Raw genomic sequence first — 115,343 nt, 5'->3', positions numbered from 1 at the left:
GTTCATCATGACTCACTGAATGCCAAGGGCTATTCTCTCTTAATTGTTCGGTCCTTCTTAGTAGTTCTAAACCAACTAATACTATGACCTCTGCTGACTTCTGACGGTTCAGCTACTTATCACTAAGTAGGTTATGAAGAGTACTTCACATATCCGCCAGACCTCCCCGGGTAAGTACATGCACTTTCACACCATCTATCTGCCTCATCTACTCGATATGACCTTCGACAGAAAGAGCTCAAAAAGGAGTGCGATTGAACGCACCCCTTTTTTAATAACGGCGGAATGGCGGGTAAAACGGAGGGTAGTATGGATAGTAAGGATAATATGGATAGCTAGGTGGATAATAAAATTGCTGTGGATAAAAGACATTTCCTAATAATCCACCTAAAAATCCACCAATAAACGGATAGCCAAAGTTACTAAATCCATCACGATGATGGTATCCAGGACGTTGATTATGGCGATAACCAGTCATAGTAAACCTCCTTTTCTTTGATAACATATGTAAGAAAAAGAGGCAAAGCTATGTGAATTGCCTAATGTGAACATTTATCATATATGAAATGTAAAATCTTTGATAAATGTCGCAAGTGTTCTAACCATCACACCTGTTGCACCTTTTGGCCCCAACTCATGGGGTTTTGTAGTATCAGATGTCCCGGCAATATCTAAATGAATCCACGGTGTATTTTCTACAAATTCTCCAACAAATCCACCTGCAAAAATCATATGTCCATCGCTTCCAGGAGAGTTATTTAAATCTGCAATTTGTGAATCACGGATGCGTTTTTTATCCCTTTCAGTAAGCGGCATGCCCCAAACAAATTCTCCAGTTTTCACACTTGCTTCAATAAAAGCATCGAAAAACGCTTCGTTATTCGATAATGCGCCCGTTTTATCATATCCTAAAGCTGTGATGACCCCGCCTGTTAACGTAGCCACATCAATTAAATAATCGGCTCCTTGTTGTTTTGCATAAGTGACTGCATCGGCTAAAACGAGACGGCCCTCTGCATCGGCATTTTTAATTTCCACCGTTTTTCCACTGTAAGTCGTGATGACATCATCAGGTTTAAAGGCATCTCCTGAAATCATGTTGTCAGTTGCGCCAATAACTGCGACAACATTCTTTTTTGGCTTCATTTCTCCAATAATTTTCATGGCTCCAAGTACCGATGCAGCTCCCCCCATATCTCCTTTCATGCCTACCATTCCAGTTTTCGATTTGATGGAGTAGCCTCCTGTATCATAAGTTACTCCTTTTCCAACTAATCCAATTACGTCTTTCCATTCTTCTGTTCCCTTATATTTTAATGTAATAACTCTCGGTTCATTCGTTGAGCCTCTATTTACCGCTAAAATGCCTCCCATTCCTAATTCTTCGAGTTGTTCCTTATTTAATATTTCTACTTCAAAGCCATAGTTGTTTGCCAAATTCACAGCATATTCCGCTAAATCAGTTGCTTTCAATATATTCGGTGGCAAATTCACCAACGTTCTTGCTTCATTCACTGCATCTGCGTAAATCTTTCCAAGTTTGTAGCTTTCAACAATTTCATCAATATCTGCATTCGTAACGAATTGAACTTCATCCAAATAAACATCTGGTTCATTAGAAGTTGTTTTATAATGGGGAACTTGATAAAAACCCATGCCACTCCCTTCAGCAAATAAAAACGCAATATCTTTTTCTTGAATAGGATCTGCTGTAAAAGATTCTAACCAAATCGTAAATCGATTCGCTTTCATCTCCCGAAGTTTTTTGCCCACTAATCCAAATATGTCTCGCAATTCATTACGCGTTAATGTTTTCGTATCACCTAATCCTACAAATAATATTCGTTGTAAATGTTCATTAGCTCCCAAATAAGGAATCTTTGTTAATTTTTTGCGCTCCGTTTCGATATCTCCAGTACGAATCCATTTTTCAACATGTTCTCCGTAAAATGATACGAATTCTTTCCATCCTTTAATATGGTCGCAGTTTTTTTGAACTCCCACAATTAACAATTCAGTCGATATTTGTTCAAAGGATTTTCTCTCTTTTTGAATAATCATCTTTAACCTCCAAATAGAATTCATTGTATACGAGCTTCAATATATCTATTCACTTTAAGTATAACCCAATTTTTATGAGGAAGTGGACTAGTATCATGAAGCGAAACATTGCTTTGAAGTTCCTTTAATTTGTCTCGTATCCTAAACAATTTCGCTAACAAAAAAATTAAATAATTAAGAAATTTTTTACTTCAAAACGTTAATTGTTGTATATTAGTTATGCTATACTTATGGAAAGACGTGAAAGGAAGGGTTTTTACGGTTTGGCAATATTTCAAAACGCACCATTACTTCTAGCGATATTCTCAATTTTTTTTGCACAATTTATTAAAGTACCCATACATTTTTTGTTTACAAAAGAAATTAACTGGTCTCTTTTAACGTCTACGGGCGGCATGCCTAGTTCTCATTCAGCTGCAGTGACAAGTCTTGCTACTGCAATCGGATACGAGACCGGTTTTGACTCACCTGTATTTGCCATTGCTGCATTGTTTGCTGGAATCGTAATGTATGATGCTAGCGGCGTACGATATCAGGCAGGTCAACATGCAGCTATGTTAAACAAGATACGCCAAGAGTTAACCATATTCTTTAGGGATATGAAACATTGGACTGATAAACATGGACATGAAAAACACGAAGAATTAAAAACATTGTTAGGTCATAAGCCGAATGAAGTATTATCTGGTGCCATAACTGGTATTCTAATTTCCTTCATATTTTATTCTTTCATCATATAAAAAGGATATATCCAAAAGCGTCTTTCACTTTTGGATATATCCTTTTTTAAAACATTCGATAACCGTTCTTTCTTAATATAATCATAACAATACCTGCAACAATTGTACCTACAAATCCACCAGACAAAATGGCGATATCCACCACTTGAAGAGATAAAACTTTATCCCACAAAGCAGGCCATGCAACAGTAGGTTTGAATATATAATCTAAAAAACTCACTTCATCAATAATAAAAATAACGACAATCGGATATAAGATCGTCATTAACCATGTCATACGAAGAAGCATATTTAATAAGAAACCGATTCCAAAAAACATAACAAAAAATAGTACAATCGAGATCACTAATTGAATAATTGATACAGAACCACCCATGTATGTATAACCTCCATTTTCCTTTACCTAGTTTAACCTAATTAAGTTGTCCTTTCAAATGGAAAAACAAATCATTATTAAAATTAAAAGTCTAGCATTCCAACTATAGAATGCTAGACTTAAATTTATGTTATACCGCTTCTCCTACCGCTTTACCTTTTACAAATCTTGGACTATTCCATAGATTAATCCATGATTTAATAGCTGTAATCACAACAACAACACCTAAAATCAACATAATAACGGATAATACGCCATTTAATACAGAATAACCAGATGCTGCTGGATTCCAGTACACGTTTTTGATCATCCAAATTCCTGCAACATTTACTGATATATATAAATATACTAATGGAATAATACAAGTTAAAACATAAATCCGTTTTGTAGCAATTTTTAATACAACCGTTGCACCAATAACTAATCCAATGGAAGCCATCAGCTGATTAGATACACCGAATAACGCCCAAATTGGTCCAATTTCACCTGTGTACAGTAAATACCCCCACATGAAACACGCTAAAGCACTAGCAATGATTGTACCAGGTAACCAATCTGTCCGTTTTAACGGTTTGATGACATCTCCTAAGAAATCTTGAATTAAGTAGCGGGCTACACGAGTACCTGCGTCGATTGCAGTTAAGATGAACACTGCTTCAAACATGATGACAAATTGATAGAAGTAACCGCTCATTTCTGTGAACCATGGCACTCCAGTAAAAATTTGTGTCATCCCTACTGCAAGGGATACGGCACCGCCCGTTCTTCCCTCTAAATCAATACCTATCGCTTGTGATAATTGAGGTAAGTTGACAACTTCCATTCCTAATGTGGCAAATACTGCTGGAGCTGCATTGATTGCGAAATAATCAGCAGGATGCAAAGAAGTAGCTGCAACAAGCGCCATTACCCCTACTAAACTTTCGACTAGCATAGCTCCAAATCCTACAACGCGAATATCTTCCCATTTATCTAACATCTTAGGCGTTGTTCCAGATCCAATGAATGCATGGAAACCGGAAATGGCACCACAAGCAATGGTAATTGAAACAAATGGCCATACAGGACCTGCAATGATTGGCCCTCCACCATGAATAAATTCTGTTACTGCTGGGAAATGAATTACAGGGTTAACGAAAAATACCCCAATAATTAAAGCTATAAATACCCCAATTTTCATAAAGCTTGATAAATAATCCCTAGGTGCAAGCAAAAACCATACCGGCAATGCCGCAGCAAAAAATGCATAAATCGGTAAGATCAACGCTAAAGTTTGGCGATCTAACGTCAACCAATCACCAAGCACTGTTCCTTGAATATACGGTCCAGCAAATACGCCGATCATTAATAAAATAAATCCAATCGTAGATGTTACAATTAAATTACCAGTCTTTTTATAGGCAATCCCTACAAGCATAGCAATTGGGATTGTAATTCCTACTGCAAAAGTTCCCCACGGATTTCTTTCTAATGCACCAAGCACTACCATGGAAAGACCAGCCATTGTTATCGTAATGATGAATAACATAGCAAGACCTGTACAGAATCCTGCAACCGGCCCAAGCTCCTCTTTCATCACTTCAGAAAGGGATTTCCCTTTTTTGCGCATGGATGCAAATAATACAACGGCATCATGTACTGCTCCACCAATCACCGCACCAATTAACAACCATAGTAAACCTGGTAAATATCCAAATTGTGCAGCAAGTACAGGTCCAACAAGCGGCCCAGCTGCAGCGATTGCGGCGAAGTGATGTCCGAATGCTACCCATTTGTTTGTCGGCACATAGTCTTGCCCATCGTTTAATTCATGGGCAGGTGTTGGTGTTTTTTCATTAATTAACAAAACTTTTTTTGTAAAAAAATAACCATATAATCGGTATCCAATCACGAGTATACAGATGGCACCGATTACAATAGAAAGACCATTCATAAAATTCCCCCATCCCATACTATTCATTTCTTCGAATAACTACTAACAGAATCGATTTCTATTTTAAAATAACCCCCTTGTCCAATCCTCCTTTTAGAAATTGTTGAAAATGTAATAAACTATATGAAATTTGTTTTGTAATAGTATAAAAATTATCACTAGCGTCGCATTAAAATAATTTAACACCTTCAAACAAACCGAATTTTCTGAAATATAATCCAAACAAAAAAAAATCCTTTATAATGGTTGGGTGGTAGTAAACCATCCAAATCCAAAATAAAGGACAATCGCATGGATAAGTCTACACGAAAAACATCATTTGAACAATGGTTTTCACCGATTAATCGTCCATTATTTGACGACCTAGTGAAAACACATCAATTAAATCACTATACCAAGAAGCTTTATATGGCTTCATTTATGAAACTGCTTTTGTATGCCCAACTCCATGAAACCGAGAGTTTACGGGCGTTGAGTGACGCTGTCTTTTTAGAAGAATTACAACGAGCAACGGGATTGGAATCGATTAGTTTTTCACAGTTAGGGAGACGAATCAACGCCATTCCAACGGTTTTCTTTCAATCGATTTTTCTTGATTTAGTGGCTCAAATTCATGAGAAAACACATTTTCAAAAGCGAAGAAAGCTGACAACGCCTTTGAAAATCATTGATTCGAGTACATTACCGCTTAATTTGACCAATCATAAGTGGGCAGAGTTTCGAAAAACAAAATCAGGAGTAAAGCTTCACTTACGACTTGTTTTTATGGAAAAAGGACTCTCCTATCCAGATAAAGCCGTACTCACGAATGCCAACGAACATGATCGTGGTCAACTAGAAGTATTCGTGGATGACAAAGAATGCATGTACGTGTTTGATCGTGGTTACTTGGATTATGGGCGCTTTGATCAAATGACGGAAGATGGCTATTTCTTTGTGACCCGTTTGCGTAAAAACGCTGTTGTCCGAGTGTTAGAATCCTTTTCGTTACCAGAAGATTCACCCGTATTCTCTGATGAAATGGTTGTCATTGGAACACCACAAAATCGTTCTGAAAACGTGTTTCGCTTACTCAAATTGCATGACACAAAAGGAAATGAGCTTCATTTACTGACAAATCGTTTAGATTTAAGTGCAGTTGAAATCGCTGAAATCTACAAGTCACGCTGGGCGATTGAACTGTTCTTCAAATGGATGAAGCAGCACCTGAACATTAAAAAATTCTACGGTCACAGTGAACAAGCCGTCCACAACCAAGTGTACGTTGCGATGATTGTGTATTGTTTAAATGTATTAGCACAGCTGAACGTAAATAGTGACCGAAGTTATTTACAAATTAGTCGTTATCTAAAGGCATCTTTATGGAAATCGGCTCACATTTGGTTACGAAAAATCGAAGGAAACGGCGTCCCATAAAGGTTTGCCAGTCGTTGTTGCACAAGTCATAGGTTATAGTAAAAAAATGGATGTTTACTACCCTCGCTTAGGTGTTTTCGTTTTTTCTCTAAAGTCCAGAAAAAATAAAACTGAAAATTCAGACATCATTTATGCGACGGTAGTGAAAAATTATAACTTTTACAAAATAATATTTTTTATCATTATTTTATATTTTTTCAAAAAAATCAATCTCTTTTTTTTTTACTATACTATTATCCTATTCTTTGATTTATTCAATAAAGTTTCAAAGATTACTTGTTAAAAAACACACGATAGGATGTATATTGAAACCAATCTCCTGGATTAATCCCCTCATTTTTTGATAGCTGATGCTGAATTAAAGTATCACTTGCCATGTTTTGTAGCATGATGGAAGCTTCTCCGCCAGTTAATAATTCCTCGACAGAAAGCCATTTGGCGTCAATTAGTTCGCGTTCTTGAATACAAATCGGTTGCTCTTCATTAATTGGTTTACAAGCAAAAATGGCCATATTATCACTTACTTCTCCTCTTATAACCCCCGTTCTAAATCCAACCATGCCGGTTACGATACAATCAATCCCAGTCTCTTCTTTTACTTCCCGGAGTGCTGCTTCATCAGCAGTTTCACCTAGTTGCACAAATCCTGCTGGAATTGACCATACTCCTTTTAATCCACTATATCTCTTTTTTACAACGAGCCATTTTCCATCTGAATTGACAACAACAGCTCCTGCACCTAACCATACTTTTCCTCGTTCTTTTTTCATATATACTCACCCTTTGTTTAAACTTACCACTATTTTACAACGCTTATAGCTATTTGAATATATCTATAAAACTTTCAGCTATCTCCTTATTTGGTAGTAGCACCTAGTTCACTTAAAAAAATTCATAAAAATAGGCCGCCAGAAATTTCTCTTCTAGACAGCCCAATTAATATAAATCGTTTTAACATTCTTCCGGTGTGCCAGTAACTTTCGCTGTTCTGAAAGATGAACCGCAACCACAAGATGCAATGGCATTCGGATTGTCGATCGTAAATCCACCGCCCATTAACGACTGTTTATAATCAATTTTTGTCCCCATTAAAATAGGGGCATCTTGTTGTGATACTAAAATTTTAATTCCGTGCTGTTCATCGATATAATCATCTTCATTTACATTTTGATCAAAATTCATGCCATAAGTAAGACCACTACAACCACCACCATGAACAGCTAAACGTAAATAAGAACTTTCTTCCTCATTATGTTTTGCCATCTCTTTTACGCGAAATGCAGCTGCTTCTGTTAATTCAATAACTCTTTTTTCTGCACTCATCCGAATCACCTTCCTTAAACAATATAATAACAGTGCAATCATGAATATGACAATGAAACTGCTTTATACACATTATTGTTAAACTCATTTATTGAATCTGCCAGTATAATAGTCTTATAACCTACTGCTCAGGAGGTAGTATATTATGGAAAACCATACAGAAATCTCCCCTTTTTATGTAAAAAAAGTAGTTTGTATTTTTTGTGAAAAAAAATTTCCTACCCTAAAAGTTCGTTCCAAGTTCGTAAAAGTTGAAAATACTGAAACTGATTTTCGTCCCATTTATTCTGATTCGAATGTCAATCCTTTATACTACAATGTATTTGTTTGTCAACACTGCGGCTTTTCCTTCACCGAAGATTTTTCTAAATATTTTGCACCAGGTACACGGGAAAAAATTCAAGAGCAAATTACGAAAAAATGGGTTCCACACAGCTTTAGCGGTGAACGTACAATAGCCCAAGCAATACAATCATATAAACTCGCACTCGTTTGCGGTAATTTAAAAAATGAAAAATTCATTGCAAGAGCAGGTCTTGCTCTTCGAATTGGCTGGCTATATCGTACTCTTCAAAATAAAGAACAAGAAATACGTTTTTTAAAAATTGCCAGAGATTTATATATGGATTCTTACTCAACAGAAGACTATTTAAGCACTGGAATGAGCGGAATCCGTGTTATGTACTTGATTGCTGAACTTTCACGAAGAATCGGGGACATATCAAATGCAACGAGATTCTTCTCAAGAGTAATAGAAAATCAACGACATGGTGGAGAACCTAAAATAATAGAAATGGCTAAGGAACAATGGCAAATCATTCGCGAAGAGCGAAATCAAGGAAATGTAATTACTGAATAAAAAAACGGTGTACTCACTATTCATATTAAATAGAAGAGTACACCGTTTTCAATTAGTTTAGTCGTTTTTCAATTAGAAAACTTGCTCTACTTCAACAATACCAGGTACTTCTTCTAATAATGCACGTTCGATGCCGGCTTTTAATGTAATTGTAGAGCTTGGGCATGAACCACATGCACCTAGTAAACGTAATTTTACAACGCCGTCTTCCACATCAATTAATTCGCAGTCTCCACCATCGCGTAGTAAGAACGGGCGTAATTTATCTAAAACTTCTTTTACTTGTTCAAATTGTTCAGTATTTGTCATATTCCTCGACTCCTTTCATTAAAATTATTATAATGTGAACAAGAGAAAAAATCCATTATTATCGTAACGAAAGGTGTAATAATATGAATAAAAATATGCCAATTATTGAAGTTTTTGGTGCCGACGTTCTTTGTGCAAGTTGCGTTAATGCACCTTCATCCAAAGACACTTACGAATGGTTAGAAGCAGCGATTAAACGGAAATATCCGAATCAACCATTTACAATTCGCTACATTGATATCAACGAACCGCTAACAGATAAACGGGATCAAGAATATGCTGAACGCATTCATAATGATGAATATTTTTATCCTCTAGTACTTATTAACAATGAAGTTGTCGGAGAAGGATATATCCAAATACAGCCGGTTTTTAAAGCTTTAGAAAAATTAGGTTTTGAGCCTAGCGAGTAATATTAACATACGTTTTCTTCACGTTAAAAATTCGCAAGTATTACAAGGAAAATACTTGCGAATTTTTCATTTAGTTATCGTTTTGACGTTTGTACATCCAAAGCAATCCTGACTTAAGTAAACGTGCAATTCTACCTGTTACCGTTGTATCCGCAATATAAACAAATCCTTGTTTCTTCCCTAAAGATCCCATAAATCCTTTTAATTTGATATCTGGCATTTTTTCTGGTAACGCTTCACCTTTCCAGCGATGTTTTAACACACGAACAATTCGTTCAGCTTGTTCTTCAGCAAGTTGTGCACTGGCTGGCAAATCAGATGAAGCACAGTCTCCTACAACGAAAACATGCTCATCATCAACGAGATGGAAATATTGGTTGACAAGTGGTCGACCTTTATTATCTTTTTCAGCATCCATTTCTCGAACAATTTTCACTGGACGCACACCAGCTGTCCAAACAATGGCATCTGCTTCAATTACTTCATCATGATTATAGATTTTTCCAGGTTCCACTTTTGTAATGTTAGATTCTGCAACGATTTCTACATTATTTTTTTCAAACCACTCTTTTACATACTTACTTAGTTTTTCAGGGAATGAACGTAAAATACGAGAAGATCGGTCAAACAATTTAATTTGTAAATCTGAGCGACTTTCTCTTAATTCACTAGCAATCTCAATACCACTCAATCCTGCTCCTACGATTGCAACGATAGAACCTGGAGGTAAGCCGCATAACGTTTCAAACGTTTTGCGAGAGTTTGCTATCGTTTGAATGCTCAATGTATACTCCTCTGCTCCAGGTACACCATGATAATCATCTTCACAGCCTAGACCGATTACTAAATCATCATATGGGATAACCGTTCCATCTTGTAAATGAACCGTTTTTTCCTTACGATCAATTTTTGTAATTTCTCCGTACACCTTTTCTAATCTTGGATGTTCAGGAAAATCAACTCGTACTTTTTTGTCAGTTGTTGTCCCCGCTGCAAGTGCGTAAAACTCTGTTTTTAAACTATGGAACGGATTGCGATCAATTAATGTAATCATCGTATCTTCTGGAATTTGGTTAGGTAGCAATCGAAGCAAAATACGCATGTTGCCATAACCGCCGCCTAGTAATACAAGTTTTTTCATAGAAAACTCCCCTATTTTTTTATTGCTTGCAGTTCACTAAATTTACACAAACATTAGTATATTACATTGTGAGAGATTTCACAATAGTTTTTTGTGAAAGGATTCACATAAAGTTTATTTCATTGACGAATGTAAAATTTAAGAGTAGGATTTTTTTGAGTGAGGTGAACCTTTGTGAATCCGTTAGTGGAATTTTGTATTTCGAATTTAGCAATGGGCTCTCAAGAAACATATGATGTATTGGAAAATGATCCAAATATAGATGTTCTTGAATACGGTTGTTTAAGTTATTGTACAATGTGTGCAGAGAAGTTATATGCTCTCGTCAATGGAGACATGGTTGAAGCTGATACTCCTGAAGAATTGACGAAAAAGATTTATGAATATATTAAAGACAACCCTCTTTTTTAATCATGTCATCATTTCGTTTAGATACAGATTGAAAAATGGCCTGACCAAAAGTACAAACTTTTTGGTCAGGCTCAAATATTTACTATGAATATTTTTAAGCTGTCTCTACGGTAGTCAGGTGGTTGTAAAGGAGTACCGCAGAAGACAACTAGCTATAACGTATATCTATCATTTATTATGACAAATTTTGTTTCCCTTATAATTCAAATTCGCTTAAATCATTTATGCAGTATGTTGGTTGTACCTCTTTTTCTTTAACTTTCTCCGTATTCACGACACCCGTATTGACATGAACAGTATCGCAGCCAAAGCGAATACCACATAAAATATCCGTATCGTAATTATCTCCAATCATTAGCATCTCATTTTTGTTATAGCCATATTCTTGCTGTATCATTTCTAGCATAACTGGCGATGGTTTCCCCATAAACATTGGTTCCACATTAGAAACTTGACTAACGAGTTTAACAAAAGAACCGTTCCCTGGATGGAACCCTTTTTCTGTTGGGAATTTAATATCTTCGTTCGTTCCAATTAAGGTTGCTCCATTTTGAACAGCAATACAAGCTTTCGTTAATTTTTCATAATCAATTTTTCGATCAATTCCCATTACAACTACATCAGGATTTTCTTCCACTATGTCAATTCCTTCTTGTTGAAGTGCGTAACGGATTCCATCCTGGCCAATAACAAATACTTTAGCTTGTCCAAAATGCATTTTCACATATTTTGCAGTCACTAATGAACTTGAGTAAATTTGTTTTTCAGAAACGTTCAATCCGAACTGCTGAAGTGTTTGTTTAATTTGGGAAGGAGTTTTCGACGAATTATTTGTTACAAAAAAGTAATCTAACTGTTTATCTTCTAATTGATGGATGAATTGGATGGCAGTAGGAATAACTTCTTTTCCACGATATACTGTGCCATCTAAATCAAAACAGTACGCTCGATAGTGCTTCATCAACGATCCTCCGGTAAAAATGCGGACACTGGTCCTAATTCATTTTCCAAATATTGCGTTACTTCTTTTGAAAATGTTTTTAACGCTGGTAATGTATTTTTTAACACTTCATAAACCTTTTCAATTTCTACTTGTGTAAATTCACGGACGATATTTTTGCGTAAACTGATTAATTCTTTGAATGGCTTTTCTTTTTCACTTGCGATAACTTTTTCATCAATCAAAATGTCAATAATATCGTCATAGCTGCCAGGATCTCTCATAATAAAACCGTCAATCATCAAGTTTCCAACGTCGATGACTGATTCAATTGCATTATGTGTAATGCGTTCCAATGCTAATTTTGTTATATCATCTTTTAACCAATCTTCTTTCTGTTCAAAAATGGAGATGATTTCATCTAAATATGATAAAGTTCTCGTAATTTTATTTCTGTCAACAAAATACATGACAAATGCCTCCAATTCAAAAAGTTGATAGTTTTCCCGCTTCTATAGTAACATATTCTGTAGTATTGGAAGGAGACCAAAACAGCGATGGAACGATTTTTCTTATATGATGATATAGAAGATACAAAGACAAGATTTGTCAGCTTTACTGGAAAAAAACTTCGCTATGATTTAGCGATTATGCAATCGACACGTTTTTATGGAAAAGTTCTTGTTTTAGATATGCAATTTGGCCGATTTGCGATTATCGGACCAGATGATTTAGAAGAACCTGGCTATTTAGAACATGTTTTTAATAAAACAGAAGAAGAGGCTGAAGATTTAAGAGAATATTTAATGGAATTATTGTCATAATCAATAAGCCATCTCCAACAAGGGAGATGGCCTTCATTTTCTTATTTGATTTTGTCGTGAGAATACCCCTGCGGAGCTGATACAAGCTTTTCTTGTGGGACTCGGCCAATTTTTCTTAAAATAAAATACGCACAACCAAAATTACAATACTCAAATAAATAATCTTGAACGGTGCTAATTTTATTATCAAAGGTAGATTTTTGATTGCGATCATCAAAAAAACCTTTTAATCTAAGTTGACCATATCCCCAATCTCCGACGATATAATCATACTTCGCTAATACGTCCGTATATCGATTTATAAATGTTTCGTCTTGAAAACCGTCACGATAATTTTCAATTAACTCATAGCCAATTCCTTCGACTACAATCACCCAAACCCCTCCAATTCTACGACTTGATCACTTTTTATTTCATTACATCTCTGCTTGGAGTTGTCTAGTTTTCGTTGCTTCATTCACTTGTTCATCCGCATGATAACTACTACGAACTAAAGGACCTGCTTCACAATGTTTGAAACCTTTTTCCATCGCAATTTTTCGAAGTTTTCCAAATTCTAGAGGTGAATAATACTTTTTAACTGGTAAGTGTTTTTTCGTTGGTTGTAAATATTGTCCGATTGTCATGATATCAACATTGTTAGCAAGGAGATCATCCATTACTTCTAAAATTTCATCCCATGTTTCACCGAGTCCAATCATTAAAGAAGATTTTGTCGGAATATCCGGTTGCATTTCTTTTGCTCTGCGCAAAAACTCTAGTGAACGGTCATACGTTGCTTTAGCACGGACTCTCGGAGTAAGTCTTCGAACAGTTTCGATATTATGATTCAAAATATCTGGTCTTGCATCCATGACAATGCGTAAATTTTCCTCTACCCCGCCTAAATCAGAAGGTAGAACTTCAATCGAAGTTTGCGGTGATTTACGTCGAATGGCGCGAATTGTTTCAGCTAATATGCTTGCTCCGCCATCTTTTAAATCATCACGCGCAACCATTGTGATTACGACATGTTTTAAATTCATAATTTTTACTGAATCAGCAACACGTTCTGGTTCTTGTAAGTCCAGCTCATTTGGAAGTCCCGTTTTAACCGCACAGAATCTGCATGCTCGGGTACAAACAGCCCCCAAAATCATCATCGTTGCCGTTCTTCGCTCTCCCCAACATTCATGAATGTTTGGACAGCGTGCTTCTTCACAAACAGTATGCAAGTTATTTTCTCGCATTAATTTTTTTAAATCTCGATATTCTTCGTTCGTATTTAACTTTATCTTTAACCATTCGGGTTTCCTTAGAAATTCTTTATTGCTCATTTCGTATCAGCCCCTATCAATTAAGAAAAAATAGTATAACCTACTTGTCAATATATCATGTTAATGCTTTTGCAACAACTAACAATATCGATAAAGTTCAATAATATTATTTTCTATTATTATTCATATGGAACAGGGACTTCAATAGAAGGTTGTGCACCATCTCCACCGTTTGTATAAATATTTGGAACTTGGCTTCTAGTCAGTCCAATTGCGACTGGAATCGTTTGTTCTACAGTAGCAGTTTTACTAGCAAATGGCACGATGATTTGGACATTTACTTTTAAGCGAATGTTCACTTCTACAAGTGCATTATTGATTCCAAACTCTGTTATGGTTGTCGCAACATCACTCGAAACATTTCCAATGATGTGAAAACGTATTGGCACTTTAGGTCCTAAGTTACCTAATAGGGGCAGATTTAACGCTTGAGCAAGTGGAACAAAAAAGACAATGCCGTCCCCTCTTTGAATTTCCGAAACATCATATTCTACATTTTCTAATTCAGGAAGCTGGGACAAGTCTCCCCTTTCCGCCATTTCTAGATGTTCTTTTACGAGGGCTGTCGTTTCCGCGCGGACTTGGTTAATAATTTCAGTATTAAATTTCGTTGTCAACATGTAGTCTGATTCCGTAGGCAAGTCCTCAATTATTTCATTCACATCTAGCACACTTGAAGTTCTTGCATTGATTGCCTTACTTACTACATGCGAGGCGATTTTATATGTTTGTACTTCAGCATAATCTAAATAGGTTGGCATCAATCGAGAGTTTAAAAAATATAAAAATAATATCACAGTGAATACAAAGCTCATAAGAAATAATGCAAAACGATTTGCTCTTTTTTTTCGTCTATTCGGTGACCGAATCATCATTCTACGAGGTTTTCGTGAAAACAAAAAATCTCCTCCTAGCTAATTTTATGAACAGGAGGAGATTGCTATTCAAGGCTGTAAATATTCAGTATCTACTCTTAATATCTCAACTTGCGGAAATTCTTCTAAATTTAATAGATAAGTAGACTTTAATAACATACCGTTTTCCTCAAAAATGCGAACATAGGGACGGGAGGATTGTTTAGTATTTTGTTTTGCAACGATTCCCCTTCTTCCATCCGATAAACAAAGAACCGTTCCATTTGGATAGTGTACAACACTTTTAATCAAAGCATCTACCACTCGTTTTTCAAAAAGTGTGCCACTATCAGATTCAATTAGGTCAATTCCTTCCGAAGGCAACATTTTATCGCGATAAACCCGATCTGATGTGACCGCGTCAAAAACGTCGGCCACTGCAATAATCTTTGCATATGGATGAATTTCATTGTCTACTAATCCTCTTGGATATCCACTGCCATCCAAACGTTCATGATGTTGTAGGGCACAATGAGCAACTAATAAAGAAACCGTATGTAAATTTCGTAAAATATTGAACCCGTAACGGGTATGTAGTTTCATAATGGCAAATTCTTCATCAGTTAATTGTCCAGGTTTATGTAAAATTTCGAGTGGCAGCACCATTTTACCTACATCGTGTAATAATGCGCCAATTCCAATTGTACGTAAATCTTCATACGGGTATCCGAGTTCTTTCGCTATTGCAAGAGAATAAAGGGTTACATTAAAGGAATGTTGGAACAACGCTTCATCATAAAGATAAGTATCCGTTATTATCGTTAACATTTCATTATTGCTAAATATCGTTTTTAACAAATCATCTACTAAAAAATTCAACTTTTTTGATTCCTTATCTAAAACAAAAGCCGCATCACGACTATTTAATCCTTTCATTTGACGGAAAGAACGCTCAATATTCGATACAGCTTTTGCTCTGAGTTCTAGGGGTACCGTCTCTTCCACTACAATGTCCTTGGAAATTTCATCTTCAATATATATATATTGAATGTTCATTTGCTTTAATCTTCGTATAATGCCCTCGGTCATTTTTACATGTCGCTGCACTAATGGGTGTCCTGATTCGTTAAAAATTGCTCTCCCCATTATCATTCCTGGTTTTGCTGCATTAATAGAAATGAGTCGCATAATAATGTTTACCCCATTCTGCCGATTTCAGTATTCCAAATTATATTATATAGCCAGTAATATCATTTAGGAACATTTTAGTAAAAATTTTCAATTTAAATACCGTTTACAATAATCTATTAAAACGTCCCTCAAAAAATATGGTAAAAAATATTTCTTTTTCGCATATTTAAAATTAGGGAAAAAATATCCAAAAGTAAACATATCAAGCGTCGCTAATTGATATGTTCGATTTAAGTCACTGACTTCTCCTTTTACAATTAATTCCCGATTTTGGTTTACCGAAAAATCATACGTTAATATTTTTCCAAAAATTAATCCTCTAAAACCTAATCCTTTTAACTCAAGTTGTGACCACTCATCATTCTTCGCTTGAAGAAACACTTCCTTCAATTGTCTACCAGTTATTTCTACAACACATAAGTTAATGGGATGGGGTAAAATTCGATGAATATCATATTTACTAATATTACCTTTTTTCAAGCCATCTAAAAATATTCCTGCATTAAACATCGCACAATCGGCACCCGTATGTTCCAATACTGCTTTTGCAAAAAGCCTAGAAATTTGGGAATGATGAAACCATTCTTTATTATAACTTTTCGTTGTTTGGAAAATCGTTTCGCTCATTAACTCCTTGCCAGTGCTCGATAACTGTTCTAGAAACTCCACTTCCCCGTCAATTTCAGGTAACAATGCATTATCAATAATCTTTTCTTCTTTCCGAATAATTTTTCGCTCGCGGTGATCAAATTGAATCGTTAAGTGTCCAGTATATGCCCCGAATTTACCACAACCAGTGAGCAAAACACCATTTACCATTTTACCTGTTTCAAGAAAGTGGTGAGTGTGAGAACCAAAAATTACATCTAAATCTGGACAATCTTGAGCCAATAATTCATCTTCCGTAATTCCTAAATGAGATAAACATAGTAAGATATCGACTTGCTCCCTAAGCTGTTTAACAATAGAAATTATCTTTTTTCTCGGCTCTACAATATCCCATTGAAGTTCTTTATAAAACAATTCATAAAAAGCTGTAGCACCAATTACACCTATTTTTGTTCCGTATTTAGTCTCTAAGATTGTATATGGTTTTAGCCATTTCGGATTTTCTCTATTTGCTGCCTTTAAATTAGCGACAACTACTTCAAAATTTGCTTCATCATACAAATGATAAAGTTCGTCAAAATCTAACGTAATTCCTTCATTATTTCCGATTGTAACGACATCATATTGAGCTTCATTTAATAGTTTGACGTTCCCTAAACCGAGCGTTGCTTCGGTATATATATTCGAACGATCTAAATGGTCGCCAATGTCAAATAAAAAACTAGGTTCTCCACGTTCTGCGTAGGCAAGGCGTTCTTTTCGAATGAAAAATTGAGAACGCAACCAATATTCGAAATGGCTATGTAAATCATTTGTATGATAAAAATGAATCGTTTCTAGCAAACTATTCACCATCTCTCAATATTTAAAATAGCCCCTCTAAAATCGATTGGATACCGATTAATACCATAACGATTTGCAATACAAGAACAACCGTTTTTGATTTCAATCGTTTGTTTAAAGCTGAACCTAATTTCGCACCTACATAAGCCCCAACAATTACGGGAATTGTATAGTGCCAAGGGATATTTCCTAAATATATATGACTCATCGAGTTGACTAATGATGTTAAAAACACCATAAACATCGAAGTAGCAACTGCAACATGTGGTGGAAAACGGAACAATAACACCATTGCAGGAACAAGTAATGAACCTCCACCTATGCCAAATAATCCTGAAATCATGCCGACAAAGAAGGAAAAGAGAACAGCAAACCATATAGGATAGCCATATTCGAAACTTTGGCCTTGGCGATCTGTAAAACTTCTTTTTAATCCGTGATCAATAAACCAGTTAATGGGCTTTAACTTATCTCGTACAAACAATATTGTTGACAAAACGATTAGTAAAAAACCGAAATATAAATTAAATGAATCAATATCCAACCCTTTGTTTAACCAAGCGCCCAATATTGTACCTGGTGCACTACCTATAAAAAAAATTAATCCGCTTATGAAATCCACTTGTTTTGATCTCATATATGAAATCGTTGAAGACAAACCTATGAAAATCATCATGATTACAGATAAACCAACGACTCGCTGCGGAGTAATGTCAGGAAAAAAGCCTAAATTAATACCGAAAAAAAGCGTTGCTGGTATTAAAATAACCCCTCCCCCTAATCCAACTAACGAACCTAATATTCCAGCACAAAGTGCGATGATGGAAAGAAGTAAATATCCCATTAAAATTCCCCTTCAAAAAAATTTAATTGCTTCGGTGCAAGACCTTCAAAATTGATATTTAAAATTTCTTGAAACATTTTTGCGTTACTTGCTGCATGATGCCCTGAATTGTTGTTAAAAAGTACAAAAACTTCTTCCGCATTGGATTCCAAATCTTTTATTTTGTTTGCTAAATCTTCTAGCTCCTCTTTTGTATAGTCGTATAAAAAACGAACCTCTCTCCAATTAGGAGCACCCGAATTACGCCATCCAAAAACATTTCTTCCATGCAAACGGACAAGTACTTTCTTATTTGTTACTTTCGGAACAAAGGGCACTGAACCAATACCGGCTTGTGGTTCATCGCAAACGGTATGAATTAGTCCATTTTCTCTTAAAAATTGAATCGTTGCTTCCTCTCTATCACTTTGAAACCAAGTTTGGTTACGAAATTCAATAGCAATTGGAAACTCTTCTAATTGTTGTTTAACATATACAATATACTTTACATTTTGAGAGGTACAATCAAACCATGGTGGGAATTGGACTAGTACCATAGCTAATTTATTGGACTTGTGAAAGGCATTGGCACATTGGCGAAATGCTTCAAACATTTCTTGTCGGTTTTGATACGGAATATTATCTCTACCATGACCGGTCATTCCTTGATATGCCTTCACGGTGAACTACCCCCACTTAATTTTCTAGCGAAAATTTGAAGTGGGGGCTTCCAAAGAAGTTTGACTGCTTTAAGCAATCCTTATTCTTTGAGGCGTGTCCACTTCGCCGCTAGAGCATAAGACACTCAGGTCTACAGCTTTACTTTTCTTTAAGATGTTTAGTGCGCCATTTACATCAGCATTGATTAGTTTGCCGGACTTTGTTCGATACAAACCTCGCTTATTACGTTTGCCACTGAACTTATATTCTTTTGGATTGTCGGCATTATATTCAGGAATCTCATCGCCGTCAAAAAAGCTGGCTTGGGACGTATATGATTCTTCCTGTTTGAAGAATTTAATGCCGTAAAATTCACAAAGATATTCTAGTTTTTCTTTTATATTACCGAGAGGAATATTGACAAAGTTTTGATTTGTCTTTTTTCCTAGATTAATATTGCGTTGCAATGTTTCAGCATAGCCAATGACAAGTTTGCCAATTTGATTTTCAATACAGTAGTTTATGATGTAACGGCAAGTCTTGTTGATATAATCATTAACTTTATTATTGCGATTCATAGCAAGCAAAGCTTGTTTACGAGTTGTACCTTTGATTTTTTGCTTATCTTTAATGCTTTGAAGTCTGGCATTTTCTTTGTTAAACCATTGATTAATACTTTTTAATCTCCGCCCATCAATGATGAACGATCTGCCGTCTGATGTGACACAAGTGGCAAGATTATTTAATCCTAAATCAATCGCCAGTGCTTTTTGGTCATTTAATTCTCTTTGATCTTCAGGCATTTCATATTTATACTGAATCTCAAAGAACCTAGCATGATGCTTAGGAATGATTTCAATCTGCTTAATCTTTTTGTCAAGTAACACAGGCGGAATCGTTATCGTGATAGGCTTATGAGTCTTTTTATACAGATTCGAATACGGTATCGTGAATTTGTTGCCGTCTATACGAATTTGACCAATGATTAGTGAATGAAAGCCATCTTTTTTAAGATATTTTGGGATACTGATAGCCTTGTAGTCATATTTGCCTTGTTTGGCTAGTTTTACTAAGCCAAAGAAAGATTTAAAAGCTTCATTAACCTTTTTTAAAATTTGCTGTGCCATGTTGCTGTTTAACAGCTTATAGTTTTCGTTCGTTTTGGCAAGATGATAGTTTTTCTCATAATTAAGAAATTCCTTGTGTTCAAAATAGTATTGTCTGACATTGTATAATCCGACGTTGTATATGTTCTTGGCAATACGGCACAGTTCTCGAAGAGTCAAGTATTCTTCTTTGGTTAAACCATTTAGCTGTTGTTTGATACAAAAATACATTTTTTTCACCTCCCATCTAACTATATGATACTATATTTTACTGAATCTATCCTATTTTCAGCAAAATATAGTTAAGGCGATTCATCTCCCACTTATTCCGCTTCGCTTCGTTGAAGTGGGAGTCTTCTCGCCTAATTACCGGATAAACGATTATAATCGAGTAGGAGGGAGTGATTAGCTCCCGTCCTCTCACACCTCCGTACGTACGGTTCCGTATACGGCGGTTCAATTAAGATCATTGACGCAAGTTTTCATAACTTCCGTGAATAGCTTGTCTTCTTATGCCAGTGGTCACTCCACCCTCCAAGAGGTCTCCCACGGGATTCACCGCTTCCTTCCTCAAGTGAGGTACTACGTTTTCTGTGTTCATCATGACTCACTGAATGCCAAGGGCTATTCTCTCTTCATTGTTCAGTCCTTCTTAGTGGTTCTACACCAACTAATACGATGACCTCTGCTGACTTCTGACGGTTCAGCTACCTATCGCTAAGTAGGTTATAAAATGTACTTCACGTATCCGCAAGACCTCCCTGGGTAAGAATGTAATCTTTCCTTCCATCTATCTGCTTCATTTACTCTGTACCACCTTTGGCAGAAAGGACTTTGTTTTGTTTGGCAAACTCATCCAATGATACCTAGCCTTATATGAAGTTCGTGTTCCGAGAGACCCTAAGTTTGCCGCCCGCTTCCTTCAGATTCCGTGTCACCACGGACACCCTTGCGTTAAGCTAACTGTTACTTCTGCCTTCACAGTTCGGGACTTTCACCCTATAGATTACACCCATGCCAGGCGCACCAAAAAGTTCGATTAAACAATACGCAAATCGAACTCTTTCCAATTTGATTACTTTGGTCATGTCTCAAGAAATTTGGGAACGGATGATTACACTCATTAAATAGGATGATTGAATAAGCGCATTTTTTACTCTTAACTATAATTCAATTTGACGCTTTCCAACTAAAGCGTATTTAGCAAAAATAAAAGACCATAAAATAGCAATTGCTACTTAGATGGCCTCTAGTTTTCTCGTCGGATAGAAATTATTAATTGCTCTATAAAATTACAACGATTATATTGAGAAATCTTCCGGTATGAATACTTTTAATTGTTTAGGGCGAACATACACGATATCCCCTTTTTGAATTTCTAAATTTTTATAATGTTCCTTTGTGAATTCAGCCTCTAAAAATTCACCATTATCTTCCCTTTTTAATTCTATTTGTACAGTTGGACCAACGATATGAATAAACGTGATTTTTGCGGCAACTGTTTCGTTGTCAACTTTTTCTTTTTCAATTTGAATGTCATGAGGACGAACATATCCAACTGCCTCATCATGGGAATCAAGATAATTTGGAGCACTGATTTCAAATTGCCCCTGTCTTAGCTTTCCATTTTGTAAACGTCCACGAAAAATATTTACGTTTCCTAAGAAGTCATAAACAAAAGGACTTTTTGGGTTCTCATATACTTCATCTGGTGTACCAATTTGCTCGATTTTTCCATTATTCATGACAATAATGCGATCCGCCACATCAAGTGCTTCTTCCTGATCATGGGTAACAAAAATGCTTGTCACGTGAAACTCATTATGCAGTTGGCGCAGCCACCTTCGCAACTCTTTTCTCACTTTTGCGTCTAAAGCGCCAAACGGTTCGTCGAGCAATAATACTTTCGGTTCGACTGCAAGTGCTCTCGCTAATGCAACTCGTTGCCGCTGACCACCAGAAAGTTGTGAAGGATATCGTTCTTGAAAGTTTTGAAGTTTAACAAGCTCCAATAATTCATTAACTTTTTTTGCAATTTCTTGCTTGGAAGGTCTCGTTTTTCTCGGACGCACTTTTAATCCGTATGCAACATTTTCAAACACAGTCATATGACGGAATAACGCATAATGTTGGAAAACAAAACCGACTTTTCTCTCCTTTGGACTTACATTTGTAATATTTTCGCCATCAAAATAGATTGCTCCTTCATCAAGCCCTTCTAAGCCTGCAAGAATACGTAAAAGCGTGGTTTTCCCAGATCCAGAGGGGCCTAATAGTGCAATTAATTCACCAGATTCGATATCAACTGAAATATCTTTCAACGCTTGAAATGAGCCGAAAGATTTTGATACATTTTTTACTTGAATGCTCATAAGCTCCCCCTACCTTACACAACTTTAGCTTTCCATGAAACAATATTTTTAATAATGATTGTAATAATCGCTAACACTGACATGATGGAAGCGACAGCAAAAGCCGCTGTAAATTGATATTCGTTATATAAAATTTCAATATGCAACGGCATTGTATTAGTTAATCCTCGAATATGCCCAGATACAACAGAAACAGCGCCAAACTCACCAATTGCCCGGGCATTGCATAATATTAAGCCGTACAATAATCCCCATTTAATATTTGGCAACGTGACATAGAGAAAAGTTTTCAACCCGCTTGCTCCCAGCGAAATAGAAGCTTCTTCCTCAGTTACTCCTTGTGTTTGCATTAAAGGAATCAGCTCCCTTGCAATAAAGGGAAATGTCACGAACAATGTAGCAAGGATGATGCCCGGTAATGCAAAGACAATTTTAATATCATGTTCAAAGAGCCATTCACCAAACAATCCTTGAGCACCGAAAAGTAAAATAAAAATTAAACCTGCAATTACTGGGGAGACGGCAAATGGCAAGTCAATAAGCGTAATTAATAAATTTTTTCCCTTAAAAGAAAACTTCGTAATCAACCAAGCAGCTGCAATTCCGAAAATCGCGTTCAATGGTACGACAATCAGTGCAACGGTAATAGTTAGTTTAATTGCTGCTAGTGCATCTGGATGAACAATCGATGCAATATACGTTTCCCAACCTTTTTCGAAGGCAGTGACAAATATCGAAATCAACGGAAGTATTAAAAATAGGCTTATATAAAGGAATGAAATCGTAATCAATAACCACTTTACAATTGCTGATTCTTTCAAAAAATAAGAGTTGCTGGTTGTTCTTGTAACAACGGGCACTTCTTGTTTTACCTCCAATGGTTTGGTCATTACTTGCCCTCCTCATTAATGATAAAATTTCCTATTCATTCGCCATTGAATGAAATTAATAAATAGCAGGATGATAAACGAACCCGATAACATGACAATTGCGATTGCTGTTGCACCAACATAATCGTATTGTTCAAGCTTCGTCATAATAATAAGCGGAGTAATTTCCGTTTTCATCGGCATATTCCCAGCAATAAATACGACGGATCCGTATTCACCAAGAGCTCGAGAAAATGCTAACGAAAAACCTGTAATCATTGCTGGATATAGTTCAGGTAAAATTATTTTCACAAATGTTTGGAATCTAGTTGCCCCTAAACTGGCTGAAGCTTCTTCTACTTCTTTACTTAAATTTTGCAAGACTGGCTGCACCGTTCGAACGACAAATGGCAACCCAATAAATGTGAGGGCAATAATAATCCCAAGCGGCGTATAAGAAATTTTAAAATCAAAAAATTGCCCAATCCAACCATTCGGTGCATACAGTGTTGTAAGCGCAATCCCTGCAACCGCCGTTGGTAATGCAAAAGGCAAATCAACAAGACCGTCAATGATTTTCCTTCCTGGAAACTCATATCGAATAAGCACCCATGCAATCATCGTTCCAAAGAAAACATTGATTAATCCAGCAACGAAAGCCGTTCCAAAACTTAATTTATAAGAGGCTACTGCCCGAGGATGGGTAATCGTTTCGTAAAATTCACTCCAACTCATTGATAGCGTATTTACAATAATCATCGATAAAGGCAATAGGACAATCATGCTTAAATAAAGCATCGTATATCCAAAGGTCAAAGAAAAACCAGGAATAATAATAGTTTTTTTCCTTCTTTTTAATGATAATTCCACTCTCACCATCTCCATAATGAAGATTCAGCATAAAGGAGGAGTCATACTTCTCCTTTATGCTTTTATTTCGAAAAATTCAGTTTTCTCAAATGATGCTTCCCGTTCAGATATTGATGGCGGTTTATTCAACGTCATTTATTTCATCCCACAATTAACACTTTACGTAGAAGCATGTATTTTGTATTATTGATAAATTTCATCAAATGTTCCGCCATCTGCGAAATGGGTTTTCTGGGCTTCTTGCCACCCGCCAAATTCATCAATAGTAATTAACTCTAAAGTTTGGAATTGATCTTGAAATTTTTCCAACACTTTTTCATCACGAGGGCGATAGAAGTTTTTCGCTGCTATTTCTTGCCCTTTTTCGCTGTATAAATAGTTCAAGTAAGCTTCTGCTACTTCGCGAGTTCCTTTTTTATCAACGATTTTGTCGACAATTGCCACTGGTGGTTCAGCTAAAATACTTAAAGAAGGTGTCACAATTTCAAATTCATCTTCCCCGAATTCTGCAAGAGAAAGATATGCTTCATTTTCCCAAGCGATTAACACATCACCAATACCACGTTCTACGAAAGTCGTTGTAGATCCTCGTGCACCCGAGTCTAATACTTCAACATTGCTATATAAATCTTTCATGAAATGTTTTATTTTTGTTTCGTCACCATTAAACTTTTTATTTGCAAACGCCCATGCTGCTAAGTAGTTCCATCGTGCACCACCGCTTGTTTTTGGATTAGGTGTAATGACCGAAATGCCTTCTTTCGTTAAATCATCCCAATCTTGAATGTTTTTCGGATTTCCTTTTCTAACTAAAAAAACGATTGTTGAAGTATATGGTGAAGAATTGTTTTCAAATTCTGTTTGCCAATCTTCATTTAATAATTGGCGAGTTTGTCCTATTTCATCAATATCATAAGCTAATGCAAGCGTCACAACATCCGCTTCAATTCCATCAATTACTGATCTTGCTTGTTTTCCTGAACCTCCATGAGATTGCTGAATTGTTACTTCCTGACCTGTTTGTTCTTTCCAATAAGCCGCAAATTCTTTATTAAATTCTTCATATAATTCACGTGTTGGGTCATAAGAAACATTTAGCAACTCAACTGGTTTAGAAGTATTGTTTTCGCTCGCATTGTTGTTTGTAGATGCGTTATCATTTGACTGTTCTTGTTTGCCGCATGCTGCTAACAATAAAATAAGTAAGGCAATTCCTAATAAAAGTTTTTTTCTCATCTCATTCTCCCTTTTCTTTTCATAAAAATAATAGAAGGTTGCTTACATTCCCCTTTTAATCCAAGGAATAAATAAGCAACCTTCAGTTTGTCTGATCGGTTTTCGAATGAAACCATTATTCTTTTTCTTTGAAACATACAATAATCCAATTTTTCCTATTAGTCAACATGGTTTTATAAAATTTTAAAAAATCATTTTTTAATATTGATAAATTCAATAAAAATAGTATACTTTAAATAAAATTACATTTTTATAACTTGATACGCTGACTAGAACACTAGAGGCGTTTTAATGTAAATTCTCTTTTTTGTTTACATTAAAACGCCTCTTTTTTATTGAAAGGAGGAAACGCATGCTAACGTATCACACATGGCAAGATTCATTGATAGATTTTGAAGTGGATGAAACTTATAAAGGGGCATTAAATGTTTTACATTGGACCTATGACCATTACGGAAATGATGTGATTTACGCATGTAGCTTTGGCATCGAAGGCATTGTGTTAATTGATCTAATCTCAAAAGTAAAGCCTGATGCGAACATTGTGTTTTTAGACACGGATGTTCATTTTAAAGAAACATATGAAACAATTGAAAGAGTTAAAGAAAAATATCCCCAATTAAATATTGAGTTAAAGAGGCCTTCTATTTCCTTAGAAGAACAAGCAAAATTATACGGGGATGAACTTTGGAAAACTAACCCGAATAAATGTTGTGAAATACGAAAAATAATCCCTCTCCATGAAACGTTAACAGGAGCAAAAGCATGGATATCTGGTTTACGCCGTGAACAATCTGAAACGAGAAGACATGTGGAGTTTATTAACAAAGATAATAAATTTCAATCGATAAAAATATGCCCACTCATTCATTGGACATGGAAAGATGTATGGCGTTACGTAAGCAAACATCAACTAACATACAACCCTCTTCACGACCAGGGGTATCCGAGTATTGGTTGCGCTCATTGCACAAAACCAGCTTATACAATGGATGACTTGCGTTCAGGAAGATGGGCCGGTCTCAATAAAACAGAATGTGGATTACATGTTGATTAGGAGGATGGAACAATGACAATTCAACCCCACGGTGGAGAATTAATTAATCGATTTAACCCAAATGAAAAATACGAGCATCTGCAATTAGAAATTCCTCTAGATGGAATTGCATTAAGTGATTTGGAGTTAATCGGAGTAGGTGCTTACAGTCCATTAGATGGATTTTTATCACAAGAAGATTATAAAAGTGTTGTCGAAAACATGCGTTTAGCTAACGGAATTGTTTGGAGCATTCCAATCACATTACCTGTTACAGAAGAAGTTGCTGCTACATTAAAAGTTGGTGAAAAAGCGAAATTAGTATTTAATGGAGAAGTATACGGTACGATTGAAGTTTATGAAATTTACACACCCGATAAATCAATTGAAGCAAAAAATGTATATGGAACAGATGATTTAAACCACCCTGGCGTGAAAAAACTATTTGAACGTCCAAATGTATATGTTGGCGGAAAAGTAACGCTTGTGAAGAAAACAAAAAAATTATTCCCTGACTACACGTTCGATCCGAAAGAAACACGCGCTTTATTTGAAGAAAAAGGATGGAAAACGGTTGTTGGCTTCCAAACAAGAAATCCAGTTCATCGCGCACATGAGTATATTCAAAAAGTAGCTCTTGAAATCGTGGATGGCCTTTTCTTAAATCCTTTAGTAGGAGAAACAAAGTCAGACGATATTCCAGCAAAAATTCGCATGGAAAGCTATGAAGTATTGCTCGATAAATATTATCCAAAAGACCGTGTGCAGTTAGGCGTATTCCTTGCAGCGATGCGCTATGCAGGACCAAGGGAAGCGATTTTCCACGCATTGGTGCGTAAAAACTACGGCTGCACGCACTTCATTGTCGGCCGTGACCATGCAGGTGTCGGAAATTATTACGGAACATATGATGCACAAAAAATGTTTGACAACTTCACTCCAGAAGAAATCGGCATCACGCCGCTTAAATTTGAACACAGCTTCTATTGCACAGCGTGTGACGGTATGGCCACAACCAAAACATGTCCGCATGATGCATCCACCCGCATCATTTTATCCGGTACAAAAGTGCGCGAAATGTTGTGCAATGGAGAAATTCCGCCAAGCACATTCAGCCGCAAAGAAGTAGTAGAAGTTTTAATTCGTGGGCTTCGTGAAGAAGTTCATTCATAAGGAGTTGTTACAATGAGTTCAAACATCGTATGGCACGATACATCGATTATAAAAGCCGATTATCGAAAGAAAAATGGCCACCACAGCTTCATTATTTGGTTTACAGGTTTATCTGCATCAGGAAAATCTTCCATTGCCAACGCATTGGCAAAAGAATTGTTTGACCGGGGCAATCAATCCTTTGTCCTCGATGGCGACAACATCCGCCACGGTCTGAACAAAGATTTGGGCTTTGACGAACAATCCAGAAAGGAAAACATCCGCCGCATTGGCGAAGTATCCAAACTCTTTGTTGAAAGCGGCCAAATTGTATTGACGGCTTTCATCTCCCCGTATAAAGAAGACCGGGCGTTAGTCAGATCCCTTGTGGAAGCCGATGAATTCATCGAAGTGTATGTACAATGCTCCATTGAAGAATGTGAACGCAGAGATCCGAAAGGGTTGTACAAAAAAGCCCGAAATAATGAAATTCCAAACTTTACGGGCATCAGCGCCCCTTATGAAGCGCCGGACAATCCGGAAATCGTCGTGGACAGCGAAAAATATTCCATTGAGGAATGCAAAAATCAATTGATTGAATTTTTACTTGAAAAAGGATATATCAAATAGCTTTCAATCCGCCATAATCCTTCATAGAAAACTCCCATCATATAAAAAACAGGGCACCTTTTGCCCTGTTTTTATTTGTAAAACATACACAATATATTTCATCTAAAAAAGAACCCTGTGATTTGTTTGAATATGGTATTTTTTGTAAACTAATCAAACGCACTGTGGATACTTTTGGATTCCAAACGGGAAGACGTGTAAGAATATGACTTGCCTCATTCAAAAAATGCAAATAATAACCAAACAAGCAAGTTTACAATAGAAAAAATTAACTAGCGTTAACGTTTTTTGGTATTTTATTAAGTTGTGGAAATATAGCGGAATACCCAATGTGTTGATATCGAATATGGCTACAATGACTCCTTTTTTCAAATACGTGCAACATTGCATCAAAATCAAAGACTTTGAGCTCCTAAAGAAAACATTAGAGAATAAACAAAATATCGTTTCCAGCTATATGAAAACCGCCATCAAGACAATCAACAAATACATCAATTACATCGAGAATACGCTAAAGTACGATTATAATAACGGCATTTTAGAAGGGATTCATAACAAAATCAAGGTGATGAAACGCATTTCTTTCGGTTATCGATCCTTCTATCACTTTAGAAACCGAATATTCATTACCCAAAGCTTAGCGAAAATAAAAACAGCTTAGGGGAACCTCGAATTTCCCCTAAGCCATCCGATTACACATTACCAAATAATGTCACTAACATTTATTCACCAACACCATTTGACAAAGAAAAAAAAATAAATTTCGTGGGATCGAGTAGGAGGGAGCGATTAACTCCCGTCCTCTCACACCACCGTACGTACGGTTCCGTATACGGCGGTTCAATTAAGATGATTGACGCAAGTCTTTATATAACTTCCGTGAATAGCTGTTCTCTTTATGCCAGTGGTCACTCCACCCTCCAAGAGGACCCCCACGGGATTCACCGCTTCCTCCCTCAAGTGAGGTACTACGTTTTCTGTGTTCATCATGACTCACTGAATGCCAAGGGCTATTCTCTCTTAATTGTTCGGTCCTTCTTAGTAGTTCTAAACCAACTAATACTATGACCTCTGCTGACTTCTGACGGTTCAGCTACTTATCACTAAGTAGGTTATGAAGAGTACTTCACATATCCGCCAGACCTCCCCGGGTAAGTACATGCACTTTCACACCATCTATCCGCCTCATCTACTCGATATGACCTTCGACAGAAAGAGCTTTGTTTTGTTTGGCAAACTCACTCAATCATACCTAGCCTTATATGAGGTTCGTGTTCCTCGGACCGGTGTTTTGCCTCCAGCTTCCTTCAGATTCCGCGTCACCACGGACACCCTTGCTCTTGGCTAACCTCTACTTCTGTCTTCGGGGTTCGGGACTTACACCCTATAGTTCATGTACATGCCGGGCGATCGAGTAGGAGGGAGCGATTAACTCCCGTCCTCTCACACCACCGTACGTACGGTTCCGTATACGGCGGTTCAATTAAGATGATTGACGCAAGTCTTTATATAACTTCCGTGAATAGCTGTTCTCTTTATGCCAGTGGTCACTCCACCCTCCAAGAGGACCCCCACGGGATTCACCGCTTCCTCCCTCAAGTGAGGTACTACGTTTTCTGTGTTCATCATGACTCACTGAATGCCAAGGGCTATTCTCTCTTAATTGTTCGGTCCTTCTTAGTAGTTCTAAACCAACTAATACTATGACCTCTGCTGACTTCTGACGGTTCAGCTACTTATCACTAAGTAGGTTATGAAGAGTACTTCACATATCCGCCAGACCTCCCCGGGTAAGTACATGCACTTTCACACCATCTATCCGCCTCATCTACTCGATATGACCTTCGACAGAAAGAGCTTTGTTTTGTTTGGCAAACTCACTCAATCATACCTAGCCTTATATGAGGTTCGTGTTCCTCGGACCGGTGTTTTGCCTCCAGCTTCCTTCAGATTCCGCGTCACCACGGACACCCTTGCTCTTGGCTAACCTCTACTTCTGTCTTCGGGGTTCGGGACTTACACCCTATAGTTCATGTACATGCCGGGCGCACCACCAAAATGTGGGCAGACGGTATTTTCCGACTGCCCACAAACGCTTAATAATATTGATATTATTGGTTTTATCCAATAGAACCTTCCATTTCGAACTTGATTAAACGGTTCATTTCCACCGCGTATTCCATTGGTAGTTCGCGAGTAAATGGTTCAATGAATCCCATAACGATCATTTCTGTCGCTTCTTGCTCAGAAATACCGCGGCTCATGAGATAGAATAATTGTTCTTCTGATACTTTAGAAACTTTCGCTTCATGCTCAAGGGATACATTGTCATTAAATATTTCGTTATATGGAATTGTATCTGAAGCAGATTCATTGTCTAAAATTAATGTGTCACATTCAATATTTGCACGAGCACCGCTTGCTTTTGGACCGAAGCGGACAATACCACGATACGTTACTTTACCGCCTTGTTTTGAAATGGATTTTGACACGATTGTAGATGAAGTATTTGGTGCTAAGTGAATCATTTTTGCACCTGCATCTTGGTGTTGACCTTTACCCGCTAATGCGATGGATAACGTCATACCACGAGCACCTTCACCTTTTAAGATACAAGCAGGGTATTTCATTGTTAATTTTGAACCGATATTACCGTCAATCCATTCCATCGTACCATTTTCTTCAACGATTGTACGTTTTGTTACTAAGTTATATACGTTGTTAGACCAGTTTTGGATTGTTGTATAACGGCAATAAGCATTTTTCTTTACGATGATTTCAACAACCGCTGAGTGAAGTGAGCTTGTTGAATAAACTGGTGCTGTACAACCTTCAACATAATGCACATGGGCACCTTCATCAACGATAATTAATGTACGTTCGAATTGACCCATATTTTCAGAGTTAATTCGGAAGTATGCTTGAAGAGGTGTCTCCACTTTCACACCAGGTGGAACGTAAATGAATGAACCCCCAGACCAAACTGCTGTATTTAGAGCAGCAAACTTGTTATCAGATGCTGGTACGACTGTTCCCCAATATTTTTTGAATAGTTCTTCGTTTTCTTGAAGAGCAGAATCTGTATCTTTAAAGATGATTCCCATTTCTTCAAGATCTTTTTTCATATTGTGGTAAACCACTTCTGATTCGTATTGTGCTGAAACTCCGGCTAAATATTTTTGTTCAGCTTCCGGAATACCTAATCGGTCGAAAGTTCGCTTAATTTCCTCAGGCACTTCATCCCAAGAGCGTTGTGTTGCTTCAGTTGGTTTTACATAGTAAGTAATTTCATCGAAGTCTAAAGCTGATAGGTCGCCACCCCATTGTGGCATTGGTTTTGAATAGAATATTTCAAGAGCCTTTAAGCGAGACTCGAGCATCCATTCTGGTTCATTTTTCATTTTTGAAATTTCACGGACGATTTCTTCGGTTAATCCACGTTTTGAACGGAATACAGAAACGTCCTTATCACGGAAACCGTATTTGTAATCGCCAATATCCGGCATTTGTTTTGCCATGTTCTCTCCTCCGTTCAAAGTTATTCTTTCTCTTTGCTTACACCTTTTTCCATCGCTTTCCAAGCAAGAGTTGCACATTTTATGCGAGCTGGAAATTTTGATACGCCTTGTAGTGCAGCAATATCTCCTAATTCATCTAAAATTTCTTCATCAATTTCTTCTCCAAGCATCATTTTTGAGAAGATATCAGCTAATTTTAATGCTTCTTCCACTTTTTTCCCTTTAATGATTTCTGTCATCATAGAGGCAGATGACATGGAAATCGAACAGCCTTCACCATCAAATTTGGCATTTTCCACGATTCCATCATTGATTTTTAACGTAAGATGTATGCGATCTCCACAAGTTGGGTTATTCATATCTACTGTTACATTATTTTCATCTAAGTACCCTTTATTGCGAGGTTTTTTGTAGTGCTCCATAATTACAGCACGATAAAGTTGATCTAAATTATTCAAAGACATTGTTAAAATACTCCTTCGCTGCGCGCAATCCTTCAACGAGAGCGTCGACATCTTCCTTATTGTTATAAATATAGAAGCTCGCTCTTGCAGTTGCAGAAACTTTCAACCATTTCATTAACGGTTGAGCACAATGATGTCCTGCACGAATTGCAATTCCTCTCATATCAAGTACAGTGGCAAGGTCATGGGGATGCACGCCATCTAAATTGAAAGTAACAAGACCGCAACGTTTTTTTGGATCTCTTGGACCGTAAATATGAAGGCCTTCAATTTTATCCATTTCAGATAAAGCATACTCGATTAATTCATGTTCATGATTAGCAATTTTATCTAATCCAATATTCGTTAAATAATCAATTGCAGCTCCCAATCCAATCGCCCCAGCGATATTTGGTGTACCGCCTTCAAACTTCCAAGGAAGCTCTTTCCAAGTAGAATCATATAAATCAACGAAGTCAATCATTTCACCGCCAAATTCAATTGGCTCAATGTTTTCTAAAAGTTCTTGTTTACCGTAAAGTACTCCGATACCTGTTGGTCCACACATTTTATGGCCAGAAAATGCTAAAAAGTCGCAATCTAAATCTTGAACATCAATTGGCATATGAGGTGCTGCCTGGGCTGCATCAACCACCATTACCGCACCATTTTCATGCGCAATTTTAGCAACTTCTTTAATCGGGTTAATGGTACCTAACACATTAGAAGCCATCGTCATTGCAACAATCTTTGTTTTTGGAGTAATCGTTTCTTTCACAGTATCTAAAGAGATTGTCCCGTCTTCTTCTAAATCAATGTACTTTAATACTGCATTTTTTTCCTTCGCTAGTTGTTGCCATGGAATTAGATTGGAATGATGTTCCATATATGTGATGACAATCTCGTCACCTTCTTGAACATTTTGTCTTCCATAAGCACTAGCAACCGTGTTTAAAGATGTTGTTGTTCCTCGAGTATAAATGATTTCTTTTGTTGATTTAGCATTAATAAATTTGCGGATTTTCTCGCGCGCCCCTTCATAAGAATCCGTTGCACGGTTTCCTAGCGTATGAACACCACGATGCACATTGGAATTATCAAAATCGTAATATTTACGAACAACTTCCAACACTTGAACAGGTTTTTGTGATGTTGCAGCGCTGTCAAGGTAAACGAGCGGATGACCGTTTACTTCTTGATTTAAGATAGGAAAATCTTTTCGAAATTCATTCATTAGCGAACTTTCCCTTCAATAACCTTCGTTAATTGATTCTTAACTCCTTCAATTGGCAATGAGCTTACAACCGGTGCAAGGAATCCATGGATGATTAAACGCTCTGCTTCTTCTTTTGAAATACCACGGCTCATCATATAGTACAGTTGAGTTGGATCAACTCGTCCAACAGATGCCGCGTGTCCTGCCATTACATCATCTTCATCGATTAATAAAATTGGGTTTGCATCACCGCGAGCTTTACTTGAAAGCATGAGTACACGGGATTCTTGTTGAGCATTTGATTTGGAAGCACCATGCTCGATTTTACCAATTCCGTTAAAGACAGATTGAGCAGCATCTTTCATTACTCCGTGAGTTAAAATGAAGCCTTCAGAGTTTTTACCCCAGTGACGAACTTCTGTTGTAAAGTTTTGCTTTTGACTTCCAGTACCAACAACAACTGTTTTTGTATCAGCACTTGAACCATCACCAACAAGATGAGTGATATTTTCAGAAATAGTATCTGAGTTGTTCATTAATCCTAATGCCCAGTTGATTTTTGCATCACGATACAAATGTCCACGGCGATTTACATATGTTGTATAGCCTTTTGCTAACACATCAACTGCACCGAAAGAAACTTGTGCATTGTCTAATGCAATAACTTCTTCAATTAAGTTCGCTTGTCCTTTTGCACTGTCAACTGTTGATAAGTAGTTTTCTACATAAGTGACAGAAGAATTTTTATCTGCAACCACTAATACATGATTAAATAATGAAGCTTCTTCATCATCATTTAGGAACACAACTTGAATCGGCTTTTCAATTACAACATTTTGCGGAACATATAAGAATACGCCGCCGTTTACTAATGCTGCATGGTAAGCAGTTAATTTATGTTCATCTAATTTAACAGCTGTTGTCATAAAATATTTTTGTACTAAATCACCATGTTCACGAACTGCTGTTAAGAAGTTTGTGAAAATCACACCTTGTGCTTTTAATTCTTCTGAAAGCTTTATAACTACCGGTGTGTTGTTTCTTTGAATATAAAGATTTTCTTGTTGTTCAATGTCAATTAAATCTTTTACTGCTTCAGGCAATTGCTCAATCGTGAAAGATTCACTTTTCACCGTATGTTTAGGGAAATTGATAAAATCCCACTTTTCAATATTTGTTTTATCTGGTTTAGGCATTGGTAAATCAGTAGCTTTTTCAATCGCAGCCGCACGTAAATCAGTAAACCATTTTGGTTCATTATTTAACTCAGAGAACGAGCGGACTTCACTAGCTGATAACGCCAATTTTGTTTCAACCGTCATCGATAATCGTCCTCCTAAATTAAGCTTCTTTTTCCGTTACTGCATCAGTGTCTTCGATACCTAATTCTTGTTTAATCCATTCATAACCTTCAGCTTCTAATTTCTTAGCTAGCTCAGGTCCGCCAGATTTCACCACTTTACCTTGCATCATTACGTGTACGTAATCTGGAGTGATATAGTTAAGCAAGCGTTGATAGTGAGTAATCACTAAGCAACCGAAGTTTTCACCGCGCATTTCATTAACGCCTTTAGATACAACTTTCAATGCGTCGATATCAAGACCTGAGTCAATTTCGTCTAAAATAGCAAATGTAGGTTTAATCATCATCATTTGAAGAATTTCATTGCGTTTCTTTTCCCCGCCGGAGAAACCTTCATTTAAGTAACGTTGAGCCATTTCTGGATCCATTTCTAAGAATTCCATCGTTTTATCTAGCTCACGGATAAATTTCATAATGGAAATTTCATTACCTTCACCACGGCGTGCGTTGATTGCTGAACGGATGAAGTCAGCGTTTGTTACTCCGGAGATTTCTGATGGATATTGCATTGCTAAGAATAAACCTGCTTTAGCACGCTCGTCTACTTCCATTTCTAATACGTTTTGTCCATCTATTTCAATTGTTCCTTGAGTAACCTCGTATTTTGGGTGACCCATAATAGCAGATGCTAAAGTAGATTTACCTGTACCGTTAGGACCCATGATTGCGTGTACTTCATTTGTGTTAATTGTTAAGTTTACACCTTTTAAAATCTCTTTACCTTCAATTGAAACGTGAAGATCTTTAATCACTAATGTTGACATCTATATACCTCCATTTTTGCTATAAATGGTAATACCATTTCTAATTTATTATCATTCTAATCTTAACCGAAAACAAGTGAGCATGCAAAACATTTAATCATTTATTCCCATCATTGAGTAAAATCCTCATCAATATTAGAATTTCCGAACATTAAATTCTTAACAACAAATCAAGACAATGTAAAAAGAAGGAATGTTTATTTTCAATAAATAAATCGTAATTGAGAACAGTTATTAATGAAAGAATTTTTTGAATAGAAAGCTATTATCAACCAACATCTTTCGATATATTTTTTTAATTGCATTCAGTCTATGCTTCTTTTCAGAGTTCTTAAATTCATCCTTTGAAATAATTGTTATTTAAGAAATTTCTAAAGTAGTAGTGAATCAAATTTCTGCCCTTTCATGCTCCTTGACTTTGACTGATATATACAATCTATTCAACAATGTTCCTTTTCCTAAACGTTTACATTATTGGCATTTTTCATTAATATAAATTGTATATATTTTTTTATCAACCCATCTATTTTTTAGATGATTAGGAGGGAGAACACTGGAATTACGTCAATTACGATATTTTGTTGAAGTCGCAGAACGGGAACATATCTCCGAGGCAGCTGAACACCTTCATGTTGCCCAATCAGCTGTAAGCAGACAAATTGCCAATCTAGAAGAAGAGCTTGGCACAGCACTTTTTGAACGTGTAGGGAGAAACGTGAAACTAACACCGATCGGTAAAATTTTTTTAGAGCATGCAATTACCGCTCTGAATGCTATTGATTATGCTGTTAAGCAAGTGGAAGAATATTTAGATCCTGAAAAGGGGTCCATTAAAATTGGCTTCCCTACTAGTTTAGCAAGTTACGTCCTCCCAACAGTTATTTCTGCCTTTAAAAAAGAATATCCTGACGTTTCTTTCCATCTACGCCAAGGATCCTATCGCTATTTAATTGAGGCAGTCAAAAACCGTGAATTAAACCTTGCATTTTTAGGACCGGTACCAAAGAAAGATGAAACAATCGATTCAATGATTTTATTCAATGAAAACATTTGTGCATTGCTTCCTGCCAATCACCGGCTGGCGAAGCGGGATAAAATTCATTTAGATGAACTACGTCATGATCACTTTGTCCTTTTCCCTGAAGGATATATTTTACATAAAGTCGTAGTCGATGCTTGCAAATCAGCAGGCTTTTCTCCTATAGCCACTTCGGTGGGAGAAGATATGGATGCTTTAAAGGGGCTTGTAGCAGCAGGAATTGGCGTAACATTATTGCCAGAAAGTTCTTTCTACGATTCTACACCTCGGTTAACGATCAAAATGAAAATCGATAATCCAAATATCACCCGCAATGTAGGAATTATTTATCCAACAAACAGAGAATTAGCTCCTTCAGAACAAGTATTTATCAAATTTGTTCAAACATTCTTCTCCAGATTAAATCAATTTCAATAGAGGATATAACATAATTTCATTGTTAAAGAACTGTTTCGTAATGGCCAACATACTCAAAATCAAGAAGGCAAAGGTCACCTTATTTAATTCTCTTAAACATGCAAAACCTCCCAATCGTTTTCGATTAGGAGGTTATTTCGTTTTATTATTCGCTCACTGGTACTACAGAGCCGCCCCATTCTTCAAGAATGAAGTCTTGAATTTCTTTTGTACGCAATACTTCCACTAACTTTTTAATTTCTTCTCTATTTTCATCGCCAGAACGTACAGCAATTACGTTTACATATGGTGATTCTGAACCTTCAATTGCGATTGAATCTTCCACTGGGTTAATTCCAGCATCGATTGCGAAGTTAGAGTTAATAACAACCGCATCTCCTTCTTTGTTTTCATAATAAGTAACCATCATCTCAGGAGCATCGCTTGCTTCGATTTTTAAGTTCTTCGGATTTTCAACAATATCTTCTAAAGTTGCTTTTGTTTTATCGATACCTTCTTTTAATGTGATTAAGCCATTTGCTTCAAGTAGTGATAAAATACGACCATGGTCTGGGATAGAATTTGAAATTAAAATTGTTGCACCATCAGGAAGTTCATCTAAAGATTGATATTTTTTAGAGTAAATCCCCATTGGCTCAATGTGGATTCCACCAGCATTTACTAAATCATAACCTTCTTCAGCAACTTTTTGTTCAAGATACGGAATGTGTTGGAAATAGTTTGCATCAAGATCGCCATTATTTAAATCTTGATTTGGTAAAACATAATCTTGATATGGTACAATCTCTAACTCGATTCCTTCTTCAGCGAGGATTGGTTTTGCTTTCTCTAAAATTACTGCGTGAGGTGTGTGTGAAGCACCTACTTTTAATGTTACTTTTTCTGTTGCTTGTTGATCGTCGTTTGTTCCTTCATCAGTTGAAGAATTTGAACTTGTACCGCATGCAGCTAATACTAGCACAAGCACTGATAGGAATAAAAATGATAATACTTTCTTCATCCTTCCATTACTCCTTCTCCATTAAATTTTATGTGAAAGGCAAATCGCCTCCATCACCTAAATTAGCGCTTGTCCGTTTTGGCAGTAATCGTATCACCAATCCATTGAATGACAAATACTATGACAAGTATTAAAATCGTTGCCATTAACGTGACATCTTCTCTACTTCTTTGGAAACCTTCTAAGAAAGCTAAGTTCCCTAAACCTCCTGCACCTATGATTCCTGCCATCGCTGTATAACCAACAAGAGCAACAGCTGTGACAGTAATTCCAGAAATGAGCGCAGGTTTGGATTCAGGAATTAATACTTTCCATATAATTGTGAAAGTATTCGCACCCATCGATCTTGCGGCTTCAATAACACCTTTATCTACTTCGCGTAAAGCGATTAATACTAAACGCGCATAAAACGGCGCTGAACCGATAATTAACGCTGGTAAAGCCGCATTTACACCACGAATAGTTCCGAGTAAAAATTTTGTAAACGGAATTAATAAAATAATTAATATAATAAACGGAATCGAACGGAAGATATTCACAAGGGACCCCGTCAAGAAATGAACAATTTTGTTAGCCCAAAGTTGGTGTGGACTTGTTAAGAATAACAGTATACCTATGATTATGCCGAGAACGAAGGTAACTGCTGTAGAAATAGCTGTCATGTAGAGTGTGTCATAGGTTGCTTCCCACATTTTTGTCCAATCTACATTCGGAAATAATGCCTCAATCATTCGTAATCACCTCCGTTTTAATATTCATCGATTTCAGTTTTTCCAAAGCCTTCTCGACATTTTCAGAATCACCGTCAAGTTGAACAATTAACGTTCCATAAGAGCCATTCACCGTTTGTGAAATATTGCCGTGAAGGATGTTGATATCCAACTGGAACTCTTTAATTAAATATGAAATAATCGGTCTTTCTGTTGTATTTCCAACAAAAATTAATTTTACTAATTTTCCGGAAGGATAATTTTTCAAAATGTGTTCAATGGATTCTTTTGATTCTCTTGAATCCGAAACTTGCATCACAAAATTTTTCGTTATTTCAGCTTGAGGATTTTGGAACACTTCGAGAACATCACCTTGTTCAACGACACGTCCAGCTTCCATCACCGCAACGCGATGGCAAATTTTTCGAATCACGTGCATTTCATGGGTAATTAAAACAATTGTCAACCCAAGACGCTGATTAATATCTGATAATAATCGTAAAATTGAATCAGTTGTTTCTGGGTCTAGAGCACTTGTGGCTTCATCACAAAGCAATACTTCTGGATTGTTGGCTAATGCTCTTGCTATACCAACCCGTTGTTTTTGTCCACCAGAAAGCTGGGATGGATAAGCATCCGCTCTTCCACTTAAACCTACAAGTTCAATTAATTCGTGAACTCTTTTTTCTCTTTCTTCTTTTGGTACGCCTGCAATTTCTAAAGGAAAAGCAATATTTTCTGCGACTGTTCTTGACCATAAAAGATTGAAATGTTGGAAGATCATGCTGATTTTTTGGCGAGCAAGCCGTAACTCTTTTCCTTTAATTGAAGAAATTTCAAGACCATTCACTATGACAGAACCGCTCGTTGGTTTCTCGAGTCCATTCAATAGGCGAATCAATGTACTTTTTCCAGCACCGCTATATCCGATGATTCCGAAAATTTCACCCTTTTGAATAGACAAATTTACATGATCAACTGCGGTTAATTCCCCATTTTTCGTTTTAAAGATTTTTGTGACATTTTTTACTTCAATCATGTTTGAGTACTCCTTTATAAACCGCAATATGTATTGATATTACAATTGTGCATTTTACACTTTTTATTACCCTTTGACCATAGTGTTATGTATATAATCTTTCATTTCAATAAAAAAACCTTCTACTTTGATAAGTAGAAGGGAAGTTGAACAACCTACTTAGATATCGTAAAACTTCCTCTTATCTTTCAAAGTAATAAATACTTTGCGTGATTTGGCACCTTATCATATCAATGATATGATGGTTGCCGGGTTTCATAGGGCACTTCCCTCCACCACTCTTAATAAGAGTTTTTTGCTATTCGGTTATTTAATTATGGAAACAATGTAACACGTAATCTATCATCTGTCAACTATAAAATCAACTTTTCATATAAGTTTTGTACGGATTTAAATGCATAGACTTTTTCATGCACTTTTCCGTCCTTTGTTATAAGTAGACAAGGAACACTTTCGATTTGTTGTTCGTATGCAAATTCTTCCAAAAAATTAATATTTCCTTTCCCAATCGGAATGTGTGGAAGAAGTTCTTCAATAACTTCCATCATTTTTGATGCAATTTTACATGTTCCGCAAATAGGGGTATATAAATAAAATGCTGTGATATTATTTTCTTTTACTTTTTCTTCCCAATTCTCTATTGTCCATTCTTCCATATCAATCATTTCCTATGCTAAATATTCTTTATGAACTAAAAATCTCGCTTCTTTCAGTAATTGAGCTAACACTTTTCGTGGTGCGTTTGCAACTTCCATATATGTTCTTGGAACATTTAGGTGAGTAGCCTCCGAATAAATTCTTTTCATTAATTTTCTTAGTTTTTCTCCGGATTGATCGGCATCAAAAAAAGTATATAGCTGACATTCTTCATAGGGCTCAATAAGCTCTAGTAACGCCTCTTCACTTATAGTACCATTTGTACAGACAATCTTCACATCTTCCGCTAAAATTGGGGCCAATTTCAACATATCTGAACGACCTTCTACAATGATACATTTTTCGTAATGCATTTTTACTCACCCCACGTATTATATAAGAACTGAAGAAACGATGAATAGTGTTGTTTACATATTATATTTTGATTTTAAAAAAACGCCAGTTCTTTCCCTGGCGTTTTAGACAGATTATTCAGAAATAATTTCTTCGTATTGTTCTGCAGTAAGCAATTCATCAAGTTGAGAAGAATCTGCAGGTTCAACAACAATCAACCAAGCATTTTCGTAAGGAGACTCATTTACTAATTCTGGGCTATCATCAAGCTCAGTATTCACCTCAACAACTTTACCAGAAATAGGCGCATATAATTCAGAAACCGTTTTCACTGATTCCACACTTCCGAAAGGTTCATTCATTTGAATTTCGTCTCCAACTTGAGGAAGTTCAACGAATACGATATCACCAAGTTCAGATTGTGCGAAATCAGTTATTCCAACACGTACTTTACCATCTTCTAATTTTACCCACTCATGTTCCTTCGTATAACGTAATTCCTTTGGTATTGACATACTTTTACCCTCCATCTGATATGTAATCTTTTTTTCAGTTTGACATATTTCAATTTTAAAAACAAGCTATTTTAGATGATCACTTCCATGTCTGTTCAAATTCTTCTTCTTTAAACCCAAGAGTCACTTTTTCTCCATCTGTAACAATTGGTCGTTTAATTAACATGCCATCTGAAGCTAATAATTCTAGTTGTTCTTCTTCAGACATCGAACCTAGTTTATCCTTTAGACCAAGGGATCTATACTTTTGTCCAGATGTGTTAAAAAACTTTTTTAATGGTAGTCCACTTTTTTCCCAATACGATTTTAATTCTTCTTTCGTTGGGGTTTGTTCTACAATATGAATAGCATCATATTTTATTCCATTATCATCCAACCATTTTTGCGCCTTTTTACAAGTTGTACATCTAGGATAATGAATAAATTTCAACGACATTTCATTGGCTCCTTATTTTTAAATAATTTTTCAAATCTTTCTTATTTTTATCATGCACGATTGAAATCATGTGTTCAAGTATGAATTTTCATAAATTTTAGTGATATTTAACATCAATAAAAATAATGCATTCATAAGAGAATCAAAGTAGAATGAATTATATGTAAATTTTGATTATTGGAGGGAATGGTATGGGCTTATTAAAAGCGGGTGTCGGTGCATTAGCCGGCGTTTTATCTGACCAATGGAGAGAGTATTTTTACTGTGACTCTATTCCTGCAGATGTATTAATAACCAAAGGAAAAAAACGAGACGGTAAAAGAAGTTTTAACCGTAAAGGAAGCGACAATATCATTAGCAACGGTTCGATAATAGCAGTCAATGAAGGGCAATGCATGATTATTGTCGATCAGGGAAAAATAGTTGAATTTTGCTCTGAACCCGGAGAATACGTATATGACTTTTCTACAGAACCAAGCATCTTTTATGGAGACTTAAACGAATCAATTAAAGCAAGTTTTGAGTCTTTTGGAAAGCGTTTAAGTTTCGGTGGAGAGCCTGGAAAAGATCAGCGAGTATACTTTTTTAACATGAAGGAGATTTCAGGTAATAAATATGGTACTCCCACACCGATTCCATTCCGGATTATTGATCGAAATATCGGGTTAGATATCGATATTTCCATCCGATGTCACGGGGAATATTCTTATAAAATTGTGGATCCAATTCTTTTTTATTCGAACGTTTCTGGCAATGTTCAAAATGAATTTAAACGTTCTGAAATCGACGGTCAACTTCGCTCAGAACTATTAACAGCATTACAACCTGCTTTTGCTAAAATTTCTGCAATGGGGATACGCTATAGCGAACTTCCACAACATACGTTAGAAATTGCAAAAGCATTAAATGACGTATTATCTGATAAATGGATGAAAAAGCGAGGCATCGAAATCGTTTCGTTTGGTATTAGTGCGGTCAATGCTTCAGAAGAAGATGAAAAAATGATTAAACAACTCCAAAGAAGTGCAGTGTTCAGAAATCCATCTATGGCTGGAGCAACAATAATTGACGCTCAAAGTGAAGCAATGAGAAAAGCTGCAGAAAATCAAGGAGGAGCCTTTGTCGGTTTTGCAGGACTGCAAATGGCTCAGCAAGCAGGTGGTGTCAATGCAAAAGATTTATTTGAAATGGGTGAAAAACAACAACCCGTCGATCAAAATCCTCAAAATGTTGTTTGGCAATGTAGTTGTGGTGCGAAAAATCAAGGAAAATTCTGTACCGAATGCGGAAACAAACGACCAACATCAAATACTTGGATTTGTCAATGCGGCACAGAAAATAAGGGGAAGTTTTGTTATGAATGCGGTTCGCCAAAGCCAGCAAACTTTGCACTGACATGCGATAAATGTGGATGGCAACCAAAAGATCCATCCTTTACACCGAAATTCTGCCCTGAATGCGGAGATGTGATTGATGAAAACGATCGCAAATAAGGAGGATTGGTATGAGTACCAATGAAAAACAAGAGTTCATTGAAGTAGATGAGTATGATGCGAAGTGTCCATCCTGTGGTGCTTCCATCAAGTTTCATCCTGCTTCAGGCAAGTTAGTTTGTCCCTATTGTCATCATACAGAAGAGATTCCAAATGCAGAATTAGAGGCTGATTTAGAAATAGATGAGCTAGATTTCCATCAAGCAGAGGCTAGAAGTAGCTTCCGTTGGGGAGCCGAAAAAAAGATAGTGATTTGTGATGCCTGCGCTGCTGAATTAGTCTATGATGCGTTGGAAGTAGCCAACGTATGTCCTTATTGCGGATCAAATCATGTGATGGAAATTAAAGACGATCACTCTATCGCTCCTAACGGAATTATTCCATTTCAATTAACATTGGAACAAGCAAACGAAAACTTTCATAAATGGATAAAAGGGAGATGGTTTGCTCCTAATGAGGCTAGACAATCAGCTAAAGCCGAAGCATTTACAGGCATCTATTTGCCTTACTGGACTTTTGATACAAAGACCGCTTCACAGTATACAGCAACATATGGTAGAAGAAGAACGGTATACGATAAGGATGGAAAACCTCAAACCGTTACTGACTGGTATCGTACAAGAGGATTTTATCAAGAATTTATTGATGATCACCTTGTTCTCGCTTCTACTCGCTACGATGCTCATATTTTAAGCAAAGTGGAACCTTTTTATTTAACAAATGCTCGCCCATACCAAAAAGAGTATTTGCATGGTTTTGTAGCTGAACGATACAGTATTGGTCTTGATGACGGCTGGAAAATCGCCAAAAATGAAATTCATCATTATCTAGAATCTCAAATTACACAACATATTTTATGGAAACATCGCGCCCATGTAGTTAGAAATTTACGATTTTCAACAGTCCATTCAGATATTACATATAAATATTTGATGTTGCCTTTGTGGCTATCGACTTTTCGATATAGAGATAAAGTCTATCAATTTATGGTGAATGGCCAAACGGGCAAAGTCGGTGGAGAATATCCAATCTCTCCTATTAAAGTTACAATCACAATCTTCATCCTTCTTCTATTTGTCCTATTAGGTTATTTCTTTTTTATGGAGAATTCATATTAGAATGAAGAGCGGCTTGAGAAAATGTATATGTTTGCAAGTCGCTCTTTTTTCGTAACGTTTTTCTTTGATAATCCTTTACCTTGTGCGGATAGTGCTCTTGCTTGTGCGGTTGGCTCCCTTGTTCGTACGGATTCATTCTAGCTTGTGCGGATAACTCCTCCACTTGTGCAGATAGCTCCTCCACTCGTGCGGATAATTCCATCACTTGTGCAGAAACAATCTCTACTCGTGCAGATACCCCCTTCACTTGTGCAGATACAATCTCTACTCGTGCAGATACCCCCTTCACTTGTGCAGATAGCTCCCTTGCTCGTGCAGATAACCCATTCTGCAGATACAACCCTTGCTTGTGCAGTTATTCTTCACTCTATAAAGACAAAAAAGCTACCCACAAGTGATTCACTTGTGAGCAGCTCTCTACCATTACACGATATATTTTTCTGCTGCAATTAGTCGTTCAGCAGCTTCACGTTTTTTCAAGATTAAATTATAAGGATTGTGACGAGTTAATTTACGTAAAGCAGAAAGTGTTATACGTGCATTATCTCCCTCAACAGAAGCAATGACAATTTCTTTTGCCTCTTTTTCAATTTCAGCAAAGGCTTCTTGGCAATAAATTTGAGTATATAGTAATTTTTGCTTCGCTTTTTCAAGTCCGTCGCGTTCAATTGCTTTTGCAGTGCGTAATACTGCTGATTCCATTGCATATACAAAGTTTGCGATATTCGCAATATTTACCAATACCTCTTGTTCCTGTTCAAGTTTTGTACCGAAGCGTTGAGCAGCAACACCAGCAGCTAAGATACCGATTTTCTTCGCATTTTTCACAAGATATTTTTCTTGTGCTAATGGCTCATCGCTAACCTCTTCAGGCATGAGCATGAGAAGTTCTTGTTGCAAGTTTTGAGCAACTTGTAATAAAGGAAGTTCTCCTTTCAATGCTTTTTTCATGAATGTACCAGGTACTATTAAACGGTTAATTTCATTTGTTCCTTCGAAAATACGGTTGATACGGGAGTCGCGGTAAATGCGTTCCACTTCATATTCAGACATAAAACCATATCCACCATGAAGCTGTACTGCTTCATCCGCAATGTAATCTAATGTTTCAGAACCAACAACTTTTGCAATCGAGCATTCAATTGCATATTCCGCAACAGCTTTTGCTACCGCTTTACCATCTTTTAATTCTTCAGAAGAAAGTTTGCTAAAACGATCTTCGAAATATCCTACTGTACGGTAATTCAACGATTCAGAAGCATATAGTTCAGATGCCATTGTCGCAATTTTTTCTTTTGTTAAATTGAAGCTAGAAATCGGTGTGTTAAATTGTTTGCGTTGATTTGTATATTGGATTGCTAGCTCCAATGCTCTTTTTGATGCACCCACTGTACCAATACCTAATTTATAACGACCGATATTTAAAATGTTGAATGCCACAACATGTCCTCGACCAATTTCCCCTAATACATTTTCCACTGGAACCGGTACATCTTCTAAAATCAATGTACGAGTAGATGAAGATTTAATACCCATTTTCTTCTCTTCTGCACCAACAGAAACGCCAGGGAATGAACGTTCAACGATGAATGCTGTAAAATGCTCACCATCTACCTTCGCATACACAACGAATACATCTGCAAAGCCTGAGTTCGTAATCCATTGTTTTTCACCGTTAAGAATATAATGAGTTCCTGCCTCATTTAATTTCGCAGTTGTTTTTGCACCTAACGCATCGGAACCGGATCCTGGCTCTGTTAATGCGTATGCAGCAATCCATTCACCGCTAGCCAATTTCGGTAAATATTTTTTCTTTTGATCGTCATTTCCAAACAGGACAATCGGTAATGATCCAATTCCTACATGAGCACCGTGCGTTAAGCTAAAGCCTCCTGCGCGAGACATTTTTTCGCCGATAAGAGCTGATGTAATTTTATCTAATCCAAGACCTTCATATTCTTCAGGAATGTCTGCAGCAAGTAGCCCTAGTTCACCTGCTTGTTTCATTAATTTTACGGAGTGTTCAAATTCATGATTTTCCAATTTATCTATTAACGGCAATACTTCATTTTCTACAAACTCTTCCGTTGTTTTGGCAATCATTAAATGTTCTTCAGTAAAATCTTCTGGTGTAAACACTTTTTCTAAATCTACATCTTCAATTAAAAAACTTCCACCCTTTACAAAATCTGTTGTTTGAACCATGTCAATTCCTCCCTATCGATTTATTGCTAACAAATTGATTAATATAGAACTTCCAACACGCCAGCAGCTCCCATACCGCCACCGATACACATCGTAACAACGCCATATTTCTTTTCTTGTCGTCTTAATTCATGGATTAGCTTTAACGTCAATATTGCTCCCGTCGCTCCAAGCGGGTGTCCTAACGCAATCGCACCGCCATTTACATTAACTTTATTGAGATCGAGACCAAGATGCCGAATAACTTGAATCGATTGAGAAGCAAATGCTTCATTTAGTTCCCATAAGTCGATATCCTCTTGTTTTAACCCTGCAAGTTTTAACGCTTTTGGTACTGCTTCAATTGGTCCAATTCCCATCACTTCAGGTGGAACGCCGCCCACTGCAAAGCTTAAGAATTTTGCCATCGGTTTTAATCCCTGCTTTTCAGCTTCTTCTCGATCCATCACAAGAAGTGCTGCAGCCCCGTCAGAAGTTTGTGAAGCATTACCCGCTGTTACCGTTCCATTTATACTGAATGCTGGACGCAGTTTACTTAAAACTTCTTTCGTTGTATCTGGTCGTACCCCTTCATCCATAGAAAATGTAAAGCGTTTTTCTTTTAACGTGTTATTCTCATCAACGTAATGCTGTACAACATCAATTGGAACAATCTCATCGTTGAATTTTCCTTCCTGAATCGCCTTATAAGCCAATTCGTGAGAACGCACCGCAAAATCGTCTTGATCTTCACGGCTAACACCATAACGTTTTGCAACTTCTTCCGCCGTATGGCCCATGCTCATGTAGTATTGTGGCGCTTCTTCTGCCAATTTTGGGTTTGGCCGAACAACGTGTCCCATCATTGGCACCATGCTCATTGACTCTACTCCACCAGCAACAATAGCCTTCGCATGACCAAGCATAATTCTTTCAGCTGCATATGCAATGGATTGTAAACCTGAAGAACAGAAACGATTAATTGTAATCGCAGGAGTTGTATCTGGTAGTCCTGCTAATGCTCCAATATTTCTTGCTACGTTCATGCCTTGCTCCGCTTCAGGCATTGCACATCCTAAAATTAAATCATCTATTTCTCCCTCATAGCCTGCACGCTGAATGGCTTCTTTTACTACGATTGCGCCGAAATCATCTGGTCGCATTTGAGCGAGTGACCCTTTTTTTGCTTTACCAATTGGCGTTCTCGCTCCTGACACTATAACTGCTTCACGCATATTACATCCCCCTTTGTTTCTTTTTCCGAATTAATTGCGCAACGGCTTACCAGTTACGAGCATATGTTGCATACGCTCTTGAGATTTACGGTCAGCCACAAGCTCTAAAAACGCTTGGCGTTCTAAATTTAACAAATATTCTTCATCTACTTCCGTTCCATATGGTACAAGGCCTCCAGCCAGTACATAAGCAAGTTTTTTCGCAATTTTTAAATCGTGTTCTGAAATATAACCTGCTGTGTACATGTTCTGTGCTCCTAACAACATCGTTGCATAACCAGGTGCACCAACCACTTTGATTTTCTTTTTCACTGGTGGCTTATAACCAGATTCATATAAGGAAAGTGCTACTTGCTTCGCATCGTAAATAAGATGATCCGGATTTACGGAAATGCCATCTTGATTGCTTAAGAAGTTATTTTCTCGAGCTTCTTCCGCAGAAGTGGACACTTTCGCCATCGCAATTGTTTCAAATACTTTATTCGCAACGACTTGATAATCAATTTCCACACCTTTTGGAAGACCTTCCAATGCCTTTTCATAGAGAGCTAAGTTTCCGCCGCCTCCTGGAATTAATCCAACACCAACTTCCACTAGTCCCATATACGTTTCTGCTGAAGCTTGAATGCGTGCTGCTGGCAAGCAAACTTCCGCTCCACCTCCGAGTGTCATGCCAAACGGAGCTGCCACAACTGGTTTTCTCGAATATTTAATGCGACGCATCGTTTTTTGGAATGCATGCACAACATAATCAAGTTCAAATATGTTGTCATCTTGCGCTTCCATTAAAATCATGCCAAGGTTTGCACCAACGCAGAAATTCTTTCCTTGGTTTCCGATGACAAGCCCTTTGTAATTTGCTTCTACTTCATCGATTGCATAGTTAATCATTTGAATGATGTCTAATCCAATGGCATTTGATTTCGAATGGAATTCAAGAAGTAAAATGCCGTCCCCGATATCAATCAAACTAGCACCAGAGTTTGATTTAAGAACGCCGTGCTGTTTTTTGTAACGTTTTAAATCAATTGCTTTTTCATTGACAGGAATAATTTCATAATCTTCTCCATTAAAGAATGCTAGTTGGCCATCTATTTCTTGATAGAAAGATTTATAGCCTTTCGCTAATAGTTTTTTCACAAATTCAGGAACATTTCGACCTTCTTCTTCCATTTTCGCAACGGATTTTTCTACGCCGATTGCATCCCACATTTCAAACGGACCTTGGCTCCAACCGAATCCCCATTTCATGGCATTGTCGATTTCCACAATGTTGTCTGCAATAATGCCGTTTAATTCTGCAGAATAGATCAATGTTGGAGCAAAAATATTCCACAGTAATTCACCTGCTCGGTCATTTGCGTATACTAATGTTTTTAACTTGTTATCTAACCCTTTTGTTTGTTTTGCCATTTCGATGGAAGGAGCTTTTAATTTCTTTTGTGGAACATACTCTAGCGTGTTTGGATCGATTTCGTAAATGTCTTTTCCTTTCTTCACATAGAAACCTTGACCAGATTTTGCACCGAGGGCTCCTCTTTCCACTAACTTATGAATCAGTTCTGGAACTTCAAAAACTTTTTGTTCTTCACCAGTAGTTTGATCATACACTGTTTTTGCCACATGAATGAACGTATCCAACCCTACCACATCAAGTGTCCGGAAAGTTGCAGATTTCGGTCTGCCAATTAAAGGTCCTGTTACTGAATCTACTTCTCCAACTGAATATCCTCGTTTTAGCATTTCATGGAGTGTAATATGCAAGCCATACGTACCAATTCGGTTGGCCACGAAATTTGGTGTATCCTTACCTATTACAACTCCTTTGCCTAACACATCTTCCGCAAAATTTTTCATAAAGGTTACAACGTCTGGCGATGTATGTTCAGTAGGAATAATTTCAAGCAATTTTAGATAGCGTGGCGGATTGAAAAAATGCGTTCCTAAAAAATGTTTTTGGAATTCTTCCGTTCTGCCTTCCACCATCTTATTTACACTGATTCCGGAAGTGTTTGAGCTAACGATGGCACCAGGCTTTCGCACCTGTTCTATTTTTTCGAATAAGTTTCGCTTCACATCAAGATTTTCGACAACTACTTCAATAATCCAATCTACTTCTTTTAACTTATCTAAATCGTCCTCTAAATTCCCAACTGTTAACAGTGCTAAATTTTTTGGTGAAGTTAGCGGAGCTGGTTTTTGTTTCAACAATTTTTGTACAGCATTATTCACAATGCGGTTTCTCACTGTTGGATGTTCAAGTGTCAATCCTTTTTCTTGTTCTTCTTTCGTTAGTTCTTTTGGAACAATATCCAACATATATGTTGGTATACCGATATTTACTAAATGAGCTGCAATACCGGAACCCATAACCCCAGATCCAATTACTGCTACTTTTTCAATTTTATACGTCACAAACAATTCCCCCTTCACTCTTTTGAATGAACAATCATTCATTTTCGCTATAAGTTTCCCCTTTGTTCATTCATAGTTTATTCAATTCCTCATTTGAAGATGTTTTTTTCAAGAAAATGAATGGCTATTCATTTCTAGTTTAAAAAAAATACATGAAGCAACTATTCTTGTATTTAGTGTAGATGATTTTACAGAATTTCGCAATCCTTTTATTAAAATTTTCGAAAAATTAATTGATATTTTAATAGTTTGTTATTTACACTCCAAACATATTTCTTTCCGACATTCGCTAAAATGTGTAAACTACTAGGTAAGGAGGCGAAAAAATTGAAAGAAATTACGTCTATTGAACAATTTAATGAAATTATTAGCAAGGACGAGCCAGTGATAGTTAAATTTTATGCAGGTTGGTGCCCTGATTGTGTACGCATGAACATGTTTATTGATCCGATTATTGAAAAGTACAATCAGTATGAATGGTACGAAATCAATCGCGATGATTTCCCAGAACTTGCTGAAAAATATCAAGTATTGGGAATTCCAAGTTTATTAATTTATAAAAACGGTGAAAAATTAGCTCACCTTCATAGTGCCAACGCCAAAACACCGGAAGATGTAACGCAATTTTTGGATGCGCAAACGGTGTAACTTTGAAAAATTTAGGACATAACTTCTATCAAAAAAGTTATGTCCTTTCAATTTCTATAAAAATATGTTTTCTTTTTCATTTTTCGCAGGATAAAATAAGCTAACCATTAACGATAAACCGGCTACTATTTCAATCAATCCTGAAGAGTATACTTTAGCAAACCACATACCTACAGGGATGTTAATGATTGACACCGACGTTAAAGGAAGATAAAGCGATAACACAAAACTAGGAATAAATACGCAAATGAATAATGGAAAGTTGAACTGAATCTTCCATCTATTAATACAAATAAGCGATAAATAAATCCCCCAAATAAAATGAATGATAAAATGACTCCAATTTAATGGAGTTACGTTATAAAGAACTTTATTTGATAAATGTTGTTCAATATTATAACTAATAATTGTTAAAATAATTAACCCAACAAACCAAATTATTTTCCATACATATGGCCAAATTTTCTTCACAAATGTCCCCCTTGCCTACAAATTGAAAGAATTTTCAATCATTATATGTCACAACAAATTTCCCCTATGTCTAAATACATGAAGAGCGACATAGCTCCAATTCTTTAATAAGTCGGTCAAATATCTCTTTTACTGTACCTGACTGAATCTCTTTAAAACGTGTACTTGCCCAAAGTGACATGGCTTGAGGGTTTTGATCTTTCAATGCTTTTGCACGAATCGGCTGCGTTAATGTATTGACAGCGGGATAAATGGCTGGTGCAATGCTTTCATACTTCACCATAAATTCATTTTTCAATCCCCGCGCAAGTCGACCTGAAAATGTACGTGTAAGGGCTGTTTCTGTAAACTCTCCAGATTGAAGAGCCTGTTTATAAACTGGGTTAGCTCCGCTTTCTTCTGTACAAAGGAAAGCCGTACCTAGCTGCACCACATCAGCTCCAGCATTTAATGCGAGGTGAATGTCCTTACCATTAATAATGCCTCCAGCAGCAATTATTGGAACTGCCATTTCTTTTCGAACCGTAGATATGAATTCCATCAGTGGTACATAAGATTCTTCATCCACATTTTGAAAAGTTGCTCGATGCCCTCCAGCTTCTATCCCCTGTAAACAAATTGCATCTGCTCCTTGTTGTACAGCAATTTTTGCTTCCTCTAAATTGGTCACCGTAACGATTACATAGCTGCCATTCTCTTTAATTTGTTCAATGATTTCATTGGTTGGACAACCAAATGTAAACGAAACATAAGGGACTTTATACGTCTTGACTAACTCCAATTTTTCCGTCCAATAATCGTCATCGGGTTTTGGAATTGTTAATGGAATTTGGAAATCTTCTTCAAGGCGCTCCTTATACAAATACAATGACTCATCAAGGGAGTCGTTTTGAGGAACAAAAATATTCACCCCAAAAGGTAAAGCGGCTTCTTTGCATTTGATGATTTCCTGCTCGATTGCTTCTGGAGTTTTATAACCGGCTGCTAGAAACCCAAGTCCACCATTTTGTGAAACTGCAAGAGCTAAATCGACCGTTGCAATCCCCCCTGCCATCGGCGCTTGAATTATTGGATATTTTAAGTTGCTGAACATGTAATATCTACTCCTTTCAATCAATATATAGTCTTTTAGACATTCACAAAAATTTATAGGAGTTACTTCAAACTACAACCTTTTAAACGACCGAACAGCTCTTTAAAATGAAAATGCTTCAAGTGGTTGTATTTTAAGGAAATCGCGATATTGTTTCTGCACATCCATTGTCGAGCCGCTTCTTTGATAACAATAAAACTTAACGATTTGTCTTTTCTTCTTTATCAACTATCTTTACATCTTACAAATATTTTGTCAATTTATGGGTATACAAATATTCTCATCATTCATTTGTGCAAATTGAAAAAGGACATCTGAAAATGACTTTTCAGACGCCCTTCTGATCTCGTTCAAAGAATAAAATGAGAGAAGGCAATAACATTCCTCGCACTAAAAATGTATCAATAATGATGCCGACAGCGACAATAAAGCCAAAAACAAATAAATCGATTACTGGCATTGTCGTTAAAGCTGCGAAGGTTGCTGCTAATATCACACCTGCTGATGATATCACTCCACCTGTGTTTCGAACAGCAATTTCTAAAGCATTCTTTACACTTTTATATTTCCGCTCTTCGATGAAACGGCTGACCATGATGATATTATAATCAATTCCCAATGCAACTAAGAAGATAAACGCATATACCGGTGCACGAGTTGACACTGCATCATATCCAAAGAATAAATCTAACAAAAATAATCCTAAACCTAACGCAGAAGCATAGGAAATTAAAATCGTTGCCAACATATAAATCGGCATTTTAATAGAACGTGTAAGAATGAGCAATAGTACTAGAATAAGGAATGTTTCTAAAATAAAAATAATCTTAATATCACGATTATTGACTTCTTCTTCATCAACTAATTTTGCCGTTGTACCAGCAAACTCTAATTCCACTTTTTTGTCATTGGATAAACGATATGTTGCATTGGCTTCACGGAACTCTTGAATAAAATCAATGGCTTCAACACTATACGGATCTTCATTTAACGAGATGGTTATTTTCCCGTGTTTCCCATCATCGGTAATTCCTGAAGCTCTAGCAGAACCAATCTGTTCAACTTCAGAAAAATCTTGGGCAATTTCCTGTATTTTTTCAAATGTTAAGTCTTCACCGGTAACAAGTACAGTTGTTTGAGCTAAATCCCCTTTATTAAACTTCTCTTCCACGATTTCAAAACCAACACGAGAAGGTAAATCTTCAGGAAAATTTTTTACCATATTAAATTCATATTTAATATTCATAATGTTAGCTGCTGTAATTAACAAAAACAGCATGACTGCTACCCCAACTAGTGCTGGTTTTGATGTGACAAACTTTGCAATAGGACCCCAAATGCTATGTTTTACTTCACTTTCCTCACCATACTTTGGAATTTTCGGCCAAAATGCTTTTCGACCAAATAAAGCAAATAATGCTGGGACAAAAGTAATAGCAGCAATCATAATAATAATCATGGCAGTTGCAAAAATTGGAGCAAAGTTTTGATATTCTCGGAAGTCTGCAAAAATTAAAATAACCATTGCAGCGAGCACCGTACCTGCTGCAAATAGCACCGGTTTTGCTGTTGACTGCATTGCAATTTTCATTGCTTCAAATTGATTTTCATGCTTATTCAATTCTTCTCGATAGCGGGAAAATACAAATAATGAATAATCAATAAGTGCTGCAAACAGCAAAATACTCATGATGGAAGTTGTCGAGTTATTAATTTCTAGCCCTGCAGCACCTAGCAATGCAACGGTTTGATTGACAATTTGATACACGACTACCGTTGCCAAAAGCGGTATAAGAGCAAGTAGAGGAGAACGATAAATGACAATTAATAAAACTAAAATAATGATGATTGTTGCAAATAAAAGTTTGAAGTCTGCAGATTCGAACAGTTTAACTGTGTCACCCGAAATACCTGCAGGTCCTGTAATATAAAAATCTACCCCTAAATCCTCTGCAATTTTCGTACCTACCTCAGTTGTTTTATCATTAATTTCAGCATAATCGGAACTTCCTAAGCCATTCTTTAAATTCATTGGAACAATCATTGTCGTTTTATCTTCAGATATGAAGGCCGATAATGCTTGAGGAGCTAATTTCGTAACATCTACAATCGTTTCTATTCCTTCAATATCGGCCTCTTTAATACCATCAATAATTTCTCCAACTTCTTCAACGGTTATCTCTCCATCTGATTTATGAAATACATATATACCTGGTGTTCCTTGATCATTAGGAAAAAAACTCATCTAACTTATTTTGGGCAATAATGGATTCTGCATTATTTGGTAATGCTTGAAAGTTAGTCGTTTTATAATCGCTTAATCTAGGCCCTGCACTAATAACAATCATGATCAATAACCAAATGGCAATAGTAATCCAAGCCCCTTTTTTTTAGCGACTTTATCCGTTAGTGTCTGTATAAATTTCATATTGTCCTCCTATTTTTTCGCCAAATAAATCGGGATTTTCAAATCCATTTTTTAGGCTTTAAAGTAAAATTATACCTATTGAGAATCTGGGGGAAATTAACAAGAGGACAATAATAATTTTAATCGTAAACATTCCCATTCATCGAGATGAACTAATCCAGAGAACTGATATCACTAACTTTTTGTCAAGTCTCTCAACTGTTTAATTAATACATTTATTTCGTTTATTGATGAATGTATAGAAGCGATTAAATCATGTGTATTTTCTAATGTAGAGATTATTTCTTCCGTTGACGCAGCATTTTCTTCAGATATAGCAGATACGTTTTCAATTTGATTTCGAATTGTAAAGAAATTATGATTTGCCAATTCGATTTCTGACATTTCAATTGATAGTCCATTATGAATTTCTGTAAATGTACTTTTTATTTCTTCAAAGAAATGAGAAATTTCCTTAAGCAATAATCTACCTTCCGTAATAGCACTTTCTCCTTGAGCTGATTTTTCTTGAGCTATTTTGGATTTGGTGAATAATTCATCCGTCACCAATTTAATATTCTCGGTCATTTGGGCACTTTGTTCTGCTAGTTTTCTTACTTCTTCCGCTACTACTGCAAATCCCTTTCCATGCTCACCAGCTCGAGCAGATTCAATGGCAGCATTCAGTGCGAGCAAGTTCGTTTGATCTGCAATTTCTTTTATACTTTCGAGTAATGTATTTACCCTTTCCAAACTAGTTTGCAAATCAGAAACCGTTATAGCTGTATTGCTAATCGTTGTACCAACTGAATCCATATAATCAGTTACTTGATTGATTTTATTCCAACCTTCTTGTACTTTTCTATTCATATTTTCTGATTTTTTTACAATGTCTTCAACAACGATAACGATTTGTCCCATTTTTTCTGATGACTGAACCATTGAATCATTGATGATATTTACACTATTCGCCTCTTCTTGTATACTAGTACCCATTTGTTCTGCAGATTGTACAATGTCGTTACTTGAACTATAGATCGTATTTAATTCTGTATTAAATTTTGTAATATGGTTATCAAGCAAATCAGATACAGATTCAATGGATGCAAAAGTGGATGTTAACTTATTCATTCCCTCTTTCGCTTCAAGTTCTTTTTGATATGCATCAACAATCAGTTGTCTTCCCCATTTCATCAGCAAATATAAAAGAACCATAAATGCATTTATGATAAAGAAGACAGTCAAGAACCCAGAAAAATTGTTATTCAGTCCTAATAAGTTTTCTGGCAAAAGGAAAAATAATACGAGATATACTACATCTAGCAAAAGACCTAACGCTAAAATCAGTTCTTTCTTAAAATAGAGTGTAACCATCGCAATTGTAAGCATAATAATATAGTGTTTAATAATAGAAAATCCATCCAAAATTAAGAGTGCTAATACCACTATACTTGGGATTAATGATATGATTAAGCCTTTTACATATGTATTGATTGGTAAAAAGAAAGTGATTATCGACATCATAAAAACAATCAAGCCGGCTACAATAATAATTGCTCCCTCTTCAAATCCCCTAGATGAAACAATCGGTACACAAATAAGAAATACTAAAATAATAGTTAGTAGAAGATTGACTTTATGTACTCTGTGAGTGTTGTATTGATCTTGATACATTCAATTCTTCCCCTTTCTTTTTGCGGTAAGGACTATTTGATTATTCACGCAAATAAAAACATCAAAAAATCACTATAACTGATGATTTGATGCAATATTCGAACTATTTAAGTTGAGTATATTTCCTAGGAAATACAACTCTGCTTTATTATTCGATATACTTACCAAAAATCCCTTCATTTTTCTAATTTTTCTTATTAATTCCGAAAATTATATCAATAAAACTTGCAGTAAGACTCAGTGCAATCATTATTTTATGTTCATCACTGCCCTAGTCTTTCAAAAAAATTTATATTAGTTATAATATTGAACAAGGTGATGCTATGAAAAAGTTCATACCTTTAGAAGGAATGTCTCAATTCAGCCCTGAAGTTTATCCAGCCTACCAAAACTCTGCCTGTGGACCTACTACGATATTCGTTATGTTGAAATTTATGTTTGGAAAACATGTTGCACAGAATGTAAATATCCTTTATCGAATGCTAGGTACAACGAAAATCGGTTTATTTCGCTGGAGGCTTATTAAAAATTTACAAAACTATTTAGGAACGGACTGGGTTGTAAAAAACTGTTCATTAAAGGAAGCGATGGAACAAATCGATGAGGGCAGGCCAGTAGCAATAAAATTTGATAAATACTTTACTCTACAATGGAAATCAAAACCTACTTTTACCTATCATTGGGTTCCTTTCATTGGCTATGAAATTGAGCAAAATGAGTTATTTTTAATTGTGCATGATAATGGTGGAATAAATCGCGATAGTCAAATACGAAAAGTTCCCTATTCCCAAAACTTTAAAGTGATTAGCTTCGTAAAAATTGAGCCAAGAAAGAAAAAATAAAGGGACTCAAACATTCAAACAAGTTTGTGTCCCTTCTCAATACTTTATATACATGGATATAGTGAATAGGCATGTTTTGCAATGGATGTAAAGCCCTTGTTTGCTAGTTGATCGAAAGTGTTAGCGGAATATTCAGGTACAGAGAGAGCTTCTAAACGTTCTTTGATTGGTATGTTTTTTTCTATGGATGCTAATCGATAAGAAAGCTTTAACATTTCCAGATTATCTGTAATTTTATTTCGTTGACCCGGTTTTAATTCATCTAAATTTTGTAATACTCCTTCAACAGAACCGTATTTTTGAATCAGTTGCAGCGCTGTTTTCGGCCCAATACCTTTGACCCCTGGATAGCCGTCGCTTGAATCTCCCATGAATGCTTTCACATCTACAAATTGATGAGGTTCAATCGCATATTCCTCTTTAAATCGTTCCATTGTATAGACATCATACTCAGAATAGCCTTTTTTTGTAAAAGCGATGTTCGTCGAAGGATTCAATAATTGCAATAAATCTTTATCGCCACTAATTATTGTAATTTGGGCTTCTTCCTTCCATTTTTCAACGATGGAACCAATGCAATCATCCGCTTCCATTCCTGCTTCTCCAATGTTTTTCCAGCCAATCCACTCAGAAACTTCCTTTGCCATGTCAAATTGCGGAATCATTTCTTCCGGTGGCTCGCTTCGATTCGTTTTGTATCCTTCAAATAGTTCATTGCGAAATGAGTTAGCTCCCATATCCCAACAAATTGCAATATGGCTAGGCTTAATAATTGATTGGGCTGTTAAAACATGTCGTGCAAAACCTTGCACCCCATTTGATGGTCTGCCATCCGGTAAATATTGGAAATGTCCCATTACACTCGTGGCATAAAAAGAACGGAATAATAGAGCCATTCCGTCAATGACTAAAAGATGTGGTTGATTATTCATTCAAAAATCCTCACTTTCTACTTCATTCATTATAACATGTTGAGACAGCCCATTTGCGACGGAAAAATTCTCCTTCCCTATTACAATTCTAAGTGACGCTACCGCTGACAAACAAAAGAAGAGGATAATACGTTCATAAAATAGAACATACTATCCTCCTATCAGTTTAGACTATTTCATTGCATATGGGAAAAGTGCTTTCATTAATCTCTCCGTTTCATATCGCGAATTGCTTGAATCGATAATCGTACAAGTAAAATGGAACATAAAAATAATCCGAGATATGCTGCTGTATTTAAATAAATCGCATAAGCAGTTTCAATAAATTGGGAAATGGCTAGAAGTGCTGTTGAAATAATTCCAAATGTAATGCCCACCATCAATAAGACAAATTTTGAAAACAATTGCGTCACAAATTTGGAGTTGGTTTTATCCGAAAAGATGTCGTGATGCAAGATCACTTTTCCATCTTCAACTTTTCGAATTAATTGATCAATCCGCCTTGGAATTTTTCGTAAATTCGGTATTAGTATTGCCAATTCTTCTTGCATTTTCTCCATCGTTTCAATTGGCTCTGTAATCGGTTTTCTTAACGAAGATTTCATATAATCATTTGTAAATTTCTTCGCTTCTTCAAAAATATTAAAAGTAGGATCAATCATATTGATTGTGCCGTCTAATGTAATGATTACCCTGAGTGCCAAGCTGACGGATGAATAAAACTGTAACCCCGATTCTCTAATGACTGTAAAAATGGAATAAATCGTTTCATCTGTTGGAACTTTATTAACATATGTTATTTTTAATAAAATTTGGCCAATCGCTTGTTCCAATTCTTGACGGTTAATTTCATTTTTATTTTTGATTAGTAAGGAAATTGCATCGTATAATAACGACGAATCTCCTTGCTGAATACCCATGAAAAATAGTTTTAATCCTTCTTGTTGTTGCCCTGATAATCGACAAACTGCTCCAAAGTCAAGAATCGCTACTTCCCCTGTTTCTGGATTAACAGAAATATTTCCTGGATGCGGGTCAGCATGAAAAATTCCTGATATTAACGCTTGTTCTAAATAAGAATAAACAATCGTTCGCGCAAGCTCTTTTCGATCAAAGGAAAGATCCTCTATTTTATCTAAATCCGAAATGCTTACACCTTTTACGTATTCCATTACTAAAATATTTTCATTACTTAATTCTTCATAAACTTGTGGAATTTTGACATTCAGTTTACTCCGTTTTAATATATTTCGAATTTGGATCATGTTGCGGGCTTCTATTTCGAAATCCGTTTCCTCTTTCATTGAATTGGCAAATCCTTCTGCTAATGATTTGAACCCAAAACTTTCAGCCCACTGGGATTTCGTCGTAATCCAATCTGCAAATTCCAATAGTATACTTAAATCTTCCCTCATAATTGTTTTTACTTGCGGTCTTAAAATTTTTACAACCACTTCTTCATGAGAATTTTTTAAAACCGCTCGATGAACTTGTCCAATGGAAGCTGCTGCTAATGGTTTCTCGTCAAAAAAAGAAAAGACCTCATCGATTTCGCATGAAAAATTTTCTTTTAATATCCTTTTTACTTCATCAAAGGTCATTGGCGATACTTTTTGCTGCAATTTTTTTAGTTCTTCAATGAAGATTGGGGAAAACAATTCTTTTCTAGTTGATAACACTTGTCCAAACTTTATAAAAATGCCACCGCTCTCTTCAAGGGTAGAACGCAATGCAATTGCTAACTGTCTATCTGTATCGCGACTTCGCGCATATTTTACCGTTCTTGTAATGCCGTTCGTTACAGCTACTTTTAATACCGTTCGTAGACGCTTTTGATAACGCCAATAATTCAATGCTTTCCTAAAAATCGTCTTCTTTTCCGAATAACGCCCAGTATTCTCATCTAATGCAATCGGATCAAATAGCTCAAAGAATAAATAAATCAGCATGGAAATAAGCAACATGCTTCCGATCCATAATAACGTTGCAACACTTACAACGCCATCTTCAGTATGATATTGTGCATTTTCCCGAACAAACGTATACCAAAACACAAAAGTAGTGAATGAGACGCTGATGATGACGGACAATACTCTTCTAAATAAGTTCACATTGGAACCAATGAGCCTTCCGCTAATAAAAAATATAATGATTGACACAAATAATATTTGCAAAAGTGTGCTAATTGTACTCATTCACTTCACCACTTCCAATCGAATATCCATTAAAATTAGTATGGCTAAAGTTTCATTCTTGTCATTCCTAAGTGTTGTTATTAAATTGATTTCTTCTATTTTCCAAACGACATTCATACAAAAAAGGATTCACTTGGAGGTGAACCCTATCTATAATGTAAAATAATTCGTAATACTCTCCCTTTCATTTACAGAATATATTTCAATATCTGTTGATTTTTTGTGGAAACGAACCCCATGGATATTTCCACCCTCATAAATATTTCCCCCTCCATCAATACCGATTTTTTTACGGCAAGGTGAAATCCATACTTTGCTCGAACCATCTTCGTTTAATAATAATGTTGGTGTATGGCCAAATACGACATATTCCTTTGCTTTATGGGGGACTTTCGTAAATTCTTCACGTATCCACAGAAATTCATCCGTACTTGTTTCTAAAAAATCTTCTACTTTTGCATTGATCCCTGCGTGAACAAAAACAAACGGATTCCAATAATAATACAAACGAAGATTTTTTATAAATTCAATTTCATCTTCAAAATGCGTTTTGATAAATTCGACTATTTGTTCAACATTCATTTCATCTACAGTTTGTTCGCTGGAATATTCGGAATAAAAACTTTGGATGGTGCTTGCACCTCCAACTTTCGGATGGAAATAAAATTCGGTCATTTCTTTCGGCTTTTTTAACCAGTTCAAGAAGATTTGTTCATGGTTTCCACTTAACGTAATCACCTTATAATCTTTTGATAGCTCCATCACTTTACGCAATACTTTTAAGCTATCCTTTCCCCTGTCAATATAGTCACCTAAAAAAATAAGCATCTCTTCATCGGGTTTCCAGTACTGCAATACTTTCTCTAATAAATGAAAACTTCCATGTATATCTCCAATGGCAAATACTTTATCCATTTATACACCTCTTTATTCAACACTCAAAAGAGAAAGTTGAATGTTATCTAAAATTTTCAAACCGTTCATTTTATTCAATTATACTACAGAATTATATGAATATTCCGCGAAATTCTATACAATTTAAGAATTTCATATTGACTAATAGTTTATTATTTTAATTATTCTATAAATGTTTATTCATACGGATCGAATCACGTATAGTTTATACGACATTATTTCATACTGAAATTTAATCTATTTCTTTGGTAAAGGAGATTCTTATGAGGAAGTTGTTTCTAATTTTCTTATTCTTGCCTATCTTCATATTGTATGCTTGTGGTGTACCCTCAGAAGCAAACTTAGGTACACCAGAAAATGATAGAAAAAAATCTAATTACGAAGTTAGAGAAATCAACCAATTAGTCGTTGATAATGAAAATGTAAAAATCACCATATTAAACATGAAGAAAAACAAAGAACAATCGAAGCAAACTGTCACGATTACGTTTGACATTTTAAATAAACGAAAAGATACAATGAAAATACAAGCACAAAGGCTATCAGTAGATGATCGGATGGTAGATGAAGCGATTTATCAATTGGAACAGGAAATCTCACCAAAAAAAGCAGCCACTGCAAAACTAGTCATCCAACAATTAGATGACATCGAATTTCCCGAATTTAAAAATGATTTAGAAATGGAATTATATATTTTGTCTTTAGATGATCCAAATTATGTTGAAAATCACCACGTGAAAATCATTTATGAATAGATGAAAGTGACTGATTTTTTTTAATACAAGATTGTCTAGAGTTATCATTGTATAATAGTGATGGTAATCAAAGTATTTCATTCTACCAATAGGATTTAAAGGAGTTCGACTAATGAATATACTATTAACAACTTTGAACGCCAAATACATTCATACGAACTTGGCCATTCGTTATTTAAAAGCATTCGCACGTCCGGAGTTTGACCCAACGATTGTAGAATTTACGATAAAAGAACCGACGTTAAATATTGTGACTGATCTTCATCAAAGAAAACCTGATTTAGTCGGTTTTAGTTGCTATATTTGGAATATCGAAGAAACGATTAAAGTTATTCAAATGCTGCGAGTTGTTAGCCCACATACAAAAATTGTATTAGGCGGGCCAGAAGTCTCTTATGATGTGCATTATTGGTTGCGACGATTGGAAGGGCTTGTTGATTTCATCATTATGGGAGAAGGTGAATATTCTTTTAAACAATTGCTACGTTATGTTCATGGAGAAATCCCACTAGAAGAAGTTCCAGGCATTGCTTACTTACAAGATGGTAAAATGAATATTCATCCACAGCCAAAGAAAATTGACTTACGGGAACTTCCAAGCCCATTCCGTTTTGAAGAAGATCGAGCTTCTATTTCAAAACGTATTCAATATATTGAAACAAGCCGCGGTTGCCCATTTAGCTGTCAATTTTGCTTATCTTCTATTGAAGTAGGCGTTCGCTATTTTAATAGGGAAAAAATTAAAGACGATATTCGTTATTTAATGGCCAATGGTGCAAAAACAATTAAATTCGTTGACCGAACTTTTAACATTAGTCGCAGTTATGCAATGGACATGTTCCAATTTTTAATTGATGAGCATGTACCTGGAGTGGTGTTCCAATTTGAAATCACCGCTGATATTATGCGACCTGAAGTCATTCAATTTTTAAATGACAATGCACCAGCAGGTTTATTCCGTTTTGAAATTGGCGTCCAATCTACGAATGATTTAACAAATGAATTGGTGAAACGTAGACAAAACTTTGAAAAATTAAAAAGAACGGTCACAATGGTGAAAGAAGGCGGGAAGATCGATCAGCATTTAGATTTAATTGCTGGACTTCCTGAAGAAGATTATGAGAGTTTCCGCAAAACATTTAATGATGTATTTGCGATGCGTCCAGAGGAATTGCAGCTCGGCTTCTTAAAACTATTGCGCGGTACAGGTTTACGAATTGAAGCCGAAAAGTTTGGATATACATATGTTGATATCGCACCTTATGAAATTTTATCAAACAACGTATTAAGCTTCGATGAAATTATTCGCATCAAACAAGCGGAAGATGTGCTCGAAAAATATTGGAATGCTCATCGAATGGACGATACAATTGAATATCTAGTGTCAGAAGTATTTGAAACCCCATTCGATTTCTTCCAAAACTTTGGTACTTTCTGGGAAGAAAAAGGATGGTCGAGAATAGGTCATCAATTGGAGGACTTATTTACGAGATTGGATGAATTTTTACGCACGTTACCAAACGTGAATTTAGGTATCGTTCATAGTTTAATGAAACTCGATTTCTTATCGAAGCAACAATTCCACCCTCGAAAGCTTTGGTGGGAAGAACGAATTCCAAAAGAAGAATTGAAAGCAATAAATAAGAAATTAATTGAATCTCCTAATATTGTTGGAGAAGAATTTGCCCAATTGCAGATTAATGAAAAGGAACTTGTGAAGCATTCACTTATTGTTCCATTTAGTATAGATTATGATGAATATAAAAAAGGAAAAATTGTTGAAAGTGATACGTATTTGTTTGTCTTCTTCAGACAAGGAACGACTCCATACTTTGCAACGTTTCAAAAAAGTATCATAAAATAAAAAATAGTAGTACAAACCGAATGTTGTGATATGCTCCCTATTAGGAAGACAGTTAAATAAAACTATTTATTTAATAGGGAGTTTATCAATGATGGTTTGTGCTACTTTATTATTAAAACATGGATTTACTTCATTGCACGTGTGGATTGCACTCTTACTCGTGAAGATACGGTGCTTCTTGTGCAAATAACTACCTTGCTTGTGCAAATACCACCCTTGCTTGTGCATATACCTCCTTAGCTCGTGCAGATAATACATCAGCTCGTACATATACCACCTTAGCTCGTGCAGATAATACATCAGCTTGTGCATATAACACCTTAGCTCGTGCAGATAATACATCAGCTCGTGCATATACCACCTTAGCTCGTGCAGATAATACATCAGCTCGTGCAAATACCACCCTTGCTTGTGCATATACCACCTTAGCTCGTGCAGATAATACATCAGCTCGTGCATATACCACCCTTGCTTGTGCATATACCACCCTTGCTTGTGCATATACCACCCTTGCTTGTGCATATACCACCCTTGCTTGTGCATATACCACCTTAGCTCGTGCAGATAATACATCAGCTCGTGCATATACCACCCTTGCTTGTGCATATACCACCCTTGCTTGTGCATATACCTCCTTAGCTCGTGCAGATAGCACCCCTACTTATTTGGGGAATCTCCCACTAGTATTGAAAATCCTTACTTCTATTCATTAACTTTTACTGAAACAATGCTAATCCAATAAACCAAAGTACAGGAACAAAAAGTGCTGGCAACATATTTAACGATTTGCTGTCTTTAATACCTAAAATCGATAATCCAGAGCTTAATATTAAAATGCCTCCTACGATGGAAACCTCCGTCATTAGTTCAGCAGTTAAAAATGGTTCAATATATTTTGCACATAAATAAATCAAACCTTGCCAAATAAACAATACAACTGCAGCAAAAGCGATACCGATTCCATAAGTGGCAGCTAAAGCCATAGATGTCACTAAATCCAGCGTAGCATTTGTAAATAAGTATGTATGATTATTATTTAAAGCACTTTCCACCGGACCTAATATCGACAAAGTACCGATACAAAATAGCAAAATGGCTGTAGACAAGCCCTTACTTAAATCTGTTTTAGAAAACCGATCAACAACATTCTTAAATTTCCCATCAAAATCAATCATGGTCCCAATTAAACCACCAACAGATAAACTAACAATAAATAAGACCGGATATTTGCTATTCGGCATATTTTGAACAATCGCATTGATTCCTAAAGCAGTAGCGGCAAACCCCATGGCTGTAAATAATGCAGATTGATATTCTTCTTTAATTCCCTTTTTTAATGCGCTTCCTACAAAACTCCCTACCAGAATACAAATTGTATTTACGATTGTGCCAATCATCACTTAACACTCCTATCAAAAGTAACAAAACTATCCTTTAATAATATTTGAATTTTGTAATATTAAAGAATTTTAACACAACTTGTATTAGGAAGCATATTTTACTTTTATACTAATAGAATTTTAAAAAGTTTTAACACATATTTCTATTATCAATGTACAAAAAATAACCCCCGTAAAAGTTTCGTAATGTGTTTAACTTTTACGGGGCTATCATTTTATATTTTTTCTAATATGTATTCATACTTATAAAGCATTGCAATTAATTCGTGCCCACCACCAATTGTCCAGAACAATACGATATCTCCTCGCTTAATTCGATTGGATTGAATTCCTTCATAAAGAGAGACGAATGGTGAGCTTGTTCCGGTATAACCATACTGGTCTCCTATATAGATAATTTTCTCATCAGGTATATTAAATCTTTCTTGAAGATTTTTGATATTTGATAGGGCAAATTATGAAAAGCAAAATGCATCCACATCTTCAATTTGTAAATTATTTCGATGCAAAAGTTTTTCTATTTTTTCATACGCATACGGCAATGAAACAGCACCATCGAATGGAAGCCAACGAATATAACCAGGAAACTCTTTATTCAATACATATTTAGAAAACCCTTGATCTGGATATAAAATATTTTCTTTAAAAGAAGAATCCGTTTCGTAAATTGCATCGATAAACCCTGTATCTTCTTCCGTTTTTTCAAGAAATACAGCCGCTGCAGCATCTCCAAAGCTAGCATATGTAATTTCTTCATCCGGATTTGCAACAAGAGACAAATAGTCAGAACCTACTACTAATGCATTGGTGATGTGGGGATTGCTTAACAAGTATCGGGAAGCTTGTTCAACCGCAATCGTCATTCCTGCACAGTTAGCATTACTGTCGTAAACAATACAATCTTTTTTCCCTTGAATTGCCTCATGAACAAAAATTGCATTTGTAGGGAATGTCAACTCAGGTACTTGGGAAGAAAAGATAATCATATCGACATCTTTTCCTTCTACTCCTGCTTTCTCTAAAACTCGCTTAGAAGCGTCGATTGCCATCGTTATGCTATTTTCTTCCGGGGCTGTCCAGAAAGTCGAACACTTTCTAGACAGCCCCTAATTACAAATTTATCTCATATAAACTTTTACAATAACCGTTGCATCATCAATGCTTAATTTTAAATTGAAAGAGTCTCCTCGGGATAGCCCTTTTTCTCCTAAACCAATCATTAAGTTTATTGTTCCATTGTAGGAGATTTCATATTGATCATTTGTAGTATTAATGTTTGTAATAATTGGACGAATTTCCCGTGAGGATCCGTCTGCAAAGGTAACTAGCCCTGTATTCGGATTAAAGTTTGCTTCTTTACCGTATTGATCCTCTATTTCAAAATAACCCTCTTCATAGATTTCTTTGAATAAATCCGTTGCTGTTAATACTAAACCATATTCTGAAACTTCTATATCAATCTCTTTTAATTCTTTCTGACTTAAAGAATTTTTATTGATTAAAACGAATTTACCATTTACCTTTACCTTTTCACTTGAAAGTGTAAGAGTATGCTTGATTTGTTCGCCTGTTTGGTTAATGGTGATGAAAATATCAGCTTCATAAGTTTGATTTTCCTCATCTAAAATACCATCTGCTTTAATGGCATCAACATTCGCAGTCACTTTATTACCTTCTACATTTAAATATTTGCTATTCGTTGTAATGGTGTAAGCACTGCTTGGTAATTCGACTTTATCATGATTCACAAAGCCATAAACCTTAATATTTGCAGCATATTTATCTACTATTTGACCATCTGGAGTAACTCCAAGAACGAATTTTTCACTTTCTACTACAAACCTTGTTTCTTCTTTTGGTTCTTCAGTTTTCTGAATACTAATTCGTTTGTCAAATGCAGGTAAAATTTTGCCTGATTTTGAAGGTACCCCTTTTATTTCGAAGCGATAGTTTCCTTCATTTTTTGAATTAAGGGTAATTGTGTATGAATCCCCCTCTTTATTTAATTCACCTTTTGCAAATACTTCATTCTCTAATCCTACTAATTTGAAATATGTTGCTATTTCCTTCGAACTTGTTGTTGTTGGCAAATTAACTGCTTCATTAAATTGAACTACGATTTCGTTCCCTACTACTTCAACCGTTTTCACTTGGAAGAGTTTTTCCGTTAGCGTAGTGTTTATCAGTCTTTGCAAAAATGAAGCAAATTGCCCTCTCTTTAAAGTAGCTTTTGGTTTGAATTCTTTTACATTCGTTATGTTAAAGTAGTCTAATACTTGAATTGATGAACGGGCACTTTCTTTCGCTTCTTGTATATCCGTCACTTCAATTTCAAAAGATTGAGCATCAACATAATGATGAACGTCAACTTGATAAAATTTTGATAATGTATTTGCTAAAATCACCGCCATATCTTCACGGGTCATTGCTTGTGTTGGATTTAATCGATTTCCTTCAAAAATCCCTGCATCTTTTACTAGTGCTGCATACTGAAGCAACTCATCATCCATATTTTTAGAAAGGTCTAAAAAGCGCATATTCGTTTTATAATCGCTAGGAATTTCATAGCCTTGTTTCTTTACAAATCTACCAATCAATTTCACTACATCGGAACACGTTAAATCTTGATAAGCTCTAAATGTCCCTTCTGGGTATCCTTTAATAATTCCTGCATCCACTAATTGAACAATTGCCTGTTCATGAGTGTCTCCTTTTATATCTGAAAATTGTGCCGCACTTGTAGCAACGGGAACTGCTGTTGCAGCAATCGTGACAGCAGTCGCTGCGGTAAATAAATTCAACCATTTTTTCTTTTTCATAGAAAAATCCTCCAATTTGCATTAATCAAATGAACGTCAGCTTCAATATGATAATTATACCTTTTCTACAAAATAGATGATAGTTTCAGCAATTAATTCCATTCTATCTTTTGTTTGGAAAATAATACAAATTCCAACCCCCTATTTATTAGTCCGTATAAACAAAAGAAATGTTCCATATTGTTTCAAAATAGTATTCTCTCTTACACCCATTACTTTCTGTTTATGGAAGCCTCCCAATTACCTATTCGAATATAAAATTCAAAAATTGGTATTTACGTGGAAAATAAATTGTGTTAACTTATGAATTAATATAGTTAACAAAATAAACAACTAAGAAGGTGATGTTTTGAACCATTTTTGGGTCGTTGGAACAGACACAGATGTAGGAAAAACCTTTATTGCCACATTATTAATGCGCTATTTGCAAAAAAAAGGATTCAAAGTGGTTCCTTATAAGCCGGTACAAACAGGCGTCATGAAAAAGAACAATAAAACCTACTATCATGATACGTCTAGTTACCTAAATTATAGTTTGCAACCATTATCGCCTAATTCCATTAATTCATATTCTTTCCCCGCTCCTGCTTCTCCTCATTATGCAGCAGAACTTGAGGGAGAGTGGATTAGCGGAGCAAAAATACTCAATAAAATTGAACAATTACAGGATGAATATGATGTTGTGATTTGTGAAGGGGCTGGAGGACTTTATGTACCTCTGCAATCTCATACTTCTTTAACTTTACTAGATATCATTCAACGCTCGAAACTACCTGTTGTATTAGTTACCCATCCGAAACTTGGCACAATCAATCACACATTGTTGTCAATTGGCGCATTAAATGCAAGAGGAATTGAATTGCTCGGAATCGTTATCAACCAATACGAACATAGTGAAATCGAAAAAAATAATATTCAAACTTTACAACGTTTTATTCCCCATCAACAATTTGTCGTTGTGGAAGGAAATCGAACGATTGAAAGCTTTGATGAAGAAACGATTTTCGAAAGGCTGATGAATCGTGAATTACTCCGAACTACAAGATCTTGACTTTAAATATATTTGGCACCCATGTTCCCAAATGAAAGACTATGAAACATTTCCACCAATCGTTATAGAGAGAGGTGAAGGCATTTGGCTATATGACAAGCAAGGAAATCGCTATTTAGATGCCGTTTCATCTTGGTGGGTCAACTTATTTGGCCATGCCAATCCGCGCATTAGCAAGGCAATTGCCGACCAAGCAAAAAAATTAGAGCATGTAATTTTTGCGAACTTTACCCATGAACCAGCTATACATGTGGCAACAAAACTGGTTGAAAAAACTCCGGATGGATTAGAAAAAGTATTTTTTGCAGATAACGGTTCAGCTGCCATTGAAATAGCGTTAAAGATGAGCTTTCAATATCGTGCTCAAATTGGACAACCAAAAAAACAACGCTTCTTAACTTTTACAAATGCTTATCACGGAGAAACGCTCGGAGCTTTGTCAGTCGGGGCGGTAGATTTATATAACAAAGTTTTTCAACCTCTTTTATTAAATGTTGTTCAAGCAGAAGGACCAAATTGTTATCGCTGTCCATTTGCTGAACATCCAGGTACTTGCGATGCTCCTTGTGCAATGTTTGTGGAAGAGCAATTTAAGATGCATGCTGATACTCTTTCTGCTGCCATTATTGAACCGTTAATTCAAATTGCAGGCGGCATGAATATGTATCCTCCCGTTTTCTTAAAAAAATTACGGACATTGTGCGATCAATACGACGTGCATCTTATTGCGGATGAAATTGCGGTTGGTTTTGGAAGAACTGGAACGTTATTTGCATGTGAACAAGCAGATATAACACCGGATTTTCTCTGCTTATCGAAAGGCATTACCGGAGGATATTTGCCGCTTTCAGCAGTGCTAACAACAAACAAAATTTACTATGCGTTTTATGACGATTACGGCACAATGAAAGCTTTCTTGCATTCCCACAGCTACTCAGGCAATCCACTTGCATTGCGAGCGGCCCAAGAAGTGCTTGCCATATTTGAAGAAGAGCAAGTATTAGAAAAAATTGCAAAGAAAGCAAAACTTTTAAATAAATTAGCACACGAAGCCTTCGATTCACTACCATATGTCGGTGAATATCGACAAACAGGATTTGTTGGCGCAATTGAATTAGTTGCAGACAAAAAAACAAAAGCCCCTCTCCCAAGTGAAGAGCGAATCGGCTATCGAATTTATAAAAGAGCATTAAATAGAGGAATTTTACTAAGACCCCTTGGCAATATTTTATATTTCATGCCACCATATATCATTTCTGAAGAGGAAATAGAATGGATGGTTAATACAGCTAAAGAAGAAATTGTCGAATTTTTCAAAAAGAAAAAGGTGGGAATTATATGAGAAATTCACAGATTTTTTCACTTACATTAGTAGCGATATTCGCTGCATTGACCGCGATAGGAGCATTTATCAAAATACCATTGCCAATCGTTCCATTTACAATGCAAATTATCATTGTTTTTTTAGCTGGCTCCATTTTAGGCAGTAAAAGAGGTTTACAAAGTCAATTAGTATATATCTTTGTTGGTTTAGCAGGGCTACCTGTCTTTACTCAAGGTGGAGGACTGACATATGTATTGCAACCTACTTTCGGTTATTTAGTCGGCTTTGCTGTTGGTGCTTTTATTATAGGATACATCATTGAACGTGGAGGAGAAGAACCTTCCCGCTTACGATTTGTTGTTGCAAATTTAGTCGGCACTTTCGTTATTTATGCAATTGGTGCGCCATACGTATACTTTGCACTAAATTTCTTGCTGGACATGCCAACAAGTGCATCAACCGTATTTATGACTGCTTTTTTAAGCACTGTTGGTGTTGACATTGTATTAGCAATTGTTACTGGACTGTTTGCAAGAAGAATTTACTTCTTATTAAATAAAAAAATGTTCAATGTATTGGAGGTACCTAAATGAAATGGCAAACTTTAGCACAAGAAGTTATTAACGGAAAAGAACTTTCTAATGAAGAAGCAATGGAGATTTTGAACGCTGACGATGATGAACTACTGCCATTATTACATGGAGCTTTTACGATTCGTAAACACTACTTCGGCAAAAAAGTAAAATTGAACATGATTATGAATGCTAAAAGCGGGTACTGCCCTGAAGATTGCGGCTATTGTGCTCAATCTTCAAAATCCACAGCCCCTATCGAAAAATATCCTTTTATTACAAAAGAACAAATTTTAGAAGGCGCGAGAATTGCTTTTGAAAATAAAATTGGCACTTATTGCATTGTTGCAAGCGGCCGCGGTCCAACTCGAAAAGATGTGAACGTGGTTAGTGAAGCCGTAAAAGAAATCAAAGAAAAGTACGGATTAAAAGTATGTGCTTGTTTAGGGATATTGAAAGAGGAACAAGCAGAACAGTTAAAAGAAGCAGGGGTTGATCGATACAACCATAACATTAATACTTCAGAAAGACATCACGAATTCATTACAACAACTCATACGTACCAAGACCGGATCAATACGATCGATATCGTGAAAAAACACGGCCTTTCACCTTGCTCTGGCGCCATTATCGGCATGAAAGAAACAAAACAAGATGTAGTTGATATTGCTCGGGCTTTACGAGCACTTGATGCAGATTCAATTCCAGTTAACTTTTTACATGCCATTGAGGGAACAAAACTGGAAGGGACGAATGAGCTAAATCCACGCTATTGCTTAAAAGTGCTTGCATTATTCCGCTACTTGAACCCAACAAAAGAAATCCGTATCTCTGGAGGGCGTGAAGTAAATCTCCGCTCCCTGCAACCGCTTGGACTTTACGCAGCAAACAGTATTTTCGTCGGCGATTACTTAACAACGGAAGGACAAGAAAAAAATCAAGATTATAAGATGCTTGAGGACTTAGGATTTGAAATTGAACTCACTGAAAAACAACAGGAATTATTAAATGTTTAATGGAATATACCTTCTATGATTGAATAAGAGCGAATAGTTGTTTCGCTCTTTTTTCTTTGGAGGCATGGCTATTATTTTGTGTAGCTTGACTATAATCGCCCATTGCTCGAGGATATTTATCAATTGGCTATTATGTTTGCTCCTTTGACTATTATCCTCTCGTGAATGACTATTATCTTCGGAAGTTTGGCTATTATCTCCCGTCACTCTAGGCTGTTTTTATCGTTTGGCTATTATGTTTGCCCCTTTGACTATTATCCTCTCGTGAATGACTATTATCTTCGGAAGTTTGACTATTATCTCCCATCGCTCACGGCTTTTTTTATCGATTGACTATTATGTTCGCCCCTTTGACTATTATCCTCTCGTGAATGACTATTATCTTCGGAAGTTTGACTATTATCGCCCATCGATTGCGGCTTTTTTTATCGTTTGGCTATTATGTTCGTTCCTTTGACTATTATCCTCTTGTGAATGACTATTATCTTCGGAAGTTTGACTATTATCTCCCTTTGCTCTCGGCTTTTTTTATCGGTTGGCTATTATGTTCACTACTTTGACTATTATCCTCTTGTGAATGACTATTATCTTCAGCAGTTTGACTATTATCCCCCTTTGCTCTCGGCTTTTTTTATCGGTTGGCTATTATGTTCACTACTTTGACTATTATCCTCTTGTGAATGACTATTATCTTCGGAAGTTTGGCTATTATCTCCCTTTGCTCTCGGCTTTTTTTATCGGTTGGCTATTATGTTTGCTCCTTTGACTATTATCCTCTCGTGAATGACTATTATCTTCGGAAGTTTGACTATTATCGCCCATCGATTGCGGCTTTTTTTATCGGTTGGCTATTATGTTTGCTCCTTTGACTATTATCCTCTCGTGAATGACTATTATCTTTGGGAGTTTGACTATTATCTCCCGTCACGCTAGGCTGTTTTTATCGACTCGACTCGAGCGGTTCCATTAGAATAACAGGTGGTACGGTGATTGTCTATGGTGCAACCAATAACAACAATGGTCCATTAGACTATGACCACACATTTCTAATGGAAGGCGGTATCCTCATAGCTGCGGGCAGCAACGGTAAAGCACATGGGATTTCCAATAGTCAAAACACAATTATGATGACTTTTCTTAAAGAGCAACAAGCAAATACCAGCCTTTATATCACCGATTCAAAGAAGAATGAAATTATTGCTGTTAAACCTGAAAAAGAATTCCAATCGATTGTCATTAGCACTCCTGATTTGAAATTGAACCAAACATATACCCTTCATTATGGCGGTATTTTATCTGGTGAAAGTATCGATGGACTCTATCAAAATACAAATTATCAAAACGGGAAATTTTCAGTGGAATTTACGATAACATCCCCAATGACCTTTTTACATGAGAATAATGTTATTAAAGAAAATCGCGAAGTCAATCTGTTCTTTCACAACGAACCAATGAGGGCTCCACTATAAAAAAGGGCGTCAAATTTTACGACGCCCTTCATTCATAGTAATGCTTCGTAATGATAGCTAAACTTCATTAATATTCGATTTTGCTGTTCCCAATTCAATAGTTATTCATATAATATAAAAGATACTGGAATTGGGGGGAAGAATGATGAAAAATTATGATCATTCAAATCCGATGAATTCAACATCCTCCAACTCATCTGAAGATATCTCAATAAAATTAGGGATTATCGGAATTTTTCTTTCAACAATAGGGGATATCATTTCTTCCTATGCAGAACTACTTTCCATCGATGAATTTCAACAATCTCAACAAAAAGTTCAAGAATATGATGAAAGAATAGCAAAGCTTGAAAAACAAGTTCAATATTTAACACAAGAAATTCAAAAACAGAAAGGAAGCAAAAAATATTATTGAAAGAGTGTACTGAACATAAAAGCTTGCAACAAGTCCTAATTGCCTTGCAAGCTACTCATTTTATGATGATGAAATAATTTTCCATCATTCCTAATCTAAACAGAAATCAGCTCACAACCAGCCACTTTCCCCTATCTTTAACGATCGTAATCTTTTACTTAACCACAATAAGTTTCTTTTCGACTGGAATTATTTCTTTTTCCATTAATGGTTGGACTTGTTTTCCGAAAGGCATTTGAGCAATCATCTTCCAGTTATCAGGAACATTCCATTCCGGTTGAATATTTATTTCCATATGTTGAAGGGATGCTGCATAGCCTACAGCTTCCAACCCTGTCCAAACTACATATTGAAGCATACCTTGATTTTGTTGTGACCATACTTCTAACTCATCATGAAATTGAGGCATTTTTTCTTGTAAACCTCTGATTACACCTCTGTCTTGGAAGAATAAAATCGTTCCATGACCATTGCGAAACCCATTAATTCGCTCCTCTATTCGTGCAAAATCCTCCTTAGTTTTCTTTAGGGCAATTTCTTCTGTATCGTTCCAAAGTTTTTTATGATTTTCCCCAAACAAAATCACCACGCGAGTTTCCTGTCCATTAAATGCAGTTGGTGTATGATTTAATGCGGATTCTACAATTTCAATAACTTGTTCATCTGGAACAACAGCTACATCTTCCAATACACGAATAGAACGGCGATTTTTCACTGCTTCAAAAAAATCCATTTATATTCCCTCCTATTTAGTTGCGCTTGTTATATTAACATAAATTAATGAAAAATTAATAAATAATGCTTATCAATACGGATTCTTGTAACGAAAAACATTTGACAAAATCTATTTTTTATTTTATTATGGATTAATAATTATATAACCTTTATCTAATGAATTCACATATTACAAAAAGTAATCGTGTTCGTTTGGTACTTTTTGTAATGTGTGAATTTTTTTAGTTTAAAAATGTAATTATAAAAAATTAAATTTGGAGGTTTTTTAAAATGAATCAAGGTACAGTTAAATGGTTTAACTCAGAAAAAGGTTATGGATTCATTGAAGTTGAAGGTGGAATCGATGTATTCGTCCACTTCACCGCAATTCAAGGAGACGGCTTCAAAACACTTGAAGAAGGTCAAAAAGTTGAGTTTTCAGTGGAAGAAGGCAACCGTGGACCTCAAGCAACAAACGTTGTGAAACGATAAATACGTTGATCCTCTGCAAAAGGCAGAGGATTTTTTTATTCCACATGCTAAGCATATTTTTCGACTTTTATAATAATTATTATATAATAATTGTTAGAATTAAATAATAGATGAAGGGGATTTGAGCATGTCTATTTATGAATTTCTTATAAAAAAACCAAACGGTGAAATTCTTTCAATGGAAACTTATCGCAATAAAACGATGTTAATCGTAAACACTGCAAACCACTGCCGTTTTACATATCAATTTGAAGATTTACAAAGATTGTATGAAAAATTTGCAAATCAGGGGTTCATCATACTAGGTTTCCCAAGCAATCAATTTGCTGAACAAAATCCTGAAGATGGAAGAGAAACAGAAAGGATGTGTAAAATTAATTTCGGTGTAACGTTCCCGATTTTTGATGTAATTCATGTCAACGGAGAAGAAGCTCATCCGCTATTTGAATATTTAAAAGAACAAGCAGAATGCCGCGAGTTCGGAATCAATTTTGAAGAAAAGATACTAAAATCTAAAATTCAAGAAAGTACCCCTCTTGCCCTTGATGGAAAAAACATTCGATGGAATTTTACTAAATTTATTGTGGATGCAAATGGAAATGTAGTGAAACGCTTTGAACCAACCGATTCTATACTAGATGTGGAAAATGCAATTCAAGACGCAATAAAAACTTCTATTGCATAAATGACGGGATTGTCAATTTATGAGCGGATTAGAAAAGGATTTGGGATATTCTAATTTGCTCTTTATTTGCAAAAGCTGTTAAAATTCCATATCACCTATATTCCAGGAAAAATAGGAAATTTAAGGGGGTCTGAAAAGTCATTTTGAGACGCCCCCTTTGCGGCTGTCGCTAGTGCTTTCGCCGCAGATAAATTGCGGCTGCGCTAGAGCTTTCGCCGCAGATAAATTGCGACGAGGAGGGGCGTTTGATGTGACCACCGAAGGAGCAAAGTTTTTAAGAGAATATTATTATAAGAAGTAAGGCTGTTCAGAAAGTGTTCGACTTTCTGGACAGCCCCGAGTCCCTATTCCCTATTCCCTATCTAACTCTTCACCAGATGATTATGATATCGTCCAATTGGGACGATTGATGGTGATAATGAAACAGGATCTTGAACGACAGTGCAATCGAGTCCAAAAATATCTTTAATTAATTGGCTACTGATAACTTCTGATGGAGTCCCTTCCGACACTAATTTACCTTGCTTAAAGGCAAAAATATGATCTGCATATCGGGCAGATAAATTGATATCATGAAGCACCAAAACAATCGTTGTGCCGCGTTTTCGATTTAAATCTGTAAGCATATCCAGTATTTCTACTTGATATGTAATATCCAAATATGTTGTTGGTTCATCCAAAAATAAAATATCCGTTTGTTGAGCAAGGGCCATTGCAATCCATACACGCTGTCTTTGGCCACCCGAAAGTTCATCAATATAACGATTGGCTAAATCGGTAATGTTCATGATTTCCATTGCTTCGCTTACAGCATCATCATCTTGACTCGTCCAACCTTTTAAAAACGAATGATGTGGAAATCTTCCTCGACCTACTAAATCAACCACCGTAATTCCTTCTGGAACGATAGGAGATTGTGGTAAATACCCTAACACACGAGCTAATTGTTTAGTGGGAATTTGATGAATCGGTTTTCCATCCAACAATACTTGGCCAGAGTCAGGTTTTATTAATCTTGCCATCGTTTTTAATAATGTTGATTTCCCACAACCATTCCCACCAATAATTATACTGATTTTATTGCTTGGAATAGTGATGGTTACGTCTTGCAGAACGGTCTTCTTATCGTATCCTGCAAACAGATTTTCAACTGAAAGCACGTGTGTAGGTTTCATTACAATCCACCCTTTCGATTCAAACGAACTAATAAATATAACAAGTAAGGTGCACCAAGGATACCGGTAATCACACCCACTGGATATCTAGCTTCGAAAGCATGTTGACCAATTAAATCCCCAGCCAATACTAGGATTACGCCAACAAGCCCGGCAGGAATGATATTTGAAAAGCCTGTACCCATGATTCTATTGGCAATTGGCCCCGAAAGAAATGCAACGAAAGCAATCGGCCCTGTTGTTGCCGTAGCTAAAGCAATCATCAATACGGAACTTATCATCAACATGATTCTCGTTCTATTTACATTTACTCCAATCGATGTCGCTGTTTGATCTCCTAATTCCAACATCTCCAATTGCTTACCGTACATAATTAAAATCGGAGTCAAAAGAATGACAGTGAAAATGAGTGGATAAAGAGTTTCCAATTTCAACCCATTTAAACTGCCGCTCAGCCAGCGCATTGCCGTTGGTATATCGTGTTGATTCCCAATCAACAGTAAATAAGAAATAACAGAATTTAACATCGCCTGAATGCCAATACCGATTAAAATCAATCTTCCAATGGAGAAGGAACTCCCTTTTGCTAAAAAATAAATAATCAATACTGTACATAGACCACCAATTACGGCAGCGATTGAAATGGTTGCAAGACTGGCATGAAGAATAACGATGCAAAAAACAGCCGCTGCGCTTGAACCTGTCGTAATCCCAATCACATTGGGATTGGCTAATGGGTTCCGTAACATCGTTTGAAATACATAACCACCAGCACCAAAGGCGAAACCTGCAAACACTCCTGCCACCATTCGAGGTAACCGAATTGTTCCGACAGCAAAGGATGCACCCTTTACTTCTTCACCAAAAAGTACCCGTATTACGTCTTTTACAGGATAAATCGTGTTACCAACCATCAGCATCATGAAGCATAAGACTACTGAGATTAAGCCCAGTAATGCTGTCAAAATTACAAAGCGACGTTGTCTTTTTGAACGAGCTGATTGAATTAAACTCAATGTATCATTCATCATATTTCACGAACTTTCGATTTCATTGTAATGAAAATTAATATAGGAGCACCAATAAAGGCTGTTACAACCCCGACTTCTAATTCTCCAGGACTACCTAACAACCTTCCACATACATCTGACAATGTTAATATAATTGCTCCTGTAAGAGCAGACAGCGGTATAATGTAGCGCATATCCGGTCCGATTACTAATCGAACAACATGAGTTGCAAGTAAACCGATAAATCCTATGGGGCCTGCAAGAGCTGTTGCAGCACCACATAATAGTACGCCACCAAATGCAGCAATTAGCCGAATGAACCCAATCCGTACACCTAAACTAGTAGCAACCTCATCCCCTAAAAGTATGGCATTTAATGCGGGAGCTGTAATAACGGCAATGATACATCCTGTTAACAAGAAAGGGAGAAAAATTGAAATGGAATCCCAAGAGCCTGATCCCACGCTACCTACTTGCCAAAATCGAAATTGATCCATAACATTTGTACGCGGAATCATGACCGCTGAAACAAGCGAAGACAAAATGGCACTTGTCGCGGCACCTGCCAACACAAGTTTCAATGGTGTTGCACCGCCACTTCCCATCGATCCAATGGAATAGACAAATATTGCAGCAATCATTGCTCCAACAATCGCAAACCAAATATATTGACTGGCAGAGCTAATATGAAAGAACGCAATTCCACATACGACAAAAAGGGCTGCCCCCGTATTGACTCCTAATATGCTTGGATCCGCAATCGGATTTCGGGTCACCGATTGCATTAAGGCACCCGAAACTCCGAGAGCGACTCCAGTCATAATACTAAAAATGGTGCGGACAACCCTTTGCCGTACAACATTTGCTTCATGGGAATCTACATGGGAATGGAATAGTCCATCCATTATATCCGTCCAACTAATGATTCGAGAACCAAATAATAATGAAGCAATGATGCAAACACCCAGCAAAACAATTAGTACAATTAGCAGTGCAAACAATTTTTTCGGGATAAGGTTTTGCTTTTTTTCTTTATAGGTTGTTGTTTTCATCATATTAATTTAGCTTTTTTGCCGCTTCCGCAAGCAAACTTAAATATTCATCGATGGTGTACGCAATGGAAAGCGGATTCGGATTACCAGCTGCTGCTAATGGTGTATTATCACCAATGACTACAACGGCACCTTTTTGAATTGCCGGTACTTTTCCTAAAATTGAGTCCTGTTGAAGAGCTTTTAATGTTTGCTCATCACCATATGTCACGATAATGTCTACATCATTTAATACATCTGCGTTTTCTGCACTCATTTCGATATAGAAACTATTTGGATCTCCAATAAATTCTTGTAAGCTTTCAGGATATTTCATTCCTAACTCTTCAAGAAACTCTCCGCGCGGGTCTTGCGTTGTATAGATATAGAATTTTGATAAATCTGCTGCACTGATAGACGCAAAAGCAGCTTTCTTTCCTGCTAATTCAGGATATTTGCTTACCTTTTCTTTAATTAAGTTTTCTGTATCAGCAATCAGTTGTTTACCTTCTTCTTCCATTCCCATACCTTTTGCATTGTATAAGATTTGATCTCTCCAAGATATTACCCAAGGCGTTTCTGGATAAGCAACAACTGGCGCAATTTCACTTAAAATATCGTATTCTTCTTTTGTAATGCCTGAATATGCCGCAAGAATAACATCTGGTTCACTATCTGCAATTGCTTCAAAATCTAATCCATCTGTATCTTGGTAAATATTTGGTTTTTCTACACCAAGTTCTTTTAATTTTTCTTTTGTCCATGGAAGCATGCCACTATCATCTTGAACGCCATAGTTAGCAGCAGAAAAACCTACTGGTACAACTCCTAAAGACAGCGCAACATCATGGTTTGCCCAAGCGATAGTTGCAACTCGTTCTGGTTTCTTTTCAATTACCGTTTCACCAAATGCATGTTGAATGACAATCGGATATTCTACTGATGATTCATTACTTGTGTTCGTTTCTTTTTCTTCACCATTTGATTGATTAGAGGATTGTTCAGAACACCCTGATAACAAGAATATGAATAATAATGTAAAAACTATTGAGAATATTTTATTTTTCATCTTAGTACACCTCTTTTATTTCGCAATTGATAATAATTATCATTTTCGATGATAATATAATATTTTTACAAACCGATTGTCAATCACTAATTAACTATTTATAAATGGGAATTTCATAACTCATTTCAATATAATTCCTTCATACATTAAAATAAAATATCCCTTCATAATAAAAACACCATTTCTCCCTATCGTCAATGAGTAAAATGGTGTTTCATAAAAATAGTTTTCATATACGGCTAATATCCAATACAATGATTGGTTCTTGTTCCTCTAAATAATATACATCAAAAACTAGTTTATTATTGAGAAAAGCCATTTTTGCCATTCGTTTTTTGGATTTTCCGTAATTAAAATTCTCTTTTATGATTGGTAGAGGTTTTGAAATGATGTAGTCAATCTCTAAAATACGACATAAGCTTATTAATTCTACCATCACTTTTAATTCGTATCCCTTTTGCTGGTATTCATTATTTAAGAATATTTCATTTACTATTAGGAACTTAATGTAACCTTCATCAAAGGTAGATTGAAAATGTTTTTTAAAAGTAGAAATGATTGTATATTCCTCATCTGAAAATGATTTGGCTACCTTTAACAAATCAGATTTATCCATTATAAAAGAGTTGTAAATTTTGAAGTTTAGATAACCTATCGTTTTTGCGCCTTCATTCATGAGAAAGATATTTGTCCATCCATTAATCAATTGATATTCCGGATTTGTTTCAATAGAAGTATCAATTCGTAAATAACTATTTTGAAATTCTTCTAATATAAAATCGGTTTGTTTACCTAATAAAAACGGGTTAGTATTTGGAGCATTTCTTTGTTTCTTTGATGATTCAATAAAAAACTTGTGAAAATGGAGATCCTCGTCTCTATTTTCCATGAAAACAACTCCTCTTCATCTTTTATTATCAATTACAATAACACGAACAAAAGTTCTTGTAAAGTTTAATTTTACATTATTCTGAATTTTTTCCATTTTATTATATCAATATCATTCTACCTTTTTGCAAATGATAACTCCATATATTTCGATAATATTACCAATTTAAAACTAAATTGAAAATTCCTTATTTTCTTACTTTTTCAATCTACATAGATTCCTTTCTGAAAAGTTGCTAAAATTAGAATTATTCAACTTAGAAGGAGCAGAGATTTATGAAAAAGATGAGTTCATTTTCTACTTATGCAGTCATTGGTACAATGCTATTTGGGATGTTTTTTGGTGCAGGGAACTTAATTTTCCCAATCCAAATGGGACAACTAGCTGGTACAAATTTTTGGCCTGCATTAATTGGATTCCTCATTACAGCCATCGGGTTACCCTTCTTAGGAATCATTGCCTTTGGGTTATCTGGTAGCAATAGTTTACGGGAATTAGCTGGAAGAGTTCATCCACTGTTCGGCGTGATTTTTGCAATCGCTCTTTATTTAACGATTGGTCCATTTTTCGCAATTCCACGAACAGCAACGGTACCTTTCGTTGTAGGTTTTGAACCATATATCAATCCCGAATATAGCACATTGTTGTTAGGAATTTTTAGTTTTGTATTTTTTGCCATTGTCTATTACTTCTCTTTAAATCCAGCGAAAATCGTCGATTATATTGGGAAATATTTAACTCCTGCCTTTTTATTGTTCTTATTCATTTTAATTATTATCGCAATCATAAAACCAATGGGGTCATTCGATCAACCAATTGGCGATTATCGCGACCTTGCATTTATAACAGGATTTAAAGAAGGATACAATACAATGGACCTTCTTGCATCATTGGCTTTCGGGATTGTTGTGATTAACGCAATAAAAGGACAAGGAATTACAAATAAAACAGAAATTGCAAAGTCAACTCTGAAAGCCGGCGTATTTGCCATGGCATTGATGGCACTCATTTATGGACTTATTACGTATATGGGGGCATCTAGCGTTTTAGCAATCGGCACTTTCGAAAATGGTGGACAAATCTTTGCCGCAGTCGCTCAATATTATTTCGGTGATTATGGGGCAATACTACTTGCGATTATCATTGTTCTTGCATGTTTAAAAACAAGTATCGGATTGATAACGTCTTGTAGTGAGTTTTTCAACCAAGTATATCCTAAAATTAGTTACAAATGGTTCGTACTCATCTTATGTCTTGTATCATTTACAATAGCGAACTTTGGTTTAAATAATATTATTCAATTCGCTATTCCTGTATTAATGTTATTGTATCCATTAGCGATTGTTCTAATTATTTTAACCCTTTGCTCACCTTTATACGGAAATAAGCAAAGTGTCTATACTTCAACGATGTTTTTCACTTTCTGTGTAAGCTTATTTGATGGTTACAGTACATTAGTTGCAAGTTTACCAAGTACAACTATTTCATTGTTCGAATCAATTAAGTCATTTTATTCCGATTATTTGCCACTTTATGATATTGGACTAGGCTGGATGTTGCCGGCTGCCTTTGGATTCATCATCGGAATTTTGTGGCCAAAAGGTTCAAAACAAATCGTGACACAATAAAAAAGGGGGCGTCACTTTATGGCGCCCTTTTTAACAATGATAAGTTTGGAAATGAAATATTACAATAATACGTCAGCAGATGAATAGATAAAACAGGAACAAGAAATTTTTTACATTGTTTACTCCAACTAAATAAGATGGAAAATTACTATCATTTAAGGTAACATAATTTGTGAATGAAAGGAGGCTAATAAGGATGTTTGACCAAGTTGCAATTACTATTTTAGAAGTACTGACTATTTTAACAGTTTTATTTATTGTATTTCTTCTACCACTTGGTGACTATCTATTAACAAAAAAGTAATATTTCCTTAAAAGAAGGGAGTCAATTCATAACTCCCTTCTTTTTTATTTTAATTTTCTCCATCATTTACTTTCTCAATCAAAAAAGTGTATCGATAAATGATTTTCCACTTTTTATATAAGCTACTTACTTCAACAATACCCTCGGAAATGAAATAGGCGACGAAATTTTGAAACAACTTCCTAAACAATTAAAATACTATTTATCTCCTCAGGATTTCGTAGCACGTACAGGCGGCGATGAATTTATTTTATTCATTAAAGAAATAAAACCCATCGATGCTTTAAAAGAAAAAATTAAACAAATTACAAATTTCTTAAACGATCCATTTTTTTGTAAAAGAATACCAACTTTATATTACCGTAAGTATTGGTGCTTGTATCTTCCCTGAAAATGGGACAACCAGCTTGGAGTTATTAAGAAATTCTAGCGTAGCTTTACAAAAGGCTGTGAAAGAAGGAAAAGGAACGTATCATATCCTCTCCCATACAAATAGTATCCAATCCTATAAAAATTATTCCATAGGACGAGATTTAAAGAAGGTAATCGAAAACAATGAATTAGAATTTTACATTCAACCTCGAGTGGATTCAACTACTAAACAAATCACTGGTGCTGAAGCGTTAATTCGGTGTAGACATCCAAAATGGAGGCTTCTCTTACCTGGTGAATTCATTAATATTGCAGAAGAAAATAGCCTAATAACTGATTTGGATAACTTACCATTTGATGGAAAAATAATACAAGACAGAAGAAAACATCATCGTTTTACTTCCACTGCCCGCTTGAAGCAAAATTAAAAATCTCATCGATAGCAAAGCGGAACTTGGATATCGGGGTAACCAAAGTATTAGTTACAGAAATCGGTGCTGGAGGACTTAGATTTATATCAAATCTTAATTTGCCAATCCGTACGGTTCTTTACCAATTTATTACAGAATTGCTTAGAGAGTCCATTTTATTGAATGCGAAAATTGTTTGGAAAGAAGAAGTGAATGAAGATCTAGCGGAATATGGTGTTAAGTTTATTTTTGAAAATGATGAAGAAAGAGCTAAGTTCACCACAATTCTTGACACTTTAGCAAAAAATCATAAAAAGGTACCACCATACAAGAGAGCGATTGTTGACGATATTAATGAGTACTTCAATATCGTTGTAATAAACTAATGATGTACACTTTTGATATCAAAAAATTGGGTTAGGTAGGTTCTCCCCTATCCAACCCAATATTTTTTGCTTATTTGATTATCTCTCAACTTTTATTAGTTTTGAATGAATATTTTTTATTTCAAGAATTTGAGTAAAGTTATAGTCATTTACAGTGGTGTTTAATTTAACATTCGGATAGTTTTTCAAAATACTTTTCACATTACTTAATCCTTTTCCACGATTTTTTCCTTTCGTAGAGAATCCATCTTCGAAAATGTTTTCTAAATCTACCTCTTCATCATAGAATGTATTTTCGATGATGATCATCAACGAATCATCATTGGTTTTAATAAATGCAATATCAATTTCACTATCAAAATTAATTTTTTGATTGGATTGATAATTCGCTTCAATTGCGTTATCTAAAAAGATTCCTAGAATTCTAGCTAAATCAATGACATTCATATGAAAGTCTTCAATATCTTCTGGAATTTCAATATTAATTGATATATTTTCTTTTTCAGCTTGTAAAATCTTTGTTAAAAGCAGACCCTTAATTCCTGTGACCTTCATTTTCGATAAATTTGCTAACAATTGATTTCTTTTTAATGTGTTCATTTCTGTAGAGAATATATGTTGTTTAAAATATTCTTTTAAACCCTCAAAATCATTAATTTCAATGTAACCTTGCATAGTAAACAATATATTGTTGTAATCATGTCGGAATTTTTGCATATCATTATTAATTAATTCCAATGATTCCATATAACTATTAAACTGATTATTTTCAAACTCTATTTTTTGAATATCATGTTGTTTTTTGATGTTTAATATCGTCAATGAAAGTATAAACAGCATGATGACAAAATACGTAATCTGAATCACGATATTGAATATTAACACTGTATCTTTAGATAAATAATCTGTTAAGTAGATATTAATGTAAAAAGTGACCATCGTTACAATCACAACAAAAAAAATAAATTTGATAGCACTCTTTATTTCAGGTAACAATGTAATAAATTTTTTGTGAAAATATCGATAAATAAAGACACTAATAATAAATAAAACAATAAAAAAACAATATTGATCTAAGACACCAGGTAAAAAGTTAATTGAGAGTGATTGCATAATATATTGGACAAGATTATCTACTAAGATACCTATAATAATAAAGAAACAAAGTTGTATTAGTATAATAAATTTTTTTGTGAGTAAAAAGAAATAAATTAATGAACTAACAATAAAGTAAATAATTCCTTGCCATTGACCTACCCATAAGAAAATAAAACTTGTAGGACAAAATACGGTTAAGGCGAAAAATAAAATTTGCTTCATTCGCAATTTGATTTGTGATGTATACGCGACTGCCCACACTATCAAGATTAACTCAATCATTATCAATACTAGCTTCATTTTTTCTCCTACTATGTATAATTCTATTCTGGAATGAATCAATAATATAATAACTATATTACGATAGTACACATGAACGCAACGGATTTTCGTAATTTTGTACTAATTTATGTATAAATTAGTAGGGCTTATAAATTAGAGGAAGAAAATTCCGACTAATAGAGTTAGTCGGAAAACAATGGAAAAACATTTTACGGAGTTATTTTTTTGTAGCAAAAGGATGATTTTCTAGTAACTCATTTGAAATCTTTTTCTCATGGAATAATGTTGTACATCCAGTAATCGTAGCTGTACCTCCAACAGCAACTACAACCATCGCAATTTTAGAAATTAAATTTTTAACATTCATCCAATTCATTTTCATAAAAATACTCCCCCTTAATTGATTGAGATAGTAACATTAGAGATTCTAATAAAGCCCCATAAGCGATAAAAACTTTTATTTCGAATGTCGAAATACAAAATATTCCAACTATTATGAATACTCGGAAGCCCATTTTTCTTCGCAAATATTTTTTATGATGTTGATTGATAATCGGGTGCTTTTCTGTTCCTTTAGGTGCAAGTTTATAGATAAATACTAGTATGATGATAAAAATAATATATAAGAGGAATGTAGGGATAATTGAGTAATAATCAGCTAAATATTTAATAGTGATTGGAAATGCTATGATGCTAGTAGCGAGGCATATAATTAGGTTGTTAAAATGATAGCCGAAACAAACTTGCCTTAATATGAAAAATGTAAGATGCGCAATCAATGTTGGAACTATACAATTTAATAAATAAGCCAATAAATAAATTAATATAAGCTTGTAAGACTCTGAGATAATGATTTGAATACCTAATTTTAATTTTTCTTTTTCCAAATGAGAAAAATGTTCTTGATCTAATAGATGAAAGATTGCATTTTCAATTCTAGAAATCTTCTTGTTCCCTCCTTTATTTGGATGTATTCATTTTAAATTTATTAATTCATCACCTCCATCTCTTATTTTATCATCAGTCCATTTAATGGTGAATATTAGAATTCATTATGCTCTCATAAAAAATATCAATAGACATAATAAAACTGAATTTTCTCACTAGCGTCGCATTAAAATAATTTAACACCTTCAAATAAACCGAATTTTCTGAAATATAATCCAAACACAAAAAAATCCTTTATAATGGTTGGGTGGTAGTAAACCATCCAAATCCAATACAAAGGACAAAAGCATGGATAAGTTTACACGAAAAACATCATTTGAACAATGGTTTTCACCAATTCATTTCAACTTATTTGAGGATATGGTGAAAGCCTATCAATTAGATTACTATACAAAGAAGCTTTATATGGCTTCATTTCTGAAATGACTGTTGTATGCTCAATTACATGAAACCGAGAGTTTGCGAAAACGCTGTCGTCCGTGTGTTAGAACGATTTTTGTTACCTGAAGATTCGCCTGTATTCTCCGATGAAATGGTGGTGATTGGAACCACGCAAAATCGTTCTGAAAACGCGTTCCGTCTCATCAAATTGTTGGATACAAAAGGAAATGAACTTCATTTACTGACGAATCGTTTTGATATGGATGCAGATGAAATCGCCGAAATCTATCAGTCACGTTGGGCCATTGAACTCTTTTTCAAATGGATGAAACAACACTTGAATAGCAAGAAGTTCTACGGCCACAGTAAACAAGCCGTACACACCCAAGTATAGTAGCGATGATTGTATACTGTTTAAATGTGTTAGCTCAGTTGAACACGAATAGTGACCGAAGTACGTTACAAATAAGTCGATATTTGAAAGCAGCTTTATGGAAATCTGCACACATTTGGTTACGGAAAATCGAAGGGAAGAGCGTTCCTTAAAGGTTGTTTTGTCGTTGTTGCACTCGCCTTAAGCTATAGGTAAAAAAATGGATGTTTACTACCTTTATTTAGGTGTTTCGTTTTTCGCTAATTTTTCAGAAAAATAAAATCTAAAATTTCAAAACTTATTTATGCGACGCTAGTGATAGGAGCTGCATAAATTAATTGCCAAACGTTACATTTTTAGTTTGCCATAAACCTGCTAAAAAGAATTTAGGGGCTGTCCAGAAAGTCGAACACTTTCTGAACAGCCTTACTTCTTATAGGAATATTCTCTTAAAAACTTTGCTCCTGCGGTGGTCACATCAAACGCGCCTCCTCGTCGCAATTTATCTGCGGCTAAGCTTGTGCGACAGCCGCAAAGGGGGCGTCTCAAAATGACTTTTCAGACGCCCCCTTACTTATTAGAAATTAGCTTGAAGGAATCACTTTATTTGAACATCCTTTTTAGTAAAACAAAGTTAACCTTCATCAAATCACAAATTTTCTTTAGCAGATATTTTACAAGCTATAAAAACGAATAAAACACTAAGAATCACTAATAATGCTCTGTTTAACAAATAATAAGCAGGAGATATTGTGTAATAATAGTTTGAAGAATGGACACCTAATGAAAACCACTTAAACATCCTCGCTGAAGATAAAAAATCAAGCAATAAATAACTACCTACAACAAATAAAGCAGCATAACAATTTTTTGTTAACGTAATGAGGAATAGTAGAAGCGAAGTTAAAAATAGAATATTAGGTACAAATCTTAAACTTAAAACGATACTTAGTAAATCTAAAAAAGAAACAAATCGATAATAGAAGGTAGCCGTTATAAAATTGCTTAAAGAACAAATGAACACAAAATAACCCCATCTAAACAACATATTGTAATTAAATCTAGAAGCATTAAAGTAAATAATTAATTCATAGCGATTATTTATATAATCTTTTAGAAAAGCAAAAAAAACAATGAAAACAGATATCATTGGAAAAGTATAATCATATAAATTATCGAATCCGTACAACGAATAACCAGCTCGTATTGAGCTCAAGTAGTCTGTAGGGGCAGGTGAAAAAATTCCTATAACTAAAAATAATAAAGTAATATATAAAACACCTTTTCCTAATGTATGATTATAATCATAATAATTAACAAACTTTGATATCTGTTCAAATTTGGTTTTGAAAATAGATATATGCATTTTCTAAAGAAATCTCCTTTTCATCATGATGAATATCAGAGTCTCCAATATATTTAACTTTGATTAAATCATCAGAAATTCGTTTTTCCTCAATAATTTTGTATTCTTTTCTAAATGAAACTAACTCAGTAATAGGTATATTTTTTGTAGAAATAAAAGGCACACTAATATTTATAATTTCTTCAACAGTACCTTGGAATTTTATAGTGTGATCTTTTAATATTAAAATCTCATTACTATATAGTTCGACATCTTCAATGATATGCGTTGATATTAATGTAATTGCATCCAAACTAATTTCAGCAAGATAACTTCTGAATTCGATTCTTTGTTCCGGATCAAGCCCAACTGTTGGTTCATCAATAATGATTAAATCCGGTTTTCCGAGTACTGCTTGAGCAATTCCCAATCTTCTTTTATAACCTCCCGAATATGAGGAAAATCTTTTTTTAATGACATCACGAAGTCCAAATTTTGTAATGACTTCTTCAAGAGCTTGCTTTTTTGAGTTTTTGGGTAATTTTTTCACATCATAAACATAAGATAAAAAATCATATCCGCTGATATTTGGATAAATATCAAAATTTTGTGGTAAATACCCAACTTTATGAATAGGATATTTATCAACATTGACTAAATTAGTATCATTCAATATTATTGTTCCAGAATCTGGATTTTTTAAACCTACAATCACCTTCATTAACGTTGTTTTTCCAGCTCCGTTATTTCCTAATAATGCAATCACACCATTTTGACAAGTAAAAGAAACATTCTCTAATACTTTCTTTTTTCTATATGAGAAATTGATGCCTTCTACTGATAATTGGTTTGACATAATCTATCACCTTTTTTAATTTCTTAATTAAAAAATCGAACGAAAATGGTGTCTCCAGAAACTTTTACTAATGCTGAAGAATCTTCTAATGGCCATATCCCCATTACTACCCTTGAATAATTTTTATCAATAATTTTTTTCTTTACTTCATTAGGTACCTCTTCCCTTGTAGTAATGGACGATAATTGCATTTGAATTATCGATGGTTCATAGCCAATAGGTATTACGTACTCAATTTCATTTTCATTCATGACTTTGTATTGTCCAGAAAAAAGAAACAAATCAGAAGCATTACCTCTAATGTTATATTTATCATCCGTTTCTTTAACTACCGCTAGATTGCTAAATATTGTTCCTTTTTTCTCTAATTCAACGTCAAAATAAATCTCTTTATTAGGATAATTAGATGTCTTAGGATACCAATAAAAACTATCTCCAGGTAGATTGACCGATAATGGTGAAACGTAAAATAGATGAAAACCTAAATCGTCAACAATATTTACTTTACCTTGATATGTAATTTTTAATATATGCTGTTGATCTTTTTTAAAGTCTCCTGTAATTTCTAATAAATCGTTTTCACGGGTAAAATCAAATCGAGTATTATCTATTTTGATTTCATTAATATCAAAAACTCGATCTAAAAATAATTGAATCGTATTCGTATCCTCATTAATTTTTATATTTAGTATGCTCTCGTTCGTTAATTTGTTTCCTAAATTTAATTTCATCTTATGGGAGAGAATTTGATATTCGTTTTGTAAAAACTCATTATATTGATGATGAACTTCTTTTTGGATAATGTAGTTATAAACTACAATCACTTGAGACAGTAAGATTATGAAAATTAATCCAACATTTAATAGTTTTTTCTTTTTATTTACTATAATTCTTATCAATAAACCAATTAATAAAATGAATAAAACAACGAATAATTTATCTAATAAATAGGATATATTGAAAAGGACACCAGCCAAATCATTTGTTGAAAAAAATACCTCATCATCATAAATATTAAATAACCTTCCAAATGGTGAAGTTGGATGAATCATATATGGAATTCTAATTAAAAGAATAAATATCAAAATAGAGATTACAATTGCAAAATTATTTTTTACTGTAAGTCCTACACTAATGCCAATTACAGTAAATAGAATATTTGAAGAATAATAGATAATAAAAAAATGAATGATTCCTAGCCACAAATATTCGTTCATTGTAAAAGAATTTTTAAAAAAAAACATAATAGACACAGGAAATATTACAATTAAAGACATTAATATTAAATTTGCCATGCAGATTTTGCTTATAAATTTCCAAGAATCTTTTTCCAAAAAACTTATAATTTCCAATTGTTTTTGTGTGGTTATAGTAGAGGAAATTAAGAAAAAGAAGTTTAAGGTTATAAAGGTAAAATAACTAAATGTGGTAAATTGAAATATCGAAAAATTCAAAGTTTCACTTATACGTAATGTAAGTAAAATAGCTACTAACATTACAATAAAAAATAGAATATTCTTTATATTTAATTTTAAATAAAAAAAGGTTGATTGGTTTGGTAATAATTTAATATTACTCATATCTTATGGAAGTCCTTTCTACTTACAAGTATGGAGGTCCTTTTTATTTACAAGTGATATGTAAGTTGAATAGAGTAATGATAATTCACAACTCTATTCGCAAGGGTGTCTAAATTTTTAATTTTTAGACACCCCATTTAAAAATTAAGGATGATCTATAGAAACTTGAGCTTTTGCGGATGATGTAGAACCATTCCAGAGAACATAATAACTTTGATTAACACCACCGTTAGTAGCCTCTGCATTGAATTCTGCAGTAGAAGTATAAGGAGCTGTAACATCTACAGATTTTACATTTTGGTCAGGCCATAATACTCGGATTTTTTTTACAGTAGCGACGCCAGTTCCACTAATTCCTTTTGCTACTAATTTATGTGTTCCACTTCCTAAATAAACTTCTGAAGATTTTGCAGATGTTCCTGTAAGAGTTTCAGGTCCCAGTGTTCCTGCAAATGCCCCTGTTGATGTTAATAAGACTGCTGTAGCGAAACCGATTGCAAATAGTTTTTTGAATGATTTCATGATTTTGGCCTCCCTATTCTTTTAATTTATTTAACGGTACCGTCAAAGTAAAAATAACAATCTATACCTTTTTTGTAAATAATTAACTTGTATTATTTAGAAAACGATACATTCCTCCTATATAATAGAATTTCAGAACCATTTTTCTACAAAACTGTTTGTATTCGGATGAACTTAGTTAAAAGTTGGAGTTATATTTCAGTATCAAGTTAAATTTATAAAAGTATAATAGCCAGAATATTTAAGAATAAGTTCTCTTTTGTAATGACGTATAATAAATGTCTTGAATTTTTCAATCGATATTTTAGAGCTTTCTACTCGTACAATTGGAGGACAGGTACATTGACAGCATTTCTTTTACTAGAGGAGTTGATTGAGGCTCAAAAGGATCCTATTAGTGTATGGACTATTTATTCAAGTGGTGATAGTACATTTTTATAAAAGGTGGAGTATTTATGAAAAATGTTAATATAACTATTTATAATACTAAGTATTTTAATACTTTTATCCTCATGCATGTTATCGAATTCAATTAAAAATGCAGATATCCAAGTTAATAATCATGTTCCATCCTCATTAGATTTTTATGGATATGAGTTAATTGTGAATGACGGTTGGCTTGTGCGAAAGTTGAGTAACTAATTATCTCCCTATCCTAATCAATAGAGAAATCCCTTTGAATGTTATGTCATATCAAACTATCAAACTTTAATAGTTGAAAATATTTTTAAAAAAATAGATATTTTCAAATCTTCCAGAGAATTAAAAAAGTATTTATTTTAACAAAAAAGTTTGATATTATGATTATCGAGCGCGAAAATTTCAGAAAAATGGCACGTCCGCGTTTTTTCTGAAAATTTTTAAAATGCTTAATGGAGGGGAAAAAATGAAAAAGAAGTTTTGGCTCTTATTAGCAGCACTATTCACACTTACTTTAGTGCTAAGTGCCTGCAGCGGCAGCAAAGAAGAAAACAAAAACGAAGGTGAAGGAAAAGAAACTTCTCGTTCAAAAGAACTTAATTTAGTCATCACTTCTGAGCCGCCTTCCTTACATCCAGGACTTGCGACAGATTCTACTTCTTCCGCAATTCTAAATAACGTATTTGAAGGCTTAACAACTCGCAAAGGTTCTGAAGTTGTGAATGCGGCAGCAGAAGACATTTCCATCAGCGATGACCAAATAACTTACACAATCAAATTACGCGATGCAAAATGGTCAAACGGAGATCCTGTAACAGCATATGACTTTGAATATGCTTGGAAGTGGGTATTAAATCCTGAAAACGCTTCCGAATATGCTTCTATGCTTTACCCAATCAAAAACGCAGAAGCTTACAACAAAGGTAAAGCGAAAGTTGAAGATGTTGGTATTAAAGTAGAAGACGATAAAACTTTAGTTGTTACATTGGAACAACCAACACCTTATTTCTTAGAAATGTTAGCATTTAAAACATACTTCCCAGTTAATAAAAATGTTGCTGAGAAAAATCCAAAATGGTACACAGAAGCTGGAGAAGATTATGTAACAAACGGTCCATTCTTGCTTGATTCTTGGAATCATAACAAAGATATCACATTGAAGAAAAACCCTACTTACTGGGATGCTGATAATGTAGCACTTGAAAAAGTAAATATTACAATGGTTGAATCTGAACAAACAGCAACAACTATGTTTGATAATGGCGAAATTGACTTCTTAGGTTCTCCATTCCAAACAGTAGCTTTAGATGCAATTGACCAATACAAATCAGAAGGTATTTTAAAAATCAAAGACTATGCAGCCATCTATGTATACAAATTTAATACAACAGATGAAATTCTTAAAAACAAAAATATCCGTCGTGCATTAGCACTTGCAATTGACCGTCAATCATTGATTGACAACATTACAAAAGGTGAACAAAAACCTGCATTAGGTATGGTTCCTGTAGCGATTAAAGGCTTTGAAGAAGATCGCGGCTACTTCAAAGACAATGATGTAGAAGAAGCGAAAAAAGCTCTTGAACAAGGTATGAAAGAGCTAGGAATCAGCAAACCTGAAGATATCAATATCACAATTTCATTTAACACGAGTGAAGCTCACGCAGCAATCGCTCAGTTCATTCAAGAAAATTGGCGTAAAAACTTAGGCATCAATGCAACTCTTGACAACTCTGAATGGCAAGTTTACTTAGACAAATTGTCAAATTTAGATTACCAAGTTGGACGTTTAGGTTGGATTGCAGACTACAACGATGCTTATACATTCCTAGAACAATATGATTCTGCTCAAAACGGTAACAACGATACAGGTTGGGAAAACCCAGAATATACAAGACTATTAAGAGAATCTAACAAAGAAACTGATCCAGAAAAACGTTTAGAATTATTAAAACAAGCAGAAGCGATCATTATTGAAGAAATGCCGGTTGCACCAATTTACTACTACACTAACCTAAGTGTTGCTAAAGACTATGTGAAAAACATGGAGACAGATATTTTAGGTAATATTTACTTAAAATATGTAGATGTTGAATAATAAATTGGTGTAATTAAATTCTAGGTTCATAGTTGTAAAGGCTGCTGAAATCGATTGTATTGATTCATAGCAGCCTTTCACTATTTTTTAGGACTATACAGAATTTTCAGATAAAGGAGGGAGCACTTTGCTGAAGTACATTCTCAAAAGAATTGTTCTTATGTTCATTGCGTTATTAATTATCATCACGGCAACCTTTTTCTTGATGAAGGCTGCACCTGGTAATCCTTTTGCAAGTGAAAAGGATTTTCCACCTGAAATTGAAGCAAATTTAAGAGCGAAATATGGATTAGATAATCCTTGGTATATTCAATATAAGGATTATTTACTCAATACGTTGACGTTTGACTTTGGCGAGTCCATGAAATATAAAAACCGCTCCACGAACGATATTATTGCCGATGGGTTCCCGGTTTCGTTATCTCTTGGACTTGAAGCCATGTTTTTAGCGGTTGGAATCGGTGTATTACTTGGCATCATTGCGGCCCTTTACCATAACCGCGTGATTGATTATTTTGCAACGACCATCGCGGTTTTGGGCATTTCAATCCCCTCATTCGTTATGGCCGGATTAATGCAATACTTCATCTCTTTAAAATTGGGCCTATTCCCTGTTGCCGGGTGGAACGGCTTTAAATACTCAGTTCTGCCAGCGTTGGCAATCGCTTTGACACATGCGGGGTATATCGCAAAATTGGTCCGTTCCAGCATGTTGGAACAAAACAACAGTGAATATGTGAAATTAGCCCGTGCCAAAGGGCTTGGCAAATGGACAATCACTTTTAAGCATACTTTGCGTAATGCATTAATGCCGGTTATTACTTATTTAGGGCCTTTAACAGCCGGTGTTGTAACAGGAAGTTTTGTTATAGAGCAAATTTTTGCCATTCCTGGATTAGGTAGACATTTCGTTCAAAGTATCACAAACCGTGATTATACAGTCATTATGGGAACAACCGTATTCTATGCAATTATTTTAATGCTCGCTGTATTAATCGTAGACATCTTATATACTATCATTGACCCGCGCATTAAATTGAAAGGAGGAGCAAAGAAATAATGGTAAAACAGCATGAAACGACCAACAATTTAACTCCTGAAATGTTTACAGTAGTCGGACCGCGGTTGGAAGAAGGCGATAAATTGGCAAAAAAGCCTGTATCTTTCTGGAAAGAAGTATTCCTCCGCTTTAACCAAAATAAATTGGCGGTTACAGGTGTTATCATTTTATTCCTCATTACACTGTTTGCGATATTTGTTCCTGAACTGTCGCAATACAGTTATCGCGATCAATTAGGTGTTTATAATGCAGCTCCTTCAAAGGAACATTGGTTTGGAACAGATGATTTAGGGCGGGATATTTTTGTTCGTGTATGGTTTGGTGCCCGCATTTCATTATTTATCGGTATCACAGCTGCCATTATTGATTTAATCATTGGCGTTTTATGGGGAAGCATTTCTGGACTTATTGGCGGACGTGTAGATGATATTATGATGCGGATTGTCGATATTTTATCTGCCATCCCTTATCTTTTAGTGGTAATCATTTTATTGGTAGTAATGGAACAAGGTCTTTTACCGATGATTATCGCTTTATCGATTACCGGTTGGATCAACATGGCACGGATTGTCCGCGGTGAAGTGTTATCCATTAAAAACCGTGAATTCGTACTAGCATCGAGAACTCTTGGCGCAAGAAATTGGCATTTAATTATCCGCCACATTATCCCAAATGCTTTAGGTGCAATTCTTGTAACGATGACATTAACAATTCCAAGCGCCATCTTCACAGAATCGTTCTTAAGCTTTTTAGGTTTAGGAGTAAACCAACCAGTTGCCAGCTGGGGAACAATGGCATCAGAAGGTATGGGCGGTTTACGTGTAGCCCCTTGGCGTTTATTCTTCCCTGCTTTCTTAATTTCTTTAACGATCTTTGCTTTTAATGCCGTTGGTGATGGTTTGCGCGATGCACTTGATCCAAAATTACGCAAATAGAAAGGGGTGGAAGCATGAATAAACCATTACTCGAAGTCAAAAATTTAAAAATCAACTTCAAAACATATGCAGGTCTTGTTCAAGCAGTACGTGGCGTTGATTTTACATTATATGAAGGGGAAACTTTGGCAATTGTTGGCGAATCCGGTTCGGGTAAAAGTGTGACAACCAATGCCATTATGAAATTGATTCCGCAGCCACCAGGAATATATGCGGATGGTCAAATCTTATTGGAAGGAAAAGATTTAATTCCCCTTTCCGATAAAGAAATGTCCAAAATTCGTGGCAATGAGATTGCGATGATTTTCCAAGATCCAATGACTGCTTTAAACCCAACTATCCGTGTTGGAAAACAAATTATGGAAGTAATTTTAAAACATAAAAAAGTTTCAAAGCAAGAAGCAAAAGAAAGAGCAATTGAATTGCTTCGCCAAGTCGGCATTCCAATGCCAGAAAAACGGTTCAGCCAATATCCACATGAATTTAGTGGCGGTATGAGACAGCGTGTTGTTATCGCCATTGCGCTTGCGGCTGATCCGAAATTATTGATTGCCGATGAACCGACAACAGCCCTTGACGTGACGATTCAAGCGCAAATATTGGAATTATTAAAGGAACTTCAAAAAAAACATAAAACATCTATTATTTTTATTACCCATGATTTAGGGGTTGTAGCAAATGTCGCCGATCGGGTGGCGGTTATGTATGCAGGACAAATTGTGGAATACGGAACGGTCAACGATATTTTCTACAATCCAAAACATCCATACACTTGGGGACTTCTTGGCTCCATGCCTGATCTAAATAACAAAAGTGATGAAAGATTGTATGCGATTCCAGGTTCTCCACCGGATTTGACTAATCCGCCAAAAGGTGATGCCTTTGCACCTCGGAACAAATATGCATTGGCCATCGATTTTGAAAAAGAACCTCCAATGTTTAAAGTATCCGATACACATTATGCTAAAACATGGCTATTGCATGAATATGCACCGAAAATCGACATTCCTGAGCCAATCGTAAGAAGAATGGAAAGATATAAGAAGGAGGCTGGATTAGGTGAATAAAGAGAATAAAATTTTGGAAGTAAAAAACTTAACTCAATATTTCGGCTCTCCTTCCAATCCAATAAAAGCTGTTGACGGCATTAGTTTTCATATTTTTGAAGGTGAAACATTAGGCCTCGTTGGTGAATCTGGCTGCGGTAAATCCACTACAGGCCGCTCCATTATCGGACTCTATAACATTACTGGCGGCGAAGTGATTTTCAAAGGAAAAAATGTTCATCAAATCAAATCGAAAAAAGAACAAAAGCAATTAAAACGGGAAATACAAATGATTTTCCAAGACCCATATGCTTCACTGAACCCGCGGATGACAGCTGGTGAAATCATCAGCGAAGGATTTGATATCCACGGCCTATATAAAAACAAAGCAGAACGTCAAGAAAAGATTATTTCTTTATTGGAAGCAGTTGGCTTAAATCGTGAACATATGACACGATATCCACATGAATTTTCCGGTGGCCAAAGACAACGAATCGGAATTGCTAGAGCGTTAAGTTTAGATCCAAGCTTCATTATCGCCGATGAGCCGATTTCCGCTCTCGACGTTTCCATTCAAGCGCAAGTAGTCAATTTGCTAAAAGATCTGCAAAAGGAACGAAATTTGACTTATTTATTTATTGCCCATGATTTATCGATGGTTAAATATATCAGCGATCGGATTGCGGTTATGTATCGGGGAAAAATTATGGAGTTGGGCGATGCAGACGAAATTTACAACAACCCAATTCATCCATATACAAAATCTTTATTATCCGCTGTTCCTCTTCCAGATCCGATTTTGGAAAGAAAACGGAAACGAATTCCTTATGTCCATGAAGAAACACCGGATACAGCTAAAATACATGAGCCATTGCCAAATCATTTTGTTTACGGTACGGATGAACAAGTCAATAAATGGGTAAAACAAGCAAAGCTGTAGGGCTTAGTGTAAAAAAGGCTTAAGGGGCCCTAAATCCCCTTAGGCCTTTTTTTGTTTTTTGGGGAGTACTTGACGGAAAGAAGAGGCTAATGAAAATCTTTTATTTATTTTCCGCTCTAAGAGGCTTGGCATTCGGCATCCGAATGATTAAATAAGAAGGAATATTAGTAAAAATGTTGAAAGTAATATAAAATGTCGTTTATTTCAAGCTAATAAAGGGAGAGATATATGAGGACCAAAATCATTATGTTGATTTCTGTACTATTGTTAATGACTCTTGTCGGTTGTAAAAATGTTGATGATAACAAAAAGTTAGAGGTAAGCCCTACGTTTTCATTACCCGTTACTTTTCATGACGGGACAAAGGGTGAGTATATATTGATTGGGAAAGAAGGTAAGGTGGGAATTTTGGTCGGTTCGGGTAACGAAGGTGAAGCAGTCGCAACAAAGTTTATTGCAAATCAACCGAATAAATATATGTGGCATTTTTGGGGAGAGGAAGAGAATATCAGCGGTGTTTTTAAAGTAGTTGGTGTTGATGAAGACGGAAAAGAACATCCTGTTTTGTCATTTGGCAATAATGCAGTATGGCAATATTCTGATGTTTCCATTAGCCCACATAACGGTGCAGATTCCCATATTCCATCGAATATGATGTTCCCTACAAGTGAATTATGGAAATTAAAAAAATATTTTAATGATCAATTATTTGAGGAACTCGTTATAAACGTTGAAGAAAGTTGATCTTCAACTAATTGATTAAGAGGCAGAGTTAACCGTTCAAAGATTAACTTTGTCTGTTGTTTTAACATAAATGGAATAATCCCCTAGGTCATTCTTCCGCACCAATAAAACAAGCCTCTCGCGAAATGAGAGGCTTTTCATTTTTAGTGAGACATAATCACTAACAGGATAATGAATAAAATCGCAAAGAGGTAAAGTAATGGATGAACCTCTTTCCCCTTACCTTTCAGTAACTTAAATAATGGGTAAGAAATAAACCCGAATGCAATACCATCTGAAATACTGGACGTTAATGGCATGATTAAAATAACTAAAAATGCTGGAAATGCTTCTTCTACTTTATCCCATTCGATATGGCGAACAACACCAATCATTAAACTACCTACAATAATTAAGGCAGGAGAAGTAATAGCAGGTACACTTGCTAATGTAGCTGCTAATGGCGAGAAGAATAACGTAATGACAAATAATCCTGCAACTACTAACGATGTTAAACCAGTACGTCCACCTACTGCTACACCAGAAGAAGATTCGATATAGGCTGTTGATGGACTTGTACCAAACATTGAACCGATAATTGTTGCCATCGAATCACCAAGGAAAGCTTGACGTGCTCGTGGCAACTTATCATCTTTTAAAATACCCGCTTGTTTCGCAACGCCAATCATCGTACCTGTCGTGTCAAACAATGTAACTAAAATGAATGAAAATACTGTCCCATATAAACCATATTTAATGACATCGCCAAAAGCTTCAATTGGATTCCATACTAAAATCCCTTCTGGTAATGATGGCATTGAAACAACACCATCGAAATGTAAATTACCAGTAAATGCAGCGAGGATTGCTGTCACAATCATACCCCAGAAAATTGCACCGAATACACGGTACATCATGAAGATAGCCGTAACAAGAACCCCTACGATTGTTAGCCAAACCATAGGGCTTGATAAATCACCTAATCGAACTAATGTCGCTTCGTCATCTGTCACGATGCCTGCTGATCGCATACCAATGAAAGCGATGAATAAACCGATACCAGCTGTAATCGCTAATTTTAAATTATTCGGTATGGCTTTAACGAGCATTTGTCGTAAAGGTGTTAAGCTAATAATGAAGAAAATAATACCGGCTACAAATACAGCAGAAAATGCTGTCATATAGTCAATTTCGCCTTTAGAAGCTTGTACAACCGAGAACGTAAAGAATGCATTTAACCCCATACCCGGAGCCATTGCAATTGGATAATTGGCAAATAGCGCTAACCATAATGTACCAAATACTGCCGCAATAATTGTCGCTGTGAATACTTGTTCACTAGGAACACCAGAAATCGCTAGAATCGAAGGGTTAACGATAACGATATATACCATTGTTAAGTAAGTTGTTAAACCTGCAAAAATTTCAGTTTTTACAGTTGTATTATTTTCTTGTAGTCGAAACAAAAAGTTCAGCCCCCTAAATACGAACATTAAAAACAACAGAATTAATAATATTCGGTCTTTAGCTTAAATGCAAGTGTTTTTTACGAGAATTTTCTCTGTGTATCAAAATTTTAAAAATAGAGAAAATTAAGAATAAAGAATTCTTTCCTCTTACAAAAAGACTTAGTGGCAACAACTATTTTCTCCTTATAATGATGAAATTAGTCGGTTTGAAGCATCTGGTGTTAAATGGGGGATTTCACTAATATGGAACCTTTTTTCGAGTTATAGGCTAATATGTTCTTCTTTTACAAGGCTGTTCTTAAACATACAAAAAGACCGTCAAAATGACGATCTCATAGTATCCCATTTCCTTCTTTCTATTTATTACTAAAATCTAGTTCACAATACCTTTGATAAGTCTAAAATTTTTTTGATTGATTTCATAAGATTTTTCCCATTGTTCATGTAACTTGCTTTTATAGTATATCCATCCATACTTTAATAGCTGTACCGATAATGAGAATCGCTAGAATCCACTTCAAAATAGAAGGGTTCATTTTTTTACCAACCTTCACTCCTAAAGGTGAAGCAATAATACTTGCGACAACCATAATAATGGCTGGCAAGTAATCTACTTGCCCTGTTGATAGTTTCCCTACTGTACTTCCTATCGATGAAATAAACGTAACAGCTAAACTTGTTGCAATGGTCATGCGAGTTGGTATTTTTAATACGACAAGCATTATCGGTACAAGGAGGAAACCACCGGCTGCTCCAACAATCCCTGAACCTATTCCCACTATGAGAGATAAAATCGTTGCAAGTAGTTTATTGAAAGTGACTTGTTCTAACGGGATATCATCAATTTGCTTCTTCGGAATTAACATCATAATTCCGGCGATTAACGCCAAGATTCCGTATACAATGTTAACACCTTGTTCCGAAAAATAGGATGAACCAAAACTTCCAATGATACTTCCTATTAAAATTCCACTTCCCATATAGAAAATAAGGGATTTATTTAAATACTTACCTTTTCGATATGCCCAAACACCAGCAAAAGAAGCAAAGAATACTTGTACAGCACTTATCCCAGATACCTCATGAGCTGTAAATGCGGTAAAGCCTAATAAAGAAGGGATATACAAAAGCATTGGATATTTAATAATCGATCCACCAATTCCAACCATCCCTGAAATAAATGACCCAACAAATCCGATTGCAAATATGGTTAGAATCCAAGCAATGTCCATGTTGATACCTTCTTTCCAGAAGAGGTGACACCCTCTCCCGAATGTCACCTCTCCTCTTTATCGATTCGTTATCCCTTTTTAATAATGAATTTGATTACATCCGCTTCAATCGATTGATCTAATATTTCATGTCCACTTGATTTAGCCCAAGCAGGAAAGTCAGATAGTGCGCCTTTGTCTGTCACATGCACTTCTAACACTTGACCTGTCGCTAACGTATCCATTGCTTTTTTTGCCCGTACAATCGGGAGTGGACAAGATAATCCTTTTGCATCTAACACTTGATTGACTTCCATTTCAAACGCTCCTTTTTAATTCTCATTAAAAAGGGGAGTTTATCATTCTCCCCACCTCTTTCATAATTAACGTACCGCACAACGGTTTGGACCGATTTCCATTTCCATTTGTTCTTCTTCGTCTGGTGTCAATTTCCCCATATTTACTTGACGAATTTCTTGGTATGCATTTGGTTGTGGTGGCAAGTTTTCTGTTACTGTCTTACGGAATTCTTCTTCACTTTCAATATTTAAACCATGGTTTTCCGCAAATAGATCCCCTAAACGTTTTGCAACTGTTCCATCTTCATTCAACTCATCAATAATCATGAAGTGTGCAGGCAATACAATTAAATCTTCCGCTAACTCACGATAACGGCGATAAAGCGTTTCGCGAAGATCGCCTACCCAATCCTCAGCACGTCCTGCTAAGTCAGGTCGACCGATGGAATCAATGAATAAAATATCTCCTGTTAATAAATACTTGTTATCTACGATGAAGGAAGTTGAACCAATTGTATGACCTGGTGAATACAGAGCGCCTACTTCAATTTTGGAATTCCCTACCTTTACTGTTAAACCATCTTCCAATGGATTATATTCATAAACCACCTCATCTGCATCTTTTGGTGGTAAATAATATTTCGCCCCTGTTTCCTTTGCAATATGGCGTCCTCCTGAGATGTGGTCCGCATGTAAGTGTGTATCAAATACGTGGGTAATTTCCACATTTTTCTCTTTCGCAAAGTTGATGAACACATCTTTAAAACGAACTGCGTCAATAATGGCAGCTTCACCATCAGAAATGACCATATAAGATAAACAGCCTTTCCCTAGACGAACAAATTGATACAGTTCACCTCCATTAGTCAAATCACCTACTTTAATTGGCTCGAGGTAAGAGCTCCAAGCTTTCATACCACCCTCAAGGTAGTACACATCGTATCCTGCATCTGAAAGCATTTCCGCAACCATGACAGAAGAGCCCTCTTTCGCACAAACAACTAAAATATCTTGATCGGACGGTAATTTTGGAAGAATTTCTTCCACACCATCTAATAATTCAAAGTAAGGTACATTTAAATATTCAAATCGGTGTCCTTCAATTTTCCAATCTTCAAAATCTTCTCTGTTTCGTACATCTAAAATAAATAATGGTTGATTTTCGATTACTTTACGAGCTACTTGTGCTGATGTCATTTTTTGAACTGCCATTCCACTTACCCCCTGTAGGTATATTTTTGTGATATGAAGTGGAAGGGTAATCCCTTCCACTAAAGAATGGAATAAAACAAATGATTAAAACGTTAATGTTGGTGCAGCATCTTTTGCAAACTCAAGGAATGTAACTGCGCCACCTACATCAATTCCATCAATAAAGTCTTCTTTCGTTAAATTCATAACATCCATTGTCATTTGACAAGCGATTAATTTTACTCCCATCTCTTTTGCCATTTCTACTAATTCCGGAATACTTGGAACATTTGCTTTCGCAAATCCTTCTGCATAATGTTCTTTTCCTTCTGGAAGTGGCAATTGTTTCATCGCTTCTTTATGAATCAAGTTCAGACCCTCAAATGTAAAGAAGATTGCTACTTCTTTCTCTGTAGCAGCTGCTGCCGTTGCGATATTAAATACCTTATATGCATCAAATAATCCACCATTACTTGCAATAATTGCTACTTTATTAGACATTTTTCAAACCCCTCCGAATTTATAATTTTTTTATTAAATCGCCTTTCCAAGCACTCATTCCTGGTAAGACGTTATAAACTTTTGTAAAACCTTTTTCTACTAATTTTTGAGCAGCTAAATCACTGCGTGTACCTGTTCGACAAATGACATAGATTTCCTTGTCTTTGTCTAATTCATCTAAACGGTCTTCTAATTCCCCCATTGGAATGGATATGGAACCTTCAATATGACCAAAAGCGTATTCCGCTTCTTCTCGAACATCTAGAAGAATTCCGCCATTTTTCACTCGACTCAGAACTTCATCATTCGAGATTGTATGTTCAAATTTCTTTTCAACAACTTGCTCATTACATTTACGAATGTAATGAAACAGCACGCCATTTTCTTCAAACATACCGATATATTGATGTCCAACACTGTCACACCATGCTTTTAAGTCGGCAATTGAACCTTTATCGGTCGCTTTCACTTCTAATACTTGGCCTTCCTCGATCCCTTCCATTGCCTTTTTCGTCTTCACAATCGGCATTGGACATGAAAGCCCCGTACAATCTAACTGTACATGTGCTTTTATCGACATCTTAAAACCTCCATATACCTATTAGGGTATTTTATTTTAGAAAAATTTTTTGTTGAATATAAAATCAAAAATTTGCCGTCATGGAATCTTTTTCTTCATGTGTGAATAAATATTTTATTACAGAAATTGGTTTTTTCTTCTAATATTGAATAGAATTCCAACACAAATTAGAGCAAAACTTGAATTGACAGCAATACATTATCTTAAGATAGATGATTTGAAACCTCCTTTTCCCTTTCTTTGTTACTCTAACGATATCATATACCCATTAGGGTATAATGTCAACACTTAAATATTATTTTTACTGTTTTTAAAAGATTAACTAAAATTTCCAATACTTTTGTACAATTCCGTAAAGGAAATGTAGCCCTTAAAAGAAGGGAATTCTCTATTCAATTCGTAAAATTGTTGATGGTAATTAATTTTTGTAGTGTTTGGCAATTAAGGTTATGCATAAATTTTTGCATATTTGACGCTTTACATGGTGGCGGGCATGATAGGCTACTTTGCCTTGCAAAGTCCAAATATAATTATGGCTTGCCCCCTTTGCAAGAAATCATGCCCGCAAAGGCTCCATGTCAAGCGATTATAGATGCGAATAATTATTCAAGATATCGAATAAATTTAATTGCCATTTCATGCATTTTTTAATTGCCCAAAACAGTAAAATTGGAAAATATCAAACTTTATTGAAAAATCATATATTTTTTAATTCCCTTTATTTATCATTCCACTTAAGGGTGATACGATTGAAATGGCTAAAAATATTACTTGCTTTAATTGTAATTGGAATTTCATCATACGGCTTAGTCACGAATGATTATTCATATAACCTCTTGTCTATTTTCTTCCTCGGGGTATTTTTCTTAATATTGGGGTTTGAAAACTTGAAGAATAAAAAAAGTCAAGGGATTAGCATTTTTTCTATCATTGTGTCGATATTTTTGTTTTTCGTAACATGTATTTCATTCTTTTAAATTGTAAACGCTAAATCCTTTTTTATATTGACAAAAACACAATAATTTCTACGCCTTTTCTTTCACATAGCTGTCTTAATTGTGTATGGCAAAATAAAAGTGCAGAGCTTTGCAAAGGAAAAATGCAGGCTCTATAATATTTGGTGTTGGTGGATACAACCAGCACCATTTTTTTACACAAAAAAAATGAGACATGTGACAAACTCTGGTAAAATGTAATCGACCAAAACCACATTTACAAGGAGTGATGTCACATGTCTCACCATCATTCTATACGAAACCTACTCAATATAAAAGACAAAAATATCACATTTGATGGAAATTTTTGTTCTACCGAAACGATTAAAAAAGCTATTATCAACCAAATATTCACTACCTTCCACAGCATTTGTGTTTTGATGAGTTTAAATCGCAGCTGGAGCGATGTCCTTTATTTTCTTCGACTCTGAAACGGGGGAGATTGTGGATATCGTGGAGGACCGAAGATTACATCCTCAAAGAGTATTTCTTACGGTATTCCAAGAAGGCGAGAGATGCGGTAAAAACGATTGTCATCGATATGTACAGCCCTTATATTTCCTTAATCCAAGAAGTTTTCCCTAAAGCGGAAATCGTACTCGACAAATTCCATATCCTCCAACTATTTAGCAGAGCTTTAAACAAAACGCGCATCAACGTCATGAATCGGGATAAAAAGAATTACAATAAATTGAAAAAATACTGGAAGCTCCTTCTGAAAGATCAAACAAAACTTGATTATAAGAACTATACATATCATCGTTGCTTTAAAAAGCATATGTGTGAGGTGGAGATTCTCCACTATCTCATTGATTTAGATTCTGAATTAAAGGCGTCCTATGAGTTATACCAATACGTTCGACATTGCATCAAAATCAAAGACTTTGAGCTCTTGAAGAAAACCTTGGCAAATAAACAGAACAGCGTTTCCAGCTATATGAAAACCGCCATCAAGACAATCAACAACTACATCAATTACATCGAGAATACGCTAAAGTACGATTATAATAACGGCATTTTAGAGGAGATTAATAACAAAATCAAAGTGATTAAACGCATTTCTTTCGGTTATCGATCCTTCTATCACTTCAGAAACCGAATATTCATTACCCAAAACTTAGCGAAAATAAAAACAGCTTAGGGGAACCTCGAATTTCCCCTAAGCCCTCCGATTACATATTACCAAATAATGTGTCACTAGAATTTATTCACCAACACCATTTGACAAGGAACCCGAAAAAACACGTGGGCGTTATTTTACGCTTACATTTCATTCACTCCCCAGATAGCTTTCTGATCTTTGAATAAACCTGTTGAGCACTTGTCGCTTCTACAAACTCTACTTGATGTTCTTTTAAAGTTTCAAAGAATTTTTTTGAATATTAATTATCCGTTGGTCTTCCAATCTCATATTTTCAGCCTTTGTTTCAACGAGTAAGTAAACATATGTTTCATCTTCTTTTTCTATTACATAAATAAAGTCAGGTGTAGTTGAACCTCCTGTATACTTTGGTACTTGTATCGCTCGTTTTGGTAACTTACCAAACACAGTGACTTTATCACTATATTTATGCCTTAATAACTCCCTTTCCGGAGTTACACTGTCATATCTCATTGGAGGATTCTCATAAAGATAACGATGTTCCTCATGTGCATTGTTATCGATATTCACACCTATGACTTCCCCATTAATTTCATCAACGAAACTGTCTGTTATAGGATTGTATATAGAAGTTCGTGCCTGAAAATTCAACTTCTTATATTCATATGTCTGAGCAAATTCCTCATCGAATTTTCTTTTAAACTCTCTCGTGATATTTTGAAGCGATGTTTCACTTAAGTATGTTGAATCACCATTTAAATCTGTTCTTAAAACTTCTAGTAGATTTGCATGAATATCTTTTATAGGTATACCAGTAGCTAAATGAATATGCTTTATAAATTTTCCATAAGCTATACCCGGTAAATACATGCGATGGTATTCGGCTACTTGTTCTTTTAATGTAACTTTCTTTCTGTCTTTGGTTGCATGGATTGATTGTTTCATTTGAAAAGGAATATCACGTTCATATAAGTCTGGGTTGCTTATAACTTCCTTGGTTACTATTTCAATTTTTTCAGGGATGCGTTTGAATTCAAGCATGTATCGATTCGAAATTTGTTTCCATAATTCTTTTACTTTTTCCCAATTTTCTTTTTCTAGTTTCACTCGAACTTTCGTCTTAATTTTAGTTGTATCTCGCACTTTCCTTTCATTTAAGCGAGGCTTATTAAGTTCAGGATATAGTTCAATTAGCCATTCAAATCCATCTTTCTTAACACCATCAATCTCCACATCTGTATTAAATTCATTTTTACGATTAATAATTCCTAATTCGTCTAATGTTTCTAACAGAAACTCATCTGTAAAATCATGTTGTACTTTTTGTCTTTCAGTAACAATAAATTGGATCATCTCATCTGTTAGCTTTTGTTCATTTAATTCAATTTTTACATCGCTATTGATTTCTCCAACTAACTTTTGCGCAAAATCTCTTTCATCAAAACCAATTAAAAAAGCAAGCCTCGACGACCACTCCTCTTGTTGTATACGGTGTCCGTTCTCATCTACTGGTAGGCGTAATCCTCTACCAACTTCTTGAATTTTACTATTTTCACTACCAGATGTTCGCAATTTTGCGATTACAAAGACATTCGGATTATCCCAACCTTCACGTAACGTCCACTTCGAAAATAAAAACCGTCTTGTTTGCCAATTACCATTTTCATCTTGAAAACTTAATAATTTGAGTTAATTTCATAATTCTCACCCCTTGATTTTCAAGGGATTCAAGACAATAAAAAATGGGTACCTCCCCAAATTTCGTTATAATGGTAGGTAACTAAACAAACCATACGAAAGAGGTGAGTACCCTATGACTATTGTAAAACAAATTTCTCTTTTTGACATCCATCAATTGTTAGAAATGGAAAGTTCCCATCGTTATGATGCCATTTTTAGTGCTATCGACATTCAGCCTATTTTTCAATTGTTTTCTAAAAAGACATTGAAAGGTGCACCACGTGAATTGAATTATGGTGCAATGATTCAATCGCTGATTATACGTATTGTCGAACGTATTCCAACTATCAAGGATTTAGTCAAACGTTTGGTCCATGATCCTTTATTTCGTTTCGACTGTGGATTCCTTGTGTCTGATGTCGTACCATCTGAAAGCTCTTATTCACGCATGATTCAAGTCATTAGTGAATCAGATGTGCTAGATAAAATGAACGATACACTCATCAAAACAGCGATGTTGGAAGGCTTTCTAAATGATGAACATGTCGCCATCGATGCGAGTCACTTTGAAGCTCGTGATGCTTTCACACCATCAGAAAAGAAAGCACCTAAAACTCCTAAAAAACGTGGTCGTAAAACTAAAGCTGAACGAGCTGTTTGGTTAGCCGAACAAGTAGAGAAAAAAGGAAATCAATCAACCTATGAAAAAGAACTGAAAGAACAGCTGGATATCCCATTAGAAACCCTTTGGAAGGATGTACCGATTGAGCCAAAATGGGGTGTGAAAAAGAATAGTAAAGGAAAAAATACATTCTGGTTTGGTTATAAAGCACATTTAGCTGTTTCGACGAAAAGTCAATATATCATCACTCGTTTGATGTCCTCAGGTAATTTAAGTGATTGTAAAGCTGCGATTCTATTATTGAAAAAACTTCATCACTTAGGAAACGGTCATTTTACAATAGCTATATTTGATGCTGGTTATGATGTTGAACCTATTTACCGTCAAGCCGTATCACAGTCCATGCGAGTCGTGATTCCTTACAACGTTCGCCGAGAAGGAGAATATATAGGATTCGATGAACATTTTCGTCCAACCTGTGTGCGTGAACATAGTTACCAATATGACAGCTTTGACGCTAAGTACAATACATTAAAATTCACACGTCCAAAGGAATGTGCAACTTGCCCATTACGAGAAGACACCCTTTGCCAAAAAGTTTTCAAAATCAAATGTGATATAGATATCCGTAAATTTACCTATCCAGCACGTGGGACAGAACGATGGAAACAGCTTTATCAAGAACGTACAGCAGTCGAACGCGTTAACGCTTATTTAAAGGAATACTTTCAATTAAACAATGTCCGTCATCGTACAGGAAAGAAAGCAAAAATGCATTTCAATCTGGTGACGTTAATTTATAATACCTGCAAACTAGCAGTTGATCGAATCAATGCTTTATTACAGCAACAAAACCAAGTTGCATAATTTAAAAAAAAACAAAGTTTTTAGTATAGGGGTACTCTATACTTCAGAAATACTATGATTTATGAAATTGATTCGACTATTATTATAAAAAGCCATTCGACGATTACAATTTTTAATTATCTCTACAATATCAAATGCGATGCCACGTGCGTTCAATAGCTTACAATTTTTTTAGGATTTCAAATACTTTTGATTGTGAGTCTTTCTCGTCAATATAAAAATAACTTTCATGTGAATTGCATGCAAGCCAAATTTTATCTCCATTATAAAACATTAAATCTTCTGGTAACCCATTAATCCACCCAAATAAAGAATTACTTTTCGTTTGTAAAAAATGCTTTGTCTGTTCATTTAGCTCATAATAATATATATACGCTGTTGCTTCTAAAAGTATATTTACTGCCCATTGAGATTCCTCTTTCACTTCAATTAATGAACTTTTAATATCTTTTAATAATTCGTTGTAATATTTCATCGCCAATTTTTCATCATCCATCATGTCTTTCCTTATAACAAAAGCAAATTTATCACATTTCTCAGAAGCTATTTCAATCAATAAGCGATAATCTTCACCTTTTATGTCTTGATCATACTCTAACATTTTACTTATCCTCCTATTATCTCAAATCTACTTATTTTTCCATTATTTATTTAACTATATTGAACTCATTCGTAATGGCCATATAGAATAAATGTAAGTAATTCTAACTTTAATTTTACCTGTTTAATGCAATATTTTCATTTAGAGGAAATTTTAACAAGAGCAGTTTGAATGACGCAACCTGGTTAACGAACTGTTTCTGTGAGGCGGTAAACGAAGTAGTTTCCATTCTGTAAAAGTTTATTTATTTATTTATTGAAACACCTCCTTTATTAAATACATCTATCGTAACGAAGGTGCCAGTTGATTTTAGCTGATATGGAGGGGAGAAATATGAAGAACAAAATCATTATGTTGATTTCTGTACTATTGTTAATGACTCTTGTCGGTTGTAAAAATGTTGATGAAAACAAAAAGTTAGAGGCAAGCCCTACTTTTACAATACCCGTAACTTATAATGAGGGGACAAAGGGTGAGTATGTATTGATTGGGAAAGAAGGTAAGGTGGGAATTTTGGTCGGTTCGGGTAACGAAGGTGAAGCAGTCGCAACAAGTTTTATTGCAAATCAACCGAATAAATATATGTGGCATTTTTGGGGAGAGGAAGATAAAATCAGCGGTTATTTTAAAGTAGTTGGTATTGATGAAGATGGAAAAGAACATCCTGTTTTGTTATTAGGCAATGATGCAGTATGGCAATATTCTGATGTTTCCATTAGCCCACATAACGGTGCAGATTTCCATATTCCATCTAATATGATGTTCCCTACAAGTGGATTATGGAAATTAAAAATATATTTTAATGATCAATTATTTGAGGAACTCGTTATAAACGTTGAAGAAAGTTGATCTTCAACTAATTGATTAAGAGGCAGAGTTAACCGTTCGAAGATTAACTTTGCCTGTTGTTTTAACATAAATGGAATAATCCCCTAGGTCATTTCTTCCGCACCAATAAAATAAGCCTCTCGCGAAATGAGAGGCTTTTCATTTTTAGTGAGACATAATCACTAACAGGATAATGAATAAAATCGCAAAGAGGTAAAGTAATGGATGAACCTCTTTACCCTTACCTTTCAGTAACTTAAATAATGGGTAAGAAATAAACCCGAATGCAATACCATCTGAGATACTAGACGTTAATGGCATGATTAAAATAACTAAAAATGCTGGAAATGCTTCTTCTACTTTATCCCATTCGATATGGCGAACAACACCAATCATTAAACTACCTACAATAATTAAGGCAGGAGAAGTAATAGCAGGTACACTTGCTAATGTAGCTGCTAATGGCGAGAAGAATAACGTAATGACAAATAATCCTGCAACTACTAACGATGTTAAACCAGTACGTCCACCTACTGCTACACCAGAAGAAGATTCGATATAGGCTGTTGATGGACTTGTACCAAACATTGAACCGATGATCGTTGCCATCGAATCACCAAGGAAAGCTTGACGTGCTCGTGGCAATTTATCTTCTTTTAAAATACCCGCTTGTTTCGCAACGCCAATCATCGTACCTGTCGTGTCAAACAATGTAACTAAAATAAATGAAAATACTGTCCCATATAAACCATATTTAATGACATCGCCAAAAGCTTCAATTGGATTCCATACTAAAATCCCTTCTGGTAATGATGGCATTGAAACAACACCATCGAAATGTAAATTACCAGTTAATGCAGCGAGGATTGCTGTCACAATCATACCCCAGAAAATTGCACCGAATACACGGTACATCATGAAGATAGCCGTAACAAGAACCCCTACAATTGTTAACCAAACCATAGGGCTTGATAAATCTCCTAATCGTACTAATGTCGCTTCGTCATCTGTCACGATGCCTGCTGATCGCATACCAATGAAAGCGATGAATAAACCGATACCAGCAGTAATAGCTAATTTTAAATTATTCGGTATGGCTTTAACGAGCATTTGTCGTAAAGGCGTTAAGCTAATAATAAAGAAAATAATACCAGCTACAAATACAGCAGAAAATGCTGTCATATAGTCAATTTCGCCTTTCGAAGCTTGGACAACCGAAAACGTAAAGAATGCATTCAGCCCCATACCCGGAGCCATTGCAATTGGATAATTGGCAAATAACGCCAACCATAATGTACCAAATACTGCCGCAATAATTGTCGCTGTGAATACTTGTTCACTAGGAACACCAGAAATCGCTAGAATCGAAGGGTTAACGATAACGATATATACCATTGTTAAGTAAGTTGTTAAACCTGCAAAAATTTCAGTTTTTACAGTTGTATTATTTTCTTGTAGTCGAAACAAAAAGTTCAGCCCCCTAAATACGAACATTAAAAACAACAGAATTAATAATATTCGGTCTTTAGCTTAAATGCAAGTGTTTTTTACGTAATTATTCTCCTACAAATTAAAAGTTTAAAAACAAAGAAAATTCAGGTTCTATCTTATAGCGAAAAACGGATTTCACCTTAACAAATAGAATAATATATTTACAATTTTCATATAATATTCCATAATATTCTATATTTCTTGTTAATTTCCTAATTCTTAAACGTTATTTAAATATTTTTATTAGAGGTGATTCTAATTGCACTTAGAAACATTATTACCAATTGATAAAAAGATTTTAATAATAGATAATGCAATTTGTCGTCACATAGACACCTATGGTACTTTTTCAAGAGGCGAGATTTCTCAAGATATTCTTTCTCAATTACGCAACTTTGTAGAGCATATTATGTTAAAATTTTATGCTAACGGTCAAGACATAGAAAATAGTTATGAAAATATATGTAAAGCTATTGATTTTGTAAAATCTCGTGGTGATTTGAAAGTGCTACGACGGTTTCATGATTATTTGCAGATAGTGGCTTCACATTATACACTTGACGAAGAAAATTCTGAGCGTTTAATGTTGAAATATTACGAATATTTATTAAAAATTAAGAAACTGCTATATGAAAAGTTTTCTCTGGAAGTTCTTAGTAACCTTGATAAATTTCCATTGAACAATAATTCAACATTACAAGAATACTATGAAAAAATTGCTAAAAAGATAGAAAAACACACCATAAAAAAGGTTGAAAATTCCGAGAAATATTATATTCAAAAAATTAAGCCTTTTTTTGTTGATCAACGTATTTACTATGAAGTGACTTTTACACCAGCTGTCGATTATGCCAGTAAGTTTGATCGGGTTATTGCTTTTACAAATTTAGAAATAACAGATAATTATGCTGTGAAGTTTTCCTTGGACTACGATAGTATTGAAATCCTTGGTAAAACAATGCCCATAATTATTATAGTAGGTTGGGAAGTTGCAATTAGAGATTGTGAGTTTAAGAATTTTACTAGGATAATTAGAGGAACAAATATTAAGACTGGCTATTCTGAACAACTTGGAATCTCACGATTTTTAACATCAACAGGATTTACTTTAACAGAACTCATTGACTTTCCAGAAAAAGAATTTCAAAAAGTAAAGCTACAAGCAACACAACGATCTAAAGAAATTATTTTCTTCAATGACTTGGAACGTTGTCGTGAAATAATAAAAGCAAATGCCTCAGGTAGTAACCTTCTAAAATATTTACTTTTTCATATGAGAAACAAAATAATAAAGAAACAATTAGATACATATCCAAATGATAATTTATCTGGACTTTATGCAAAAAATAGCTGCTTACCTTTCGATAGAATTCCTTTTAATTTCTCTCTAGTAGAACATAACCCAAAATTAGGAGATTTATTTTATTGTATCGATGCCACTCAACGACAACATGAATTGCTTGCTCGATTAGTAAGGAACAATACTGAAATAAAAGGGCAGCTTTTTACACCCATAAAGGAAATAGTTAGATTTGATAATTTACCATCACTTGTTGAAAAATATAACTCTACTCTATGGCATGGACATCTTGAAAATAGCAAATTAGTTATAAAAAATAGTCACATTATTATAAATGGATATAAAAATGATACCAAATTCATTATTAATAAACTTGAAAACTTATCAAAAAATGGAATCCAAAATTATTCAAACTCCGTAAAGGCATGGTTAAATGATTCTAATTATGTTATCGATTGCGAAGAAAAAAAAGAAGCCTTAATTCGTATGTTCGAAAGTTCACGAGTAGCTTTAGTATATGGCTCAGCGGGGACAGGCAAATCTACTTTCATTAATCATTTAGCTCATTTATTTGCAGATAAGAGAAAACTTTTTTTAGCACAAACAAATCCTGCTGTAGATAATTTAAAACGGAAAATTACAGCTTCGAAATGTACATTTTCAACAATTACAAAGTTTCTTATAAATCAGAGGAATACTAATGACTATGATTTACTAATAATAGACGAATGTAGTACAGTAAGTAACCGTGATATGAGAGAAATTCTTAACAAAGCCACATTTAATTTATTAATATTAGTTGGTGACTCTTATCAAATATCATCTATAAGATTTGGAAATTGGTTCAGTGTTGCACAAGCATTTGTTCCTAAAACTTCGGTCTTTGAATTAACTAAGCCTTATAGAAGTAAAAATTCAGCACTTCTTACATTATGGGAAAAAGTTCGTAAAATGGATGATACTATACTTGAATTAATTACTCGCCAAGAATATTCCACTTCCTTGGACAGTTCTATTTTCACACCTGCAGAAGATGACGAAATTATTCTTTGTCTTAACTATGATGGACTTTACGGAATTAATAACATAAATCGATTTTTACAACAAAGCAATCCAAACCCCGCGATATCTTGGGGAATTCAACAGTATAAAGTTAATGACCCGATTTTGTTCAATGAATCAAAACGTTTTGAACCAGTAATTTATAATAATATGAAAGGACGAATTGTTGGAATTGAAATTCTTGATCGTGGAAAGATTTCTGAGCGCATTCAATTTGATATAGAACTCGACAAATCGTTAAATGAGATAGATGCTTTCAATCAAGATTTTGAATTATTGGATTATACTAATAACGGAAATTCTATAATACGTTTTTGTGTAAATAAATTAAAAAGTACAGATGAAGATGACGATGACTCTTCAAAAGCGATCGTTCCATTTCAAGTTGCATATGCTGTTTCAATCCATAAAGCTCAGGGTCTAGAATATAATTCTGTTAAAATCGTTATAACAGACGAAATCGACGAGTTAATAACCCATAATATCTTTTATACTGCTATTACTCGTGCAAGAAATAAACTGAAAATCTATTGGACACCAGAGGTGGAACACAAAGTTTTGAACAGCATAAAGCCATCAGATTGGAAAAAAGATGTATATTTTCTGAAGAATGAATAACAATAATAAATATTATTTTAACATTGTAAATAATAACCAATTATTCATGATATTTAAAAATTAATCAGGGGATTTTTGTTTTTT

General features: G+C 35.3%; 109 protein-coding genes, 4 pseudogenes and 1 riboswitch. Of the genes and pseudogenes, 42 read left to right on the top strand and 71 right to left on the bottom strand.

Annotated features, from left to right (window positions below; genetic code table 11):
- Positions 1 to 271: 271 nt before the first annotated feature.
- On the bottom strand, positions 272 to 478 hold the full coding sequence (locus tag NSU17_RS12970) for a hypothetical protein (RefSeq protein WP_096551674.1): 207 nt from the start codon (positions 476 to 478) through the stop codon (positions 272 to 274).
- A gap of 77 nt (positions 479 to 555) precedes the next feature.
- Positions 556 to 2,061, bottom strand: a complete 1,506-nt coding sequence (locus NSU17_RS12965; RefSeq protein WP_340705211.1) for a leucyl aminopeptidase — start codon at positions 2,059 to 2,061, stop codon at positions 556 to 558.
- Positions 2,062 to 2,324: 263 nt separating this feature from the next.
- On the opposite strand from NSU17_RS12965, the gene NSU17_RS12960 reads away from it, so the two are divergent.
- Entirely contained in the window at positions 2,325 to 2,801 is a 477-nt protein-coding gene (locus NSU17_RS12960) for a divergent PAP2 family protein (protein ID WP_340705210.1), read from the top strand.
- A gap of 46 nt (positions 2,802 to 2,847) precedes the next feature.
- Here NSU17_RS12960 and NSU17_RS12955 read toward each other — a convergent pair whose 3' ends face one another.
- Positions 2,848 to 3,177, bottom strand: coding sequence for a YuiB family protein (locus NSU17_RS12955; RefSeq protein WP_340705209.1), 330 nt, complete (start codon positions 3,175 to 3,177; stop codon positions 2,848 to 2,850).
- 130 nt (positions 3,178 to 3,307) lie between these two features.
- The gene (locus tag NSU17_RS12950) at positions 3,308 to 5,110 is read right to left on the bottom strand and encodes a carbon starvation CstA family protein (protein ID WP_340705208.1); all 1,803 of its coding nucleotides are present in this window, start codon (positions 5,108 to 5,110) and stop codon (positions 3,308 to 3,310) included.
- Between the two features lie 291 nt (positions 5,111 to 5,401).
- Here NSU17_RS12950 and NSU17_RS12945 point away from each other — a divergent pair, with 291 nt between their 5' ends.
- A complete protein-coding gene (locus NSU17_RS12945) occupies positions 5,402 to 6,526 on the top strand; it encodes an IS4 family transposase (protein ID WP_340704487.1) in 1,125 nt (374 codons plus the stop codon).
- A gap of 272 nt (positions 6,527 to 6,798) precedes the next feature.
- Here NSU17_RS12945 and NSU17_RS12940 read toward each other — a convergent pair whose 3' ends face one another.
- Positions 6,799 to 7,296: an NUDIX domain-containing protein gene (locus tag NSU17_RS12940; RefSeq protein WP_016839298.1), complete on the bottom strand. Its 498-nt coding sequence runs from the start codon at positions 7,294 to 7,296 to the stop codon at positions 6,799 to 6,801.
- Positions 7,297 to 7,477: 181 nt separating this feature from the next.
- Positions 7,478 to 7,849, bottom strand: a complete 372-nt coding sequence (locus NSU17_RS12935; protein ID WP_016839297.1) for a HesB/IscA family protein — start codon at positions 7,847 to 7,849, stop codon at positions 7,478 to 7,480.
- Between the two features lie 145 nt (positions 7,850 to 7,994).
- Between NSU17_RS12935 and NSU17_RS12930 the strand changes: the two genes are divergently transcribed.
- Entirely contained in the window at positions 7,995 to 8,708 is a 714-nt protein-coding gene (locus NSU17_RS12930) for a DUF2225 domain-containing protein (RefSeq protein ID WP_016839296.1), read from the top strand.
- Between the two features lie 72 nt (positions 8,709 to 8,780).
- On the opposite strand, the gene NSU17_RS12925 is transcribed toward NSU17_RS12930, so the two are convergent.
- Positions 8,781 to 9,017, bottom strand: a complete 237-nt coding sequence (locus tag NSU17_RS12925) for a NifU family protein (protein WP_016839295.1) — start codon at positions 9,015 to 9,017, stop codon at positions 8,781 to 8,783.
- A gap of 83 nt (positions 9,018 to 9,100) precedes the next feature.
- Between NSU17_RS12925 and NSU17_RS12920 the strand changes: the two genes are divergently transcribed.
- Positions 9,101 to 9,430: a YuzD family protein gene (locus tag NSU17_RS12920; RefSeq protein WP_016839294.1), complete on the top strand. Its 330-nt coding sequence runs from the start codon at positions 9,101 to 9,103 to the stop codon at positions 9,428 to 9,430.
- A gap of 70 nt (positions 9,431 to 9,500) precedes the next feature.
- On the opposite strand, the gene NSU17_RS12915 is transcribed toward NSU17_RS12920, so the two are convergent.
- The gene (locus NSU17_RS12915; RefSeq protein WP_340705207.1) at positions 9,501 to 10,571 is read right to left on the bottom strand and encodes an NAD(P)/FAD-dependent oxidoreductase; all 1,071 of its coding nucleotides are present in this window, start codon (positions 10,569 to 10,571) and stop codon (positions 9,501 to 9,503) included.
- A 174-nt stretch (positions 10,572 to 10,745) separates the two neighbouring features.
- On the opposite strand from NSU17_RS12915, the gene NSU17_RS12910 reads away from it, so the two are divergent.
- Entirely contained in the window at positions 10,746 to 10,982 is a 237-nt protein-coding gene (locus tag NSU17_RS12910; protein WP_340432301.1) for a YuzB family protein, read from the top strand.
- 196 nt (positions 10,983 to 11,178) lie between these two features.
- Here NSU17_RS12910 and NSU17_RS12905 read toward each other — a convergent pair whose 3' ends face one another.
- Together NSU17_RS12905 and NSU17_RS12900 are read right to left on the bottom strand one after the other, a co-directional pair.
- Positions 11,179 to 11,943, bottom strand: a complete 765-nt coding sequence (locus NSU17_RS12905) for a TIGR01457 family HAD-type hydrolase (protein ID WP_340705206.1) — start codon at positions 11,941 to 11,943, stop codon at positions 11,179 to 11,181.
- Positions 11,943 to 12,392 carry a DUF86 domain-containing protein gene (locus tag NSU17_RS12900; RefSeq protein ID WP_168411993.1) on the bottom strand — a complete coding sequence of 150 codons (450 nt, stop codon included), beginning with the start codon at positions 12,390 to 12,392 and terminating at the stop codon, positions 11,943 to 11,945. The genes NSU17_RS12905 and NSU17_RS12900 overlap by 1 nt, the downstream gene beginning before the upstream one ends.
- Before the next feature lie 87 nt (positions 12,393 to 12,479).
- Here NSU17_RS12900 and NSU17_RS12895 point away from each other — a divergent pair, with 87 nt between their 5' ends.
- Positions 12,480 to 12,746 (top strand): DUF3055 domain-containing protein, encoded by a 267-nt coding sequence (locus NSU17_RS12895; protein WP_016839289.1) that lies wholly within the window; start codon positions 12,480 to 12,482, stop codon positions 12,744 to 12,746.
- 41 nt (positions 12,747 to 12,787) lie between these two features.
- Here the strand turns inward: NSU17_RS12895 and NSU17_RS12890 are convergent, their stop codons facing one another.
- The 12 genes from NSU17_RS12890 to NSU17_RS12835 all read right to left on the bottom strand — a co-directional run bounded on the left by NSU17_RS12890 (position 12,788) and on the right by NSU17_RS12835 (position 25,495).
- The gene (locus NSU17_RS12890; protein ID WP_340432296.1) at positions 12,788 to 13,120 is read right to left on the bottom strand and encodes a YutD family protein; all 333 of its coding nucleotides are present in this window, start codon (positions 13,118 to 13,120) and stop codon (positions 12,788 to 12,790) included.
- 42 nt (positions 13,121 to 13,162) lie between these two features.
- On the bottom strand, positions 13,163 to 14,062 hold the full coding sequence (gene lipA, locus NSU17_RS12885; protein WP_340432294.1) for a lipoyl synthase: 900 nt from the start codon (positions 14,060 to 14,062) through the stop codon (positions 13,163 to 13,165).
- Between the two features lie 119 nt (positions 14,063 to 14,181).
- The gene (gene yunB / locus NSU17_RS12880) at positions 14,182 to 14,937 is read right to left on the bottom strand and encodes a sporulation protein YunB (RefSeq protein ID WP_026019140.1); all 756 of its coding nucleotides are present in this window, start codon (positions 14,935 to 14,937) and stop codon (positions 14,182 to 14,184) included.
- Positions 14,938 to 15,006: 69 nt separating this feature from the next.
- On the bottom strand, positions 15,007 to 16,104 hold the full coding sequence (locus NSU17_RS12875; RefSeq protein ID WP_340705205.1) for an HD-GYP domain-containing protein: 1,098 nt from the start codon (positions 16,102 to 16,104) through the stop codon (positions 15,007 to 15,009).
- Between the two features lie 90 nt (positions 16,105 to 16,194).
- Positions 16,195 to 17,559 (bottom strand): bifunctional metallophosphatase/5'-nucleotidase, encoded by a 1,365-nt coding sequence (locus tag NSU17_RS12870; protein WP_340705204.1) that lies wholly within the window; start codon positions 17,557 to 17,559, stop codon positions 16,195 to 16,197.
- 22 nt (positions 17,560 to 17,581) lie between these two features.
- A complete protein-coding gene (locus NSU17_RS12865; protein WP_016839283.1) occupies positions 17,582 to 18,403 on the bottom strand; it encodes a sulfite exporter TauE/SafE family protein in 822 nt (273 codons plus the stop codon).
- Complete coding sequence (locus NSU17_RS12860) at positions 18,403 to 19,062, bottom strand: DUF72 domain-containing protein (RefSeq protein ID WP_340705203.1); 660 nt, start codon at positions 19,060 to 19,062, stop codon at positions 18,403 to 18,405. Before NSU17_RS12860 ends, NSU17_RS12865 begins: the two co-directional genes overlap by 1 nt.
- Positions 19,063 to 19,131: 69 nt before the next feature.
- The gene (locus tag NSU17_RS12855) at positions 19,132 to 20,379 is read right to left on the bottom strand and encodes an RNA-guided endonuclease InsQ/TnpB family protein (protein ID WP_340705202.1); all 1,248 of its coding nucleotides are present in this window, start codon (positions 20,377 to 20,379) and stop codon (positions 19,132 to 19,134) included.
- Positions 20,380 to 21,449: 1,070 nt separating this feature from the next.
- Complete coding sequence (locus NSU17_RS12850) at positions 21,450 to 22,520, bottom strand: sulfate/molybdate ABC transporter ATP-binding protein (protein WP_340705201.1); 1,071 nt, start codon at positions 22,518 to 22,520, stop codon at positions 21,450 to 21,452.
- A 14-nt stretch (positions 22,521 to 22,534) separates the two neighbouring features.
- Positions 22,535 to 23,410, bottom strand: a complete 876-nt coding sequence (gene cysW, locus NSU17_RS12845) for a sulfate ABC transporter permease subunit CysW (RefSeq protein ID WP_340705200.1) — start codon at positions 23,408 to 23,410, stop codon at positions 22,535 to 22,537.
- Between the two features lie 15 nt (positions 23,411 to 23,425).
- On the bottom strand, positions 23,426 to 24,268 hold the full coding sequence (cysT, locus tag NSU17_RS12840) for a sulfate ABC transporter permease subunit CysT (protein WP_340705510.1): 843 nt from the start codon (positions 24,266 to 24,268) through the stop codon (positions 23,426 to 23,428).
- A 174-nt stretch (positions 24,269 to 24,442) separates the two neighbouring features.
- Entirely contained in the window at positions 24,443 to 25,495 is a 1,053-nt protein-coding gene (locus NSU17_RS12835) for a sulfate ABC transporter substrate-binding protein (protein ID WP_340705199.1), read from the bottom strand.
- A 352-nt stretch (positions 25,496 to 25,847) separates the two neighbouring features.
- On the opposite strand from NSU17_RS12835, the gene NSU17_RS12830 reads away from it, so the two are divergent.
- The 4 genes from NSU17_RS12830 (at position 25,848) to NSU17_RS12815 (ending at position 28,974) form a co-directional block, all read left to right on the top strand.
- The gene (locus tag NSU17_RS12830; protein WP_340705198.1) at positions 25,848 to 26,552 is read left to right on the top strand and encodes a phosphoadenylyl-sulfate reductase; all 705 of its coding nucleotides are present in this window, start codon (positions 25,848 to 25,850) and stop codon (positions 26,550 to 26,552) included.
- A 12-nt stretch (positions 26,553 to 26,564) separates the two neighbouring features.
- Positions 26,565 to 27,704, top strand: a complete 1,140-nt coding sequence (sat, locus tag NSU17_RS12825) for a sulfate adenylyltransferase (protein ID WP_340705197.1) — start codon at positions 26,565 to 26,567, stop codon at positions 27,702 to 27,704.
- 12 nt (positions 27,705 to 27,716) lie between these two features.
- On the top strand, positions 27,717 to 28,313 hold the full coding sequence (gene cysC, locus NSU17_RS12820; protein WP_340705196.1) for an adenylyl-sulfate kinase: 597 nt from the start codon (positions 27,717 to 27,719) through the stop codon (positions 28,311 to 28,313).
- A gap of 331 nt (positions 28,314 to 28,644) precedes the next feature.
- Complete coding sequence (locus NSU17_RS12815) at positions 28,645 to 28,974, top strand: transposase (RefSeq protein ID WP_340705195.1); 330 nt, start codon at positions 28,645 to 28,647, stop codon at positions 28,972 to 28,974.
- Positions 28,975 to 30,433: 1,459 nt separating this feature from the next.
- Here the strand turns inward: NSU17_RS12815 and sufB are convergent.
- From sufB to sufC, 5 genes are read right to left on the bottom strand one after another with little or no spacing between them, the layout of a single operon-like run.
- Positions 30,434 to 31,831, bottom strand: a complete 1,398-nt coding sequence (sufB, locus tag NSU17_RS12810) for a Fe-S cluster assembly protein SufB (protein ID WP_016838671.1) — start codon at positions 31,829 to 31,831, stop codon at positions 30,434 to 30,436.
- Between the two features lie 20 nt (positions 31,832 to 31,851).
- A complete protein-coding gene (gene sufU / locus NSU17_RS12805; RefSeq protein WP_340436416.1) occupies positions 31,852 to 32,295 on the bottom strand; it encodes a Fe-S cluster assembly sulfur transfer protein SufU in 444 nt (147 codons plus the stop codon).
- On the bottom strand, positions 32,282 to 33,508 hold the full coding sequence (locus NSU17_RS12800; RefSeq protein WP_340436418.1) for a cysteine desulfurase: 1,227 nt from the start codon (positions 33,506 to 33,508) through the stop codon (positions 32,282 to 32,284). The genes sufU and NSU17_RS12800 overlap by 14 nt, the downstream gene beginning before the upstream one ends.
- A complete protein-coding gene (gene sufD, locus NSU17_RS12795) occupies positions 33,508 to 34,812 on the bottom strand; it encodes a Fe-S cluster assembly protein SufD (RefSeq protein WP_340705194.1) in 1,305 nt (434 codons plus the stop codon). Before sufD ends, NSU17_RS12800 begins: the two co-directional genes overlap by 1 nt.
- Positions 34,813 to 34,831: 19 nt before the next feature.
- Positions 34,832 to 35,617 (bottom strand): Fe-S cluster assembly ATPase SufC, encoded by a 786-nt coding sequence (gene sufC, locus NSU17_RS12790; protein WP_016838667.1) that lies wholly within the window; start codon positions 35,615 to 35,617, stop codon positions 34,832 to 34,834.
- A gap of 553 nt (positions 35,618 to 36,170) precedes the next feature.
- Between sufC and NSU17_RS12785 the strand changes: the two genes are divergently transcribed.
- Complete coding sequence (locus NSU17_RS12785) at positions 36,171 to 37,073, top strand: LysR family transcriptional regulator (protein ID WP_026019096.1); 903 nt, start codon at positions 36,171 to 36,173, stop codon at positions 37,071 to 37,073.
- Positions 37,074 to 37,218: 145 nt separating this feature from the next.
- Here NSU17_RS12785 and NSU17_RS12780 read toward each other — a convergent pair whose 3' ends face one another.
- The 7 genes from NSU17_RS12780 to NSU17_RS12750 all read right to left on the bottom strand — a co-directional run bounded on the left by NSU17_RS12780 (position 37,219) and on the right by NSU17_RS12750 (position 41,763).
- Positions 37,219 to 38,073 carry a MetQ/NlpA family ABC transporter substrate-binding protein gene (locus NSU17_RS12780; RefSeq protein WP_016838665.1) on the bottom strand — a complete coding sequence of 285 codons (855 nt, stop codon included), beginning with the start codon at positions 38,071 to 38,073 and terminating at the stop codon, positions 37,219 to 37,221.
- 62 nt (positions 38,074 to 38,135) lie between these two features.
- Complete coding sequence (locus NSU17_RS12775; protein WP_016838664.1) at positions 38,136 to 38,804, bottom strand: methionine ABC transporter permease; 669 nt, start codon at positions 38,802 to 38,804, stop codon at positions 38,136 to 38,138.
- Positions 38,797 to 39,822 carry a methionine ABC transporter ATP-binding protein gene (locus NSU17_RS12770; protein WP_096551694.1) on the bottom strand — a complete coding sequence of 342 codons (1,026 nt, stop codon included), beginning with the start codon at positions 39,820 to 39,822 and terminating at the stop codon, positions 38,797 to 38,799. Before NSU17_RS12770 ends, NSU17_RS12775 begins: the two co-directional genes overlap by 8 nt.
- Positions 39,823 to 40,000: 178 nt before the next feature.
- Positions 40,001 to 40,113, bottom strand: a riboswitch (SAM riboswitch).
- Between the two features lie 62 nt (positions 40,114 to 40,175).
- Positions 40,176 to 40,478, bottom strand: a complete 303-nt coding sequence (locus NSU17_RS12765; protein WP_340436426.1) for a thioredoxin family protein — start codon at positions 40,476 to 40,478, stop codon at positions 40,176 to 40,178.
- A gap of 12 nt (positions 40,479 to 40,490) precedes the next feature.
- A complete protein-coding gene (locus NSU17_RS12760; RefSeq protein WP_016838661.1) occupies positions 40,491 to 40,832 on the bottom strand; it encodes a toprim domain-containing protein in 342 nt (113 codons plus the stop codon).
- A gap of 114 nt (positions 40,833 to 40,946) precedes the next feature.
- Complete coding sequence (gcvH, locus tag NSU17_RS12755; RefSeq protein WP_340705193.1) at positions 40,947 to 41,327, bottom strand: glycine cleavage system protein GcvH; 381 nt, start codon at positions 41,325 to 41,327, stop codon at positions 40,947 to 40,949.
- A 79-nt stretch (positions 41,328 to 41,406) separates the two neighbouring features.
- A complete protein-coding gene (locus NSU17_RS12750) occupies positions 41,407 to 41,763 on the bottom strand; it encodes an arsenate reductase family protein (RefSeq protein WP_016838659.1) in 357 nt (118 codons plus the stop codon).
- 191 nt (positions 41,764 to 41,954) lie between these two features.
- Between NSU17_RS12750 and NSU17_RS12745 the strand changes: the two genes are divergently transcribed.
- Entirely contained in the window at positions 41,955 to 43,256 is a 1,302-nt protein-coding gene (locus NSU17_RS12745; RefSeq protein ID WP_340705192.1) for an SPFH domain-containing protein, read from the top strand.
- Between the two features lie 11 nt (positions 43,257 to 43,267).
- The gene (locus tag NSU17_RS12740) at positions 43,268 to 44,374 is read left to right on the top strand and encodes a hypothetical protein (RefSeq protein ID WP_340705191.1); all 1,107 of its coding nucleotides are present in this window, start codon (positions 43,268 to 43,270) and stop codon (positions 44,372 to 44,374) included.
- Here the strand turns inward: NSU17_RS12740 and NSU17_RS12735 are convergent.
- The 4 genes from NSU17_RS12735 to NSU17_RS12720 all read right to left on the bottom strand — a co-directional run bounded on the left by NSU17_RS12735 (position 44,355) and on the right by NSU17_RS12720 (position 50,208).
- Positions 44,355 to 44,714 carry a hypothetical protein gene (locus NSU17_RS12735; protein WP_340705190.1) on the bottom strand — a complete coding sequence of 120 codons (360 nt, stop codon included), beginning with the start codon at positions 44,712 to 44,714 and terminating at the stop codon, positions 44,355 to 44,357. The genes NSU17_RS12740 and NSU17_RS12735 overlap by 20 nt on opposite strands.
- A gap of 83 nt (positions 44,715 to 44,797) precedes the next feature.
- On the bottom strand, positions 44,798 to 46,579 hold the full coding sequence (locus NSU17_RS12730) for an acyl-CoA dehydrogenase family protein (RefSeq protein WP_016838656.1): 1,782 nt from the start codon (positions 46,577 to 46,579) through the stop codon (positions 44,798 to 44,800).
- Positions 46,580 to 46,617: 38 nt separating this feature from the next.
- On the bottom strand, positions 46,618 to 47,793 hold the full coding sequence (locus tag NSU17_RS12725) for an acetyl-CoA C-acetyltransferase (protein WP_340705189.1): 1,176 nt from the start codon (positions 47,791 to 47,793) through the stop codon (positions 46,618 to 46,620).
- 30 nt (positions 47,794 to 47,823) lie between these two features.
- A complete protein-coding gene (locus tag NSU17_RS12720) occupies positions 47,824 to 50,208 on the bottom strand; it encodes a 3-hydroxyacyl-CoA dehydrogenase/enoyl-CoA hydratase family protein (RefSeq protein ID WP_340705188.1) in 2,385 nt (794 codons plus the stop codon).
- Positions 50,209 to 50,535: 327 nt separating this feature from the next.
- Here NSU17_RS12720 and NSU17_RS12715 point away from each other — a divergent pair, with 327 nt between their 5' ends.
- Positions 50,536 to 50,856, top strand: a complete 321-nt coding sequence (locus NSU17_RS12715; RefSeq protein WP_340705187.1) for a thioredoxin family protein — start codon at positions 50,536 to 50,538, stop codon at positions 50,854 to 50,856.
- 54 nt (positions 50,857 to 50,910) lie between these two features.
- On the opposite strand, the gene NSU17_RS12710 is transcribed toward NSU17_RS12715, so the two are convergent.
- From NSU17_RS12710 to NSU17_RS12695, 4 genes and pseudogenes are all read right to left on the bottom strand, one after another.
- On the bottom strand, positions 50,911 to 51,327 hold the full coding sequence (locus NSU17_RS12710) for a hypothetical protein (RefSeq protein WP_016838652.1): 417 nt from the start codon (positions 51,325 to 51,327) through the stop codon (positions 50,911 to 50,913).
- A 70-nt stretch (positions 51,328 to 51,397) separates the two neighbouring features.
- Positions 51,398 to 52,420 (bottom strand): NAD(P)H-dependent flavin oxidoreductase, encoded by a 1,023-nt coding sequence (locus NSU17_RS12705; protein WP_016838651.1) that lies wholly within the window; start codon positions 52,418 to 52,420, stop codon positions 51,398 to 51,400.
- 328 nt (positions 52,421 to 52,748) lie between these two features.
- Positions 52,749 to 54,848: pseudogene (locus NSU17_RS12700) on the bottom strand (MMPL family transporter).
- A gap of 174 nt (positions 54,849 to 55,022) precedes the next feature.
- Positions 55,023 to 56,501 (bottom strand): methyl-accepting chemotaxis protein, encoded by a 1,479-nt coding sequence (locus tag NSU17_RS12695; protein ID WP_340705186.1) that lies wholly within the window; start codon positions 56,499 to 56,501, stop codon positions 55,023 to 55,025.
- Between the two features lie 323 nt (positions 56,502 to 56,824).
- On the opposite strand from NSU17_RS12695, the gene NSU17_RS12690 reads away from it, so the two are divergent.
- On the top strand, positions 56,825 to 57,343 hold the full coding sequence (locus NSU17_RS12690) for a C39 family peptidase (protein ID WP_340705185.1): 519 nt from the start codon (positions 56,825 to 56,827) through the stop codon (positions 57,341 to 57,343).
- A gap of 44 nt (positions 57,344 to 57,387) precedes the next feature.
- Here the strand turns inward: NSU17_RS12690 and NSU17_RS12685 are convergent, their stop codons facing one another.
- The 3 genes from NSU17_RS12685 to NSU17_RS12675 all read right to left on the bottom strand — a co-directional run bounded on the left by NSU17_RS12685 (position 57,388) and on the right by NSU17_RS12675 (position 61,385).
- Positions 57,388 to 58,275 carry a 5'-3' exonuclease gene (locus tag NSU17_RS12685; protein WP_340705184.1) on the bottom strand — a complete coding sequence of 296 codons (888 nt, stop codon included), beginning with the start codon at positions 58,273 to 58,275 and terminating at the stop codon, positions 57,388 to 57,390.
- 203 nt (positions 58,276 to 58,478) lie between these two features.
- Positions 58,479 to 60,470 carry an ABC1 kinase family protein gene (locus NSU17_RS12680; protein ID WP_340705183.1) on the bottom strand — a complete coding sequence of 664 codons (1,992 nt, stop codon included), beginning with the start codon at positions 60,468 to 60,470 and terminating at the stop codon, positions 58,479 to 58,481.
- A gap of 150 nt (positions 60,471 to 60,620) precedes the next feature.
- A complete protein-coding gene (locus tag NSU17_RS12675; protein ID WP_340705182.1) occupies positions 60,621 to 61,385 on the bottom strand; it encodes a metallophosphoesterase family protein in 765 nt (254 codons plus the stop codon).
- Positions 61,386 to 61,648: 263 nt separating this feature from the next.
- Between NSU17_RS12675 and NSU17_RS12670 the strand changes: the two genes are divergently transcribed.
- Both NSU17_RS12670 and NSU17_RS12665 read left to right on the top strand, forming a co-directional pair.
- Entirely contained in the window at positions 61,649 to 62,140 is a 492-nt protein-coding gene (locus tag NSU17_RS12670; protein WP_340705181.1) for a hypothetical protein, read from the top strand.
- Positions 62,141 to 62,252: 112 nt separating this feature from the next.
- Positions 62,253 to 64,004 (top strand): B12-binding domain-containing radical SAM protein, encoded by a 1,752-nt coding sequence (locus NSU17_RS12665; RefSeq protein WP_340705180.1) that lies wholly within the window; start codon positions 62,253 to 62,255, stop codon positions 64,002 to 64,004.
- A gap of 190 nt (positions 64,005 to 64,194) precedes the next feature.
- Here NSU17_RS12665 and NSU17_RS12660 read toward each other — a convergent pair whose 3' ends face one another.
- The 5 genes from NSU17_RS12660 to NSU17_RS12640 form a co-directional block, all read right to left on the bottom strand.
- A complete protein-coding gene (locus tag NSU17_RS12660) occupies positions 64,195 to 64,659 on the bottom strand; it encodes a hypothetical protein (RefSeq protein ID WP_340705179.1) in 465 nt (154 codons plus the stop codon).
- A 61-nt stretch (positions 64,660 to 64,720) separates the two neighbouring features.
- On the bottom strand, positions 64,721 to 65,401 hold the full coding sequence (locus NSU17_RS12655) for a DUF554 domain-containing protein (protein WP_340705178.1): 681 nt from the start codon (positions 65,399 to 65,401) through the stop codon (positions 64,721 to 64,723).
- A 218-nt stretch (positions 65,402 to 65,619) separates the two neighbouring features.
- Complete coding sequence (locus NSU17_RS12650) at positions 65,620 to 65,844, bottom strand: 3-oxoacyl-[acyl-carrier-protein] synthase III C-terminal domain-containing protein (protein ID WP_340434508.1); 225 nt, start codon at positions 65,842 to 65,844, stop codon at positions 65,620 to 65,622.
- 15 nt (positions 65,845 to 65,859) lie between these two features.
- The gene (locus tag NSU17_RS12645; RefSeq protein ID WP_340434498.1) at positions 65,860 to 66,453 is read right to left on the bottom strand and encodes a hypothetical protein; all 594 of its coding nucleotides are present in this window, start codon (positions 66,451 to 66,453) and stop codon (positions 65,860 to 65,862) included.
- 69 nt (positions 66,454 to 66,522) lie between these two features.
- Positions 66,523 to 68,223: an S-layer homology domain-containing protein gene (locus tag NSU17_RS12640; protein WP_340705177.1), complete on the bottom strand. Its 1,701-nt coding sequence runs from the start codon at positions 68,221 to 68,223 to the stop codon at positions 66,523 to 66,525.
- 349 nt (positions 68,224 to 68,572) lie between these two features.
- On the opposite strand from NSU17_RS12640, the gene bioD reads away from it, so the two are divergent.
- From bioD to NSU17_RS12610, 6 genes are all read left to right on the top strand, one after another.
- The gene (gene bioD / locus NSU17_RS12635) at positions 68,573 to 69,274 is read left to right on the top strand and encodes a dethiobiotin synthase (RefSeq protein ID WP_016838639.1); all 702 of its coding nucleotides are present in this window, start codon (positions 68,573 to 68,575) and stop codon (positions 69,272 to 69,274) included.
- The gene (gene bioA, locus NSU17_RS12630) at positions 69,246 to 70,616 is read left to right on the top strand and encodes an adenosylmethionine--8-amino-7-oxononanoate transaminase (protein ID WP_168411981.1); all 1,371 of its coding nucleotides are present in this window, start codon (positions 69,246 to 69,248) and stop codon (positions 70,614 to 70,616) included. The genes bioD and bioA overlap by 29 nt, the downstream gene beginning before the upstream one ends.
- Positions 70,613 to 71,191 (top strand): biotin transporter BioY, encoded by a 579-nt coding sequence (locus NSU17_RS12625; RefSeq protein ID WP_016838637.1) that lies wholly within the window; start codon positions 70,613 to 70,615, stop codon positions 71,189 to 71,191. The genes bioA and NSU17_RS12625 overlap by 4 nt, the downstream gene beginning before the upstream one ends.
- Positions 71,188 to 72,186 (top strand): biotin synthase BioB, encoded by a 999-nt coding sequence (bioB, locus tag NSU17_RS12620; protein WP_096551725.1) that lies wholly within the window; start codon positions 71,188 to 71,190, stop codon positions 72,184 to 72,186. Before NSU17_RS12625 ends, bioB begins: the two co-directional genes overlap by 4 nt.
- Before the next feature lie 986 nt (positions 72,187 to 73,172).
- Complete coding sequence (locus NSU17_RS12615) at positions 73,173 to 73,655, top strand: hypothetical protein (RefSeq protein WP_340705176.1); 483 nt, start codon at positions 73,173 to 73,175, stop codon at positions 73,653 to 73,655.
- 145 nt (positions 73,656 to 73,800) lie between these two features.
- The gene (locus tag NSU17_RS12610) at positions 73,801 to 74,070 is read left to right on the top strand and encodes a hypothetical protein (protein WP_340705175.1); all 270 of its coding nucleotides are present in this window, start codon (positions 73,801 to 73,803) and stop codon (positions 74,068 to 74,070) included.
- A gap of 154 nt (positions 74,071 to 74,224) precedes the next feature.
- On the opposite strand, the gene NSU17_RS12605 is transcribed toward NSU17_RS12610, so the two are convergent.
- Positions 74,225 to 74,803, bottom strand: coding sequence for a nitroreductase family protein (locus NSU17_RS12605; protein WP_340705174.1), 579 nt, complete (start codon positions 74,801 to 74,803; stop codon positions 74,225 to 74,227).
- A 272-nt stretch (positions 74,804 to 75,075) separates the two neighbouring features.
- Between NSU17_RS12605 and NSU17_RS12600 the strand changes: the two genes are divergently transcribed.
- A complete protein-coding gene (locus NSU17_RS12600) occupies positions 75,076 to 75,276 on the top strand; it encodes a cold-shock protein (RefSeq protein WP_340705173.1) in 201 nt (66 codons plus the stop codon).
- A gap of 127 nt (positions 75,277 to 75,403) precedes the next feature.
- Positions 75,404 to 75,961: a glutathione peroxidase gene (locus NSU17_RS12595; RefSeq protein WP_340705172.1), complete on the top strand. Its 558-nt coding sequence runs from the start codon at positions 75,404 to 75,406 to the stop codon at positions 75,959 to 75,961.
- 362 nt (positions 75,962 to 76,323) lie between these two features.
- Here the strand turns inward: NSU17_RS12595 and NSU17_RS12590 are convergent, their stop codons facing one another.
- The 5 genes from NSU17_RS12590 to NSU17_RS12570 form a co-directional block, all read right to left on the bottom strand.
- Positions 76,324 to 77,136 (bottom strand): ABC transporter ATP-binding protein, encoded by an 813-nt coding sequence (locus NSU17_RS12590; protein ID WP_340705171.1) that lies wholly within the window; start codon positions 77,134 to 77,136, stop codon positions 76,324 to 76,326.
- Complete coding sequence (locus NSU17_RS12585; RefSeq protein WP_340705170.1) at positions 77,136 to 78,167, bottom strand: FecCD family ABC transporter permease; 1,032 nt, start codon at positions 78,165 to 78,167, stop codon at positions 77,136 to 77,138. The genes NSU17_RS12590 and NSU17_RS12585 overlap by 1 nt, the downstream gene beginning before the upstream one ends.
- Positions 78,164 to 79,201: a FecCD family ABC transporter permease gene (locus NSU17_RS12580; RefSeq protein WP_408647298.1), complete on the bottom strand. Its 1,038-nt coding sequence runs from the start codon at positions 79,199 to 79,201 to the stop codon at positions 78,164 to 78,166. The genes NSU17_RS12585 and NSU17_RS12580 overlap by 4 nt, the downstream gene beginning before the upstream one ends.
- Before the next feature lies 1 nt (position 79,202).
- Positions 79,203 to 80,246 carry an iron-siderophore ABC transporter substrate-binding protein gene (locus tag NSU17_RS12575; protein ID WP_340705169.1) on the bottom strand — a complete coding sequence of 348 codons (1,044 nt, stop codon included), beginning with the start codon at positions 80,244 to 80,246 and terminating at the stop codon, positions 79,203 to 79,205.
- Positions 80,247 to 80,475: 229 nt separating this feature from the next.
- A complete protein-coding gene (locus NSU17_RS12570; protein WP_340705168.1) occupies positions 80,476 to 81,135 on the bottom strand; it encodes a hypothetical protein in 660 nt (219 codons plus the stop codon).
- Between the two features lie 275 nt (positions 81,136 to 81,410).
- On the opposite strand from NSU17_RS12570, the gene brnQ reads away from it, so the two are divergent.
- The 4 genes and pseudogenes from brnQ (at position 81,411) to NSU17_RS12550 (ending at position 84,235) form a co-directional block, all read left to right on the top strand.
- Positions 81,411 to 82,763, top strand: coding sequence for a branched-chain amino acid transport system II carrier protein (gene brnQ, locus NSU17_RS12565; protein WP_096551737.1), 1,353 nt, complete (start codon positions 81,411 to 81,413; stop codon positions 82,761 to 82,763).
- Between the two features lie 446 nt (positions 82,764 to 83,209).
- A pseudogene (locus NSU17_RS12560) lies at positions 83,210 to 83,458 on the top strand (diguanylate cyclase domain-containing protein); the annotation flags it as partial.
- A 16-nt stretch (positions 83,459 to 83,474) separates the two neighbouring features.
- Complete coding sequence (locus NSU17_RS12555; protein ID WP_340705167.1) at positions 83,475 to 83,867, top strand: EAL domain-containing protein; 393 nt, start codon at positions 83,475 to 83,477, stop codon at positions 83,865 to 83,867.
- 26 nt (positions 83,868 to 83,893) lie between these two features.
- On the top strand, positions 83,894 to 84,235 hold the full coding sequence (locus NSU17_RS12550; RefSeq protein WP_340705166.1) for a PilZ domain-containing protein: 342 nt from the start codon (positions 83,894 to 83,896) through the stop codon (positions 84,233 to 84,235).
- A 78-nt stretch (positions 84,236 to 84,313) separates the two neighbouring features.
- Here the strand turns inward: NSU17_RS12550 and NSU17_RS12545 are convergent, their stop codons facing one another.
- The 3 genes from NSU17_RS12545 to NSU17_RS15985 all read right to left on the bottom strand — a co-directional run bounded on the left by NSU17_RS12545 (position 84,314) and on the right by NSU17_RS15985 (position 86,538).
- The gene (locus tag NSU17_RS12545; protein WP_340705165.1) at positions 84,314 to 85,633 is read right to left on the bottom strand and encodes a sensor histidine kinase; all 1,320 of its coding nucleotides are present in this window, start codon (positions 85,631 to 85,633) and stop codon (positions 84,314 to 84,316) included.
- A gap of 199 nt (positions 85,634 to 85,832) precedes the next feature.
- Positions 85,833 to 85,997 carry a hypothetical protein gene (locus NSU17_RS12540; RefSeq protein WP_172597880.1) on the bottom strand — a complete coding sequence of 55 codons (165 nt, stop codon included), beginning with the start codon at positions 85,995 to 85,997 and terminating at the stop codon, positions 85,833 to 85,835.
- Complete coding sequence (locus NSU17_RS15985) at positions 85,972 to 86,538, bottom strand: accessory gene regulator ArgB-like protein (RefSeq protein WP_445684097.1); 567 nt, start codon at positions 86,536 to 86,538, stop codon at positions 85,972 to 85,974. Before NSU17_RS15985 ends, NSU17_RS12540 begins: the two co-directional genes overlap by 26 nt.
- Before the next feature lie 313 nt (positions 86,539 to 86,851).
- Here NSU17_RS15985 and NSU17_RS15980 point away from each other — a divergent pair, with 313 nt between their 5' ends.
- Entirely contained in the window at positions 86,852 to 86,989 is a 138-nt protein-coding gene (locus NSU17_RS15980; protein ID WP_445286349.1) for a DUF4372 domain-containing protein, read from the top strand.
- Between the two features lie 28 nt (positions 86,990 to 87,017).
- A pseudogene (locus NSU17_RS12535) lies at positions 87,018 to 87,490 on the top strand (transposase); the annotation flags it as partial.
- 1,161 nt (positions 87,491 to 88,651) lie between these two features.
- Here NSU17_RS12535 and NSU17_RS12530 read toward each other — a convergent pair.
- From NSU17_RS12530 to NSU17_RS12520, 3 genes are all read right to left on the bottom strand, one after another.
- Positions 88,652 to 89,518 carry an ATP-binding cassette domain-containing protein gene (locus NSU17_RS12530; RefSeq protein ID WP_096551793.1) on the bottom strand — a complete coding sequence of 289 codons (867 nt, stop codon included), beginning with the start codon at positions 89,516 to 89,518 and terminating at the stop codon, positions 88,652 to 88,654.
- Between the two features lie 23 nt (positions 89,519 to 89,541).
- Entirely contained in the window at positions 89,542 to 91,098 is a 1,557-nt protein-coding gene (locus NSU17_RS12525; protein ID WP_340705164.1) for a hypothetical protein, read from the bottom strand.
- 144 nt (positions 91,099 to 91,242) lie between these two features.
- Positions 91,243 to 91,620, bottom strand: coding sequence for a hypothetical protein (locus NSU17_RS12520; protein ID WP_340705163.1), 378 nt, complete (start codon positions 91,618 to 91,620; stop codon positions 91,243 to 91,245).
- An 886-nt stretch (positions 91,621 to 92,506) separates the two neighbouring features.
- Here NSU17_RS12520 and NSU17_RS12515 point away from each other — a divergent pair.
- From NSU17_RS12515 to NSU17_RS12490, 6 genes are all read left to right on the top strand, one after another.
- A complete protein-coding gene (locus NSU17_RS12515) occupies positions 92,507 to 94,138 on the top strand; it encodes a peptide ABC transporter substrate-binding protein (RefSeq protein ID WP_340705162.1) in 1,632 nt (543 codons plus the stop codon).
- A gap of 127 nt (positions 94,139 to 94,265) precedes the next feature.
- Positions 94,266 to 95,198, top strand: coding sequence for an ABC transporter permease (locus NSU17_RS12510; RefSeq protein ID WP_096551801.1), 933 nt, complete (start codon positions 94,266 to 94,268; stop codon positions 95,196 to 95,198).
- A 41-nt stretch (positions 95,199 to 95,239) separates the two neighbouring features.
- Positions 95,240 to 96,133 carry an ABC transporter permease gene (locus NSU17_RS12505; RefSeq protein ID WP_172597922.1) on the top strand — a complete coding sequence of 298 codons (894 nt, stop codon included), beginning with the start codon at positions 95,240 to 95,242 and terminating at the stop codon, positions 96,131 to 96,133.
- A gap of 14 nt (positions 96,134 to 96,147) precedes the next feature.
- Entirely contained in the window at positions 96,148 to 97,200 is a 1,053-nt protein-coding gene (locus NSU17_RS12500; protein ID WP_096551805.1) for an ABC transporter ATP-binding protein, read from the top strand.
- The gene (locus NSU17_RS12495; protein ID WP_340705161.1) at positions 97,193 to 98,119 is read left to right on the top strand and encodes an ABC transporter ATP-binding protein; all 927 of its coding nucleotides are present in this window, start codon (positions 97,193 to 97,195) and stop codon (positions 98,117 to 98,119) included. The genes NSU17_RS12500 and NSU17_RS12495 overlap by 8 nt, the downstream gene beginning before the upstream one ends.
- A 228-nt stretch (positions 98,120 to 98,347) precedes the next feature.
- Positions 98,348 to 98,863 carry a DUF4871 domain-containing protein gene (locus NSU17_RS12490; RefSeq protein ID WP_340705160.1) on the top strand — a complete coding sequence of 172 codons (516 nt, stop codon included), beginning with the start codon at positions 98,348 to 98,350 and terminating at the stop codon, positions 98,861 to 98,863.
- A 143-nt stretch (positions 98,864 to 99,006) separates the two neighbouring features.
- Here NSU17_RS12490 and NSU17_RS12485 read toward each other — a convergent pair whose 3' ends face one another.
- The 6 genes from NSU17_RS12485 to NSU17_RS12460 form a co-directional block, all read right to left on the bottom strand.
- A complete protein-coding gene (locus NSU17_RS12485) occupies positions 99,007 to 100,308 on the bottom strand; it encodes an NCS2 family permease (protein WP_340705159.1) in 1,302 nt (433 codons plus the stop codon).
- Between the two features lie 458 nt (positions 100,309 to 100,766).
- Entirely contained in the window at positions 100,767 to 101,543 is a 777-nt protein-coding gene (locus NSU17_RS12480; protein ID WP_340705158.1) for a sulfite exporter TauE/SafE family protein, read from the bottom strand.
- Between the two features lie 68 nt (positions 101,544 to 101,611).
- Positions 101,612 to 101,839, bottom strand: coding sequence for a sulfurtransferase TusA family protein (locus NSU17_RS12475; RefSeq protein WP_016839193.1), 228 nt, complete (start codon positions 101,837 to 101,839; stop codon positions 101,612 to 101,614).
- Positions 101,840 to 101,905: 66 nt separating this feature from the next.
- On the bottom strand, positions 101,906 to 103,033 hold the full coding sequence (locus tag NSU17_RS12470; protein ID WP_340705157.1) for an MBL fold metallo-hydrolase: 1,128 nt from the start codon (positions 103,031 to 103,033) through the stop codon (positions 101,906 to 101,908).
- A gap of 84 nt (positions 103,034 to 103,117) precedes the next feature.
- Positions 103,118 to 103,513: a DsrE/DsrF/DrsH-like family protein gene (locus NSU17_RS12465; RefSeq protein WP_016839191.1), complete on the bottom strand. Its 396-nt coding sequence runs from the start codon at positions 103,511 to 103,513 to the stop codon at positions 103,118 to 103,120.
- A gap of 19 nt (positions 103,514 to 103,532) precedes the next feature.
- Entirely contained in the window at positions 103,533 to 104,093 is a 561-nt protein-coding gene (locus NSU17_RS12460) for a sulfurtransferase TusA family protein (protein ID WP_096551814.1), read from the bottom strand.
- A 638-nt stretch (positions 104,094 to 104,731) separates the two neighbouring features.
- Between NSU17_RS12460 and NSU17_RS15975 the strand changes: the two genes are divergently transcribed.
- Together NSU17_RS15975 and NSU17_RS12455 are read left to right on the top strand one after the other, a co-directional pair.
- Positions 104,732 to 105,070, top strand: a complete 339-nt coding sequence (locus NSU17_RS15975) for a DUF3953 domain-containing protein (protein ID WP_445684078.1) — start codon at positions 104,732 to 104,734, stop codon at positions 105,068 to 105,070.
- A gap of 367 nt (positions 105,071 to 105,437) precedes the next feature.
- Complete coding sequence (locus NSU17_RS12455) at positions 105,438 to 106,229, top strand: ISL3 family transposase (RefSeq protein ID WP_340705509.1); 792 nt, start codon at positions 105,438 to 105,440, stop codon at positions 106,227 to 106,229.
- A gap of 213 nt (positions 106,230 to 106,442) precedes the next feature.
- On the opposite strand, the pseudogene NSU17_RS12450 reads toward NSU17_RS12455, so the two are convergent.
- A pseudogene (locus NSU17_RS12450) lies at positions 106,443 to 107,816 on the bottom strand (restriction endonuclease); the annotation flags it as partial.
- A 187-nt stretch (positions 107,817 to 108,003) separates the two neighbouring features.
- On the opposite strand from NSU17_RS12450, the gene NSU17_RS12445 reads away from it, so the two are divergent.
- Entirely contained in the window at positions 108,004 to 109,359 is a 1,356-nt protein-coding gene (locus tag NSU17_RS12445) for a transposase (protein ID WP_340705156.1), read from the top strand.
- A 160-nt stretch (positions 109,360 to 109,519) separates the two neighbouring features.
- On the opposite strand, the gene NSU17_RS12440 is transcribed toward NSU17_RS12445, so the two are convergent.
- A complete protein-coding gene (locus NSU17_RS12440) occupies positions 109,520 to 109,960 on the bottom strand; it encodes a stage III sporulation protein AH (protein ID WP_340705155.1) in 441 nt (146 codons plus the stop codon).
- Between the two features lie 333 nt (positions 109,961 to 110,293).
- Between NSU17_RS12440 and NSU17_RS12435 the strand changes: the two genes are divergently transcribed.
- Positions 110,294 to 110,809 carry a DUF4871 domain-containing protein gene (locus NSU17_RS12435; RefSeq protein ID WP_340705154.1) on the top strand — a complete coding sequence of 172 codons (516 nt, stop codon included), beginning with the start codon at positions 110,294 to 110,296 and terminating at the stop codon, positions 110,807 to 110,809.
- A 144-nt stretch (positions 110,810 to 110,953) separates the two neighbouring features.
- Here NSU17_RS12435 and NSU17_RS12430 read toward each other — a convergent pair whose 3' ends face one another.
- Positions 110,954 to 112,255: an NCS2 family permease gene (locus tag NSU17_RS12430; protein WP_340705153.1), complete on the bottom strand. Its 1,302-nt coding sequence runs from the start codon at positions 112,253 to 112,255 to the stop codon at positions 110,954 to 110,956.
- Between the two features lie 283 nt (positions 112,256 to 112,538).
- Between NSU17_RS12430 and NSU17_RS12425 the strand changes: the two genes are divergently transcribed.
- Positions 112,539 to 115,259, top strand: coding sequence for an ATP-dependent DNA helicase (locus NSU17_RS12425; protein ID WP_168411976.1), 2,721 nt, complete (start codon positions 112,539 to 112,541; stop codon positions 115,257 to 115,259).
- Positions 115,260 to 115,343: the final 84 nt, after the last annotated feature.

Origin of the sequence: Ureibacillus sp. FSL K6-2830 (assembly GCF_038004145.1) — a bacterium.
In the GTDB taxonomy this organism is placed as follows: domain Bacteria; phylum Bacillota; class Bacilli; order Bacillales_A; family Planococcaceae; genus Ureibacillus; species Ureibacillus thermosphaericus.
This window is presented reverse-complemented; position numbering and strand designations above follow the sequence as displayed.

Excerpts from the sequence above, each read along its gene's own strand:
- NSU17_RS12970 (WP_096551674.1), bottom strand. The coding sequence starts at position 478 with ATGACTGGTTATCGCCATAATCAACGTCCTGGATACCATCATCGTGAT.
- NSU17_RS12965 (WP_340705211.1), bottom strand. The coding sequence starts at position 2,061 with ATGATTATTCAAAAAGAGAGAAAATCCTTTGAACAAATATCGACTGAA.
- NSU17_RS12955 (WP_340705209.1), bottom strand. The coding sequence starts at position 3,177 with ATGGGTGGTTCTGTATCAATTATTCAATTAGTGATCTCGATTGTACTA.
- NSU17_RS12950 (WP_340705208.1), bottom strand. The coding sequence starts at position 5,110 with ATGAATGGTCTTTCTATTGTAATCGGTGCCATCTGTATACTCGTGATT.
- NSU17_RS12945 (WP_340704487.1), top strand. The coding sequence starts at position 5,402 with ATGGATAAGTCTACACGAAAAACATCATTTGAACAATGGTTTTCACCG.
- NSU17_RS12940 (WP_016839298.1), bottom strand. The coding sequence starts at position 7,296 with ATGAAAAAAGAACGAGGAAAAGTATGGTTAGGTGCAGGAGCTGTTGTT.
- NSU17_RS12935 (WP_016839297.1), bottom strand. The coding sequence starts at position 7,849 with ATGAGTGCAGAAAAAAGAGTTATTGAATTAACAGAAGCAGCTGCATTT.
- NSU17_RS12930 (WP_016839296.1), top strand. The coding sequence starts at position 7,995 with ATGGAAAACCATACAGAAATCTCCCCTTTTTATGTAAAAAAAGTAGTT.
- NSU17_RS12925 (WP_016839295.1), bottom strand. The coding sequence starts at position 9,017 with ATGACAAATACTGAACAATTTGAACAAGTAAAAGAAGTTTTAGATAAA.
- NSU17_RS12920 (WP_016839294.1), top strand. The coding sequence starts at position 9,101 with ATGAATAAAAATATGCCAATTATTGAAGTTTTTGGTGCCGACGTTCTT.
- NSU17_RS12915 (WP_340705207.1), bottom strand. The coding sequence starts at position 10,571 with ATGAAAAAACTTGTATTACTAGGCGGCGGTTATGGCAACATGCGTATT.
- NSU17_RS12905 (WP_340705206.1), bottom strand. The coding sequence starts at position 11,943 with ATGAAGCACTATCGAGCGTACTGTTTTGATTTAGATGGCACAGTATAT.
- NSU17_RS12900 (WP_168411993.1), bottom strand. The coding sequence starts at position 12,392 with ATGTATTTTGTTGACAGAAATAAAATTACGAGAACTTTATCATATTTA.
- NSU17_RS12895 (WP_016839289.1), top strand. The coding sequence starts at position 12,480 with ATGGAACGATTTTTCTTATATGATGATATAGAAGATACAAAGACAAGA.
- lipA (WP_340432294.1), bottom strand. The coding sequence starts at position 14,062 with ATGAGCAATAAAGAATTTCTAAGGAAACCCGAATGGTTAAAGATAAAG.
- yunB (WP_026019140.1), bottom strand. The coding sequence starts at position 14,937 with ATGATGATTCGGTCACCGAATAGACGAAAAAAAAGAGCAAATCGTTTT.
- NSU17_RS12875 (WP_340705205.1), bottom strand. The coding sequence starts at position 16,104 with ATGCGACTCATTTCTATTAATGCAGCAAAACCAGGAATGATAATGGGG.
- NSU17_RS12865 (WP_016839283.1), bottom strand. The coding sequence starts at position 18,403 with ATGGGATATTTACTTCTTTCCATCATCGCACTTTGTGCTGGAATATTA.
- NSU17_RS12855 (WP_340705202.1), bottom strand. The coding sequence starts at position 20,379 with ATGTATTTTTGTATCAAACAACAGCTAAATGGTTTAACCAAAGAAGAA.
- NSU17_RS12850 (WP_340705201.1), bottom strand. The coding sequence starts at position 22,520 with ATGAGCATTCAAGTAAAAAATGTATCAAAATCTTTCGGCTCATTTCAA.
- cysW (WP_340705200.1), bottom strand. The coding sequence starts at position 23,410 with ATGACCAAACCATTGGAGGTAAAACAAGAAGTGCCCGTTGTTACAAGA.
- cysT (WP_340705510.1), bottom strand. The coding sequence starts at position 24,268 with ATGGTGAGAGTGGAATTATCATTAAAAAGAAGGAAAAAAACTATTATT.
- NSU17_RS12835 (WP_340705199.1), bottom strand. The coding sequence starts at position 25,495 with ATGAGAAAAAAACTTTTATTAGGAATTGCCTTACTTATTTTATTGTTA.
- NSU17_RS12830 (WP_340705198.1), top strand. The coding sequence starts at position 25,848 with ATGCTAACGTATCACACATGGCAAGATTCATTGATAGATTTTGAAGTG.
- sat (WP_340705197.1), top strand. The coding sequence starts at position 26,565 with ATGACAATTCAACCCCACGGTGGAGAATTAATTAATCGATTTAACCCA.
- cysC (WP_340705196.1), top strand. The coding sequence starts at position 27,717 with ATGAGTTCAAACATCGTATGGCACGATACATCGATTATAAAAGCCGAT.
- sufB (WP_016838671.1), bottom strand. The coding sequence starts at position 31,831 with ATGGCAAAACAAATGCCGGATATTGGCGATTACAAATACGGTTTCCGT.
- sufU (WP_340436416.1), bottom strand. The coding sequence starts at position 32,295 with ATGTCTTTGAATAATTTAGATCAACTTTATCGTGCTGTAATTATGGAG.
- NSU17_RS12800 (WP_340436418.1), bottom strand. The coding sequence starts at position 33,508 with ATGAATGAATTTCGAAAAGATTTTCCTATCTTAAATCAAGAAGTAAAC.
- sufD (WP_340705194.1), bottom strand. The coding sequence starts at position 34,812 with ATGACGGTTGAAACAAAATTGGCGTTATCAGCTAGTGAAGTCCGCTCG.
- sufC (WP_016838667.1), bottom strand. The coding sequence starts at position 35,617 with ATGTCAACATTAGTGATTAAAGATCTTCACGTTTCAATTGAAGGTAAA.
- NSU17_RS12780 (WP_016838665.1), bottom strand. The coding sequence starts at position 38,073 with ATGAAGAAAGTATTATCATTTTTATTCCTATCAGTGCTTGTGCTAGTA.
- NSU17_RS12775 (WP_016838664.1), bottom strand. The coding sequence starts at position 38,804 with ATGATTGAGGCATTATTTCCGAATGTAGATTGGACAAAAATGTGGGAA.
- NSU17_RS12770 (WP_096551694.1), bottom strand. The coding sequence starts at position 39,822 with ATGATTGAAGTAAAAAATGTCACAAAAATCTTTAAAACGAAAAATGGG.
- NSU17_RS12765 (WP_340436426.1), bottom strand. The coding sequence starts at position 40,478 with ATGGAAGAATGGACAATAGAGAATTGGGAAGAAAAAGTAAAAGAAAAT.
- NSU17_RS12760 (WP_016838661.1), bottom strand. The coding sequence starts at position 40,832 with ATGCATTACGAAAAATGTATCATTGTAGAAGGTCGTTCAGATATGTTG.
- gcvH (WP_340705193.1), bottom strand. The coding sequence starts at position 41,327 with ATGTCAATACCAAAGGAATTACGTTATACGAAGGAACATGAGTGGGTA.
- NSU17_RS12750 (WP_016838659.1), bottom strand. The coding sequence starts at position 41,763 with ATGTCGTTGAAATTTATTCATTATCCTAGATGTACAACTTGTAAAAAG.
- NSU17_RS12745 (WP_340705192.1), top strand. The coding sequence starts at position 41,955 with ATGGGCTTATTAAAAGCGGGTGTCGGTGCATTAGCCGGCGTTTTATCT.
- NSU17_RS12740 (WP_340705191.1), top strand. The coding sequence starts at position 43,268 with ATGAGTACCAATGAAAAACAAGAGTTCATTGAAGTAGATGAGTATGAT.
- NSU17_RS12730 (WP_016838656.1), bottom strand. The coding sequence starts at position 46,579 with ATGGTTCAAACAACAGATTTTGTAAAGGGTGGAAGTTTTTTAATTGAA.
- NSU17_RS12725 (WP_340705189.1), bottom strand. The coding sequence starts at position 47,793 with ATGCGTGAAGCAGTTATAGTGTCAGGAGCGAGAACGCCAATTGGTAAA.
- NSU17_RS12705 (WP_016838651.1), bottom strand. The coding sequence starts at position 52,420 with ATGTTCAGCAACTTAAAATATCCAATAATTCAAGCGCCGATGGCAGGG.
- NSU17_RS12695 (WP_340705186.1), bottom strand. The coding sequence starts at position 56,501 with ATGTATCAAGATCAATACAACACTCACAGAGTACATAAAGTCAATCTT.
- NSU17_RS12690 (WP_340705185.1), top strand. The coding sequence starts at position 56,825 with ATGAAAAAGTTCATACCTTTAGAAGGAATGTCTCAATTCAGCCCTGAA.
- NSU17_RS12685 (WP_340705184.1), bottom strand. The coding sequence starts at position 58,275 with ATGAATAATCAACCACATCTTTTAGTCATTGACGGAATGGCTCTATTA.
- NSU17_RS12680 (WP_340705183.1), bottom strand. The coding sequence starts at position 60,470 with ATGAGTACAATTAGCACACTTTTGCAAATATTATTTGTGTCAATCATT.
- NSU17_RS12675 (WP_340705182.1), bottom strand. The coding sequence starts at position 61,385 with ATGGATAAAGTATTTGCCATTGGAGATATACATGGAAGTTTTCATTTA.
- NSU17_RS12670 (WP_340705181.1), top strand. The coding sequence starts at position 61,649 with ATGAGGAAGTTGTTTCTAATTTTCTTATTCTTGCCTATCTTCATATTG.
- NSU17_RS12665 (WP_340705180.1), top strand. The coding sequence starts at position 62,253 with ATGAATATACTATTAACAACTTTGAACGCCAAATACATTCATACGAAC.
- NSU17_RS12655 (WP_340705178.1), bottom strand. The coding sequence starts at position 65,401 with ATGATTGGCACAATCGTAAATACAATTTGTATTCTGGTAGGGAGTTTT.
- NSU17_RS12645 (WP_340434498.1), bottom strand. The coding sequence starts at position 66,453 with ATGGCAATCGACGCTTCTAAGCGAGTTTTAGAGAAAGCAGGAGTAGAA.
- NSU17_RS12640 (WP_340705177.1), bottom strand. The coding sequence starts at position 68,223 with ATGAAAAAGAAAAAATGGTTGAATTTATTTACCGCAGCGACTGCTGTC.
- NSU17_RS12625 (WP_016838637.1), top strand. The coding sequence starts at position 70,613 with ATGAGAAATTCACAGATTTTTTCACTTACATTAGTAGCGATATTCGCT.
- bioB (WP_096551725.1), top strand. The coding sequence starts at position 71,188 with ATGAAATGGCAAACTTTAGCACAAGAAGTTATTAACGGAAAAGAACTT.
- NSU17_RS12610 (WP_340705175.1), top strand. The coding sequence starts at position 73,801 with ATGAAAAATTATGATCATTCAAATCCGATGAATTCAACATCCTCCAAC.
- NSU17_RS12605 (WP_340705174.1), bottom strand. The coding sequence starts at position 74,803 with ATGGATTTTTTTGAAGCAGTGAAAAATCGCCGTTCTATTCGTGTATTG.
- NSU17_RS12600 (WP_340705173.1), top strand. The coding sequence starts at position 75,076 with ATGAATCAAGGTACAGTTAAATGGTTTAACTCAGAAAAAGGTTATGGA.
- NSU17_RS12595 (WP_340705172.1), top strand. The coding sequence starts at position 75,404 with ATGTCTATTTATGAATTTCTTATAAAAAAACCAAACGGTGAAATTCTT.
- NSU17_RS12590 (WP_340705171.1), bottom strand. The coding sequence starts at position 77,136 with ATGAAACCTACACACGTGCTTTCAGTTGAAAATCTGTTTGCAGGATAC.
- NSU17_RS12585 (WP_340705170.1), bottom strand. The coding sequence starts at position 78,167 with ATGATGAATGATACATTGAGTTTAATTCAATCAGCTCGTTCAAAAAGA.
- NSU17_RS12580 (WP_408647298.1), bottom strand. The coding sequence starts at position 79,201 with ATGATGAAAACAACAACCTATAAAGAAAAAAAGCAAAACCTTATCCCG.
- NSU17_RS12575 (WP_340705169.1), bottom strand. The coding sequence starts at position 80,246 with ATGAAAAATAAAATATTCTCAATAGTTTTTACATTATTATTCATATTC.
- NSU17_RS12570 (WP_340705168.1), bottom strand. The coding sequence starts at position 81,135 with ATGGAAAATAGAGACGAGGATCTCCATTTTCACAAGTTTTTTATTGAA.
- brnQ (WP_096551737.1), top strand. The coding sequence starts at position 81,411 with ATGAAAAAGATGAGTTCATTTTCTACTTATGCAGTCATTGGTACAATG.
- NSU17_RS12545 (WP_340705165.1), bottom strand. The coding sequence starts at position 85,633 with ATGAAGCTAGTATTGATAATGATTGAGTTAATCTTGATAGTGTGGGCA.
- NSU17_RS12540 (WP_172597880.1), bottom strand. The coding sequence starts at position 85,997 with ATGAAAATGAATTGGATGAATGTTAAAAATTTAATTTCTAAAATTGCG.
- NSU17_RS15980 (WP_445286349.1), top strand. The coding sequence starts at position 86,852 with ATGGATAAGTTTACACGAAAAACATCATTTGAACAATGGTTTTCACCA.
- NSU17_RS12530 (WP_096551793.1), bottom strand. The coding sequence starts at position 89,518 with ATGTCAAACCAATTATCAGTAGAAGGCATCAATTTCTCATATAGAAAA.
- NSU17_RS12525 (WP_340705164.1), bottom strand. The coding sequence starts at position 91,098 with ATGAGTAATATTAAATTATTACCAAACCAATCAACCTTTTTTTATTTA.
- NSU17_RS12520 (WP_340705163.1), bottom strand. The coding sequence starts at position 91,620 with ATGAAATCATTCAAAAAACTATTTGCAATCGGTTTCGCTACAGCAGTC.
- NSU17_RS12515 (WP_340705162.1), top strand. The coding sequence starts at position 92,507 with ATGAAAAAGAAGTTTTGGCTCTTATTAGCAGCACTATTCACACTTACT.
- NSU17_RS12505 (WP_172597922.1), top strand. The coding sequence starts at position 95,240 with ATGTTTACAGTAGTCGGACCGCGGTTGGAAGAAGGCGATAAATTGGCA.
- NSU17_RS12500 (WP_096551805.1), top strand. The coding sequence starts at position 96,148 with ATGAATAAACCATTACTCGAAGTCAAAAATTTAAAAATCAACTTCAAA.
- NSU17_RS12490 (WP_340705160.1), top strand. The coding sequence starts at position 98,348 with ATGAGGACCAAAATCATTATGTTGATTTCTGTACTATTGTTAATGACT.
- NSU17_RS12480 (WP_340705158.1), bottom strand. The coding sequence starts at position 101,543 with ATGGACATTGCTTGGATTCTAACCATATTTGCAATCGGATTTGTTGGG.
- NSU17_RS12475 (WP_016839193.1), bottom strand. The coding sequence starts at position 101,839 with ATGGAAGTCAATCAAGTGTTAGATGCAAAAGGATTATCTTGTCCACTC.
- NSU17_RS12470 (WP_340705157.1), bottom strand. The coding sequence starts at position 103,033 with ATGGCAGTTCAAAAAATGACATCAGCACAAGTAGCTCGTAAAGTAATC.
- NSU17_RS12465 (WP_016839191.1), bottom strand. The coding sequence starts at position 103,513 with ATGTCTAATAAAGTAGCAATTATTGCAAGTAATGGTGGATTATTTGAT.
- NSU17_RS12460 (WP_096551814.1), bottom strand. The coding sequence starts at position 104,093 with ATGTCGATAAAAGCACATGTACAGTTAGATTGTACGGGGCTTTCATGT.
- NSU17_RS15975 (WP_445684078.1), top strand. The coding sequence starts at position 104,732 with ATGCATTTTTTAATTGCCCAAAACAGTAAAATTGGAAAATATCAAACT.
- NSU17_RS12445 (WP_340705156.1), top strand. The coding sequence starts at position 108,004 with ATGACTATTGTAAAACAAATTTCTCTTTTTGACATCCATCAATTGTTA.
- NSU17_RS12440 (WP_340705155.1), bottom strand. The coding sequence starts at position 109,960 with ATGTTAGAGTATGATCAAGACATAAAAGGTGAAGATTATCGCTTATTG.
- NSU17_RS12435 (WP_340705154.1), top strand. The coding sequence starts at position 110,294 with ATGAAGAACAAAATCATTATGTTGATTTCTGTACTATTGTTAATGACT.